104 protein-coding genes and 1 pseudogene (2 of these 105 running past the window's edge) are annotated in these 112171 nt (G+C 72.0%); 48 read left to right on the forward strand and 57 right to left on the reverse strand.

The window, feature by feature from the left end; all coding sequences use genetic code 11:
- On the reverse strand, window positions 1–774 hold the 5' portion of the coding sequence (locus tag EDD93_RS07380; protein WP_123524392.1) for a YafY family protein. Its footprint begins 270 nt before the window's first position; 774 of the gene's 1044 nt are visible here — the first part of the coding sequence; the start codon lies at window positions 772–774; its stop codon lies off the left edge, out of view.
- A gap of 92 nt (window positions 775–866) precedes the next feature.
- Between EDD93_RS07380 and EDD93_RS07385 the strand changes: the two genes are divergently transcribed.
- The gene (locus EDD93_RS07385; protein WP_123524393.1) at window positions 867–1268 is read left to right on the forward strand and encodes a VOC family protein; all 402 of its coding nucleotides are present in this window, start codon (window positions 867–869) and stop codon (window positions 1266–1268) included.
- 73 nt (window positions 1269–1341) lie between these two features.
- Here EDD93_RS07385 and EDD93_RS07390 read toward each other — a convergent pair whose 3' ends face one another.
- Complete coding sequence (locus tag EDD93_RS07390; RefSeq protein ID WP_185092466.1) at window positions 1342–1986, reverse strand: LysE family translocator; 645 nt, start codon at window positions 1984–1986, stop codon at window positions 1342–1344.
- 413 nt (window positions 1987–2399) lie between these two features.
- Between EDD93_RS07390 and EDD93_RS07395 the strand changes: the two genes are divergently transcribed.
- Window positions 2400–2867 (forward strand): MarR family transcriptional regulator, encoded by a 468-nt coding sequence (locus EDD93_RS07395; protein ID WP_123524395.1) that lies wholly within the window; start codon window positions 2400–2402, stop codon window positions 2865–2867.
- Between the two features lie 54 nt (window positions 2868–2921).
- Window positions 2922–3479, forward strand: coding sequence for a DinB family protein (locus EDD93_RS07400; protein WP_185092232.1), 558 nt, complete (start codon window positions 2922–2924; stop codon window positions 3477–3479).
- Window positions 3480–3646: 167 nt separating this feature from the next.
- Here the strand turns inward: EDD93_RS07400 and EDD93_RS07405 are convergent, their stop codons facing one another.
- Entirely contained in the window at window positions 3647–4621 is a 975-nt protein-coding gene (locus EDD93_RS07405) for an endonuclease/exonuclease/phosphatase family protein (protein ID WP_123527630.1), read from the reverse strand.
- Between the two features lie 150 nt (window positions 4622–4771).
- Here EDD93_RS07405 and EDD93_RS07410 point away from each other — a divergent pair, with 150 nt between their 5' ends.
- Both EDD93_RS07410 and EDD93_RS07415 read left to right on the forward strand, forming a co-directional pair.
- Window positions 4772–5212: a hypothetical protein gene (locus EDD93_RS07410; RefSeq protein WP_123524397.1), complete on the forward strand. Its 441-nt coding sequence runs from the start codon at window positions 4772–4774 to the stop codon at window positions 5210–5212.
- 68 nt (window positions 5213–5280) lie between these two features.
- Window positions 5281–5667 carry a tautomerase family protein gene (locus tag EDD93_RS07415; protein ID WP_123524398.1) on the forward strand — a complete coding sequence of 129 codons (387 nt, stop codon included), beginning with the start codon at window positions 5281–5283 and terminating at the stop codon, window positions 5665–5667.
- 99 nt (window positions 5668–5766) lie between these two features.
- Here the strand turns inward: EDD93_RS07415 and EDD93_RS07420 are convergent, their stop codons facing one another.
- From EDD93_RS07420 to EDD93_RS07430, 3 genes are all read right to left on the reverse strand, one after another.
- The gene (locus EDD93_RS07420; protein ID WP_123524399.1) at window positions 5767–6237 is read right to left on the reverse strand and encodes a DUF5959 family protein; all 471 of its coding nucleotides are present in this window, start codon (window positions 6235–6237) and stop codon (window positions 5767–5769) included.
- A gap of 46 nt (window positions 6238–6283) precedes the next feature.
- Window positions 6284–7564: a lipase family protein gene (locus EDD93_RS07425; RefSeq protein ID WP_123524400.1), complete on the reverse strand. Its 1281-nt coding sequence runs from the start codon at window positions 7562–7564 to the stop codon at window positions 6284–6286.
- Between the two features lie 249 nt (window positions 7565–7813).
- Window positions 7814–8476 carry a CGNR zinc finger domain-containing protein gene (locus tag EDD93_RS07430; protein WP_185092233.1) on the reverse strand — a complete coding sequence of 221 codons (663 nt, stop codon included), beginning with the start codon at window positions 8474–8476 and terminating at the stop codon, window positions 7814–7816.
- A gap of 193 nt (window positions 8477–8669) precedes the next feature.
- On the opposite strand from EDD93_RS07430, the gene EDD93_RS07435 reads away from it, so the two are divergent.
- Window positions 8670–9740: an aldo/keto reductase gene (locus EDD93_RS07435; protein ID WP_123524402.1), complete on the forward strand. Its 1071-nt coding sequence runs from the start codon at window positions 8670–8672 to the stop codon at window positions 9738–9740.
- Window positions 9741–9758: 18 nt separating this feature from the next.
- Here EDD93_RS07435 and EDD93_RS07440 read toward each other — a convergent pair whose 3' ends face one another.
- Entirely contained in the window at window positions 9759–10406 is a 648-nt protein-coding gene (locus EDD93_RS07440) for a TetR/AcrR family transcriptional regulator (RefSeq protein ID WP_123524403.1), read from the reverse strand.
- A gap of 97 nt (window positions 10407–10503) precedes the next feature.
- Between EDD93_RS07440 and EDD93_RS07445 the strand changes: the two genes are divergently transcribed.
- Window positions 10504–11475, forward strand: a complete 972-nt coding sequence (locus EDD93_RS07445; protein WP_123524404.1) for an aldo/keto reductase — start codon at window positions 10504–10506, stop codon at window positions 11473–11475.
- Between the two features lie 88 nt (window positions 11476–11563).
- Here EDD93_RS07445 and EDD93_RS07450 read toward each other — a convergent pair whose 3' ends face one another.
- Window positions 11564–12448 carry an NmrA/HSCARG family protein gene (locus tag EDD93_RS07450; RefSeq protein ID WP_123524405.1) on the reverse strand — a complete coding sequence of 295 codons (885 nt, stop codon included), beginning with the start codon at window positions 12446–12448 and terminating at the stop codon, window positions 11564–11566.
- Between the two features lie 135 nt (window positions 12449–12583).
- Window positions 12584–13108 (reverse strand): GNAT family N-acetyltransferase, encoded by a 525-nt coding sequence (locus tag EDD93_RS07455; protein WP_123524406.1) that lies wholly within the window; start codon window positions 13106–13108, stop codon window positions 12584–12586.
- A gap of 174 nt (window positions 13109–13282) precedes the next feature.
- On the opposite strand from EDD93_RS07455, the pseudogene EDD93_RS07460 reads away from it, so the two are divergent.
- Window positions 13283–13863: pseudogene (locus EDD93_RS07460) on the forward strand (carboxymuconolactone decarboxylase family protein).
- On the forward strand, window positions 13860–14729 hold the full coding sequence (locus EDD93_RS07465) for an RNA polymerase sigma-70 factor (protein ID WP_123524407.1): 870 nt from the start codon (window positions 13860–13862) through the stop codon (window positions 14727–14729). The pseudogene EDD93_RS07460 and the gene EDD93_RS07465 overlap by 4 nt, the downstream one beginning before the upstream one ends.
- A 44-nt stretch (window positions 14730–14773) precedes the next feature.
- Here the strand turns inward: EDD93_RS07465 and EDD93_RS07470 are convergent, their stop codons facing one another.
- A complete protein-coding gene (locus EDD93_RS07470) occupies window positions 14774–15265 on the reverse strand; it encodes a hypothetical protein (protein WP_123524408.1) in 492 nt (163 codons plus the stop codon).
- Between the two features lie 99 nt (window positions 15266–15364).
- Here EDD93_RS07470 and EDD93_RS07475 point away from each other — a divergent pair, with 99 nt between their 5' ends.
- The 3 genes from EDD93_RS07475 to EDD93_RS07485 all read left to right on the forward strand — a co-directional run bounded on the left by EDD93_RS07475 (window position 15365) and on the right by EDD93_RS07485 (window position 18258).
- Window positions 15365–15964 (forward strand): hypothetical protein, encoded by a 600-nt coding sequence (locus tag EDD93_RS07475; RefSeq protein ID WP_260255653.1) that lies wholly within the window; start codon window positions 15365–15367, stop codon window positions 15962–15964.
- Window positions 15965–16221: 257 nt separating this feature from the next.
- Window positions 16222–17199 (forward strand): prolyl aminopeptidase, encoded by a 978-nt coding sequence (gene pip / locus EDD93_RS07480; protein WP_123527631.1) that lies wholly within the window; start codon window positions 16222–16224, stop codon window positions 17197–17199.
- A gap of 63 nt (window positions 17200–17262) precedes the next feature.
- Entirely contained in the window at window positions 17263–18258 is a 996-nt protein-coding gene (locus EDD93_RS07485) for an aldo/keto reductase (protein ID WP_123524410.1), read from the forward strand.
- Window positions 18259–18534: 276 nt separating this feature from the next.
- Here the strand turns inward: EDD93_RS07485 and EDD93_RS07490 are convergent, their stop codons facing one another.
- Window positions 18535–19869 carry an MFS transporter gene (locus tag EDD93_RS07490; RefSeq protein ID WP_123524411.1) on the reverse strand — a complete coding sequence of 445 codons (1335 nt, stop codon included), beginning with the start codon at window positions 19867–19869 and terminating at the stop codon, window positions 18535–18537.
- 96 nt (window positions 19870–19965) lie between these two features.
- Window positions 19966–20406 (reverse strand): MarR family winged helix-turn-helix transcriptional regulator, encoded by a 441-nt coding sequence (locus EDD93_RS07495; RefSeq protein WP_123524412.1) that lies wholly within the window; start codon window positions 20404–20406, stop codon window positions 19966–19968.
- Between the two features lie 144 nt (window positions 20407–20550).
- Between EDD93_RS07495 and EDD93_RS07500 the strand changes: the two genes are divergently transcribed.
- Window positions 20551–20757, forward strand: a complete 207-nt coding sequence (locus EDD93_RS07500) for a ribbon-helix-helix protein, CopG family (protein ID WP_123524413.1) — start codon at window positions 20551–20553, stop codon at window positions 20755–20757.
- A 31-nt stretch (window positions 20758–20788) separates the two neighbouring features.
- Here EDD93_RS07500 and EDD93_RS07505 read toward each other — a convergent pair whose 3' ends face one another.
- Window positions 20789–22243, reverse strand: a complete 1455-nt coding sequence (locus EDD93_RS07505; protein WP_123524414.1) for an NCS2 family permease — start codon at window positions 22241–22243, stop codon at window positions 20789–20791.
- A 187-nt stretch (window positions 22244–22430) separates the two neighbouring features.
- Between EDD93_RS07505 and EDD93_RS07510 the strand changes: the two genes are divergently transcribed.
- Together EDD93_RS07510 and EDD93_RS07515 are read left to right on the forward strand one after the other, a co-directional pair.
- Window positions 22431–22724 (forward strand): DUF2530 domain-containing protein, encoded by a 294-nt coding sequence (locus EDD93_RS07510; protein ID WP_123524415.1) that lies wholly within the window; start codon window positions 22431–22433, stop codon window positions 22722–22724.
- Between the two features lie 115 nt (window positions 22725–22839).
- Window positions 22840–25323: an HAD-IC family P-type ATPase gene (locus EDD93_RS07515; RefSeq protein WP_123524416.1), complete on the forward strand. Its 2484-nt coding sequence runs from the start codon at window positions 22840–22842 to the stop codon at window positions 25321–25323.
- Between the two features lie 28 nt (window positions 25324–25351).
- On the opposite strand, the gene EDD93_RS07520 is transcribed toward EDD93_RS07515, so the two are convergent.
- The 3 genes from EDD93_RS07520 to EDD93_RS07530 all read right to left on the reverse strand — a co-directional run bounded on the left by EDD93_RS07520 (window position 25352) and on the right by EDD93_RS07530 (window position 30720).
- Window positions 25352–26095 carry a calcium-binding protein gene (locus EDD93_RS07520; RefSeq protein WP_123524417.1) on the reverse strand — a complete coding sequence of 248 codons (744 nt, stop codon included), beginning with the start codon at window positions 26093–26095 and terminating at the stop codon, window positions 25352–25354.
- A 164-nt stretch (window positions 26096–26259) separates the two neighbouring features.
- Window positions 26260–29466 carry a sacsin N-terminal ATP-binding-like domain-containing protein gene (locus EDD93_RS07525; protein ID WP_123524418.1) on the reverse strand — a complete coding sequence of 1069 codons (3207 nt, stop codon included), beginning with the start codon at window positions 29464–29466 and terminating at the stop codon, window positions 26260–26262.
- Between the two features lie 318 nt (window positions 29467–29784).
- On the reverse strand, window positions 29785–30720 hold the full coding sequence (locus EDD93_RS07530) for a DUF3027 domain-containing protein (RefSeq protein ID WP_123524419.1): 936 nt from the start codon (window positions 30718–30720) through the stop codon (window positions 29785–29787).
- Window positions 30721–31139: 419 nt separating this feature from the next.
- Between EDD93_RS07530 and EDD93_RS07540 the strand changes: the two genes are divergently transcribed.
- From EDD93_RS07540 to EDD93_RS07555, 4 genes are all read left to right on the forward strand, one after another.
- Entirely contained in the window at window positions 31140–32591 is a 1452-nt protein-coding gene (locus EDD93_RS07540) for an MFS transporter (RefSeq protein ID WP_123524420.1), read from the forward strand.
- Window positions 32592–32618: 27 nt separating this feature from the next.
- Window positions 32619–33101 (forward strand): DUF2771 domain-containing protein, encoded by a 483-nt coding sequence (locus EDD93_RS07545; RefSeq protein WP_123524421.1) that lies wholly within the window; start codon window positions 32619–32621, stop codon window positions 33099–33101.
- 87 nt (window positions 33102–33188) lie between these two features.
- On the forward strand, window positions 33189–33896 hold the full coding sequence (locus EDD93_RS07550; RefSeq protein WP_123524422.1) for a futalosine hydrolase: 708 nt from the start codon (window positions 33189–33191) through the stop codon (window positions 33894–33896).
- On the forward strand, window positions 33877–34746 hold the full coding sequence (locus EDD93_RS07555; RefSeq protein ID WP_123524423.1) for a 1,4-dihydroxy-6-naphthoate synthase: 870 nt from the start codon (window positions 33877–33879) through the stop codon (window positions 34744–34746). The genes EDD93_RS07550 and EDD93_RS07555 overlap by 20 nt, the downstream gene beginning before the upstream one ends.
- A gap of 34 nt (window positions 34747–34780) precedes the next feature.
- Here EDD93_RS07555 and EDD93_RS40690 read toward each other — a convergent pair whose 3' ends face one another.
- Window positions 34781–35164 (reverse strand): cold-shock protein, encoded by a 384-nt coding sequence (locus EDD93_RS40690; RefSeq protein WP_123524424.1) that lies wholly within the window; start codon window positions 35162–35164, stop codon window positions 34781–34783.
- A gap of 161 nt (window positions 35165–35325) precedes the next feature.
- On the opposite strand from EDD93_RS40690, the gene EDD93_RS07565 reads away from it, so the two are divergent.
- Window positions 35326–35550, forward strand: coding sequence for a hypothetical protein (locus tag EDD93_RS07565; RefSeq protein ID WP_123524425.1), 225 nt, complete (start codon window positions 35326–35328; stop codon window positions 35548–35550).
- 40 nt (window positions 35551–35590) lie between these two features.
- Here the strand turns inward: EDD93_RS07565 and EDD93_RS07570 are convergent, their stop codons facing one another.
- Window positions 35591–36223, reverse strand: coding sequence for an HAD family hydrolase (locus EDD93_RS07570; RefSeq protein ID WP_123524426.1), 633 nt, complete (start codon window positions 36221–36223; stop codon window positions 35591–35593).
- A 104-nt stretch (window positions 36224–36327) separates the two neighbouring features.
- Here EDD93_RS07570 and EDD93_RS07575 point away from each other — a divergent pair, with 104 nt between their 5' ends.
- Genes EDD93_RS07575 through EDD93_RS07590 form a run of 4 tightly spaced genes read left to right on the forward strand, consistent with a single transcriptional unit; the run spans window position 36328 to window position 40292 of the window.
- Window positions 36328–37338, forward strand: coding sequence for an iron ABC transporter permease (locus EDD93_RS07575; RefSeq protein WP_123524427.1), 1011 nt, complete (start codon window positions 36328–36330; stop codon window positions 37336–37338).
- Window positions 37335–38405 carry an iron chelate uptake ABC transporter family permease subunit gene (locus EDD93_RS07580; protein ID WP_123524428.1) on the forward strand — a complete coding sequence of 357 codons (1071 nt, stop codon included), beginning with the start codon at window positions 37335–37337 and terminating at the stop codon, window positions 38403–38405. Before EDD93_RS07575 ends, EDD93_RS07580 begins: the two co-directional genes overlap by 4 nt.
- Window positions 38402–39256: an ABC transporter ATP-binding protein gene (locus EDD93_RS07585; RefSeq protein ID WP_123524429.1), complete on the forward strand. Its 855-nt coding sequence runs from the start codon at window positions 38402–38404 to the stop codon at window positions 39254–39256. The genes EDD93_RS07580 and EDD93_RS07585 overlap by 4 nt, the downstream gene beginning before the upstream one ends.
- 52 nt (window positions 39257–39308) lie before the next feature.
- Window positions 39309–40292, forward strand: coding sequence for an ABC transporter substrate-binding protein (locus tag EDD93_RS07590; RefSeq protein ID WP_123524430.1), 984 nt, complete (start codon window positions 39309–39311; stop codon window positions 40290–40292).
- A gap of 477 nt (window positions 40293–40769) precedes the next feature.
- Here EDD93_RS07590 and EDD93_RS07595 read toward each other — a convergent pair whose 3' ends face one another.
- A complete protein-coding gene (locus tag EDD93_RS07595; protein WP_123524431.1) occupies window positions 40770–41942 on the reverse strand; it encodes a hypothetical protein in 1173 nt (390 codons plus the stop codon).
- Between the two features lie 75 nt (window positions 41943–42017).
- Here EDD93_RS07595 and EDD93_RS07600 point away from each other — a divergent pair, with 75 nt between their 5' ends.
- Window positions 42018–44471 carry a helicase C-terminal domain-containing protein gene (locus tag EDD93_RS07600; RefSeq protein WP_123524432.1) on the forward strand — a complete coding sequence of 818 codons (2454 nt, stop codon included), beginning with the start codon at window positions 42018–42020 and terminating at the stop codon, window positions 44469–44471.
- Between the two features lie 166 nt (window positions 44472–44637).
- Window positions 44638–46281: a DNA repair helicase XPB gene (locus tag EDD93_RS07605; RefSeq protein ID WP_123524433.1), complete on the forward strand. Its 1644-nt coding sequence runs from the start codon at window positions 44638–44640 to the stop codon at window positions 46279–46281.
- A gap of 12 nt (window positions 46282–46293) precedes the next feature.
- On the opposite strand, the gene EDD93_RS07610 is transcribed toward EDD93_RS07605, so the two are convergent.
- Window positions 46294–46482, reverse strand: a complete 189-nt coding sequence (locus tag EDD93_RS07610) for a hypothetical protein (RefSeq protein WP_123527632.1) — start codon at window positions 46480–46482, stop codon at window positions 46294–46296.
- A gap of 406 nt (window positions 46483–46888) precedes the next feature.
- Between EDD93_RS07610 and EDD93_RS07615 the strand changes: the two genes are divergently transcribed.
- Window positions 46889–48982: an ATP-binding domain-containing protein gene (locus EDD93_RS07615; RefSeq protein WP_123524434.1), complete on the forward strand. Its 2094-nt coding sequence runs from the start codon at window positions 46889–46891 to the stop codon at window positions 48980–48982.
- Window positions 48983–49104: 122 nt separating this feature from the next.
- On the opposite strand, the gene EDD93_RS07620 is transcribed toward EDD93_RS07615, so the two are convergent.
- Window positions 49105–49794, reverse strand: a complete 690-nt coding sequence (locus tag EDD93_RS07620; protein WP_123524435.1) for a copper homeostasis protein CutC — start codon at window positions 49792–49794, stop codon at window positions 49105–49107.
- Window positions 49795–50044: 250 nt separating this feature from the next.
- Between EDD93_RS07620 and EDD93_RS07625 the strand changes: the two genes are divergently transcribed.
- Entirely contained in the window at window positions 50045–52342 is a 2298-nt protein-coding gene (locus tag EDD93_RS07625) for a cation-translocating P-type ATPase (protein WP_123524436.1), read from the forward strand.
- A 34-nt stretch (window positions 52343–52376) separates the two neighbouring features.
- Here the strand turns inward: EDD93_RS07625 and EDD93_RS07630 are convergent, their stop codons facing one another.
- A complete protein-coding gene (locus EDD93_RS07630) occupies window positions 52377–53039 on the reverse strand; it encodes a GNAT family N-acetyltransferase (RefSeq protein WP_123524437.1) in 663 nt (220 codons plus the stop codon).
- Between the two features lie 156 nt (window positions 53040–53195).
- Here EDD93_RS07630 and EDD93_RS07635 point away from each other — a divergent pair, with 156 nt between their 5' ends.
- The gene (locus EDD93_RS07635; RefSeq protein ID WP_260255654.1) at window positions 53196–53744 is read left to right on the forward strand and encodes a hypothetical protein; all 549 of its coding nucleotides are present in this window, start codon (window positions 53196–53198) and stop codon (window positions 53742–53744) included.
- A 5-nt stretch (window positions 53745–53749) separates the two neighbouring features.
- A complete protein-coding gene (locus tag EDD93_RS07640) occupies window positions 53750–54283 on the forward strand; it encodes a hypothetical protein (protein ID WP_123527633.1) in 534 nt (177 codons plus the stop codon).
- 13 nt (window positions 54284–54296) lie between these two features.
- Here the strand turns inward: EDD93_RS07640 and EDD93_RS07645 are convergent, their stop codons facing one another.
- The 4 genes from EDD93_RS07645 to EDD93_RS07660 all read right to left on the reverse strand — a co-directional run bounded on the left by EDD93_RS07645 (window position 54297) and on the right by EDD93_RS07660 (window position 57451).
- Window positions 54297–55175: a biotin-dependent carboxyltransferase family protein gene (locus tag EDD93_RS07645; RefSeq protein WP_123524439.1), complete on the reverse strand. Its 879-nt coding sequence runs from the start codon at window positions 55173–55175 to the stop codon at window positions 54297–54299.
- Complete coding sequence (locus EDD93_RS07650; protein ID WP_398903063.1) at window positions 55172–55921, reverse strand: allophanate hydrolase subunit 1; 750 nt, start codon at window positions 55919–55921, stop codon at window positions 55172–55174. Before EDD93_RS07650 ends, EDD93_RS07645 begins: the two co-directional genes overlap by 4 nt.
- Complete coding sequence (locus EDD93_RS07655; RefSeq protein ID WP_123527635.1) at window positions 55918–56667, reverse strand: LamB/YcsF family protein; 750 nt, start codon at window positions 56665–56667, stop codon at window positions 55918–55920. Before EDD93_RS07655 ends, EDD93_RS07650 begins: the two co-directional genes overlap by 4 nt.
- Window positions 56668–56764: 97 nt before the next feature.
- The gene (locus tag EDD93_RS07660; protein ID WP_123524440.1) at window positions 56765–57451 is read right to left on the reverse strand and encodes a maleylpyruvate isomerase family mycothiol-dependent enzyme; all 687 of its coding nucleotides are present in this window, start codon (window positions 57449–57451) and stop codon (window positions 56765–56767) included.
- A 95-nt stretch (window positions 57452–57546) separates the two neighbouring features.
- On the opposite strand from EDD93_RS07660, the gene EDD93_RS07665 reads away from it, so the two are divergent.
- Window positions 57547–58221 (forward strand): hypothetical protein, encoded by a 675-nt coding sequence (locus EDD93_RS07665; protein ID WP_185092234.1) that lies wholly within the window; start codon window positions 57547–57549, stop codon window positions 58219–58221.
- Window positions 58222–58355: 134 nt separating this feature from the next.
- On the forward strand, window positions 58356–59588 hold the full coding sequence (locus tag EDD93_RS07670) for a Cmx/CmrA family chloramphenicol efflux MFS transporter (protein ID WP_185092468.1): 1233 nt from the start codon (window positions 58356–58358) through the stop codon (window positions 59586–59588).
- Between the two features lie 449 nt (window positions 59589–60037).
- On the opposite strand, the gene EDD93_RS07675 is transcribed toward EDD93_RS07670, so the two are convergent.
- Both EDD93_RS07675 and EDD93_RS07680 read right to left on the reverse strand, forming a co-directional pair.
- Window positions 60038–60310, reverse strand: a complete 273-nt coding sequence (locus EDD93_RS07675) for a DUF4031 domain-containing protein (protein ID WP_123524442.1) — start codon at window positions 60308–60310, stop codon at window positions 60038–60040.
- Entirely contained in the window at window positions 60307–60675 is a 369-nt protein-coding gene (locus EDD93_RS07680) for a hypothetical protein (protein ID WP_123524443.1), read from the reverse strand. Before EDD93_RS07680 ends, EDD93_RS07675 begins: the two co-directional genes overlap by 4 nt.
- 99 nt (window positions 60676–60774) lie before the next feature.
- Between EDD93_RS07680 and EDD93_RS07685 the strand changes: the two genes are divergently transcribed.
- From EDD93_RS07685 to EDD93_RS07695, 3 genes are all read left to right on the forward strand, one after another.
- The gene (locus tag EDD93_RS07685) at window positions 60775–61692 is read left to right on the forward strand and encodes a MurR/RpiR family transcriptional regulator (RefSeq protein ID WP_123460791.1); all 918 of its coding nucleotides are present in this window, start codon (window positions 60775–60777) and stop codon (window positions 61690–61692) included.
- 104 nt (window positions 61693–61796) lie between these two features.
- Window positions 61797–62762, forward strand: coding sequence for an N-acetylmuramic acid 6-phosphate etherase (gene murQ, locus EDD93_RS07690; RefSeq protein ID WP_123524444.1), 966 nt, complete (start codon window positions 61797–61799; stop codon window positions 62760–62762).
- Window positions 62763–62800: 38 nt separating this feature from the next.
- Window positions 62801–64342: a PTS transporter subunit EIIC gene (locus EDD93_RS07695; protein WP_123524445.1), complete on the forward strand. Its 1542-nt coding sequence runs from the start codon at window positions 62801–62803 to the stop codon at window positions 64340–64342.
- Window positions 64343–64463: 121 nt separating this feature from the next.
- Here the strand turns inward: EDD93_RS07695 and EDD93_RS39350 are convergent, their stop codons facing one another.
- Window positions 64464–64664 carry a DUF6059 family protein gene (locus tag EDD93_RS39350; RefSeq protein WP_148083840.1) on the reverse strand — a complete coding sequence of 67 codons (201 nt, stop codon included), beginning with the start codon at window positions 64662–64664 and terminating at the stop codon, window positions 64464–64466.
- Between the two features lie 207 nt (window positions 64665–64871).
- On the opposite strand from EDD93_RS39350, the gene EDD93_RS39540 reads away from it, so the two are divergent.
- The 4 genes from EDD93_RS39540 to EDD93_RS07710 all read left to right on the forward strand — a co-directional run bounded on the left by EDD93_RS39540 (window position 64872) and on the right by EDD93_RS07710 (window position 69429).
- Window positions 64872–65045 carry a hypothetical protein gene (locus EDD93_RS39540; protein WP_185092235.1) on the forward strand — a complete coding sequence of 58 codons (174 nt, stop codon included), beginning with the start codon at window positions 64872–64874 and terminating at the stop codon, window positions 65043–65045.
- The gene (locus EDD93_RS07700) at window positions 65042–67375 is read left to right on the forward strand and encodes a TOMM precursor leader peptide-binding protein (RefSeq protein WP_123524446.1); all 2334 of its coding nucleotides are present in this window, start codon (window positions 65042–65044) and stop codon (window positions 67373–67375) included. Before EDD93_RS39540 ends, EDD93_RS07700 begins: the two co-directional genes overlap by 4 nt.
- A gap of 183 nt (window positions 67376–67558) precedes the next feature.
- Entirely contained in the window at window positions 67559–68644 is a 1086-nt protein-coding gene (locus tag EDD93_RS07705) for a sensor histidine kinase (RefSeq protein ID WP_260255655.1), read from the forward strand.
- Between the two features lie 176 nt (window positions 68645–68820).
- A complete protein-coding gene (locus tag EDD93_RS07710) occupies window positions 68821–69429 on the forward strand; it encodes a DNA-binding response regulator (RefSeq protein WP_123524447.1) in 609 nt (202 codons plus the stop codon).
- 6 nt (window positions 69430–69435) lie between these two features.
- Here EDD93_RS07710 and EDD93_RS07715 read toward each other — a convergent pair whose 3' ends face one another.
- On the reverse strand, window positions 69436–70137 hold the full coding sequence (locus EDD93_RS07715) for an NADH oxidase (protein WP_123524448.1): 702 nt from the start codon (window positions 70135–70137) through the stop codon (window positions 69436–69438).
- 200 nt (window positions 70138–70337) lie between these two features.
- Here EDD93_RS07715 and EDD93_RS07720 point away from each other — a divergent pair, with 200 nt between their 5' ends.
- The 5 genes from EDD93_RS07720 (at window position 70338) to EDD93_RS07740 (ending at window position 77559) form a co-directional block, all read left to right on the forward strand.
- Window positions 70338–72245: a 2-oxoacid:acceptor oxidoreductase subunit alpha gene (locus tag EDD93_RS07720; protein WP_398903069.1), complete on the forward strand. Its 1908-nt coding sequence runs from the start codon at window positions 70338–70340 to the stop codon at window positions 72243–72245.
- Complete coding sequence (locus EDD93_RS07725; RefSeq protein WP_185092236.1) at window positions 72238–73317, forward strand: 2-oxoacid:ferredoxin oxidoreductase subunit beta; 1080 nt, start codon at window positions 72238–72240, stop codon at window positions 73315–73317. Before EDD93_RS07720 ends, EDD93_RS07725 begins: the two co-directional genes overlap by 8 nt.
- The gene (gene fdxA, locus EDD93_RS07730) at window positions 73314–73637 is read left to right on the forward strand and encodes a ferredoxin (protein WP_123524450.1); all 324 of its coding nucleotides are present in this window, start codon (window positions 73314–73316) and stop codon (window positions 73635–73637) included. Before EDD93_RS07725 ends, fdxA begins: the two co-directional genes overlap by 4 nt.
- A 156-nt stretch (window positions 73638–73793) precedes the next feature.
- Window positions 73794–74861 carry an AfsA-related hotdog domain-containing protein gene (locus EDD93_RS07735; protein WP_123524451.1) on the forward strand — a complete coding sequence of 356 codons (1068 nt, stop codon included), beginning with the start codon at window positions 73794–73796 and terminating at the stop codon, window positions 74859–74861.
- Window positions 74862–74910: 49 nt separating this feature from the next.
- Window positions 74911–77559 (forward strand): AfsR/SARP family transcriptional regulator, encoded by a 2649-nt coding sequence (locus EDD93_RS07740; RefSeq protein ID WP_123524452.1) that lies wholly within the window; start codon window positions 74911–74913, stop codon window positions 77557–77559.
- 71 nt (window positions 77560–77630) lie between these two features.
- On the opposite strand, the gene EDD93_RS07745 is transcribed toward EDD93_RS07740, so the two are convergent.
- From EDD93_RS07745 to EDD93_RS07810, 14 genes are all read right to left on the reverse strand, one after another.
- Window positions 77631–78644, reverse strand: coding sequence for an alpha/beta fold hydrolase (locus EDD93_RS07745; protein ID WP_123524453.1), 1014 nt, complete (start codon window positions 78642–78644; stop codon window positions 77631–77633).
- Entirely contained in the window at window positions 78641–78823 is a 183-nt protein-coding gene (locus EDD93_RS07750) for a hypothetical protein (protein ID WP_123524454.1), read from the reverse strand. The genes EDD93_RS07745 and EDD93_RS07750 overlap by 4 nt, the downstream gene beginning before the upstream one ends.
- Entirely contained in the window at window positions 78820–79893 is a 1074-nt protein-coding gene (locus tag EDD93_RS07755) for an alpha/beta fold hydrolase (RefSeq protein WP_123527638.1), read from the reverse strand. The genes EDD93_RS07750 and EDD93_RS07755 overlap by 4 nt, the downstream gene beginning before the upstream one ends.
- A 91-nt stretch (window positions 79894–79984) precedes the next feature.
- A complete protein-coding gene (locus EDD93_RS07760) occupies window positions 79985–80863 on the reverse strand; it encodes a 4'-phosphopantetheinyl transferase superfamily protein (protein ID WP_185092237.1) in 879 nt (292 codons plus the stop codon).
- On the reverse strand, window positions 80820–81644 hold the full coding sequence (locus EDD93_RS07765) for a 2-oxo acid dehydrogenase subunit E2 (protein WP_260255656.1): 825 nt from the start codon (window positions 81642–81644) through the stop codon (window positions 80820–80822). Before EDD93_RS07765 ends, EDD93_RS07760 begins: the two co-directional genes overlap by 44 nt.
- Window positions 81641–81889 (reverse strand): acyl carrier protein, encoded by a 249-nt coding sequence (locus EDD93_RS07770; protein ID WP_123524455.1) that lies wholly within the window; start codon window positions 81887–81889, stop codon window positions 81641–81643. The genes EDD93_RS07765 and EDD93_RS07770 overlap by 4 nt, the downstream gene beginning before the upstream one ends.
- A gap of 13 nt (window positions 81890–81902) precedes the next feature.
- A complete protein-coding gene (locus EDD93_RS07775) occupies window positions 81903–82937 on the reverse strand; it encodes a 3-oxoacyl-ACP synthase III family protein (protein ID WP_123524456.1) in 1035 nt (344 codons plus the stop codon).
- Window positions 82934–86002: a type I polyketide synthase gene (locus tag EDD93_RS07780; RefSeq protein WP_123524457.1), complete on the reverse strand. Its 3069-nt coding sequence runs from the start codon at window positions 86000–86002 to the stop codon at window positions 82934–82936. The genes EDD93_RS07775 and EDD93_RS07780 overlap by 4 nt, the downstream gene beginning before the upstream one ends.
- Window positions 86002–86280 (reverse strand): acyl carrier protein, encoded by a 279-nt coding sequence (locus tag EDD93_RS07785; protein WP_123524458.1) that lies wholly within the window; start codon window positions 86278–86280, stop codon window positions 86002–86004. The genes EDD93_RS07780 and EDD93_RS07785 overlap by 1 nt, the downstream gene beginning before the upstream one ends.
- 57 nt (window positions 86281–86337) lie before the next feature.
- The gene (locus tag EDD93_RS07790) at window positions 86338–88122 is read right to left on the reverse strand and encodes an acyl-CoA dehydrogenase family protein (RefSeq protein WP_123524459.1); all 1785 of its coding nucleotides are present in this window, start codon (window positions 88120–88122) and stop codon (window positions 86338–86340) included.
- A gap of 11 nt (window positions 88123–88133) precedes the next feature.
- Window positions 88134–89912, reverse strand: a complete 1779-nt coding sequence (locus EDD93_RS07795; RefSeq protein WP_123524460.1) for an acyl-CoA dehydrogenase family protein — start codon at window positions 89910–89912, stop codon at window positions 88134–88136.
- 1 nt (window position 89913) lies between these two features.
- Entirely contained in the window at window positions 89914–91704 is a 1791-nt protein-coding gene (locus EDD93_RS07800; RefSeq protein ID WP_123524461.1) for a fatty acyl-AMP ligase, read from the reverse strand.
- A gap of 201 nt (window positions 91705–91905) precedes the next feature.
- Window positions 91906–93837, reverse strand: a complete 1932-nt coding sequence (locus tag EDD93_RS07805) for an HAD family hydrolase (protein ID WP_123524462.1) — start codon at window positions 93835–93837, stop codon at window positions 91906–91908.
- Window positions 93834–94562, reverse strand: a complete 729-nt coding sequence (locus tag EDD93_RS07810; RefSeq protein WP_123524463.1) for a hemerythrin domain-containing protein — start codon at window positions 94560–94562, stop codon at window positions 93834–93836. Before EDD93_RS07810 ends, EDD93_RS07805 begins: the two co-directional genes overlap by 4 nt.
- A 184-nt stretch (window positions 94563–94746) precedes the next feature.
- Between EDD93_RS07810 and EDD93_RS07815 the strand changes: the two genes are divergently transcribed.
- Both EDD93_RS07815 and EDD93_RS07820 read left to right on the forward strand, forming a co-directional pair.
- Entirely contained in the window at window positions 94747–96015 is a 1269-nt protein-coding gene (locus EDD93_RS07815; RefSeq protein ID WP_185092238.1) for an FAD-dependent oxidoreductase, read from the forward strand.
- 60 nt (window positions 96016–96075) lie between these two features.
- A complete protein-coding gene (locus EDD93_RS07820; RefSeq protein WP_123524464.1) occupies window positions 96076–97296 on the forward strand; it encodes a cytochrome P450 in 1221 nt (406 codons plus the stop codon).
- Window positions 97297–97336: 40 nt separating this feature from the next.
- On the opposite strand, the gene EDD93_RS07825 is transcribed toward EDD93_RS07820, so the two are convergent.
- The 3 genes from EDD93_RS07825 to EDD93_RS07835 form a co-directional block, all read right to left on the reverse strand.
- Window positions 97337–97948, reverse strand: a complete 612-nt coding sequence (locus EDD93_RS07825) for an SRPBCC domain-containing protein (RefSeq protein WP_123524465.1) — start codon at window positions 97946–97948, stop codon at window positions 97337–97339.
- Window positions 97949–97950: 2 nt separating this feature from the next.
- Window positions 97951–98583, reverse strand: coding sequence for a TetR/AcrR family transcriptional regulator (locus EDD93_RS07830; RefSeq protein ID WP_185092239.1), 633 nt, complete (start codon window positions 98581–98583; stop codon window positions 97951–97953).
- A gap of 246 nt (window positions 98584–98829) precedes the next feature.
- A complete protein-coding gene (locus EDD93_RS07835) occupies window positions 98830–101043 on the reverse strand; it encodes an MMPL family transporter (RefSeq protein ID WP_123524467.1) in 2214 nt (737 codons plus the stop codon).
- Between the two features lie 145 nt (window positions 101044–101188).
- Here EDD93_RS07835 and EDD93_RS07840 point away from each other — a divergent pair, with 145 nt between their 5' ends.
- Window positions 101189–102295, forward strand: coding sequence for an amidohydrolase family protein (locus EDD93_RS07840; RefSeq protein WP_123524468.1), 1107 nt, complete (start codon window positions 101189–101191; stop codon window positions 102293–102295).
- Window positions 102292–102675 (forward strand): metal-sulfur cluster assembly factor, encoded by a 384-nt coding sequence (locus EDD93_RS07845; protein WP_123524469.1) that lies wholly within the window; start codon window positions 102292–102294, stop codon window positions 102673–102675. The genes EDD93_RS07840 and EDD93_RS07845 overlap by 4 nt, the downstream gene beginning before the upstream one ends.
- Window positions 102676–102755: 80 nt before the next feature.
- Here the strand turns inward: EDD93_RS07845 and EDD93_RS07850 are convergent, their stop codons facing one another.
- The 10 genes in view from EDD93_RS07850 to EDD93_RS07895 are tightly spaced (at most 48 nt apart) and all read right to left on the reverse strand, a layout consistent with a single transcriptional unit that may run on beyond the window.
- Window positions 102756–103358: an NADPH-dependent FMN reductase gene (locus tag EDD93_RS07850; RefSeq protein WP_123527642.1), complete on the reverse strand. Its 603-nt coding sequence runs from the start codon at window positions 103356–103358 to the stop codon at window positions 102756–102758.
- Between the two features lie 44 nt (window positions 103359–103402).
- A complete protein-coding gene (locus tag EDD93_RS07855; RefSeq protein WP_123524470.1) occupies window positions 103403–104674 on the reverse strand; it encodes an NAD(P)/FAD-dependent oxidoreductase in 1272 nt (423 codons plus the stop codon).
- The gene (locus EDD93_RS07860) at window positions 104671–106167 is read right to left on the reverse strand and encodes an aminotransferase class III-fold pyridoxal phosphate-dependent enzyme (RefSeq protein ID WP_123524471.1); all 1497 of its coding nucleotides are present in this window, start codon (window positions 106165–106167) and stop codon (window positions 104671–104673) included. Before EDD93_RS07860 ends, EDD93_RS07855 begins: the two co-directional genes overlap by 4 nt.
- 34 nt (window positions 106168–106201) lie before the next feature.
- Window positions 106202–107080: a methyltransferase domain-containing protein gene (locus tag EDD93_RS07865; RefSeq protein ID WP_185092240.1), complete on the reverse strand. Its 879-nt coding sequence runs from the start codon at window positions 107078–107080 to the stop codon at window positions 106202–106204.
- Between the two features lie 48 nt (window positions 107081–107128).
- A complete protein-coding gene (locus EDD93_RS07870) occupies window positions 107129–108232 on the reverse strand; it encodes a type III polyketide synthase (RefSeq protein WP_123524473.1) in 1104 nt (367 codons plus the stop codon).
- Window positions 108229–108717 (reverse strand): hypothetical protein, encoded by a 489-nt coding sequence (locus tag EDD93_RS07875; protein WP_148083841.1) that lies wholly within the window; start codon window positions 108715–108717, stop codon window positions 108229–108231. Before EDD93_RS07875 ends, EDD93_RS07870 begins: the two co-directional genes overlap by 4 nt.
- 35 nt (window positions 108718–108752) lie before the next feature.
- Entirely contained in the window at window positions 108753–109559 is an 807-nt protein-coding gene (gene ubiG, locus EDD93_RS07880; RefSeq protein ID WP_123524475.1) for a bifunctional 2-polyprenyl-6-hydroxyphenol methylase/3-demethylubiquinol 3-O-methyltransferase UbiG, read from the reverse strand.
- Window positions 109559–110755, reverse strand: coding sequence for an acyl-CoA dehydrogenase family protein (locus EDD93_RS07885; RefSeq protein WP_185092241.1), 1197 nt, complete (start codon window positions 110753–110755; stop codon window positions 109559–109561). The genes ubiG and EDD93_RS07885 overlap by 1 nt, the downstream gene beginning before the upstream one ends.
- A 5-nt stretch (window positions 110756–110760) precedes the next feature.
- Window positions 110761–111972, reverse strand: a complete 1212-nt coding sequence (locus tag EDD93_RS07890; RefSeq protein WP_123524477.1) for an acyl-CoA dehydrogenase family protein — start codon at window positions 111970–111972, stop codon at window positions 110761–110763.
- Window positions 111969–112171 carry the 3' portion of a hypothetical protein gene (locus EDD93_RS07895; RefSeq protein WP_148083842.1) on the reverse strand. 76 nt of this gene lie beyond the right edge of the window, so 203 of the gene's 279 nt are visible here — the last part of the coding sequence; its start codon lies off the right edge, out of view — the gene reads right to left on this strand; the stop codon is at window positions 111969–111971. Before EDD93_RS07895 ends, EDD93_RS07890 begins: the two co-directional genes overlap by 4 nt.

A 112171-nucleotide genomic window follows, 5' to 3' on the forward strand; every position in this document is an offset into this window, starting at 1 on the left:
GGCGGGCAGTCGGGTACGGATCTGGTCAACGGTCGCGTCGATCCGCAGGGTCACCTCGTACCGGTACTCGGCCGTGGCGAACCCGGAAAGCACGCGCTGTGCCGGGTCGAAACCGTCGGGCACCTCGAAGGAGCCGGTCAGGGGCCTGGCGCCCACGATGCGGTCGAGCCGGAAGGTCCGGTCCTCACCGATGCCGGGGTCCACGCCCGTGACGTACCAGCGGCCCGAATGAGAGACGATCCCGTACGCGTGCAGCAGGCGTTCGCTGCGGTGACCGTCCCGGTCGGTGTATCCGATCGAGACCGGCCGCCGGTGGCGTACCGCGTCGGCGACGGTGAGCAGGACCTCGGCATCCGGAGTGGGGAACTCACCAGGCGGGGTGGTGAAGGCGAGGGACTCCAGAACCGTGTCGAGCCTGCGGGCCAGCCGCTCGGGCAGCACCCTGCGGATCTTGGCCGCCGCCGTCTCGCTCGCGGCGTCCGCCGCCGTCATCAGCCCGGAGCGGCGGCCGGCGGCCAGGCCGAGCAGTACGGCGAGCGCCTCGTCGTCGCTGAGCATGAGCGGCGGCACCCGGTACCCGGAGCCGATCCGGTATCCCCCGTAGCGACCGCGCACCGCCTCCACCGGGACGTCCAGGTCGATCAGCTGGTCCACGTACCGCCGTACGGTCCGCCCGTCGACACCGAGCCTGCCGGCGAGTTCGGCCACCGTGCGGATGCCGCCGGACTGCAGCAGCTCCAGGAGGATCAGTACGCGCCCGGTGGGTCGAGACATATTCCGAGCCTAACGCGAATACCGGACCGATTCTGTCCACTATTCGTCCTAGCCTGCGAAGAACAGCAGCCCCACCGACCCGGGAGAACCCCATGGACTTCGTCTCGATCCGCATCATCACCGGCGACATCGCGCGCCTCGTCGAGTTCTACGAGAAGGCCACCGGCATCCTCGCGGTCTGGGCCACCGAGGACTTCGCCGAACTCAGCACCCCCACCGCCACGCTCGCGATCGGGAGCACCCGCACCGTCGGACTGTTCGCTCCGGGTTCCGCCCGCCCGGCGGAGAACCGCAGCGTGATCATCGAGTTCCTCGTCGATGACGTGGACCGGGTACACCGGAACCTGACCGGCTTCGTCACCGACTTCGTCAACGAGCCGACGACGATGCCGTGGGGCAACCGGGCGCTGCTCTTCCGCGACCCCGACGGCAACCTCGTCAACTTCTTCACACCGGCCACCCCGGCCGCCGTCGAGAAGTTCGCCCGTCACTGAACGCCGAGCTCAACGCTCGGGGGGGCGGCGGGGTGAAGGGCCAGAGCCACGGCACGCGCACAGGCCGTCCCGGTCAGGCCTGTGCGCGTGCCGGTACTTCCCGGGCGAGGACGACCGCGACCGCGCCGAGGAGGGTGCCGGTGATCCGGCGTTGCCACTTGGCCCATTGCGGACGGCTCTTGAGGAGTCCGGCGACCGATCCGGCCGCGAGCACGATCAGGCCGTTCACGGTGACGCCCACGGCGATCTGTATCGCGCCCAGGGCGAACCCCTGGGCTGTGGTGTGGCCGCGCTCGGGATCGATGAACTGCGGGATGAGGGCGAGGTACAGGATGGCGACCTTCGGGTTGAGCAGGTTGGTGACCAGCCCCATCCGCAGCAGCTTCCCGTGCGAGTCGCGCTGGAGGTCCCGCGGCTCGAACAGGCCCCGGCCGCCCGGCCTGAGCGTCTGCCAGGCGAGGTAGGCGAGGTAGGCCGCACCGGCGGCCTTGAAGCCGATGTACAGCCACGGGACGGCGACGAAGACCACCGCCAGGCCCAGGTTGGCCAAGGTCATGTACACCAGGAAGCCCAACGCGGTCCCGACCAGCGAGACGAGGCCGGCCGTCCGGCCCTGGCTGATACTCCGGGACACCAGGTACACCATGTTCGGGCCGGGCGTCAGCGCCATCCCCAGTTCCACCAGGGCCATTCCGCCGGCTGCCGCCGCTGAGATCATCACATCGGCCACCATGCCAGACGCGACGTACTCCCTGAACTTCACCCGGCTGCGGCCCGGCGGGGGCTCTCCCCTCGCGGAAGCGATCTCCTGGGGTGACCACTGCCTACGAGGCGCACCCGGCCCCGTACTCCGTTTGCGTCCCGTCTTCGGTGGCGACGGCTACACCGCTTCGCGGCGCGACCATTCGTCGTCTGTCAGATCCCCCACGAGCCACACCGAGATCGTTCCGCGAGCTTGATCAACCATTCGGACACGTCTCGGCTCGGAACCTGCGGCTGGAATCCTCGACTGTCCCCACTGGGTCCGGGACAGCAAGTCGCTTGTCCTCAACCGCGCTTGAGGTTCTACGGTCTTCGTATGACCTGCACAGCGTGCAGGCTCCACACTGAAGCAGCAGGACGGGATATCCCATGACGACACAGCAGGTCCCTGACGCCGAACTCGCCGGACAGCCCGCCGCATACTGGACCGGTGTCGCCTACGAGGCACTCATCGCCCACATCCGGGCCCGGCAGGCCGAAAGGGGCTATACCCAGCCCCAGTTCTGGCTGCTGCGCAACCTGTCGGCGAACGACATATCTCCCGATGGCAAGGGGATGACGCTGTCCGAGCTGCAGGAGGCCATGGCCTCCTACATCCGCCCCGAGGATGATCTGGCAGCGGAGGCCGAGGTGCTCCTGGATCGCGGCTGGCTGACCCGGGACGCCGAGCATCGGCTGTGGCTGACCGCAGAAGGGGAACAGACTCGCGTCGACTTCGCGAGCAGCGCCCCCGCGATCCGCGCCGTCCTCCACGAGGGCATCGATGATGCGGACTACGTCACCACGGTGAAAGTGCTCCAGCGGCTGATCCGCAACGCGGGAGGACCGGTCGCCTGACAAGCCACCGGCCGCGCGGGAGCGATGTCAGCGCTGCTCGCTAGGCTCCCGGCCATGAGCGAATCAACTCCCCAGTCGTCACCGTCCACGACCACTTCTGAAGCGGACTCTCTGCTTGCGGTGCTGGAGCGCAACCGCCGGACCTTCGCCTGGAAAACGTCCGGACTCGACGAGAGCGGGTTGCGTGCGACCACGGCCGCCAGTTCGATGACGCTGGGCGGACTCATCAAGCACGTGGCCTTGGTCGAGGCGGACTGGCTGGCCGTGAAGCTGGCCGGCCGCGAGCACGGGGCGCCTTGGGACTCCGTGGACTTCGACGCCGACCCCGACTGGGAATGGCGGACCGGAGCGTTGGACTCTCCGGATGACGTGTACGCACTCTGGCGCGCTGCTGTCGACCGGTCGCGGGAGCTCGTGAGCGAGGTCATAGCGGAGCGCGGGATCGACGGACCGGCATCGTTCACCTGGCCGAACGGTCGTACACCCAGTGTCCGCGACATGCTCCTGGACATGATCGAGGAGTACGCACGACACACAGGCCACGCCGACATCCTCCGCGAGGCGGTGGACGGCTGCGTGGGCGAGAACGCACCCAAGGACTTCACACTCTGAGGCGGGGCCAGACGGCTTCAGCGGGGTTGAGCTCGGTTGCGCAGGGCGGGAGTTGGCAGACCGACAGCCAGTCACGGGCCGCGATCAGCCGCTGCCCGGGGCGGGTGCATATCGGCGCGGCGGGTGAGACACGTTTCGTTCGCGCCAGGGCACCGTGACCGGGAGCGTCAGTCCAGCCTGATCCGCGCGGCCACCGGCAGATGGTCGCTTCCGGTGGACGGCAGGGTGCGGATGTCGACCACCGTCGCCGAGCCGGCCATGACCTGATCGATCCTGGCCATCGGGAACGACGCCGGGAAGCTGAAGGCGAACCCCCGCTCCGCCACGTTCAGCCGTGAGGTGAGCGGAGACAGCCCCCGGTCCTCGACCGTGCCGTTGAGGTCTCCCATCAGGACCACCTTGCCGGTCTTCTCGGCGGCGAGGGCCCGGCCCAGCAGACCGGCACTCTCGTCCCGCAGGGAGGAGGCGAGTCCGCTCGTCCGGATGCGGACCGAGGGCAGGTGCGCGACATACGCCGCGACGTCACCGTGCGGGGTGTGGGCCACCGTGCGCAGCCCCCGGCTCCAGCCCTCCTCGATCCCGTCCGGCCTGATGTCCACCAGCCGGGTACCGGACAGCGGATGCTTCGACCAGAGCCCGACGGTGCCCCGGACCTCGTGGTACGGGAAGTCCGGGGCGAGGGTCTTCTCGTACACCGGGAGCGCGGCCGGTACGAGCTCCTCCAGCGCGATGAGATCGGGACCGGCACCGGCCAGGGTGCGGGCCGTGCCCGCCGGGTCGGCGTTCTCGTCGCTGACGTTGTGCTGCACCACGACCAGATCCCGCGTACCGGCGTCCGCCCCGGGCCCGAGCAGCCCGCCGAAGAGGTACGTCCACACGGAGACCGGCAGGAGCAGGGCCATCAGGGCGGTGGCCGAGCGGCGCACCAGGGCCAGGACGAGCAGGAGTACGACGACCACGCCGAGCCAGGGCAGGAACGCCTCCAGCAGACTCCCCAGGTGTCCGGCGGAGTTGGGCACCTGCCGGTGGAGCGCCAGCAGAGCGCCCGTCAGCACCGCGAGGACCGCGAGGACCCGCCCCCGCGCCGGAAGGGGCCGCAGCCGGGGCGCCGCCGCCCCCTCCCCCTCCGCCGTCGGCCTCATTCCGCTGTCCACGCGTTCCGCCATGTCTTCCCGTCCGCTCGGTCCTGCCTATCAGGACGGGCTGCGGGCCCGATCAGTTTCAGCGGCCGCGCCGTGCGGCCTCCGCCCGCCCCGGGCGGGTGACGGAGCCCGCTGCCGTACAGTCCGGCCATGACGAACGCCGCGACGCCGGGACCGCACCCGGACCGCCCCGGCTCCGGCCGCTCTGTGAGCATGCGGGACGCCGTCTCGGACTCCTGGTCCGTCCGGGCGGCCGCGGGACGGCAACTGGCGGCCGCCGCGGAGGTGCCCGAAGTGGCCCGGGTCCTGGCCCGGTTGCTTCTCGACGCGCACGACACCTACGTCACCCGGGAGACCGCGCAGGCGCTGCTCCTGCGCTGGGACGAGCACGGCCTGCGCCTGGTCCTGGCCGCACTCGCCACGGCGGACCCGGACACCGGTGACGACCTCCAGGTCGCGGTCACAGACGTGTGCGAGCAGTCGGCCGAGGACATCGAGCGCCTCACCGCGCTGGCTACGGCGCTGGCCTCGGACCCGGATGCCGGGGTCAGGGAGGAAGCGCGCGGGCTCCTCGGCCGGCGGCAGCCGTAGAGGGGCGTGTGTACCTACTAGTACGTACACTCGCAGGTGTCATGCCGCAGCTCGCACCTGGAGGCGCAATGCCGCTTGTCCGTATCGATGCCCTGGGCTGCGACGCCCAGCGCCTGAAGGCGCTGGGACAGGCCGTCCACGAGGCCCTCGGCGAGGCGATGGGCTTCCCGGACGACGACCACTTCCAGATCCTGACCGGGCACGACGGGGAGCGAAGCCTGCTGCGCCACGGCACCTATCTCGGCGTGCGGCGGGACGACGGCATCGTGTACGTGGGGATCACGTTGCGGGGCGGCCGGCCATCCGCGCAGAAGCAGGCGCTCTACCGCCGCATAGCCGAACTCGCCCAGGAATACGCGGGAACGGAACCCCGCAACGTGTTCGTCACGCTGACCGAGAACACCGATGCCGACTGGTCGCTCGGCAACGGGGAGGCCCAGTACCTCGACAGGTGATGTCGGCTTACGGGTCAGGCCGGTCCGGCGGTGTGACTGGATGGTGTCGTACGGGTCGCAGGGCATGGAGATCGACGGTGTTCCGGCATCCGTCACGGCTCAGCTCTTGCGGCCGGGGCTCCACTCGTAGGCCATGGGTGCCGTCTCCACCACTTCGCTGGGCCAGGCTTCTCGGACGAGGGCAAGTCGCTGGTGGTGGTCCCGGGCCCAGGTCTCCTGTTGTCCGATTCCTAGCGCGAGGGTCATGCGGTCGGGGTCCTCGACCGTCAACGACCACGTGCGGTCCTGGTGCATGAAGAAGTGGAGACGCAGTCCACGGTCGTTGCCGATGGTTGCGCTTCCACCCGGTGCGAGCTGTGTCAGGTCGTGCTGCCAGGTATCCAGGTCCTTCTGGACCAGGTAGAGCTCGAGCCTGGCATCGACGAAGCTCGCGGAGACCAGGACGTCGGCGCGCAGCACATCGTGGCCGGGCAGCACTCCGGGCTGGGCGCGCCCAGTGACGCGGACGACGCACCGGTTGCCGTCCGCGTCTCCCATGTCGATCAGGTCCACCGAGGCCGCATCGGTCACCGCTGGTCTCGCTCTCTTGTGAGGGGCTGCACTGCATCCTCTCGTATCACAACGCCTGTTGGACCAGCTGATCCCTCCTCGTGCCGGCCGGGGACGAACCCGTCCCGCCTTCGCTGGAGCCCGTCGGCTCGTCGAAGAACCTGATGATCCTGGGCAGGGCCTGCCGCATCGATTCGGTGTGTTCGTAGTCGCCGACATCGGTCAGCCGGTTGTCGGCACCGTTCCTCGTCAACTGGGCCGAGCAGTAACCGGCGTGGGAGAAGTCGACGTCCTTGTCGCCCCGGCCGTGGAAGATGGTCACCGGGACGTCCGGCCGCCAGTCGCAGGTGTGGTCCATCGGGCGCAGCCTGTCCTTGAGCACACCGCTGGGGTGACGGATCTTGTTCAGGAAGTCCTCGGTGAACAGGTCCCGTGCTGTCGAAGGCAGTTCGGCGACGAGCTGCTCGGTGGTGTGATCGCCGTCGAACAGGCCCTCCACCTTCTGGTCGTAGGGGGCGCGGAACGCCTCGCCGGGCGAGCGGTACAGGCCGTAGGCCTTGTTCCACGCGGTGACGAAGTACGCGAGGTAGAGGCCGGACTTCTCGATCCTGTCGTCGGCCGCGGCGGCCTCGAAGGCGGAGAGGTCGAAGGGGCCGCTGACCGGGGCGAGTGCGCCCAGCCCGAAGTAGCGGTCGGCCCCCTCGTCCTGCAGCGCCCGGCCCACCAGCATGGCCGCGGGTCCGCCCTGGGAGAAGCCGCTGACCCGCACCTCGCGCTCCAGCTCCAGGCCCTTGCGACGGGTCAGCGTCCTGGCAGCGCGCAGGCCGTCCACGGACGCCGCCACGGTGGCTCGCGGGTCACCGTAGGGGTGGAATCCCTCGCCCTCGCCGAGGCCCACGTAGTCGGGGGCCGAGACCGCCCGCCCGGTCGACGCGAAGAGCAGCGCGGCGAGCCGGTCGTCCGACGCGGGGTCCTCCGAGGCGACGTCCTTGCGGTAGACGGTGGTGCCGTGCAGCCAGGAGACGGGCGACAGGCGGTGCCCCGCGTTTCTGGGCAGGGCAACGAGCTGGCTCGCGGTCGTGGGCGCACCTGAGCTGTTGGTGGTGCGGTACACGACCTGATATGCCGTCACTCCGTAGCGGACCCGGGACGAGTCGATCTTTCCCCGGAGCCGTCCGGACACCTCGGCCGCCGTCAGCTCGTCCACCTGCTTCACGGAGACGACGTCCCCGTCCCGCGTCCCCCGGCTGTGCGAGTCGGCCGCCGAGGCGGGAGCGATGAGGGTGGCCACGCTGCCCAGCAGGGCGGCACCGGTCAGTATGCGTAACGTGTTCCGCGTTGAAGTCATGTCAAGATCCTCGCCGTCGGCCACCCCCCGGGACCATGGCACGGGCCCCCCGGCCCGAGGGGGGCTACCCGCATCAGTGTTCCTGGCGGCTCCCGGCGCAACGCGCCCCGACCCGACCCGTCCGGCCGCCGGGAACGCGCGCTCGGGCGGGCCGCCGTCCGGTCTGACGCGGGCAGACGCGGCCGGACCCGGCGTCCGTACCGGCGGGCCGCCCTGAACCTGCGCATGCCCAGTCCGCCCGCCCCGCCGTCAGGACGCCTGTGCGCAGGAGGCGTCCTTGATGCGGTTGCGGTACGCGCGCTGCGCCGCCTGCGAGCTGCACGCGGTGCTGCAGTAGAGCCCGGAGGTGTTGCGGGTCCGGTCGAAGAAGCCCGAGTAGCAGGTGGGGTTCTTGCAGATCTTCATGCGCAGCCAGGCGCCGCGCGCGGCCAGGTCGGACGCGGCAGCGAGCAGTCCGGCGAACGCGCCGAGCACTCCGCTCTGTGCCGGCACCGCGCGGCAGCCCTCCGCGGTGACCCTGAGGGTGAGCGGATAGCGGTCGGCGACGCGCCCCAGGTACTGCTCGGCCTCCGGCAGCCGGTCCGCGCTGCCCTCGCAGCCGGAGCGGGACAGGAAGACCGTGACGAGCGCGGCCCGCAGCTCGTGCGCGGCCATGACATCAGCCCCGGTCACGGCCGCGTCGGCCGCCATCAGTCCGGCTCCGCTCAGCCAGGCGGTGAGGCTCGCGCTGTCGCCGAGCAGTTCCACCGGCCCGCTGCCGTGAGGCGTCGTGTTCACGAACCCGAGGAGCACGGCCGAGCTCTCGCACAGCTCCGACGGACCCGCACCCGCACCCGTGCCGGTGCCCGTACTCGCCACCGTGCCGGTACCCGCAGCCGTATTCGTACCCATGTCGCCCACCACCTGCCGCATGCCTGCCTCCTCCGGGCAACCTATCTCAACGGTGGCGGCGTACGCCATGGCCGGCGATATTCGTTAAGCCGTTTTGCCAATAACTCTTGACCGAACATGACCATGAGACGTTATGTTCGTTCGCGTTACGGCCATCACTCGCACCGGGTGGTGACGTGTACCGGCCGTGCAGCCGCTTCAGAGACGGGGACAGATGACGCTCGACGCCTACTACACGCTCGGCCGGTCCGGACTGCGGGTCAGCCCGCTCGCGCTCGGCACGATGACCTTCGGCCAGCCCGACTGGGGTTCCGATGCCCGGACATCTGGAGAGATCCTGGACGCCTACCTCGACGCCGGCGGCAACTTCGTCGACACCGCCGACATCTACAGCCAGGGCGCCGGCGAGGAGCTCGTCGGCAAACTCCTGGCGGAGCGCGGCGTCCGCGACCGCACCGTGCTGTCCACCAAGTTCACCCTCGGCGGGCGCGAGGGCGATCCGAACGCGGGCGGCAACGGACGCAAGGCGATGCTGCGTTCCCTGGAGGGTTCGCTGCGCCGGCTCGGGACCGAGTACGTGGATCTGTACATCGTGCACGCGTGGGACGCCCTCACCCCGGCCGAGGAGGTCATGCGGGGCCTGGACGACCTGGTCTCCTCAGGCAAGGTGCGGTACGTCGCACTCTCCGACGTACCGGCCTGGTACGCGGCACGCGCCCAGACCCTCGCCGAGTGGCGCGGCTACGAACCGCTGGTCGCGCTCCAGCTGGAGTACTCGCTCGCCGAGCGCGGCCTGGAGTACGAGTTCCCGTCCCTGGCGCAGGAGTTGGGCATGGGCCTGATGACCTGGGGCCCGCTCGCCAAGGGCCTGCTGTCCGGCAAGTACTCCGCCGACGCCTCGACGGCCGCCGACCTGCCGGAAGGCCGCCTCAAGGTCGCCGTCTCCACGGGGACCATGGCGGACAACCGCAGCGAGCGCAACTGGCGCATCGTCACCGAACTGGGCAAGGTGGCGCAGGAGATCGGCAGGAGCCCCGCCCAGGTGGCGCTGAACTGGGTGGCCAACCGGCCCGCCGTGGGCTCGGTGATCCTCGGGGCCAGCAAGGCCGCGCAGATCCGCTCCAACCTGGACGCGCTCGATTTCTCCCTGCCCGGGGAGCTCCGCGCCCGGCTGGACGAGGTCAGCGCCCCGCCGCGCGCGGTGCCGTACGCCTTCGTCGACTCGCTCCAGGCCCGGCTGAACGGCCAGGTCTGGAACAAGCGCCCCGGGTACTACACGCACTGAGTACTGGGCGGGCCCGTCTCAGCGCGCCGGCGGCGGCCGCAGGGCGTCCATGACCAGGTCGATCAGGCGGCCGGTCTGCCCGGAGGTGTGGGCGGAGGCGCCCGCGAGGAAGATGCCCAGCAGCATCACCGTGACGTCGTCCGGCTCGACGTCGGCGCGCAGCGAACCGGCTCCGGCTCCGGCCTCGCCCCCCGCCCCGGCTCCTGCGGTGAGGATCGTGGCGATGGCGGCCGTGATGCGCTCCCGGGTCGCGGGGGTGGCGATCCGGCCCGAGGCCCAGCCCGCGCGGAGCGTGTCCGCCATGCCGCGCTTCGTGGCGATGAACGCGGCGTAGCGCTCGATCCAGGCCCGGAGCGCCGCGTCCGGCGGAAGGTCCTTGAGCAGGGCGGGGGCACTGGCGGCGACATCGTCGAGCTCGGCCGCGTACACCGCCTCGACCAGCGCCTCGCGGGTCGGGAAGTGGCGGTAGAGCGTGCCGATGCCGACGCCGGCATCGCGGGCGATGCCTTCGAGGGAGACCGTGCCGTCGGCTGCCGCGAAGGCCGCCCCGGCGACCTGGACGAGCTTGTCCCGGTTGCGCTGGGCGTCGGCGCGAGGGGTGCGCGGCTTCTTCCCCTTCCCCGGACCGGGAGGCGTCGGGTGGCTGGGTACCGGGTCGGTGGACATCAAAACGGAGGCACCTCCGATACGAATGCTACAGTCGGTTAGGCGGAGGCCCCTCCGGTTCTCCGCTTCTCCATCGTCTCATGAGGACGGAATCTCCATGACCGCGAACGGCTCCCCCACGCCCTCTCCCGCCTCCCCTTCCTCGTCCGCCCCGCTCACGGCCTCCGGCGTCCCGCGCGCCGGAGGGGCCGGACCGCTCGGGGACCTCACCGTCTCCCGTATCGGCTACGGCGCGATGCAGCTGGAGCGGCTGCGCGACGACCGCGACGCCGCGCTCGGGCTCCTGCGCCGCGTGGTCGAACTCGGCGTCGACCACGTCGACACCGCCGAGTTCTACGGCAACGGCTTCGTCAACGGGCTCATCCGGGACGCGTTCCGCCCCGAGGACGGCGTTGTGGTCGTCAGCAAGGTCGGCGCCGACCCCGACCCGGACGGCCCCTTCCCGATGCGCCCCGCCCAGCGGCCCGAGCAGCTGCGGGACAGCGTCGAGGACAACCTCAGGTCGCTCGGCCTCGACTCCATCCCGGTGGTGAACCTGCGCCGCCTGGACACCCGGCCGGGGCTGCGGGCCGAGGGGGACCAGGTGGTCGACCTCGACGACCAGCTCGCCGTGATGACCGCGATGCGGGACGAGGGCAAGATCGGCGCGATCGGCCTGAGCGCCGTCACGCTGGACGGAGTGCGCCGGGCCCTGCCCGCCGGGATCGTCTGCGTCCAGAACCTGTACAGCCTGGTGTCACGCGAGGACGAGGAGATGCTGCGGCTCTGCACCGAGGAGCGGATCGCGTGGGTGCCGTTCTTCCCGCTCGGCGGCTCCTTCCCCCGCCTACCGAAGGTGACCGACGAACCGGCCGTCATCGCCGCTGCGGAGTCCCTCGGCCGTACGCCCGCGCAGGTCGGCCTCGCCTGGCTGCTCCACCACGCGCCGAACACCCTGCTCATCCCGGGCACGGCGGACATCGGCCACCTGGAGGCGAACGTCGCCACCGGAACGATCCGCCTCGACGATGCCGCGCTGGCCGCGCTGGACGCCGTCGAGTCGCGCTCCGTCCACGACGCACTGGACTGAGCCCGCCGCCCGCCGCCCGGCGCCGCCGACCGGTCACGCCGGTCGGCCGGTCACGCCGGTCGCCCGGTCATACGTCGGCCGCCCCGGTTCACGCGCCCGTCGTCGCGGGCTCCGCAGGCACAGCCCAGTGTTCGCCCACCCAGCCCTCCAGGGTCGTCAGGTAGGGGTGGCGGGCGCGCAGGCCCGGCAGGTCGGCCACGAAGCCGACCGTGTTGAACCAGTCGAACATGGCGGCCATCTCCTCGCTGAAGGCACGCACCTGCTCGATCGGCTGGGAGTCGAAGCGCACCGGGCGGCCCGCGGCGCGGGAGAAGACCTCGGCCATCTCCGGGCCGGTCAGCTCGTCGCCGGCGAGCTCGATGGCACGCCCGAGGTAGTCGGCCGGAGCGCCGAAGACCTCGGCCGCGATGTTCCCGATGTCGGCAGGGGTGATCATCTGCAGCCGCGTCTGCGGCAGCACCGCCAGCGTGAGGACGAGCGAGCCCTCGGCCCACTGCGGTCCCAGGCCCTCGAAGTTGGTGATGAAGAACGTGGGCCGCAGGATCGTCGCGGGCAGCCCGAGCGCCTCGATGTGCCGCTCCACCCGGCCCTTCGACGCGAAGTGCCCCACGGCACCGGGGCGGTCGGAGCCATCGACCGAGCTGTAGACGAAGTGCGCGACACCGGCGCGGGCCGCCGCCTCCGCGACCGCCCTGCCCTGGCGCACCTCCCCGTCCAGACCGTCCGGCCCCGTGAACGTCTGGACGCTGAAGACCCCGTACGCCCCCGCCAGGACCGCGTCCAGCGAGGCCTCGTCGTCGAGGTCCCCCCGGAACAGGACCGCGCCGGCCGCCTTCAGCGCGAGCGCCTCGGCCCGGTCCGGGTCGCGGACCAGGGCGCGCACCGTCCAGCCGTGGGACAGCAGCGCGCGGGCGGCGGCACCGCCCTGCCGGCCGGTCGCACCAGTAACCACCACGACACGGTTGTCAGACATCGCAAGCTCCTCGACAGCGCAGGTTCCGGGCCGGCCGCTCAGGCCGTCCCGCGATACGCGTAAGCCTGCTTGCTCAACTGCGGTTGAGGTCCATTGCATATGGCCCACCTCACACAGACGGGGCCCACCCCGCGATCACCGGATGTCGCGCGTGGCCTTCTCCAGCAGCGTGAACGACTTGGGCGCGCCGCCCGGCTGCGGCTTGCCCGCTATCCGCCCGACGGCCCGGTAACCCTCGTCCAGGTAGTAGGAGTTCAGGCGCGCGTTGTCCGCCAGGCAGTCCAGACGGACGAACTCCCGCCCCTCGGCGGCGACCCGGCGCTCCGCAGCGTGCAGCAGCAGCCGGCCGGTCCCGGGCGGGGCGGCATCGCGATCCACCATCAGCCGGTGCACATAGCCGGCCACCGGCGGCTGCGGCCCCCAGGCGGCCTCGTCCTCCCACCACAACTCCCAAGCCCCGAAGAGCCGTTCACCGGCTTCGGCCAACCAGACCTCGCCGCCGCGCTTCACGGTCAGCCGGAAGTGGTCCTCGCTCAGTTCGCCCGGCTGCCACTGACCGGTGATGCCGCGCGCGAGCATCCACCGGGCGGCGTCGTCACGCAGGCGGACGACAGCGGCGAGGTCGCCGTCATCGGCGAGGCGAAGGTCCAGGTTGTCCATCGCCCGATCGTCGCACGGGGCTGGCGGCCGCCCGCGGCGGCCGACGGGCTTCCGTCCGGAGCTCGCCCCCGCGCTCGCCGTACGGCTTCTCCGGCGGCTGTCACATCGGCGGGACGGGCGGTGTCTTCATGTCACACGGGCCGGACAGACCGGCCGGACACACAGGAGGACATCATGGCGCTACGGGTTCCCAGGGCCGAGGTCTCGACACCGCTGCGAGCGAGAACATGGTCAAGCAGCTCGGCGTCGTACCCGACCCCTTCGCGGTGGCGTGGAACAGTCCTGCGGTCGCCTCGGCCAATACGGAGCTCGCGGCCAAGGCGGGAGCGTGGAAGGAGGTCGACGAGGGTCTCAAGTCGTTCGCGCACATGGCGGTCGCGTCCCAGGTCGGCTGCGCCTGGTGCCTCGACATCGGCTACTTCCTGGCGCAGAACCAGAAGCTGGACGTCAACAAGGCCAGTCAGGTGCCACGTTGGCGGGAGTCGGACGTGTTCACACCCCTCGAACGGGACGTGCTGGAGTACGCCGAGGCGATGACGAACACGCCGCCGACCGTCACGGACGAGCTGTCCGCGGGCCTGCTCGACCGGCTCGGCCCGGCGGCACTGGTCGAGCTGACCGCGTTCGTCGCCTTCACCAACATGGCGACCAGGAACAACGCGGCGCTCGGTATCGAGTCGCAGGGCTTCTCCGACGCCTGCGAGATCCCCCTCGCCCCGCGTCCCGGTAACTCCGGCGTAGTGTCGGCGACATGAGCGAGGACCCGTTCGTCACCCACCGCAGCCTGCTCTTCACCGTCGCGTACGAGATGCTCGGCTCGGCGGCCGACGCGGAGGACACGCTTCAGGAGTCCTGGCTGCGATGGGCCGGCGTCGACCGCTCGCAGGTACGTGATCCGCGGGCGTACCTCGTCCGGATCGTGACCCGGCAGGCACTCAACCGGCTGCGGTCACTGTCGCGCAGCCGCGAGGACTACGTCGGGGAGTGGCTGCCGGAACCCTTGCTGACCAGCCCGGACGTGGCCGAGGACGTCGAACTCGCGGAAAGCGTCTCGATCGCGATGCTGACCGTGCTGGAGACCCTCGGCCCCACGGAGCGGGCGGTGTTCGTGCTCCGCGAGGTGTTCGAGCTGCCGTACGGAGAGATCGCCGAGGCCGTGGGGAAGTCCGCCGCCTCGGTCCGCCAGACCGCACGGCGGGCCCGCGAGCACGTCGTGGCCCGGCAGCCACGGGTGCGGGTGAGCCGGTCGGAGCAGCAGGCCGTGGTGGAACGCTTCCTCAGCGCGCTGCGCACCGGGCGGCTCCAGGAGCTGATGGAGCTCATGGCGCCGGACGTGGTCCTGCTCGCCGACGGCGGCGGCGTCGCGGCGGCCGCTCTGGTTCCGGTCCACGGGGCCCTGTCGGTCGCGGAGTTGCTCGCCCGCGCGGGCCGGCCGGGCGCCCCCGAGATCGCGACGACGCCGGTGTGGCTCAACGGCGCACCGGCCGGCCGGATCGAGCTCGGCGGCGAGTCGACGGCGGTGAGCCTCGCGGTGGAGCACGGGCGGATCACCCGGGTCTACCTGATGCGCAACCCGCACAAGCTGACCCGGCTGGACGAGCCGGCCGCACTCGCCCGGTAGACCGGCGCGACCCAGTCGCAGAGAGCGGCTCCCGGGGCACTCGTTCAGCGCTCCGGGAACCGCTCGCCGCACTCGCCGCAGTACTTCGGCGCCGGCTCCTGGGACATCCGGCCGCACTCCGGGCACACCCGGTCCAGGGAGCACGGCGCCTCGCCGCCCTCCTGTGCGAACACCGCCGGCTTGATGGCCAGCCCGGGACGGCGACGGTGGACCGTGAGGTAGGCGAGACCGTCCGGGCCCGCGGCCAGGGCGCGCCGCGAGGTGCGGGGCAGCCAGGTGACCGTGGACGGGGTCAGCTCCAACGGCGCACCGCCGCCGCCCGGAGTGAGGCGGCCGCCGCCCGCGAGGACCACGAGGAGGACGTCGAGCACGTCCTCCTGGTGCTCACCCACCTCCGCACCGGGCGGGAGGCGCACCAGGTTCGCGTCCAACTCCCTTCCCTGCTGCGCCAGTTGCCACAGGGCCCCGCGGTCGTCGGGGGCTGCGGTGGCGAGCAGGTCATCGAGTACGGCCAGTACCTCGGGGGTCGCGTTCACGGCTCCTACGCTACGCCGCAGGCCAGAACGGTGGATCGGGCCGATGGGAGTCCTTCCGAAGCAGCCGGTCCGGGGAGAGGACCGCTGTACTCTCCGCCCATGACGCCCATGACGCCCGCAACGCCATCGACGCCCCCCATACCCTCGGCCACGACCGCCGAGTGCGTCGCGCTCACCCGGAACCTCCGCCGCCGGGGCACGCTCGTCCTCTCGGTGTTCGCCGTGATCTGGGCCTTCGCCGGTGCGTCCGGACTGGCGTCCTCCGGCGCGGCCCTGGCCGTCGAGATCGTCGCCGTACCGCTGACGGCGGTGGCGATCGTGCTCGCCTACCGCAAGGGCGCCGCCCCCTCGCCCCGCGTGGTGAGCCTGCCGGAGAACTGGGCGCGCGCGGTCGGCATCGTGAACGTCGTCGAGGTGGCCGCCGTCTTCGCCGTGATCGCGGCGTCGAACGCCTCCGGCCACCCGGAGTTCATCCCGGCCGCCATCGCGCTGGTCGTGGGCCTGCACTTCTTCCCGCTGGCGCGCTTCTACGACCAGTGGCAGTACAAGGGGACGGCGGCCCTGTTGAGCGTCGTCGCAATCGTCGGGTTCGCGCTCATCGCGGCCGGACTGTCGGGCGAGAGCGTGCGGGCCGTGGTGGGGCTGGGCTCCGCGGCGGCGCTGTGGGTGTCCGCATACCACGTCGCCGTGAAGGGCTGAGCCCCGCGGGCAGACCCCAACCACCCGCGAAGAGAAGGCTCTTCGAGCGAAGGCCCGTTCCGTCGGACTCCCCTCGCGGGCCCGCCCGAGACGCTTGGACGAACGGGATCACACGAGAATCCGTTCGAGGCGGCCGCAGGTGAAGCCGTCGGAGGCGACGAGGACCACGGGCGAGCGGGCCGGGACCACCTCCGTGTGAGAATTCCGGGGCCGGGGCGGGCCCCTCGGTACGTCGCCGAGGAACGGGAGTGAGCACCGTGCAGCGCCACCCGGACGAGAAGTACCCGCCGATCGAGCCGTACGAGCAGGGGATGCTCGACGTCGGGGACGGCAACCTCGTGTACTGGGAGGTGTGCGGCAACCCGGCCGGGAAGCCCGCCGTCGTCGTGCACGGCGGACCGGGCTCGGGGTGCAAGGAGCGGCCCCGGCAGTACTTCGACCCGGACCGCTACCGGGTGATCCTCTTCGACCAGCGCGGCTGCGGCCGCTCCACCCCGCACGCGAGTGACCCGGCTGCCGACATGCGGTTCAACACGACGGACCGGCTGATCGCGGACATGGAGCGGCTGCGCGTCCGGCTGGGCGTCGACAAGTGGCTGCTGTACGGGGGCTCCTGGGGCTCGACGCTGATCCTCGCGTACGCCGAGCGGTACCCGGAGCGGGTCAGCGAGATCGTGATCCCGGCCGTCACCACGACCCGCCGCTCCGAGATCGACTGGCTGTACCGGGGCGTGGGGAACGTGTTCCCCGAGGCCTGGGACCTGTTCCGGGCCGGGGTCCCGGAGGCCGCGAGCGACGCGACCCCCGACGTGCTCGTCGCGTACGCCGCGCGCACGGAGAGCCCCGACCCCGAGGTACGGGCGCGGGCGACCGCCGACTGGTGCGCCTGGGAGGACGCGGTGCTCTCCCAGGAGGCGTACTCCGGACCGCCCCCGTACAGCGGCCGGCCCGCACGCGCGCAGCAGGCGCTCGTACGGATCTGCGCGCACTACTTCTCCCACGGCGCCTGGCTGGAGGAGGGGCAGCTGATCCGGGACGCCGGGCGGCTGGCGGGAATCCCGGGTGCGCTGGTGCACGGCCGCTTCGACCTGGGCGGTCCGCTGATCACCGCCTGGGAGCTGGCGAAGGCGTGGCCGGACGCGGAACTGACCGTGATCGACGACGCCGGGCACCTCGGCGGGGCGGCGACGAGCCGGGCGGTGCTGGCGGCGCTGGACCGGTTCGCGCGCGGGTAGGACCGCCGCCCCGGGGACATCCGCCCTTGCTTCGAGCGGACTCCAAGGCGTTGGCTTGGTCCCATGAAGTACACGCAGCTCGGACGCACCGGACTCAAAGTCAGCCGTCTCGTTCTGGGGACGATGAACTTCGGCCCCCAGACCAACGAGAGCGACAGCCACGCACTCATGGACGCCGCCCTGGACGCGGGTGTCAACTTCTTCGACACCGCGAACGTCTACGGCTGGGGCGAGAACAAGGGCCGCACGGAGGAGATCCTCGGCACCTGGTTCGCCCAGGGCGGCGACCGCCGCGACAAGGTCGTCCTCGCCACCAAGGTCTACGGCAACATGGCCGCCGACGGCGAGGCCTGGCCCAACCACGACAAGCTCTCTGCGCTCAACATCCGCCGCGCCGTGGACGCCAGCCTGAAGCGGCTGCAGACGGACCACATCGACCTTTACCAGTTCCACCACGTCGACCGGTCGACCCCGGTCGAGGAGATCTGGCAGGCCATCGACGTACTGATCCAGCAGGGCAAGATCCTGTACGCCGGCTCGTCCAACTTCGCCGGATACAAGATCGCCCAGGCCAACGAGGTCGCCCGGCAGCGCGGCAGCTACGGGCTGGTCAGCGAGCAGTGCATCTACAACCTGATGGAGCGGGGCGCCGAGATGGAGGTCATCCCGGCCGCCCAGGAGTACGGCCTCGGCGTCATCCCGTGGTCGCCGCTGCACGGCGGCCTGCTCGGCGGCGCGCTGCGCAAGGAGCGCGACGGCGGCGGCGCCCGATCCACCTCGGGCCGCTCCGGCGACGCGCTCGCCGACCCGAAGGTGCGGGCCCAGATCCAGGCGTACGAGGACCTGCTGGAGAAGCACGGCCTGGAGCCCGGCGAGGCCGGTCTGGCCTGGCTGCTGACCCGTCCCGGCGTCACGGGCCCGATCTCGGGTCCGCGTACCCGCGAGCAGCTGGACTCCGCGCTGCGCGCGGTGGAGCTGGAGCTGTCGGACGAGGTGCTGACGGCCCTGGACGAGATCTTCCCGGGTCCGGGCCCGTCCCCGGAGAACTTCGCCTGGTAGACGCGGCCCGGCTTACGGCCGTCCCCGGCAGACCGATCAGCCGAGGGCGGCCGCCACTGCGACGACGGCGAACATGAGCACGAGCACGGCCGCCATGATGCGGTTTCTGGTCTTGGGATCCACCCGACGAGCGTAACCGGCTCGCCCGGCGTTCCCGCGACCAGGCCCGCATCGCCCGCACCTGCGGCTCCCCCGTGACTGATCCCGCCCGGCACGCGATACGGCCCCGTACCGGATACCCGGTCGGGGCCGTGATCGTGTGTGGCCGGGCGGGTCTCAGGCCGCCGTGGCCAGCTGCTCGCGCGGGACGAACCGTACGTGCGGGCGGCCGGGGCGCAGGTCGACCTGGAGGCGCAGGCCGCCTACGCGGGCCAGCATGAAGCCGACGCCGAGTGCGGCGACCAGCGAGAACGCGCCGCCGACCGCCATTCCGGTGCGGACGCCGTACGCGTCGCTGATCCAGCCGACGATCGGGGCGCCCACCGGCGTACCACCGGCGAAGACCATCATGTACAGGCTCATCACCCGGCCGCGCATGGCCGGGTCGGCCGCCATCTGGACGCTGGTGTTCGCGCTGATGTTGGTCGTCAGACCGATCATGCCGATCGGCAGGAGCAGCAGCGAGAACAGCCAGACGGACGGCGACATGGAGGCGATGACCTCCAGCAGACCGAACAGGGTGCCGGCGCCGACCAGCATCCGCAGCCGCGACGAGCCGCGGCGGGCGGCGAGCAGGGCCCCGGCGAGGGAGCCCGCGGCCATCAGGATGTTGAAGAACGAGTACATCCCGGCGCCGCCGTGAAAGACCTCGTCCGCGAAGGCGGTCAGGAAGATCGGGAAGTTGAACCCGAACGTGCCGACGAAGCCGACGAGGACGATCGGCCAGATCAGCTCCGGGCGGCCGGAGACGTAACGCAGCCCCTCGCGCAGCTGGCCCTTGGCGCGCGGTACGACCACGGCCTTGTGCAGCTCGCTCGTGCGCATCATCATCAGGCCGACGAGCGGCGCGAGGAACGACAGGCCGTTGAACATGAAGGCCCAGCCGCTGCCGACCGAGGTGATCAGCACACCCGCGACGGCGGGACCGATGAGCCGGGCGGACTGGAAGTTCGCCGAGTTCAGACTGACCGCGTTGCGCAGCTGGGCGGGGCCGACCATCTCGGAGACGAACGACTGGCGGGCCGGGTTGTCCACGACCGTGACCATGCCGAGCAGGAACGCGATCAGGTAGACGTGCCACACCTGGACCACGCCGGACAGCGTGAGCACCGCGAGCGCGACACCGCACAGGCCGAGCGCGGCCTGGCTGATGAGCAGGAGCTTGCGCTTGGGCATGCGGTCGGCGATGACGCCGCCGTACAGGCCGAAGAGCAGCATGGGGAGGAACTGGAGTGCCGTGGTGATGCCGACGGCGGCGGCGGACCCGGTGAGGCTCAGGACGAGCCAGTCCTGCGTGATGCGGGACATCCAGGTACCGGTGTTGGAGATCACGGCGCCGGTTGCGAACAGGCGGTAGTTACGGATCTTCAGCGACGAGAAGGTCCCGCCGGGCTTGCTCTCGTGGGTGGAAGTCGGTGCGGGGGCGGAGTCTGCTCCGGATCCCGTACTCAAAAGGGTTCGCCTCCTCGGGCGTGGACATGGTGCTGACTGACGGGGATGCGGCGGTGGGGGCGGTGCGCCGGTCATGGTCCGGCGCGGCCCGCTCCGCTACAGGTGGGCGAGCTTCTCCAGCACGGGGGCCGCGTTGCGAAGCGTCTCCCACTCGTCCTCGTCCAGGCCTTCGGCAAGGGTGGTCAGCCAGGCGTTCCGCTTGTTGCGGCTCTCGGCGAGCATGGCCTCGGCCTGCTCGGTCTGGCTGACCATCTTCTGACGACGGTCATCGGGGTGCGGTTCCAGTCTGACAAGTCCCTTGGCTTCCAGCAGCGCGACGATGCGGGTCATCGACGGGGGCTGCACATGCTCCTTGCGGGCCAGCTCACCGGGGGTGGCCGAACCGCAGCGGGCGAGCGTGCCGAGCACCGACATCTCGGTGGGGCTCAGCGACTCGTCGACGCGCTGGTGCTTGAGGCGCCGGCCGAGCAGCATGACGGCGGAACGAAGGGAGCTCACGGCGGCGGCACTGTCGCTGTCGTGGATCAGGTCAGGCATGTTTGTTAGCGTAACTCATTACCTACCCTAAAGACCACTCGTGTTACACGCGCGAGACCCGAATCACCAATCGATCACCCAAACGAGTGAGTCAGTTCCGGAAAGTCACGTGTATCGGGCCCGGGGAACGTAACCCTGCATGACATGGGATCGACAGTGCTCAGCCTGCGGATAGACGGTGAGCTGCTCGACCGGCTCAAGCAGCACGCCGCCAGACGCGGAATGAGCGTCCAGGACTATGTGGTCCGGACGCTCATTCGCGATGACTTCGACGAGCGCTTCCAGGCGGCCGTCGACGGGACGGAGAAGTTCTACGGAGCGGGCGGGCGCGCGGCCGAGGAGGTCACCTGACCCCCTCGGCCGCGCGCCCGCCCGCGAGGGATCACGTGAGGCCGAGCGCCGGCATCGCGTAGTAGAAGACGAAGACCGCCGACACCACGTACATGGCCACCGGCACCGAGCGACCGCGCCCGGCGGCCAGCCGCAGCACGCAGAACGCGATGAAGCCGACGCCGATGCCGTTGGTGATCGAGTACGTGAACGGCATCATCACCATGGCGAGGAAGGCCGGCATCGAGAGCGTGTAGTCGCTCCAGTCGATGTCCCGCACCGAGCCCGCGATGATCAGGAAGCCCACCGCCAGCAGGGCCGGAGTGGCCGCCTGCGAGGGGACCATCGTCGCCAGTGGTGTCAGGAACAGCGCCGCCGTGAACAGCAGACCCGTCACGATGCTCGCGAAGCCCGTGCGGGCCCCCTCACCGACACCCGCCGTGGACTCCACGAAGCAGGTGCCCGCCGAGGCGGAGCCCGCGCCGCCCGCGGCGACCGCGATGCCGTCGACGAACAGCACCTTGTTGATGCCGGGGAAGTTGCCGTCCTTGTCCGTCAGCTTGGCCTCGTCGCCGACGCCGAGGATGGTGCCCATCGCGTCGAAGAAGCAGGACAGCAGCACGGTGAAGACGAACAGGATGCCGGTGAGCATCCCGACCTTGTCGAAGCCGCCGAACAGGCTGACCTTGCCGATCAGCCCGAAGTCCGGCGAGGCGACGGGGTTGCCCGGCCACTGCGGGACGGTCAGGCCCCAGGCCTCGCCCGGCAGGTCCGCGATCGCGTCGATGATCAGCGCGACGACCGTCATCGCGACGATGGAGATCAGGATCGCGCCCGGCACCTTGCGGACGATCAGCGCGAGCGTGAGCAGCGCGCCGAGCACGAAGACCAGCACGGGCCAGCCGTTGAGGTGGCCGTCGTTGCCGAGCTGCAGCGGGACGGTGGTGTGCGCGACGTCCGGGATGCGGGAGACGAAGCCGGAGTCGACCAGACCGATCAGCAGGATGAAGAGGCCGATGCCGATCGCGATGCCCTTGCGGAGCGAGGTCGGTACGGCGTTCATCACGCGTTCCCGCAGGCCGGTCGCGACCAGCAGCATGACCACGATGCCCGCGAGGACGACCATGCCCATCGCGTCGGGCCAGCTCATCCGGGGGGCGAGCTGGAGGGCGACGACGGTGTTGACGCCGAGGCCGGCGGCCAGCGCGATCGGCACGTTGCCGATGACCCCCATGAGGAGCGTGGAGAACGCGGCCACCAGCACCGTCGCGGTGACCAGCTGGCCGCTGTCGAGCTGATGCCCGTACATGTCCTTCGCGCTGCCCAGGATGATCGGGTTCAGCACGATGATGTACGCCATCGCGAAGAAGGTGGCGAATCCGCCACGGATCTCGCGCGCGACCGACGACCCCCGCTCGGAGATCTTGAAGAAACGGTCCAGGCCTCCGGAGGGCTGGGGAGCCGGGGGCTGTCCGGAGTCGACCGGAGCGGTGGCCGAGGGGGGCATCTAAGACCTCAGTCATACGTAGAGGGGGACTAAATGTGGTCAGCTTTGGACTTTCACACGAATAATTCGAGACAGTCGTAAGCAGATTCAGTATGAATACATAAGGCGAAGATCGCTATCTCCGCGCGTAGACCCTTGGGCCGACTGGCCCGGCGGCCTTTATGTACGCGCCGCATACACTGACTGCATGGCGAAGTGGACACCGAAGCACGAGGCACCCGAGCCCCTGGAGGGGCCCGTCGTCGCCACCATCACCGGCGGCACGATCCTCTGGTTCGTCCTCTTCCTCGTCCAGCTCCCGTTCTACGGCTGGTTCGACGACCACGGGCACCTGTGGTGGGTATGGACCTGCCTGGCCGGCGGAGGCCTCGGCCTGATCGGCATCTGGTACGTACGGGGACGCGACGCCGCGATCAAGCGGGCCGAGGCCGCCGACGCGGGCCCGCAGAGCGATTCGGACACTCCCGGCGCCACCGCCTGAAAGCGGACCCCGGCGCGGGCCGCGTACCACCACGGGACGATTCCCGTCCTCCCCCGGTCTGATCTTCGGATCACCCGGTGGGTGAACCGGACGTTCCACCCGTACCGTCAGAACCATGACTCAGCGGGCACTCGACCCCTCAGGGGATGAGCCGAACAGATCCTCCGTGCCTTCCGGCACCGACCGGCCGGTGATGATCGACGCCGGCAGCGAGCTCGACCCGGTGCACCCGGTCGAGCCCCCGGCCCCGGGCGGCGGGCGCGGGCTGACCTCGGCCGAGGTCGCGGAGCGGATCGCCCGGGGCGAGGTCAACGACGTCCCCGTGCGCTCGTCCCGGTCCGTGCGCGAGATCGTCCGCGCCAACGTCTTCACCCGGTTCAACCTGATCATCGGCGTGCTCTGGCTGATCATGCTGTTCGTCGCGCCGATCCAGGACAGCCTCTTCGGCTTCGTGATCATCGCCAACACCGGCATCGGCATCGTCCAGGAGTGGCGGGCCAAGAAGACCCTGGACAGCCTCGCGGTCATCGGCGAGGCCAAACCCACCGTCCGGCGGGACGGGGTCGCCGCCGAGATCTCCACCTCCGAGATCGTCCTGGGCGACCTCGTCGAGCTCGGCCCCGGCGACAAGGTCGTGGTCGACGGCACGGTCGCGGAGGCCGACAGCCTGGAGATCGACGAGTCCCTGCTGACCGGCGAGGCCGACCCGGTCCTCAAGCGCGCCGGCGACCCGGTCATGTCCGGCAGCTTCGTCGTCGCGGGCGGCGGCGCCTTCGCCGCGACCAAGGTCGGCCGCGAGGCCTACGCCGCACAGCTCGCGGAGGAGGCCTCCCGCTTCACGCTCGTCCAGTCCGAGCTGCGCAGCGGCATCTCCACCATCCTCAAGTACGTCACCTGGATGATGATCCCGACCGCGATCGGGCTGATCCTCAGCCAGCTGGTCGTCAAGGACCACAACTTCAAGGACTCCGTCGCCCGGACCGTCGGCGGCATCGTCCCGATGATCCCGGAGGGCCTGGTCCTGCTCACCTCGGTCGCCTTCGCGATCGGGGTGGTCCGGCTGGGCCGCAAACAGTGCCTGGTCCAGGAGCTCCCCGCCATCGAGGGCCTGGCCCGGGTCGACGTCGTCTGCCTGGACAAGACCGGCACCCTCACCGAGGGCGGCATGGACGTCACCGAGGCCCGCGCGCTGAACGGCACCGACGAGCCCTACCTGCACCGCGTACTGGCCGCCTTCGGCGCCTCCGACCCACGGCCCAACGCCAGCCTCCAGGCGATCATCGACGCCTACCCGGTCCCGGACGGCGAGGGCTGGCACGTCACCCAGGCGCTGCCGTTCTCCTCGGCCCGCAAGTACAGCGGCGCCGCCTTCGACGAGGCCGGCGGGCAGTCCTCCGGCTGGCTGCTCGGCGCCCCCGACGTGCTGCTCCCCGAGGACGACCCTGCTCTCACCGAGATCGAGCAGCTCAACCAGCAGGGCCTGCGCGTCCTGCTCCTGGCCCGCGTGGACGGGCAGCTCGACGACCCCGCGACGGCGACCGGGGCGGAGCCGGCCGCGCTCATCGTCCTGGAGCAGCGGCTGCGGCCCGACGCGCAGGAGACGCTCGCCTACTTCGCCGACCAGCGGGTCGCCACGAAGGTGATCTCCGGCGACAACGCCGTATCGGTCGGCGCCGTCGCCGCGAAGCTCGGACTGCCGGGCGCCGAGCACACCCTGGACGCGCGCCGGCTGCCCACCGACCCGGACGAGATGGCCACCGCCATGGAGGAGAACGCGGTCTTCGGCCGCGTCACCCCGCAGCAGAAGCGCGAGATGGTCGCCGCCCTCCAGTCCCGCGGCCACACCGTCGCGATGACCGGCGACGGCGTCAACGACGTGCTCGCCCTCAAGGACGCCGACATCGGCGTCTCGATGGGCTCCGGCTCGGAGGCGACCCGCGCGGTCGCCCAGATCGTGCTGCTCAACAACAGCTTCGCGACGCTGCCGTCCGTCGTCGCCGAGGGCCGCCGGGTCATCGGCAACATCACCCGGGTCGCCACCCTGTTCCTGACGAAGACCGTCTACTCGGTGCTGCTGGCCGTCCTGGTGGTCTGCTTCCAGGTCGAGTACCCGTTCCTGCCCCGGCACCTGACCCTGCTGTCGACACTGACCATCGGCATCCCGGCGTTCTTCCTCGCCCTGGCCCCCAACAAGGAGCGCGCGCACCCCCACTTCGTGCGGCGCGTCATGCGGTACGCGGTCCCGTCCGGCACGATCGCGGCCGTCGCCACCTTCGTGACGTACCTGCTGGCCCGGCACCACTACACCGGGTCCGGCGCGCTGGACGCGGAGACCAGCGCGGCCACACTCACGCTGTTCCTGGTCTCGATGTGGGTCCTGGCGATCATCGCCCGCCCCTACACCTGGTGGCGGATCTGCCTGGTGGCGGCGATGGGGATCGCGTTCCTGATCGTGCTGGTCGTGCCGTGGCTGCAGGACTTCTTCGCACTGAAGCTGGTGGGCGCGACGATGCCGTGGACGGCGGTGGGCATCGCCGTGATCGCCTCGGCGGCGCTGGAGTTCGCCTGGCGACTGGTGAGCCGCCGCTTCCCGGTGTAGCGGGAAGCGGCGGCCCGCCGCGCGGAGGCTACTTCACGTCGACGAAGTCACCCGTGGAGTTGACGGCCGGAGTGGAGGCCGTACCGGCGAAGCTGTAGCGCCAGTAACCGTCGACCGAGGCCTTCACCGTGGTCTTCAGGGCGCCGGTGCTGTTCGTCTTGACGGTCTTCACCGTGCCCCAGGTCTTGCCGCCCTTCTTGAGGAACTGCAGCTTGACCGACTGGCTGGTGTAGCCGTGGTACTTGAAGTCGTCCCAGTTGGCCCGTGCCAGCTTGCCGGTGACCGTGAGGGTCTTGCCCTTCTTCACCGGCTCGGGGGCGGCGTTGACGGTCTGCGTGGCCGCCCGCTGGAACTTGAAGGACGCGGCCTTCTCCTTCCAGACGAAGTCGCCGTCCTTGGCGTCCACCCACGCGTCGACGTACCAGGTACCGGCGACGTCGTTGGAGTACGGCAGGTCGACCTTCGGGTCGACGGTGAACGACGCGGTGCAGGTGCTGCCGGAGCACTTGGTGCTGGTCGGCGACAGGTAGCCGAACCCGGGGCCGACCAGCTCGATCTCCATCCCCTTGATGCCGGAGTTGTCCTTGCCGGTCACCGCGACGGAGAACTTCTTGACGGCGCTGGTGCCGACCACCACGTTCTTGCCACCGTTGACCGTGACCTTGGTGATGGCGGTGTCGCCCGAGTGGCCGTTGGCCTGGGCGGCCGGTACGGCGAGGGCCAGCAGTGCCAGAGCACCGACGGCGACGGTCGCGGAGGTACGCATGCGCATGTGTTTCCCCGTGGGAAAGGGCCCCTGGCGCGCAAGCGCACCGGCAGGGCCGATCGGTCTGTTGAGCCGGAGTGGCTCAACAGACCAGACAAACGACGGATGTGAAGGGTTGCCCACGCATATGAAGATTTTGCGAAGGATCTCGAATTCGTGGGGCCGGAGCCTCAGTCGAACCAGCGGTCCCGGGCCAGTTCCCCGGTGCGGGACGGGTCCTCCAGCAGCGCCGCGACCTCGAAGCGGCGCGGCCACTGGCCCGCCGCCCAGGCCAGGCCCGCCGCGACGCCCTCCAGGGTGGCGGCGTGCACCGTGCCGTCAGGGGTGCGGCGCCAGTCCAGTTCGACGCCGCCCGCGCGCAGTTCGCCGTGCTCGACGTACGTGTCCGGGGTGCCCCGGCCGAGCAAAACGCGCACCGACTCCGGGACCTGGTGCTCCTCGCCCTCGGACGTCACCTCCGCCTCGACGCTCTCGCCGAGCCGCCGCACCTGGAACAGCTCGGCCAGCTCCGCCGCGTTCGCCGGGGCGACCGGCAGCAGCGGCAGCCCCCCGGTCAGCGGCAGCAGGTCGGGGGCGTCCGCGATCACCGCGTCCGCCGCGTCGACCACCCGCACCTCGCCGTCGACCACGGCCCGCAGCTCGTCCGGCAGCGTGACCTGCTCCGGGTCCAGCTCGGCCAGGGCGGTGTACAGGGAGTGCAGTTGTACGGGACCGACCGGGCGGTCCCCGTCCGCGAGCCGGCCGAGGAGTTCGGCGGCGCCGCCGGGCTCGTCCAGCAGGGCGGCGACCGAGGTCCGGACACCGAGGGCGCGCAGCACCTGGGCGTCGTCGAAACCGGTGGCGTCGGCGGAGTCGTACAGGCCCGCCAGCCGGGGATCTCCGCCGTCGGCGCGCAGGCCCGCCGGGCGGCGGCCGTCCAGCACCGGGTGATCGCGCAGCCACCAGGCGGTGTACGGGCGCACGGACTGCGTGGTGCCGTCCGGGAGGAGTACCCGGACCGGCTGGGTGAGGGCGTCGCGCAGCGGCGGCCTGGCGAGCATCGCGAGCGCCTGGGGCCAGGCGTCGTCGTCGACCAGGTCGAGGTCGCGGACGGCGACGAGTTCGGTGGCGACGGGCGGCACCACCGTGTCCGGGAGCTGGTCGAGGATGTCCTCGCACCAGACGTCCACGGCGTCCAGCAGCCCGGCGTCGTCGGGCTCCGCGAAGTCGCCGTCGCGGGGCTCCAGTTCGTCCGGGTCCAGGACCACGTCGGTGGCCCGCACCAGTGCGAAGGTGGCCAGCACTCCGCAGGCGGTGAGCGGCTGTTCGCCCCAGCGCTCGGCCAGCTCCTCGTCGCACAGGGCGAGTTCGCCCTCGCGCATGACGGCGGCGAACGGACTGCCGGGCAGCACGAGCTCACCGGCCGGGGCGGGCTCGCCGTCCTCGTCGGGCAGGGCGAGCGCGCCGAGCCAGGGTTCGTCGCCCGGCACCAGGCCGGCGTCCCGGACGAGCGTGAGGACGGTCTCCGCCAGCTCGTCGCCGTCCAGCGCGTCCTCGTCCCAGATCTCGCCCGCGTCCAGCGAACCGGCGACGGCGGCCCGCACCTGCGGGGTCGTCAGGACGGCGCGCGGGGTGGCGGGCAGCGCGCCCAGCTTCTCCAGGAGCGGGTGCGCGGCGTCCGGGTGGGCGACCTTCAGCCCGAGCCGGGCGAGCCGGTCCAGGACCGGGCCGGTCAGCGCGTCCGGGAGCGGCAGCAGGACCTGGCGGGGGCCGATGGTGGTGCGGGGGACGGCCGGGGCGTCGGGGTCCGCGCCCCGGGAGGCCGTACCGGCGAGCGGCACCGGGAGGCCGGAGAGCCGGTCCGGGTCGATGCCGGCCAGGCTGTCGTACAGCCGCCGCCACCAGCCCGGGTCGCGCTCCAGACCGGCCAGCCGGTCGATCGCCTCGGTCAGCGGGACCCGGGCGACGCCGAGCGTGCGCAGTTCGACGCGGCGCTCAAGCCCGGCGGGCAGCAGGCAGGGCAGCACCTCGGCCAGCACGGTGACGGTCTCGGCGCCTACCCCCTCCAGCACCTCGGCCTCCAGCGGCCGCAGCGCGGTGGTGGCCTTGCGGCCCTCGTCGGCAGCGGCGTCCCAGCTGTCCCACCGGTCCGGCTCGGCGGCGGGGTCGCGCGGGGCTGCGGGCTCCAGGAACGCGACGCGCGGCAGCCGTTCCAGGATCGCGGCGCGCAGCGCGCCGTCCAGCTCGCCCTTGCCGAGCGGTCCGGGCACGAGCGCGATGGTGGCGACGGAGACCGGCTGCCAGTCGGCGAGCAGCTCGGCGTAGGCGTCGGCCGCGCGCTGCACCAGGAAGTCGGTGAGCGGGCCCGGCGCGGGGTGGCGGCGGGTGGTGTCCAGCGGCAGCGAGGCGATGAGCAGCGCGGGGACGCCGAGCGGTTCGTCGGTGGGCGTCGGCGCGTGCACGACCGGGGCGGTGCGGGGGTGCACCGGGGCGCCCTCCGCGTCCACCGGGACGGCCCAGGTCACCGACCAGTGAGGGCGCAGCCGTTCCTCCAGCGGGCGGCCGACGAGCAGTTCGGGCTCGACGGCTCCGTGCCGGGCGACGGTGCGCCAGCGGTTCGTACCGTGCTCCGAGTCCTCGACGTGGACGTACGGGCCGTGCTGCGAGCGGCGCAACGTCCGTACGGTGTCCGGGGTTTCGATGACGATCTCGTCGAGCCCGCCCAGCGTGAGCAGCAGCGCGTCGTCGACGGCGGTGAGCAGCCGGCCGACCAGGTCCTCGGCGCCGCCGTCGCGCAGCGGCAGGACGACGACGGTGTCGTAGCCGTCCGGTGCGGTGCCCTCGGCGGGCAGCGGGAGGCGCAGCAGGGGTACGTGTCCGTCGCGGCGGCGCAGTTCGTCGCCGAGTCCGGGGCTGCCGATGGCGGCGTCCCGGGCGAGGTCGCGGGCCTCGGCCAGGGACCAGCGCACGCCGCCGTGCCGCCCGATGACGGCGGGCTCGTCGCTCACCGCCAGCACGGCGGCGAACCCGACGCCGAACCGTCCGACGGCGGCCTCGTGGCCCTCGCGCTTGGCGGACGCGCGCAGGGTGGACAGCGACTCCACGCCGGTGGCGTCCAGCGGGGCGCCGGTGTTCGCGGCGGCGAGGACGGCGGGGGCGTCGCCGGCCCCCGGGTGCAGGGTGAGCCGGAGCCGGCCGGACACCCGGGCGCGGGCGGCGGCGTCGGCGGCGTTCTGGGCCAGCTCGACGACGAGGCGGTCGCGGTAGCCGCCCAGCGCGAGGTCCTCCTCGGCGTTGGCGTCCTCCCGGAAGCGGGCGGGGCCGGCGCCCCAGGCGTCGAGCACGCGGCGCCGCAGCCGTGCGGTGCCGAACGGGTCGGCCCCCTCGGTCGCATTCATGCTCACGCTGTGACTCCCTCTTCCGGTTACGGGTCCCGTGCCGCCAAGTGTGCGCCCCGAAGCTACCGGGTCCCCGCGCGGGCGCCCCTGTCCTCCATCGCCGGACGGGCTGAAACCAGCTGCACCGCACACCACAGCCCCGGTTCCGTCCTCCATCGCCGGACGGGCCCGGTTCTGGACGCCCTGCCCGTAAGTCCCGCCCTGCCCGTAAGACCCGCCCTTCCGGCCGGATCCGGCCCGTCCGGCGTTCGAGGACGGAACCGGCAGGCCGGGGTGACCCGCGCCCCGCGGAGGGGGCCGGGTCTCGTGGCGGCAGCCTCAGGAGTGGCCGAGGTCCTCCGACGGCGCATCCGGGTCCACCGGCACCGAGCCGGAATCCCGCGCCGGCCGGAGCGGGTACTCGTCCACCCGCATCGTGTCCAGCGCATGCGGCGCCGGCTTCGGCGGCTTCGGCATCACCGCGGCCTCCGAGTGCCCACCGCAGCCGTACGACAGGGACACCACGTGCCCGTCCGCCGGACCGAACTCGTTCGCGCACACCCCGAAGGCCTGCTTCAGGGAACCCGCCAGCGGCACCAGGAAGGCGCACGACACACACGTCGCCGGGGCCGCCTGGGCCATCGGCGTCTTCGCGCCGAAGCCCTCGTCCCAGCGGTCGGCCGCCGCGTACAGCCCGTACCGCGACAGCACCCGCGCCCGCCGCATGCCCAGCTCGTCCGCGACCGCCGCGATCGAACCGCGGCGCGGCGGCTCCGGGCGCGTCGTCAGTTCCGCGTCCTCGGACTCGACGAGCTCGGCCAGCTCGCCCGAGACCGCGGCCACCGCGGAGTTCGGCGGCAGCTCGTCCTCGCCGGTGTAGCCCGGCTCCAGGCGCAGATCGTCCGCCTCGGTGGGCAGCAGATCGCCCGGCCCCATGTCGCCCGGCCGCAGCCGCTCGCTCCACGGCACCCACTCCGGCGCGAGCAGCGCCTCGTCGCCCGGCAGCAGCACCGTTTCGTCAAGGGTGACGTTCTTGGCGCGGGAGGCCCTGGCGACCGTCACCGCCCAGCGCCAGCCCCGGTAGGCCGGGTCCTTGCACTCGAAGTAGTGCGTGACGACCCGGTCCCCCTCGGGGACCACGGCCACATGCTCACCCACGACCCCTGGCGCGGCTGCCTCCTCGGCCGCCGCGCGGGCGAGGCCTACGGCCTCGGCGCACAAACGGTCGGGAACAGGGGTACGGGCCGTACGGCTTCTCGTCGTCGCAGCACTCACAGGTCTCGCTTCTCTCCTACGCCAGTCTCACGAGCGCGCCAGCACATCCATCGATTTCAGCCATTCGGTTGCGGGCGGAGCGGACCTGGGGGCCGCGTCGACGTCCACACCCGTTGTGCCTGCCTCGGGCGCACCTTCCGCAACCCATTCTGCGGGATCGCTGAGAGGCGCGCGGCCAAGAACAACCGCCGGTGGCGCGCTACGCACGCTACCCTCTCCGCCGCTTCCCGCCCACCTGTCCGCCCCAAACGACGCCGTATCCGGTGCCGTGTCCCGTGTAAAGGGCGCTGCCCGGCCATCCGTACGGACCGGTCCGCACCCCCTGCGACCTGGCAGGTCACTGACCCGACAGGGCATTGCCCGCCGCGCCCCGCGCCTGTCCCGGTTCGTGACGACGGGTCCTGGGGCAGTATGACCAAGTGGCTTCTGCCCGGTCGCACGACGGACCCGGCCCGCTCCGCAGGGCGGGCCGGACGATCGGTCATGCCCTGCGGTCCCCGTTCACCGGGACCGCCCGGGGCATCCGGAAGGCGACGCACGCCCACGGGGCGGGTGAGTCCGGACTCGGCAAGCTGATCGAGCTGCACGCGGTGAACGGCGCGGGCGACGTGATGATCACGGTCGCGCTGGCGTCCACGGTGTTCTTCTCCGTACCGACGGACCAGGCCCGCGGCCGGGTCGCGCTGTACCTCGCCGTCACCATGGCGCCGTTCATCCTCCTCGCCCCGGTCATCGGCCCGCTCCTGGACCGGCTGCCGCACGGCCGCCGCGCCGCGATGGCGGGCTCCATGCTGGCCCGTGCGCTGCTGGCGCTCACCATGTCGGGCGCGGTCGCCACCGGCGGCCTGGAGCTGTATCCGGCGGCCCTGGGCGTCCTGGTCTGCTCGAAGGCGTACGGGGTCGTGCGCAGCGCCGTCGTACCGCGCCTGCTGCCACCCCGCTTCTCGCTGGTGAAAGCGAACTCACGGGTCACCCTCGCCGGCCTGCTCGCCACCGGCGCGGCCGCTCCGGTCGGCGCGGGGCTCCAGACGATCGGCCCGCCGTGGCCGCTGTACGGCGCGTCCGCGATCTTCGTCGGCGGCGCCGTCCTCGCCTTCACCCTGCCGCCCAAGGTGGACTCGGCGAAGGGCGAGCGCAAGGCGCACCTCGTGCACCCGCACGACGAGGGCACCGTCCGGCCCGAGCCGCTCCGCGCGAGCGCCGCGCCCGGGAGCACGAAGAAGTCCTCCCGGTCCCGGGAGAGGAACGGCGAGAAGAGGAACGGCGAGAAGCGGCCGGGGCTGCGTTCGGTCGGCCCGTCCGTCCTGCACGGCCTCCAGGCCAATGCCGCGCACCGCGCGCTCTCCGGCTTCCTGATCTTCTTCCTGGCGTTCCTGCTGCGCGAGCAGCCGCTCTCCGGTCAGAGCGCCGCGATCTCGCTCGGCATCGTCGGCGTGGCGGCCGGGGCGGGCAACGCGCTGGGCACGGCGGTCGGCTCCTGGCTCAGGGCGCGCGGCCCGGAGATCATCATCGCCTCGGTCCTGGGCCTGGCACTGGGCGTGGCCGTACTGGCCGCGGCCTTCTTCAGCACGGTCATGGTCGCCGCGCTCGCGGCCACGGCGGGCTTCACCCAGGCCCTGTCGAAGCTGTCGCTGGACGCGATGATCCAGCGCGACGTGCCGGAGGAGGTGCGCACCTCGGCGTTCGCCCGTTCCGAGACGCTGCTCCAGATGGCGTGGGTGGTCGGCGGCGCGATCGGGATCTCGCTCCCCCTCAACGGCGTACTGGGCATGGCGGTCGCCGCGGGCGTCCTCGCGCTCGGCGCCGCGGCCTCCGTACGGGGGCTGCTGGGCGCCGCGCGGCGCGGCTCGCCGCACCCCCGCGTGGCATGAGCCGGAGCGACCGATAACCTTCGGGCCATGACCGTTGCGTTCTTCTCCGGTAAGGGCCGTCGAATCGGCGTCGCTCTTGGTGCCGTGTCCGCGGGACTCCTTGTCCTCTCCGCCTGCGACAAGCCGACGCCACTCGCCACCGTGACGGTCGGCGACAACTCGGTGCACACCGAGGCGTCCTGCTACAACGACGGCAAGGCCCTCAAGACCTCCGACATCAAGGGCTGCCTCAACCAAAAGGCCGACAAGACCGTCGACGTCGCGATGGACGACAAGGTCCACTTCGGCGTGGACCCCTCGGTCTCGGACAACGGCTGGACGCTCTTCATCAACGGCCAGCAGGCCGAGCAGGAGCCGTACAAGAAGACCTTCCGGACCATCCCGGGCAGCGCCTTCTTCTCCAGCCAGAACGGCGAGACCACGGCGGACAAGACGCAGATCAGCATCGTGGAGACCAAGGGCAAGGAGCTGCTGGGCATCTGGCACTTCGAGCTCAAGAAGACCAGCTGATCCCGTCCCACCGATCTGCTCCCGCCGATCCGTCCCGTTCCGCTGATCCCTCCAGCTGATTCCCTCCCGGCCCCGGAGGTTCCCCCCGTGCGTGTGCTCGTCGTGACCGCTGTCCCGGTGGAACGGGACGCGGTCACGCGTGCGTTCGGGGACGGCTCCGAGGTGTCGGTGCGCCGGGTGCCGGGCGCGGAGATCCACCGCGCGGGACCCTTCGACGTACTCGCGGGCGAGGCGGGACCGGCCGCCGCGGCGGCCTCCGCCGCGTTCGCCCTGGCCTCGGACCGCTACGACCTGGTGATCTCGGCGGGCATCGGCGGCGGCTTCGCCGGCGTCGCCCCGGTCGGCTCGCTCGTGGTGGCGGGGCGCGTCATCGCCGCGGACCTCGGCGCCGAGACCGCCGGGGGCTTCGTCCCCGTCACCGCGCTGGGCTTCGGCCGCGACCGGCACCACCCGCCCGGCCCCCTGGTCCGCGCGGTGGCCGACGCGACCCGCGCGGTGACCGGCGACATCCTCACCGTCTCCACGGTGACCGGCAGCGCCGAACGCGCCGCCGCCCTCCTCGCCGCGCACCCCGGGGCCGCCGCCGAGGCCATGGAGGGGTTCGGGGTCGCGGAGGCGGCCGACCGGCTCGGGCTGCCCGTCCTGGAGCTCAGAGCCGTCTCGAACGCCGTCGGCCCCCGCGACCGCGACGCCTGGCGCATCGGCGACGCGCTGGCCGCGCTCACCGACGCGTTCGGCAAGCTCATACCCGTACTGGAAGGCTGGACGACCCACCATGACCGACACGACTCCTGACCCGCTCGCCGGCCCGCTGCGCATCGCCTTCTCGCCGTGCCCGAACGACACGTTCGTCTTCGACGCCTGGGCGCACGGCCGGGTCTCCGGCGCGCCCGCCCTCGACGTCACCTTCGCGGACATCGACATCACCAACGGCATGGCCGAGCGCGGCGAGCTGGACGTCCTGAAGGTCTCGTACGCGGTGCTGCCCTGGGTGCTTGAGGAGTACGCGCTGCTGCCGTGCGGCGGCGCGCTGGGCCGGGGCTGCGGGCCGCTCGTCCTGACGCGGGAGCCCGGCACCGACCTGACGGGCCGGACCGTCGCCGTGCCGAGCGAGCGCTCCACGGCCTACCTGCTGTTCCGGCTCTGGGCGGCGGAGGCGGTACCGGGCGGCGTGGGCGAGATCGTCGTCATGCCGTTCGACGAGATCATGCCGGCGGTACGGGACGGCAAGGTCGACGCCGGCCTCGTCATCCACGAGGCGCGCTTCACGTACCAGAACTACGGTCTGCACAACCTGGCCGACATGGGCCGCCACTGGGAGGACACGACCGGTCTCCCGATCCCGCTCGGCGCGATCATCGCGAAGCGCTCCCTGGGCGCGGACACCCTGAAGCTGCTCGCGGAGTCGGTGCGCACGTCGGTACGGATGGCGTGGGACGATCCGCAGGCCTCGCGCCCGTACGTCCAGGAGCACGCCCAGGAGATGGACCCGTCCGTCGCTGACCAGCACATCGGCCTGTACGTGAACGAGTTCACCGCCGACCTCGGCGAGGACGGCTACGCGGCGATCCGGGGCCTGCTGACCCGCGCCGCGGCCGAGGGACTGGTGCCTCCCCTCGGACCGGACGCGCTGTCCTACCCCTGAAACCGCCGTGTCCCGTGCGTGCCCCGCGCGTCCGTCACACGTCGAGCTGGTCCGCGACCGCGCGCAACAGGCCGGCGATCTTGGCGCCCGACGCCTTGTCCGGGTAGCGGCCGCGCTCCAGCTGCGGCGTGATGTTCTCCAGGACCGTCGTCAGGTCCTGCACGATCGACGCCAGCTCGTCCGGCTTGCGGCGCTGGGCGGCCGCGACGGACGGGGTGGGGTCGAGGATCGCCACGGAGAGCGCCTGGTCACCGCGCTGTCCGGCGACCACGCCGAATTCGACGCGCTGGCCGGGCTTGAGTGCGTCGACTCCGGACGGGAGCACGGACGAGTGCACGAAGACGTCGCTGCCGTCGTCGCGGGAGAGAAAGCCGAAGCCCTTCTCGCTGTTGAACCACTTGACCTTGCCAGTCGGCAAAGCACGCACCCCATCTCAACCCGTATGCCGGAACAAAGCCTCAGCAGGTCAGGCCGTCCAGCCGGCGCGCTCCCCCTGCTGGCAGAAGCCTCCACAGGTGAAGTACCCCTCGTCAAGCCTGGTCATCCGGACTGGTGTCCTGAAAGAACTACTCTGACGGTGTGAGTACTTCCCCCTCTGGCGCGGGCGACCTGCTGGTCCGGCTCGGCGCGATCATCTTCTTCGTCGGCGCGGTGGCGACCCTGATCACCATGGCCCCGCTGTTCCTCGGCACCGAGCCGTTCCCGTCCATCGCGTACGCGGTGTGCATGCTGATGGGCGTCGGCTTCGTGGTCGCCGCCGCGGGGGTCGTCCGCTCGGCGCGGGCGGGGGCGCCGCAGCGGTAGGCGGGGGTCCGGTCCCGCCTGCGGACGCTAAGGGCTCGCCCTAGGAGCGGGCGGCCGCGTACTCGTTCAGCCAGGCCGGGAACTCCGTCAGGGACGACAGGATCACGTCCGCGCCCGCCGAGCGGAGTTCCTCCGCATCGCACGGGCCCGTCGTCACGGCCACCGACAGGGCGCCCGCGGCCCGTGCGCCGCGCACGTCGCCCGTGTGGTCGCCCACGTACACGCTCGCCCCGTGCTCCCGCAGGGCCTCCGCCTTCGCCTCGGCCCAGAGGCCGCCGGTGAGGACGTCGGGCGCGATGCCCACGTGGGTCAGGTGCAGCTTCGCGTTCGGCTCGTACTTCGCGGTGACGACCATCGTGCGGCCGCCCAGATCGCGGATCGCCTCGACCGACTCGCACGCGCCGGGCATGGCGGGAGACGGGGTGATCGCGTATGTGGGATAGATCTCACGGTAGCGGGCCGCCATCGCGGGCACCCGGGACGCCGGGAACCAGTTGACCAGCTCGTCCTCCAGCGGCGGCCCCAGCCGGCTCACCACCAGGTCGGTGTCGATCACCGCGCCCGTCTCGGCCGAAAGGGCCAGGTAGGCGGCCTTGATGCCGGGCCGGGAGTCTATGAGCGTCATGTCCAGGTCGAAGCCGACCATCAGGGGGTGCGATGCCATGGCTTCCATTGTGCCGAGCCTGCGCGGGAGCCGGTACACCCCCGGACGGGTGCACGGAGGCGGTGCTTAGACTTAGCCAAGCCTAACTTTGCTTCGCTTTTCGATTGGGTCCGATGCCAGCCGCCGCACCACGCCGCTCCAGACGCGCTCTCATGACGGCGGCGGCCGTCCTGGCGCTGCTGCTCGCCGTCCTGCTCAGCCTCGCCGTGGGGGCGCGCTCCATCGCCCCGTCCGCGGTCCTGGACGCCCTCCTGCACGGCGGGCACTCCGACGCCGCCGAGGTCGTCCGGAACATGCGGGTGCCCCGCACCCTGATCGGGCTGATGGTCGGCGCCGCCCTCGCCCTCGCCGGCACGGTGCTCCAGGGCATCACCCGTAACCCCATCGCCGACCCCGGCATCCTCGGCATCAGCCAGGGCGCTTCGGTCGGGGTGGTGCTGGCCATCGCGTACGCGGGCATCCACACGCTCACCGGGTACGTCTGGTTCGCCTTCGCGGGGGCGGCGATCGCCTCCGTCGCGGTGTACGCCATCGCCTCCAGCGGACGCGGCGGAGCCACCCCGGTGAAACTCGCGCTCGGCGGCGCCGCGATCAACGCGCTGCTGGTCTCGGTGACCATGGCCGTGCTGACGACGAAGGCGTCCGCGCTGGACGAGTTCCGGTTCTGGCAGGTCGGCTCGATCGCCGGACGCGAGGCCGAAGTCGCTCAGCAGATCTGGCCGTTCCTGCTGCTCGGGACGGTCCTCGTGCTCTCCGTGGCCCGTGGGCTCGACGCGCTGGCGCTCGGCGAGGACATGGCCAAGGGGCTCGGGCAGAAGATCGCGACGGTACGGATCGTCGGCGGCATCGGCGCCACCGTGCTGACCGGCGTCGGCGTCGCCGCGGCCGGGCCGATCGCGTTCATCGGCCTCGCCGTCCCGCACATCGCCCGCAGAGTCGTCGGCAGCGACCACCGCTGGCTGCTCCCGATGGCCGCCCTGATCGGACCCGTGATGCTGCTCGTCTCCGATGTGATCGGCCGGACAGTCTTCCCGCCGAGCGAGGTCCCGGCCGGGGTCATGACGGCGCTGATCGGGGTGCCGTTCCTGGTCACGCTGGTGCGCCGGAAGGCGGTGCCCGCGTGAGCGCCACCACGGCCGTCGTACGGCCCGCCGGGTACAGCGTCATAAGGATCGGGGCGCGCGGACGGTTCCTGCTGCACCGCCGGGCCTCGGTCGTCGCCGCCACACTCGTCGTGCTGCTGGCCGCCCTCTGCGTCGCCTACCTCTGCGTCGGCGAGAACTTCGTCGCGCCGGGCGAGGTCCTCAAGGTGATCCTGGGCCGGCCATCCGCCGACGAACTCGTCGTCGGCACGCTGCGGCTGCCGCGCATGGTCGTCGGGCTCCTCGTCGGCCTCGCCTTCGGGATAGCCGGCGCACTGATCCAGACCGTCGCCCGCAACCCCCTCGCGAGCCCGGACATCATCGGCATCAGCCAGGGCGCGAGCGCGCTCACGGTCGGCGCGATGACGTTCGGCATCACCTCGTACACCGTCCTGCCGTACCTGTCGGTGATCGGCGGGGTCGCGGCCGCCGCGCTCGTCTACGCCTTCGCCTGGCGCGGCGGGCTGCACGCCACCCGGTTCGTGCTCATCGGCATCGGCTTCGCCATCGCGCTGCGGTCCGTCACCACGCTGTTCCTGACCAAGGGCGACTACCTCGTCGCCCAGCAGGCCCAGATCTGGATGACCGGCTCGCTCAACGGCCGCGGCTACGACGAGGCCGCGCCCATCGCCTGGACGCTGCTGATCCTGCTGCCCGCCGTCCTGTGGGCGGCCCGCGCACAGCGCACCGTGACCATGGACGACGACACGGCGACCGCGCTCGGGGTGCGGCTCGGCCGGGTCCGGCTCGGGCTCGTCGCGCTCGGCGTGATCCTGGCGTCGGTGGCGACGGGGACGGCCGGGCCGGTCGACTTCGTCGCCCTGCTCGCCCCGCAGATCGCCCGCCGGATGACCCGGACCGCGCAGATCCCGCTGCTCTGCTCGGCCCTGCTCGGCGCGGTGATCGTCGTCTTCGCGGATCTGCTGGCCCGCAGGCTCTTCTCACCCACCGAACTTCCGGTGGGCGTCCTGACGGCGGCGGTCGGCGCCCCGTATCTGATCTGGCTGATCATCCGCGGTCACGGTGGCCGCAGGGGAGGCAACGCATGACCACCACGCAGAAGCAGGACGCCCAGGACACGGTGACCAGCAGGCTGACGGTGCGCGGGCTGACCCTCGCGTACGAGGACCGCACCGTCGTCCACGAACTGGACCTCGCCGTCCCGGACGGCCGGGTCACCGTCATCGTCGGGCCGAACGCCTGCGGCAAGTCGACGACGCTGCGCGCGCTGGGCCGGCTCCTCAAGCCGCGCGGCGGTGCGGTGCTGCTGGACGGCACCGAGCTGTCGAAGATCCCCACGAAGAAGATCGCCCAGTCGATCGGGCTGCTCCCGCAGACCCCGGTGGCCCCCGAGGCGATCACCGTCTCCGACCTGGTGGCCCGCGGCCGCCAGCCCCACCAGCACTGGTGGCAGCAGTGGTCGCAGGAGGACGAGCGGGCGGTGACGGACGCGATGGAGCGCACCGACATCACCGCGCTCGGCTCCCGTTCGGTGGACGAACTGTCCGGCGGACAGCGCCAGCGGGTGTGGATCGCGATGGCGCTCGCCCAGGAGACCGATCTGCTGCTGCTCGACGAGCCGACGACGTACCTCGACATCGCCCACCAGGTGGAGGTCCTCGACCTGGTGCGCCGGCTCGCCGCCCCGGCGGCGGACGGCGCCCGGGGCCGCACCGTGGTGACGGTGCTGCACGACCTCAACCAGGCGGCCAGGTACGCCGACCACCTGGTCGCGATGAAGGCGGGCCGGATCGTCGCGGAGGGCCGCCCCGAGGACGTCGTCACCGCCGAGCTCGTCCGCGAGGTCTTCGGCCTGGACGCGGTGATCGTCCCGGACCCGGTGACGGGTTCGCCGCTCGTCGTGCCGGGAGCGCCCTGGCAGCCCGCGCACGCTTCCTGAATCCCAGGACGCCGGACCCGGATTCCGCACACCCCTCTACGAAAGGCACCCCATGGCCACCTCCGTCCGCCGCCGTGGTCTCACCCTCGGCGCGCTCGCCCTGACCGGTGCGCTCGCACTCTCCGCCTGCGGATCCTCCGACTCCGGCTCCGGTTCCGAGAGCGACGGCTCCTCGTCGTCCGGTGACACCCACACCGTCAAGACGGCGATGGGCGACGTGAAGGTCCCCGCGCACCCCCAGCGGGTCGTGGTCCTGGACACCGGCGAGCTGGACTCCGCGCTCACCCTCGGCGTACAGCCGGTCGGCGGGACGCACTCGGCGACCGAGGACGGCTTCCCCGCCTACCTGCCGGCGGCGAAGACGAAGGGCATCAAGGAGGTCGGCGAGATCGCCAACCCCAACATGGAGTCCGTCGCCGCCCTGAAGCCGGACCTGATCCTCACCAGCAAGGTCCGCGACGGCGACCGCTACAAGCAGCTCAGCGCGATCGCCCCGACCGTGATGACGGAGTCCACCGGCTCGGACTGGAAGGCCAACTTCCACGTCCACGCGGAGGCGCTCGGCAAGCAGGCCGAGGCGAAGAAGGTCATCGCCGCGTACGACGCCCATGTCGCGAAGGTGACCGCGGCGCTCGGCGGCAAGAAGAAGGCGGCGGCCACCGACGTCAACTTCGTACGCTTCGTCGAGGGCGCGGACATCCGCATCTACGGCAAGCAGAACTACATCGGCTCGATCCTCGCCGACATCGGCATGGGCCGCCCCGCCATCACGGACAAGGCCAAGGACGGCTTCTCGTACGACGTCTCGCCCGAGAAGATCGACCTCGCGGACGCGGACGCCGTCTTCACCTCGACGTACGGCGACCCGGACAAGGCGGGCACGACCCGGACGATGAAGAGCGGGCTGTGGAAGAACCTGAAGGCCGCCAAGGACGGAAAGGTCTTCAAGGTCGACGACCGGCTGTGGATCGCGGGCATCGGCTACACCGCGGCCGACCAGATCCTCGACGAGTTCCAGACGAAGATGACGGGCTGACAGCGGGGCCCTTGGGCGGGCGGCATCGAGGGTCCCGGGGCGCGGGGCCCCTGTCCGTTGCCCCATTCCGGGGTGCGGGGTTCCGTCCTCAATCGCCGGACGGGCTTGGTGTGCGGGGCCCCCGCTGGGCGCCTGGTCCGGTGGGTGGGGGCCCGGGGTCCCTCCGGGGCGTCTCCTCGGACGACGAACGTGCGGCGGGTCCGCATGGGGCGCCCGGGTCTGTGTTCGTCGTCCTGCGGGGACTCCCCTGCACGCCCCCGAACCCGCCCGCCGTGCGTCTGCGACAGCAGTTTCGCCGGTGTGCAGACGCGACTGGGCCTGGGGTGGGGACGTGCAGGGGGGTCCCCGCAGGGAATGGCGTACGACCCGGGTCCCTCTCGTTGCCGGGTGAACACGCCATTTCCGAGGAGACGCCCCGGAGGGGCACCGCCCCCACCCACGGAGGCAGGCGCACCCGCACAGGCGGACCCTGGCCCCTCAGCGCCCTCCCGGCCGAGGGCCCCGCGCCCGCCACACCAGGTAGAGCGCGGAGGCCACGGCCGCGCCCCGCACCACCCAGGGCCAGGTCTGGCCGATCGCGGGGGCCATCTGCCCGTCCCCGATGGGCGCGCCCCAGCGGCCGTCCATCCGGCCCCACAGCCAGACGAGGGCGCCCGCCGCGACCACCCCGGGCAGCCCGATCGCCGCCCACTTCGCCTCCGCGCGCGACAGCTTGCGGGAGCTGTACGCGATCAGCCAGCCACCCGCCAGGGCCAGCAGCGAGCCCATCACCGCACCGGTCACCAGCAGCGCGGCGGCGAGCAGCAGCAAGGGGTGCGAGAAGCCCCGGGACGCCGCGCCCGCCTCGACCCGGACGCGGCGCAGCCGGGGCCGCCACCGCCGCCGGGGAGCGGCCGGCTCCCCCTCGTACGCCTCCTCCCCCTCCCCGGGCTCCGCCTCGGCGTCCTCGTACCCGTCCTCGTCCTCGTCCTCGTACGCGTCGTCCTCGTCGTCGTCCGCCACCGGCGGGCGCAGCAGCGCCGGGATCTCCACACCGCCGCGGAACCCCGCCACCTCGGTGCCCGCGCCGAACGCGCCGGCCTCGCCGAAGGGGCCCGGCTCAACACGCCACCAGTCGGCCTCGCTGCCGGACGGGCCGAGCTCGTCCGTGCCGGCCCGGTGCGGCGCGGACGGCCCGCCACCGGCCGGCATGCCGCCCCGCATCCCGTCCCACAGCCCGAACGGATCGCCGGACGGGTCCGCCGGGGGCTCCGACGCGCCCTTGCCGGAACTGTCTTTCCGGCTGTCTTTCCGCCCGGCCGGGCGGCCGTCCCCGCGAGGGTCCCGGCGGAGCTTCGGCCTGCGCGGCCGGGGGACGCCGGGCGCCTTCGCGGGCCCCGGCTCCGCCTCCGGCCGCTGCGGCAGCCGCACCGATCCGTCGGCCGACGAGGCCGCCGCGGCGACCAGTTCGTCGGGTGTGCCGAGCCTCCCGATGATGCGGCGCACCGCCGCGGGAGTGTCCGCGGCCTGCTTCACCCGCTGCCGGTCGATCTCGCCCCGCAACTCCGAAACGAGCCTCATCCGGGTGCCCGAGGACAGCTGTTGCTGCTGTGCCATGTCCCCGACCCGGCTCAGGTAGTCGTAGACCAGCTGATCGCTCTCGATCCCCACGCGATGGTTCCCCTCTACCGCCCTGCACCGACGGTAGCGCCCTCGGGCCCCTCCGGAGCGACTACCGTGGGACGGATGGGGATGACCACACCACCGCGGACGCTGGCCGAGGCTCTGCGCGCCCGGGACGACGAGTCCTTGGCCGGGCTGCTGCGCGCCCGGCCCGACCTCCTCAACCCCGTGCCGGGCGACATCACCCAGCTCGCGACCCGGGCGGGCACCCGTGCCTCCGTCGTCCGCGCGCTGGAACACCTCGACCGGTTCGCCCTGCAGACCGCCGAGGCGCTCGCGGTAGCGCCCGATCCCGCTCCCTACGACATCCTCCTCGGGCTGCTCACGGGTGACGGCCGGGACGACGGCGAGCTCCGCGGCGACGCGGGCGCCGCCATCGTGGACGCACTGCCTGGGGCCCTCAACACGCTGCGCGAACAGGCCCTCGTCTGGGGCGAGGACGCACGGCTGCACCTGGTGCGGACCGCCCGCGAAATCCTCGCGCCCTCACCGCAGCACCCCTCGCCCACCGGTCTCGGCCCGACCGTCTCGGAGGCCACCGCCGGCATGTCGCCGGGCCGGCTCCAGGAGATCCTCACCGCGGCCGGGCTGCCCGCCACCTACGACCCGGTCTCCGCGGTGAGCTCCCTCTCCGCGCTCTTCACCGACCGGACCCGGATGGGCGAACTGCTGGACACCGCCCCCGTGGAGGCGCTGTCGGTGCTGGACCGGCTGGTCTGGGGCCCGCCGTACGGCGAGGTGACCCCGAATCCGACGCCGCCCGTGAAGTGGCTCCGCGACCGGGGGCTGCTGCTGCCGGTGTCGACCCGCACCGTCGTACTGCCGCGCGAGGCCGCGCTGCACCTGCGGGCCGGGCGCGCCCACCGGGTGCCCGAGCCGCTGCCGCCGGTCGTGGCGGCCGCCGCCGAACGCGATCCACAGGCTGTGGACAGCGCGGCGGCCGGCCAGGCGTTCCTGTCGGTCTCCACCGTCGAGGAGCTGCTCAAGAGCTGGAACGGCGGCGGCCCCGCCATACTGCGGGCCGGCGGCCTCAGCGTCCGCGAGCTGAAGAAGACCGCGACGGTACTGGACGTGTCGGAGCCCGTCGCCGCGTTCTGGATCGAACTGGCCTACGCGGCCGGGCTGCTGGCCTCCGACGGCGAGGCCGACGAGCGGTACGCGCCGACCCCCGCGTACGACGACTGGACCGAACTCCCCGCCGAGGTCCGCTGGGTGCGCCTGGCCGCCGCCTGGCTCGCCGCCACCCGCACCTCGGGACTGGTGGGCGGCCAGGACGCCAAGGGCCGCGCCCTGTCCACCCTCGGCCCCGGCCTGGACCGCTCGGCCGCCCCCGAGGTCCGCCACCGCGTGCTGGCCCTGCTCGGCGCGCTGCCGCCCGGCACCGCGCCGGAGCCGGAGACCCTGCTCGCCCGGCTCCGCTGGGAACGCCCGCTGCGCGGCGCCTCCAACTCCGCCGGGGACACCACCGACCTGCGGTCCCGGATCGCCCTGTGGACGCTGAACGAGTCGGAGCTCCTCGGCATCACCGGCCGCGGCGCCCTCGCCTCGCAGACCCGCGCCCTGCTGACATCCGGCCCCGCCGAGGCCGCGGCCCGCCTCGCCCCGCTCATCCCGGAGCCCCTGGGCCACGTCCTGCTCCAGGCCGACCTGACCGCCGTGGCCCCCGGCCCGCTGGAACGCCCCCTCGCCGACATGCTCGCCGCACTCGCGGACATCGAGTCGAAGGGCGGGGCGACGGTCTACCGGTTCACGCCCGGGTCCGTACGGCGCGCCCTGGACGCCGGGCAGTCCGCCGCCGACCTGCACGCCTTCCTCGCCGCGCACAGCCGTACGCCGGTGCCGCAGCCGCTGAGCTACCTCATCGACGACGTCGCCCGCCGCCACGGCCACCTGCGGATCGGCGCCGCCTCCGCGTACGTACGCTGCGACGACGAGGCCGTCCTCAACGAGATCCTCGCCGACAAGCGCTCGGCCACCCTGCGGCTGCGCCGCCTCGCCCCCACGGCCCTCGCCGCCCAGATCGACCCGGCCTCGCTCCTGGACGGCCTGCGCGAACTCGGCTACGCGCCCGCCGCGGAGTCCGCCGACGGCGACGTCCTGATCACCCGGGCGGGCGCCCGCCGCACCCCGCCCCGCTCGGCCCCCGCCCCCGTACCCGAGGGCCCGCCGCTCCCCGAGCCCGCCCTGCTGGGCACGGCGGTCCGGGCGATCCGGGCCGGTGACACGGCCGCCACGGTCGTCCACAAGGACACCGGCCCCTCGGCGCCCGGGGACGCGCTGCCCCGTACGACGTCGGCCGAGACGCTCGTCACGGTCCAGGCGGCCGCGATGACCGGCTCCGCGATCTGGATCGGCTACGTCAACGCGGAAGGCGCGGCCAGCCAGCGCGTCATCGCCCCGGTCCGCGTCGAGGGCGGCTACGTCACGGCCTACGACCACACGGCCGACGAGGTCCGCACGTATCCCCTGCACCGGATCACGGGCGTCGCGGAACTGGCGGACGACCAGCGGGCCTGACGGCCCGGGGCGCCCGCACAACCCGAGCCCGTCCGGCGATTGAGGACGGAACCCCGCGCCCCGGAACCCCGTGCCCCGACGGAGCACCCGCATCCCGCCACCGCATACGGCACACTGGACGTTTGGCCGGTACACGGCCACCCCGCCGTAGAAAGGGCCGAAGCGCGTGACCGGACCCCTCATCGTCCAGAGCGACAAGACGCTGCTGCTGGAAGTCGACCACGAGCAGGCAGACGCCTGCCGGCGTGTGATCGCGCCCTTCGCCGAGCTGGAGCGCGCGCCCGAGCACATCCACACCTACCGGCTGACCCCGCTCGGGCTGTGGAACGCGCGGGCCGCGGGACACGACGCCGAGCAGGTCGTCGACGCCCTGGTGAAGTACTCGCGCTACCCCGTACCGCACGCGCTGCTCGTCGACATCGCAGAGACGATGGGCCGGTACGGCCGCCTCACGCTCTCCAAGCACCCGGTCCACGGGCTGGTGCTGACCTCCACCGACCGGCCCGTCCTGGAGGAGATCCTCCGGTCGAAGAAGGTGCAGCCGCTGGTCGGCGCCCGGATCGACCCCGACACCGTGGCCGTCCACCCGTCCGAGCGCGGGCAGGTCAAGCAGACGCTGCTGAAGCTCGGCTGGCCCGCCGAGGACCTCGCCGGTTACGTGGACGGCGAGGCGCACCCGATCGAGCTGGACGAGAGCGGCTGGGCGCTGCGGCCCTACCAGCAGCAGGCCGTCGAGGGGTTCTGGCACGGCGGTTCCGGGGTCGTCGTGCTGCCCTGCGGGGCCGGGAAGACGCTGGTGGGCGCGGGCGCGATGGCGCAGGCCAAGGCGACCACGCTGATCCTGGTCACCAACACCGTCTCCGCCCGGCAGTGGAAGCACGAGCTGGTGAAGCGGACCTCGCTGACCGAGGAGGAGATCGGCGAGTACAGCGGTACCCGCAAGGAGATCCGGCCGGTCACCATCGCCACGTACCAGGTGCTCACGACGCGCCGCAAGGGCGTCTACGCGCACCTGGAGCTGTTCGACTCCCGCGACTGGGGTCTGGTGATCTACGACGAGGTGCACCTGCTGCCCGCGCCCGTCTTCAAGTTCACCGCCGATCTCCAGGCGCGGCGCCGGCTGGGGCTGACGGCCACGCTGGTCAGGGAGGACGGCCGCGAGTCGGACGTCTTCTCGCTGATCGGGCCCAAGCGGTTCGACGCCCCGTGGAAGGAGATCGAGGCGCAGGGCTACATCGCCCCCGCCGACTGTGTCGAGGTACGGGTCAATCTGACGGACAGCGAGCGGCTCGCGTACGCGACCGCCGAGGCCGAGGAGAAGTACCGGTACTGCGCCACGACCGCGACCAAGCGGAAGGTCACCGAGGCGCTGGTGCGCAAGCACAAGGGCGAGCAGACGCTGGTCATCGGGCAGTACATCGACCAGCTCGACGAGCTGGGTGAGCATCTGGACGCGCCCGTGATCAAGGGCGAGACCAGCAACGCCCAGCGGGAGAAGCTGTTCGGCGCGTTCCGGGAGGGCGAGATCAGCGTGCTCGTCGTGTCGAAGGTGGCGAACTTCTCCATCGACCTGCCGGAGGCCACCGTCGCGATCCAGGTGTCCGGAACGTTCGGCTCGCGCCAGGAGGAGGCCCAGCGGCTCGGCCGGGTGCTGCGGCCGAAGGCGGACGGGCACGAGGCGCGGTTCTACTCGGTGGTCGCCCGCGACACGATCGACCAGGACTTCGCGGCCCACCGCCAGCGCTTCCTGGCCGAGCAGGGCTACGCGTACCGGATCGTCGACGCGGACGAGCTGCTGACGGACAACTGAGGCGGGCCGCGGTCAGCGGTTGCGGCGGACGCCCGCCTCCTCCGCGTACTCACCGAGGACGACGACGCCGAACGCGGTCCGTACGAAGATCCCGGCGGCGCGCAGGGCGTTCCCGGCGCGGTGGCTGTAGTGGTGACCGGTGGCCGCGGTCGCGCCGTGCGCGGGGCCGGTCCTTCGCGGGTTCAGGGTGACGGTGCTCATGTATTCCATGGTGCTCCGCCCGGCCCGCGAGGGCGTCGGCCCGCAGGGGGAAGGTTCCGGGGCCGCTCCTGCTCCTGAGGTCGGATGCCGTCCCCTACGGGGTGGACCCGCCGTGGACCCGTGGGCGTACACCGTTCCTGGTCCGCGGATATTCATTCGCGCCCGGCCCGGCCCGTCGATACAATCGCCGGTCTGCCCGCCTCCCGCACCGTGGTACCGGCAGCCCGGAAGGGCTCGCGCCGGCAGCCGGGGGAGCGCCGCCGACCGGACGGAAACCGGCCGACAGCCGTACGCGCGCCCTCGTGCGTACCAGTGATCGATCCCCGAGCGGACCGCATCGCCCCCGGTGAACGGCCGGGGACGGGAAGCGGTCCGCCGTCCTGCGTTGAATGCCGGAGGCAACACCGTGCCCGCGCACGAACACGAAAGCGACACCACCACCGACCCCCTGGCTCATGAACGCGCCCATCTCGCCGCCTCGCGCGCCGCGCTGCGCGCCATGCGCGAGGACGCCCAGGCCCTGAACATCCGCGATGTCACGGCGAACTGGGTGAACGCCGCAGTGCTGCAGGCCCAGATCACCGACCGCATCAAGTCGCTGGCCGACCTCTCCCACACCCCGCTCTTCTTCGGGCGCCTGGACTACCTCCACGTGGTCGGCGCGGAGAAGGCCGAGGGCGCGGAGGGCGAGCAGTTCTACATCGGGCGCCGCCATGTCCACGACGCCGACGGCGACCCGATGGTGATCGACTGGCGGGCGCCGGTCTCCCAGCCGTTCTACCGGGCGTCCCGCAACGAGCCGCTCGACGTCGGCCAGCGGCGCCGCTTCGGCTACACCGGCGGCGAGCTGACCGCGTACGAGGACGAGCACCTCACCGACCCCGCCGAGACGACGCAGACCAGCAAGCTCCTCCAGGCGGAGATCGAGCGGCCGCGCGTCGGCCCGATGCGTGACATCGTCGCGACGATCCAGCCGGAACAGGACGAGATCGTCCGCAGCGAGCTGGGCGGCTCGGTCTGCGTGCAGGGCGGCCCCGGCACCGGGAAGACCGCCGTCGGCCTGCACCGGGTCGCGTATCTGCTCTACGCGCACCGGGAACGGCTGGCCCGCACCGGGACGCTGGTCATCGGGCCGAACCGGTCCTTCCTGCACTACATCGAGCAGGTGCTGCCGGCCCTCGGTGAGCTGGAGGTCAAGCAGGCGACCGTCGACGACCTGGTGACCACGCACATCGAGGTACGGGGCACGGACGAGGCCCCGGCCGCCGTCGTGAAGGGCGATGCCCGGATGGCGGAGGTGCTGCGGCGGGCGATCCGTTCGCACGTGACGCCGCCGGTGGAGCCGGTGATGGTGGTGCGCGGCTCGCGCCGCTGGCGGGTGCCCGCGTACGAGATCGAGGAGATGGTCGACGAGCTGCTGGCCCGCGACATGCGGTACGGGGCGGCGCACGAGGCTCTTCCGCAGCGCATCGCGCACGCCGTGCTGGTGCGGATGGAGGAGGCGGGCGAGGCGCCCGACGACCGGGTGCAGAACGCGGTGGCGCGCAACCCCGCCGTCAAGGCGGCGGTGAAGGCGGTCTGGCCCTCGGTCGAGCCGGCGAAGCTGGTGCTGCGGCTGCTGTCCGACCCGGAGTTCCTGGCCGCGCAGGCGGAGGGGCTGCTGACCGAGGACGAGCAGAAGACGATCCTGTGGAGCAAGCCGGCCCGCAGCGTGAAGTCCGCGAAGTGGTCGGCGGCGGACGCGGTGCTGATCGACGAGGCGAACGACCTGGTGGCGCGCACGCACTCGCTGGGCCATGTGGTGATCGACGAGGCGCAGGACCTCTCCCCCATGCAGTACCGGGCGGTGGGCCGGCGCTGCTCGACCGGTTCGGCCACGGTCCTCGGGGACCTGGCGCAGGGCACGACGCCGTGGTCGACGCAGAGCTGGGAGCAGGCGCTGCACCACCTGGGCAAGTCCGACGCGGTGGTGGAGGAGCTGACGGCCGGTTTCCGTGTGCCGCGCGAGGTGATCGCGTACGCGTCCCGGCTGCTGCCGGTGATCTCCCCGGGCCTGGCGGCGGTCGAGTCGGTGCGTGAGTCGCCGGGTTCGCTGTCGGTACGGGAGGTACCGGGTGTGGAGGCGCCGGATACGGGGGCGCTGGACGCGGCGGTGGTCGGGGCCTGCGAGGAGTCGCTGAAGCAGGAGGGTTCGACCGGCCTGATCGCCGCCGACGCCCGTATCCCGGCGCTGGCGGCCGCCCTGACGGCGGCGGGCCACAGCTACCTCTCCCCCGGCGAGGAGACGACCGCCGAGTCCCGGCTGACCCTGGTCCCGGCGTCACTGGCGAAGGGCCTGGAGTACGACTACGTGGTGCTGGACGAGCCGGCGGCCGTCGTCGACGGCGAACCGGACGAGCGAACCGGCCTGCGCCGCCTGTACGTGGCCCTGACCCGAGCGGTCTCCGGCCTCATCGTGGTCCATGCGACCCGACTGCCGGACCGCCTGACAACCTCGTAGAACCCGAGGCCGAAAAACCAAGCCCCTCCGGCGATTGAGGAGCGGGGGTCCGGGGGCGGGGCCCCCGCTCCACGGACCGGGCCCCCGCCCACCGCAGGACGAACCCCGGCGGCTCCGCCGCCCTACGCGTCGAGCACCGCCCGCCACTCCCGTACCGCCGCCGCGTCCACCGGACCCGACCAGCCGTAGGGCCGCGCCGCGCCGCCGATGTGGACGGCGTCGATCCCCGCCTCCAGCAGTTCCGGCAGGTGGTCGAGGCGCAGCCCGCCCCCGACGAGGATCTGCGGCTCGTACCCCGGCTCCCCCTTGCGCGCGGACTCGACCAGCAGCGTGGGGATGCCGTCGTCCACCCCGGCCGCCGATCCCGCCGTGAGGTACGTGTCCAGCCCCGGCAGGTCCGCGAGCGCCTTGCGCAGGGCATCCCGGTCGGGGGCGCGGTCGATCGCGCGGTGGAAGGTCCAGGCGCAGCCGTCCAGCTCCGCGATGATCCGCTCGACCGCGACGAGGTCCGGGCGGCCCTCCTCGTCCAGGAAGCCGAACACGAACTCATCCGCGCCCGCCGCCCGCAGCTCGCGCGCCTTGCCCACGAGTACGTCGATGTCACCGGCCGCGAAGCCGTCCGCCACTCTGAGCATCACCCGCAGGGGGATGTCCACCGCGGCGCGGATCGCCGCGAAGGTCGCACAGGACGGGGTGAGGCCGTCCGCCGCCATGTCGGTGACCAGCTCAAGCCGGTCCGCACCACCCGCCTGGGCAGCGACCGCGTCCTCCGCGTCGAGAGCGATCACCTCCAGGACTGCACGGTTGCTCATGGGAACCCAATCCTCCAGGAAGCAGCTATAGGTCTAGTCCAATGACCAGCCTACGGGCCGAGCGGCCCAGGACACAGCCTCACCGCGCAGGTGAAGATACGCGAGGTCAGAGGCGTGCCAGGCGACCGGACAGCCGGAATCCGCGCACCCATCACCGGCCATCCTTGCGGATCGATAGGGGTAGGGGGTATACCTGAATCAGCACCACATACCCCCCAGGGGTATAAATGATCCCTACCGAGGAGGCCCCGTGTCCGCGCAGACCGCAGCCACCGCCGGCGCCACCGGTACCACCAGCACCACGGGTACCGGCGCCACAGAGGTCGAGCTCGCCATCGGCGGCATGACCTGCGCCTCGTGCGCGGCGCGTATCGAGAAGAAGCTGAACCGGATGGACGGGGTCGAGGCCACCGTCAACTACGCCACCGAGAAGGCCAGGGTCAGCTACCGGGGCGAGGACGTCTCCGTACAGGACCTGATCGCCACCGTCGAGAAGACCGGGTACACCGCGCAGGAGCCCGCTCCCCCGGTGCGGGCGCAGGAGGCACCGGCCGAGACGGCCGAGGCCGACGAGCTCCGCCCGCTGCGGCAGCGGCTGATCACCTCGGTCCTGCTCGCGGTGCCGGTGATCGCGATGTCGATGATCCCGGCGCTCCAGTTCGACAACTGGCAGTGGCTCTCACTGACCCTCGCCGCACCCGTCGTCACGTACGCCGGCTGGCCCTTCCACCGGGCCGCGTGGACCAACGCCCGGCACGGCGCGGCCACCATGGACACCCTGGTCTCGGTCGGCACCTCCGCCGCGTTCCTGTGGTCGCTGTGGGCGCTCTTCTTCGGCACCGCCGGGATGACCGGCATGACGCACCCCTTCGAGCTGACCATCGGCCGCAGCGACGGCGCCGGGAACATCTACCTCGAAGCCGCCGCCGGAGTCACCGCGTTCATCCTGGCCGGGCGCTACTTCGAGGCCCGCTCCAAGCGGAAGGCGGGCGCCGCGCTGAAGGCCCTGCTCGAACTGGGCGCCAAGGAGGTCACCGTCCTGCGCGACGGCCGCGAGGTCATCGTGGACACGGCGGACCTCCAGGTCGGGGACCGCTTCCTGGTCCGGCCCGGCGAGAAGATCGCCACCGACGGCACCGTCGTCGAGGGCAACTCGGCGGTGGACGCCTCCATGCTCACCGGCGAGTCGGTTCCCGTCGAGGTCGGCACCGGGGACCCGGTGACCGGTGCCACGCTCAACGCGGGCGGCCGGCTCGTCGTCGAGGCGACCCGGATCGGCTCCGACACCCAGCTGGCCCGGATGGCGAAGCTGGTCGAGGACGCGCAGAACGGCAAGGCGGCGGCCCAGCGGCTCGCGGACCGGATCTCGGCGGTCTTCGTCCCCGTGGTGATCCTGCTCGCGCTCGGCACGCTCGGCTTCTGGCTGGCCACCGGCTCGGGCCTGACCGCCGCGTTCACCGCAGCCGTCGCCGTACTGATCATCGCCTGCCCCTGCGCCCTGGGCCTCGCCACACCCACCGCCCTCATGGTCGGCACCGGACGCGGCGCGCAGCTCGGCATCCTGATCAAGGGCCCGGAAGTCCTGGAGACCACCCGCCGCGTCGACACGATCGTCCTCGACAAGACCGGCACCGTCACCACCGGCAAGATGACCCTCCAGGCCGTCCACACCACCCCCGGCACCACCGAAACCGACGTCCTGCGCCTCGCCGGCGCCCTGGAACACGCCTCCGAACACCCCATCGCCCAGGCCGTCGCCACCGGAGCCACCGAACGCACCACCAGCCCGCTGCCGACCCCCGAGGACTTCACCAACGTCCCCGGACTCGGCGTCCAGGGCGTCGTCGAGGGCCATGCCGTCCTCGTCGGCCGCGAACAGCTGCTGGCCGAGTGGGAGATCCACCTCCCCGTGGAGCTGGCGCGCCGCAAGGCCGAGGCCGAGGCGGCGGGCCGTACGGCGATCGCGGTCGCCTGGGACGGCGAGGCGCGGGCGGTCCTGGAGGTGGCCGACGCGGTGAAGGACACCAGTGCCGAGGCGATCGTGCGGCTCCGCGCACTCGGACTGACGCCGATCCTGCTGACCGGTGACAATCGGGCGGTGGCGGAGTCGGTCGCGGCCGAGGTCGGTATCGAAAAGGTGTACGCGGAGGTCATGCCCGAGGACAAGGTCGACGTCGTCAAGCGCCTCCAGGCGGAGGGCCGTTCGGTCGCGATGGTCGGGGACGGCGTGAACGACGCGGCAGCCCTCGCCCAGGCCGACCTGGGCCTCGCGATGGGCACCGGCACGGACGCGGCGATCGAGGCCGGGGACCTGACCCTGGTCCGGGGCGACCTGCGGGCCGCAGCCGACGCGATCCGGCTGTCGCGCAGGACGCTGGGCACCATCCGGACGAACCTGTTCTGGGCCTTCGCCTACAACGTGGCCGCCCTGCCGCTGGCCGCCGCAGGCCTGCTGAACCCGATGATCGCGGGTGCGGCCATGGCGTTCTCGTCGGTGTTCGTGGTCGGCAACTCGCTGCGGCTGCGGGGCTTCCGCGCCGGGGCGTGACCGGCCGCGCCCTCCCGCCCCGGGCGGCCGGGGCTCAGCTCCCTCCGGGGAGCCGGGCCTGCGGCCGCCCTTCGGCACGTCCGCGTGCGAGGCGCTCTTCGAGCCGCGCCCGGACGTCCGGCCACTCCTCGGCGGTGATCGAGAAGATCGCGGAGTCCCGCAGCCGCCCGTCCTCGCCCGGCACCGAGGACCGGGACCAGTTCCGCAGCACGCCCTCGAACCGGGCGCCCACCCGCTCGATCGCGGCTCGCGAACGGGCGTTGCGGGCATCGGTCTTCAGGTCCACCCGCTCCACACCCCACGTCTCGAACGCGTGCCGGAACAGCAGGTACTTGGACTCGGTGTTCACCCCCGTGCCCTGGGCGGAGGCGCCGAGCCAGGTGTACCCGACCTCGATCGCGCTCAGGACGTCCTCGTCCAGCCAGTGCCGGGGCTCCCAGTACGCCGTCGCCCCGACGATCCGCCCGGACTCCCGGTCCACCTGCGCGTACGGGGCCAGCTTCCCGGACGCGGCACGGGCCAGCTGTGCGTCGACGTACTCCTCGGCCTCGGCGGGGCTTCCCGGCACCCAGGTGAACCGGTAGGAGCTGCGGTCCTCCCGCGCGGCCCCGAGCAGATCCTCCGCATGCCGGTGCGCCAACGGTTCGAGGCGCACCCGCGTGCCTTCCAGCACCGGTCCCTCCAGCGTGAAACCCATAGCTGACCCTTCAATCGGCGGCGCGGCCACCCGCCCCCCGGGCCCGAAGCGTCCCAAAGGGGCCGCCCCCTGTCGCGTGAATATCGCCTGCCGGACGGCCGCTCAACAGGGCGGCCGTATGGCCTCGTTGTCAGTGGCCGCGCTTAGCCTTCCGGCATGATCAGCTGGATGCACGATTCGTTTCCCGGCCACGAGGTGAACCTCGTCCTCACCCGTGGCCAGTCCCCTGACGCCCTCACGGCGGGCCTGCGCGCAGTGAACCGCGAGCCGCTCGCCCACGGCGAGGCGGGCGGCTGGGCGTGGGCGGTGCACGACATGGTGGACGAGGGGTCCGAGGACTACGAGGGGGTCGACTACCGGCCCCTGTGCCCCGAGGGCGCGGAGCTCGTGGTGTTCGTGACCGAGCCGTGCAGCGCGAAGGCGCACGGGCCCGAGTTCCACTACCTGCGCGACGGTGTCCCGACCCTGTACTTCAGCTTCGAGGACATCGGCCAGCGGCTGGGCGCGAACCCCGACTACATATCGGCGGAGCTCCTCGCCGCGAACCTCATCGGCCCGGACGCCGAGTGCGAGAAGTGGCGCACCGACGAGAGCCACCACTGCGACGAGCACGAGGACGGTGCGCGGGAGCGGCTGGTGAAGACGATCGCCGAGGCCTTCGCCCTGCCGTCGCCCCCGCTCGCACGTGAGGTGGCGGCCAAGTGAACCCGATGGCTCCGAACACCTACCTCACCTATGCCAGAGGCCTGGACCTGCCCACCCTCACCGCCATCCACGCCGAGGCGACGCTGCCCGTCCGCACATCGGGCGAGTCGAACGGCTGGGCCTGGGTGACACACGACGCGACCACCGTCAGCGGTGAGACGGTCACGTCCCTGGCGCGCGACATCACCGGATTCCGCTACGAGGAGCGGTTCGGCGGGCCCGACCGGGTGGATACGGTCTTCCTGGCCTCCACACCCGCGTGCGAGTGCCCGCACGGGCAGCACTACGCGATCCCGCACTGCGAGGACCACCCGTTCACCTACTCCTACAGCCGGGGCGGGTTCGAGCTGGACTACTTCAACATCGGAATGCGCCGCGAGGCGCACCGCAGCGGCGACCTGCTGATCCGGGGGCTGCTCGACGCCGGGATCGTCGGCCGGGAGACCCCCGTGTACGACACCGATCCGGCGTACAACGCCGACGGCTCGGTGACGTTGCGGATCATCACCGACCACTTCGGACTGCCCGTCGCGAACTGAGCGGCGCCCCCGGTCACCTCGCGGTGAGCACGAACCGCACCACCGTCCCCGGGGTCACCCGCGCCGCTCCGGCCAGCGCGGGTTCCGGGACGACGCCGGCCACCGGGTAGCCGCCCGTCGTCGGATGGTCGTTCAGGAACACCACCGGGCGGCCGTCCGGCGGGATCTGGACCGCGCCGAGCACCATGCCCTCGCTGGGCAGTTCGCCCTGCCGGGCACGTTCCGGCGCGGGCCCTTCGGTGCGCAGCCCGATCCGGTTGCTCTGCTCCGAGACGCGGTACGCGGCGGTGGTGAGCGTGCGCAGTCCGGCGGAGGTGAACCAGGTGTGGCGGGGGCCGAAGACCACCGGGAGCACGAGTTCGGCGGGCACCCCCGGCCACGGCACCGCCGCCGCCTCTCCCCCCGCCCCCGGGTGCCCGGCCGGCGGGGGCGGGCCGAGCGGCAGCACGTCGCCGTCGCTCAGGGGCGCCGGGCCGAGCCCGGAGAGCAGGTCGGCGGACCGGCTGCCGAGCACCGGCTCCGGTTCCAGGCCGCCCGCGAACGCCAGGTACGAGCGCACCCCGCGCACGGCGGGGCCCGCGTCCAGCACCGCGCCCGCCGGCACCCGGACCGCCGCGCCCCACGCCACCGGCCGCCCGTCCACCGTCACCCGGCAGGGCGCACCGCCGACGACCACCCGCACCGCGCGGTCCGGGCGGACCGCGCAGCCGGTGACGGTCGTCTCCAGGAGCGCGGCGGTGACGGAGTTGCCGGCCAGCCGGTTGGCGAGCCGGGCGGACGGCGCGTCCAGGGCCCCGGCCCGTCCCACCCCCAGGTGGGCGTGGCCGAAGCGTCCCTCGTCCTGCACGGTGGTCAGGGCCCCGGCGCGCACGACCTCGATGCCCGCGCTCACGCCTGCGCCCGGGAAGCCGGAGCGGAAGCGGAAGCCGAAGGAGATCCCGTACCCGTAGCCGTACCTGATCCCGGCCCCGTACCGGCCTCTACGAAGCGGACGCGCGCCCCGGGCACCAGCAGTGCGGGTGGCTCGCGGTCCGGGTCCCACAGGGCGGCCGGGTCCGGCATGCGGCCGATCAGCTGCCAGCCGCCGGGGGACGGGCGCGGGTACACACCGGTGTACGGGCCGGCCAGGGCCACCGCACCGGCCGGGACCCGGGTGCGCGGGGTGGACCGGCGGGGCAGGTGGAGGTGGCCGGGCAGCCCCGTCAGGTAGCCGAAGCCGGGGGCGAACCCGCAGAAGGCGACCCGGAACTCCGTCCCGGAGTGGAGGGCGGCCACCTCTGCGGTGGCGATCCCCCACGCCGCCGCGACCTCGGCCAGGTCGGGGCCGTCGTACACGACGGGGATCTCCACCGCAGGACCGGCGGCCCGCCGCAGCGGCGGCACCCGCCAGGCCGCCAGCTCACGGGCGAGTGCGGCCGGGTCGTGCGCGATGCCGTCCAGGAGAACCGTCCGCGCACCGGGCACCACCTCGCGCACGCCGGGCAGTTCACCGGCCGCGCGGCGCCGCAGCACCTCCGCGTGGAAGGCTTCCGTCTCCTCGCCGGAGCCGAGCTCGACCAGCAGGGCGCCGGCTCCGGCGGCCAGCACGACCGGCGCGGGGCCGTGCCCCGTCCGCTCCCCCTCCGGCGCCGTACTCACGCGAACGCCCGGACCGCGACGCCCGCCCCTTCCAGCGCGGCCCGGACCCGCCGGGCGATCGCCGCAGCTCCGGGGGTGTCGCCGTGGACGCACAGGGAGCGCGCCGCGACCGCGATCCGGCCGCCGTCGGCCGCGAGCACGCTCCGGTCCACCGCGATCCCGACGCTGCGGCGCACCACCTCGTCCGCGTCGTGCACGACCGCGTCCGGCTCGGTGCGCGGGACGAGCGTGCCCTGCGGGGTGTACGCGCGGTCCGCGAAGGCCTCCTCGACCGCCGTCAGCCCCGCGTCGGCGGCCCGTGCGAGCAGCCGGGAGCCGGGCAGCCCGAGGACGGCGGGGCTGCCGCCCGCCAGCCGGACGCCCTCGATCACCGCGCCCGCCTGCTCGTCGTCGTGGACCGCGCGGTTGTAGAGGGCGCCGTGCGGCTTGACGTACGAGACGGTGGCCCCGGCCGCCTCGGCGAACACCCGCAACGCGCCGATCTGGTAGGCCACTTCGGCGGCCAGCTCGTCGGACGGGACGTCCATGGAGCGGCGGCCGAACCCGGCCAGGTCGCGGTACGAGACCTGCGCGCCGATCCGTACGCCCCGTTCGGCCGCCGTGTCGCAGACCCGCCGCATCACCGAGGGGTCCCCCGCGTGGAAGCCGCACGCCACGTTGGCGCTGGTCACGCACGCGAGGAGCGCCTCGTCGTCGGTGAGCGACCAGCGCCCGAACCCTTCGCCGAGATCCGCGTTGAGGTCCATGGGAGCGGCCGGGGCCGACGCGTCCCCCCGGTCCGCCGGATTCATCAGATTCGTCACGAAGCGCACGTTAGCGTCTGCGCGCACGGGAAGTGCGGGTTCAGAACACGGACAGCTCGCTCTCCTTCACGCCCTCCAGCTCGTACCGGGTCCCCACCAGCGGCCGGTCCGCGTACAGCCGGATCAGCGTCGCCCCGTCGCCCCGGTACCGGCCGGGGGCGCGGCCCTCCTGCTCGGTGCCGATGGTCAGCTCGCCGCCGTCCTCCAGCCGGGCGATCAGCAGCGGCGTCTTGCGGCGCCGGGCGAACGGGGCCAGGAGCCTGAGCGCGTGCGGCAGCCCGTCGCCCCGGTAGGCCCCTTCGAGCCCCCACGCCTCGCGGACGTCCCCGGCATGGATCCACTCCCCGAGGGCCACCCCGTCCAGCACCCCGCCCGCCTTGGCGATCGCGGCCCCGGCCTCGGCCATGCCCTGCTCCAGCTCGTCCACCACCTGCGCGTTCGTCCAGCCGGCCCGCTCGGCGATGTCGCGGTCGTTGCACTCGGGGCTGAAGACGTCCGGTTCGAAGCGGCTCTCCACCACCCGGTTCAGCACGGAACCGCAGTGCGCGAGTACGTGCCGCACCGTCCAGCCGGGACAAGCGGTGCGCAGGGCGAAATCGCTGTCGCCGGCGGAGCGCAGCAGCGGGAGGAGGGCGTCGCGCTCGGTGCGCAGGAGGAGACCGGGCAGCTCGGGATCGCGCTCGAGGTCATGTGCGGTGTCGCGTGCGGTGTCGCGTTCGTCAGCCATGCCCCCAGCCAACCATCCTGCGTGCCGCCTGACTTGGCGTTCGGCGGACGAGCGGCCCGCGCACCGGCGGTGGGCGAGGCCGTAACCTCGGAGTCATGGACGACGACACCGCTCAGGCCCGCCGCCGCAGCCCGGACGACGCGCTGCGGCGCCGCTGGCGCGACTGCCTGGTCCGCGCCCGGGGCGGGGCCGAGGGACCGGACCCGCTGCCGTACGCCGACAACCTGCTGGCGCGCTGGGCCGAGCCCCAGCGCAAGTACCACTCCACCGCCCATCTGACGGCGGTCCTGGACCGCGTGGACACGCTCGCCGCCCATGCCCCGGACGCGGACGCCGTACGGCTCGCCGCCTGGTTCCACGACGCGGTCTACCGCCCCGACCGCTCCGGGAACGAGGAGCGCAGCGCCGTCCTCGCCGAGCGCGCGCTGCCCGAGGCCGGGGTGCCCGCCGCGACGGCCGCCGAGGTGGCCCGGCTGGTCCGGCTCACGGTCACGCACGACCCGGCCGCCGGTGACCGGAACGGCGAGGCGCTGTGCGATGCGGACCTGGCGATCCTGGCGTCGTCACCGAAGGACTACGCGCAGTACGCGGCCCAGGTGCGTGAGGAGTACGGCTTCGTGCCGGACGACGCGTTCCGGGAGGGGCGGGCGGCCGTGCTGCGCCAGCTCCTGGAGCTGCCGAGGCTGTTCCGTACGCCGCACGGGGCGGCCGAGTGGGAGTCAGCGGCCCGGCACAACCTGCGCACGGAACTGGCACTGCTCGCGCGCTGAGCGGACACAGGGGCAGGTCACCGGCCCCGCGGCCTACCGGCACGACCGGCCGGCCGGACACCCGGGCGGGAATGCGACAGGCGTACGCACTGTTGAGGTGTGTCATGCCTGACTCTGCCGCTCGCCGCTCGCGCATGCCCCTGGCCGTATACATACTCGGCCTCTCCGTCTTCGCCCTCGGCACCAGCGAGTTCATGCTCTCCGGACTGCTGCCGCCCATCGCCGACGACATGAACGTGTCGATCCCGCGCGCCGGGCTCCTCATATCCGCCTTCGCGATCGGCATGGTGGTGGGCGCCCCGCTGCTCGCCGTCGCGACGCTGCGGCTGCCGCGCCGCACCACTCTCATTTCGCTGATCTCGGTCTTCGGGCTCGGCCAGATCGCGGGCGCGCTCGCGCCTACGTACGAGATCCTCTTCGCGTCCCGGGTGGTCAGCGCCTTCGCGTGCGCCGGGTTCTGGGCCGTGGGCTCGGCCGTCGCCATCGCGATGGTCCGGGTCGACCAGCGGGCGCGCGCCATGGCCGTGATGATCGGCGGGCTGTCCATCGCCAACGTGCTCGGGGTGCCGCTGGGCGCCTTCCTCGGGGAGAACCTCGGCTGGCGGTCGGCGTTCTGGGCGGTCGGTGTGGCCTCCGTGATCGCCCTGGCCGGGGTCGCGACACTGATTCCCCGTATCCCGGTACCTGCCCAGAGGCCGCAGCTGAAGCGCGAGGTGGGCATCTACCGCGACCGGCAGGTGTGGCTGTCCATCACGATCACCGCGCTCGCGGCGGGCGGGGTGTTCTGTGCGTTCAGCTACCTCGCGCCGGTGCTCACGGACGTCGCCGGGCTGGACTCCGGCTGGGTGCCCGCCGTTCTCGCGCTGTTCGGGGCCGGTGCGCTGATCGGTACGACGATCGGCGGCCGGGTCGCGGACGCGCACCTCTTCGGGGTGCTGCTGAGCGGCATCACGGCGTCCACGGTCTTCCTGGCGGCGCTGGCGCTGTTCGCCTCCAACCAGGTCGCCGTGATCGTGCTCTCGTTCCTGCTGGGCCTGTCGGCGTTCTACACGGCCCCCGCCCTGAACGCCCGGATGTTCAACGTGGCGGGCGCCGCCCCCACGCTGGCCGGTGCGACGACCACCGCCGCGTTCAACAGCGGCAACACCGGTGGGCCCTGGCTGGGCGGCGCGGTGATCGACGCGGACTTCGGGTTCGCGGCGACCGCGTGGGCGGGTGCGGCGATGACCGTGCTGGCGCTGGTGGCCGTGGTCCTCTCGCTGCGGCTGCAGCGCGACCGGGGCGCGTCGTCGCGGCTGGTGACGGGCTCGTCGGCCGCCGCGTCGCTGGACGAGGCGGCACGGCCCGCGCCCTCGACTGCGGGCTGAGCGCGGGCGGCGAGGGGGCGGATGCCGTCCAGCACGGGCGCGGGCAGTCCGCCCCTCCACCCGGGCCCGGTGCTTCTGTTTCCCGCTGTGCTTCTTTTTCCTCTGCTGCCCTTCAAAGGCTGTTGATCTCCTGGTTGCCGGGTGTCGCGCTCCTGGTTGCCGGGTGTCGCGCCGCCCGTCTGTTTACGGGGAATTGACATCCGGCAGCAAGAGCAGAAGCCGGGAGGGACGGCCGAAGCCGGAGCTTGTGGACGTGGCGCCCGACACGGCTGCGGAGAGTTGCAGGCCGATTCATCCGAACTGCCGCCCCCGGAAAGGGGATTAATGGGAGGGCTCGACAGGACGACGGGCAATTCCGCCCCCGATCCGGCAACTTGGCGTCGGATTTCAGGAATTGGGCGGTTACCCGGGCGGGGAATCGGGCCGTCCACACCGCCGGCGGCTGCGCGTTATCCCGGCGCCGGCCGGCCCTTCGGGCGGCGCAGGCCCGCCTCGGTGATGCGGCGGACCAGTTCCTTCGAGCCGATCTGCCGGGCACCGGCCCGCACGGCGTCCTCGTACCGGGCCTCCGGCACGTCGTAATGGTCCCGCTCGAAGGCCCGCTCCGGGCAGCCGATCGACGCCGCGAAGGCGTGCAGCTCGTCGAACGACTCGTCGCTGACCAGGTGCGACCAGAACCGCCCGTGGCCCGGCCAGTCCGGCGGATCGATGTAGACGGTCACGGCCGCGGTATCCCACCGAGCGCACCGACCGGGGCGACCGCGACGGCGGCCTTCGTACAGACCCAGTGCGGGTCCGGGCCCAGCTCCGGTTCGACGTCGAGTGCGTGCGGGTCGCCCGAGTCGCAGACCGGGCACAGCGGCCAGCGGCCGTACTGCTCCAGGAGCGCGTCCTGGACGTCCTGGGCCACGAGACCGACGACGAATTCCACCCCCTGCGGCCACTGCTCGACCCACCAGCGGCGGTGCGTCACCGCGTCCTCGACCATCGAGACGATCTGCGCCTGAGCCACGTCTCCGGCGGCGAGGTCGGCCATGACGAGTGCGCGGGCGGTGTGCAGCGCCTGCTCCAGGGGATTCAGCTCCATCCCTCTATTGTCCACCTGCGCGCGCCGGAGCCTCCCGCCGCCAGAGGTCAGGACCAAAGAGGGGTTGACGGACCCGGGTCCTGAAAATATCTTTCAAATGTGACCAATGACCTGAAGGAAAGTTTCAGCGCTGATTCGCCGCCCGCCCCGGCCGCCCTCGCCGCCAAGGTGCGCACGCTCGCGCCGTCCATGACGCGCTCCATGCAGCGGGTCGCCGAGGCGGTCGCGGGCGATCCGGCCGGCTGCGCCGCGCTGACGGTCACCGGTCTCGCCGAGCTCACCGGCACCAGCGAGGCCACGGTGGTCCGCACCGCCCGCCTCCTGGGCTACCCCGGCTACCGCGACCTGCGCCTCGCGCTCGCCGGTCTCGCCGCCCACCAGCAGTCCGGCCGGGCGCCCGCCGTCACCGCCGACATAGCGGTCGACGACCCGATCGCGGACGTGGTCGCCAAGCTCGCCTACGACGAGCAGCAGACCCTCGCGGACACGGCCGCCGGGCTCGACACCGTGCAGCTCGGTGCCGCCGTGGCCGCCGCCGCAACGGCCCGCCGGATCGACATCTACGGGGTCGGCGCCTCCTCGCTCGTCGGCCAGGACCTGGCCCAGAAGCTGGCCCGGATCGGCCTGATCGCGCACTCCAACATGGACCCGCACCTCGCGGTCACCAACGCCGTGCAGCTGCGCGCCGGTGACGTGGCCATCGCGATCACGCACTCCGGCTCGACGGGTGACGTCATCGAGCCGCTGCGGGTCGCCTTCGACCGGGGCGCGACGACGATCGCGATCACCGGCCGCCCCGACGGGCCGGTCACGCAGTACGCCGACCACGTGCTGACCACGTCCACGGCCCGCGAGAGCGAGCTGCGCCCGGCGGCCATGTCGAGCCGTACGAGCCAGCTCCTCGTCGTCGACTGCCTGTTCATCGGGGTCGCACAGCGCACCTACGAGACGGCCGCCCCGGCCCTCGCCGCGTCCTACGAGGCGCTGGCCCACCGCCACAACCCCCGCACCCGCTGACGGCCGCCGACCCGCCCGCGTAACGCACCGCACCCGCACCCGCACCCGCACCCGCACCCGCACCCGCAGAACCGTACGAGTTCAAGAAAGCAGAGCCGCTCTCCATGACCTCCATCACCGACGCCGACGCCACCGCACCCGACGGATACGGCGAGCTGCGCGCCCAGCTCGAAACCCTCACCACCGAGGCGTTCCGCCCCGAGCTGGCCGACATCGACCAGCTGGCCACCGCGGAGATCGCCCGGATCATGAACGGCGAGGACCAGACCGTCCCCGCCGCCGTCGCCGCCCGGCTGCCCGAGATATCCGCCGCGATCGACGCCACCGCGGCACGCATGGCCCGCGGCGGCCGGCTGATCTACGCGGGCGCCGGCACCGCGGGCCGCCTCGGTGTGCTGGACGCCAGCGAGTGCCCGCCCACCTTCAACACCGACCCCGCCGACGTGGTCGGTCTGATCGCGGGCGGCCCGTCCGCGATGGTCACCGCCGTCGAGGGCGCCGAGGACAGCAAGGAGCTGGCCGCCGCCGACCTGGCCGCGCTGGGGCTCACGGCCGATGACACCGTCGTCGGCATCTCCGCCTCCGGCCGCACGCCGTACGCGATCGGTGCCGTCGAGCACGCCCGCGCCGAGGGGGCCCTGACCATCGGCCTGTCCTGCAACGCGGACTCCGCCCTGGGCGCCGCCGCCGAGCACCCCGTCGAGGTCGTCGTCGGCCCGGAGCTGCTCACCGGCTCCACCCGGCTCAAGGCGGGCACGGCCCAGAAGCTCGTCCTCAACATGCTCTCGACGATCACGATGATCCGGCTCGGCAAGACGTACGGAAACCTCATGGTCGACGTCCGCGCCTCCAACGAGAAGCTGCGTGCCCGCTCCCGGCGGATCGTCTCGCTGGCCACCGGCGCCTCGGACCAGGAGATCGAGGCCGCGCTCGCCGCCACCGACGGCGAGGTGAAGAACGCCATCCTGACCATCCTCGGCCAGGTCGACGGCCCCACCGCCGCCACGCTCCTGTCCGACTCGGACGGCCACCTGCGCGCCGCGCTCGCCGCCGCCCCCCGCACCACCTAGACCCTCCCCCCTCCCCGCACAGCAAGGCACCACGCACCATGGCTACAGAAGACAAGAACCGCGCCACTGCCGCCGCGATCCTTCCGCTCGTCGGTGGCACCGCGAACGTCAGCTCCATCGCCCACTGCATGACCCGGCTCCGGCTGGGCCTGCACGACCGCTCGCTCGTGCAGGACGATGCGCTGAAGGCCGTCCCCGCAGTCATGGGCGTGGTCGACGACGACACGTACCAGATCGTCCTCGGTCCCGGTACGGTCGCCCGCGTCACGCCGGAGTTCGAGAAGCTCGTCGAGGAGGGGCGGGCCGCGACCCCGGCGGCCGCCCCCGCCCCCGCCCCGGCCGCCGGGGCCCCGCTCACCGCGGAGGAACTGGCCGCGCAGGGTGCCGGGATGAAGGCGGCCAGGAAGGCGAAGAACGCGACGCCGTTCAAGCTGTTCCTGCGGAAGATCGCCAACATCTTCGTCCCGCTGATCCCGGCCCTGATCGGCTGCGGCATCATCGCGGGGCTGAACGGCCTGCTGGTCAACCTGGAGTGGCTGCCCTCGGTCACCCCGGCACTGGCGGCGATGGCCTCGGGCTTCATGGCGCTGATCGCGGTGTTCGTCGGCTACAACACGGCGAAGGAGTTCGGCGGTACGCCGATCCTCGGCGGTGCGGTCGCGGCCATCATCGTCTTCCCGGGCGTCGCGAACATCGAGGCGTTCGGCCAGAAGCTCTCCCCCGGCCAGGGCGGCGTCCTGGGTGCCCTGGGCGCGGCGGTGCTCGCGGTGTACGTGGAGAAGTGGTGCCGCCGCTGGGTCCCGGAGGCGCTGGACGTCCTGGTCACCCCGACCCTGACGGTCCTGATCTCCGGCCTGGTGACGATCTTCGGCCTGATGTACGTGGCCGGTGAGGTGTCCACCGCGATCGGTACGTTCGCGGACTGGCTGCTGTCCAACGGCGGCGCGGGCGCGGGTCTGGTCCTCGGCGGGTTCTTCCTCCCGCTGGTCATGCTGGGCCTGCACCAGGCGCTGATCCCGATCCACACCACGCTGATCGAGCAGCAGGGCTACACCGTCCTGCTGCCGATCCTCGCCATGGCCGGCGCCGGCCAGGTCGGTGCGGCCATCGCGGTCTACTTCCGCCTCCCGCGCAACGAGTCGATCCGCAAGACGATCAAGTCCGCGCTGCCCGCAGGGTTCCTGGGCGTCGGGGAGCCGCTGATCTACGGTGTCTCGCTGCCGCTGGGCCGCCCGTTCATCACGGCGTGCGTGGGCGGTGCGTTCGGCGGCGCGTTCGTCGGCTTCTTCAACCAGCTCGGTGACGCGGTCGGCTCCACCGCGATCGGTCCGTCCGGCTGGGCCCTGTTCCCGCTGCTCGACGGCAACCACGGACTGGGCGCGACGATCGCGATCTACGCGGGCGGCCTGGTCGTGGGCTACCTGGCCGGCTTCGTCGCCACGTACTTCTTCGGCTTCAGCAAGGACCTGCTGACGGAGTTCAACGTGTCGCAGGAACCGGCCACGTCCCCGGCGACAGCGCCGGAGCCGTCCACCGCGACGGCCGCTCCCGCAGCGGCCAAGGCCCCTGCCGGGGTCTGAACCGTCGAGTGACACCAGGGCGGCACCCGGTTCCGGGTGCCGCCCTCCTCGCTGCCCGCACCGGGGCGGATACCGGCGAGGAGGGCGGCACCACCGGCATCCGCTCGCGGACGCCGGCCCCTCAGAGTTCGATGTCGCTGAGCTGGTGGTCCATCGCGCGTTCCACCGCGCTCAACGGGATGTCGGGGCGCACCCGTTCCAGGTCGCGCGGGTGCGGGGGCGCGTCCTCGGGTACGTGCACCCATATCGAACCGGCCCCGATGAGTGCGCGGTAGACGCAGCGCACCATGCGAGCGCCCAATTCGAACCATGAACGACGCATATGCGGGCTCAGCTCCCCTGCCACCGGAACGGACTGCCGAGCGTTCCGCAGCCCTCCTGAGCGTCGCTAAAGAGCCCCGGGCCGCAGGCGCGTGAGAACTTCACGCCCCACTGATGACAGGGGCACTGCCTGGCACAAGGCGCCTCTCGCAGAATCATCACAACGGAACGCAGGCCATTCCCTGACGAAGAAAAGGATCGTGAATCCATGGACAGCGTCATATCGAACGGCGTTCAGAGTCTCGACGAGATCACCGCGCAGTCCACCGGTTCCTCCGGCCAGAAACTGGTGATCGAGCATCTCGACCTCGTCTCGGACCAGCACATCGCACTGCTGAGCTGGTGCATTCGCACCGAGCCGCTCGGACAAGTCCCGGCATGACCGGGCGGGGGGCAAGGGACGTCCGGGCGGCACTGCCGGACGACACCGCACTGGTGGGGTTCAAGCGCCATCTGCGCCCGACCGTCATCCCGGGGGAGGCGACGTACCTGGTGTCCCCCCGGAATGTCACGGCGCTGTACGGCGCCCATGCCGAAGTGCTGGTGCCGTTGCTCGACGGCACCAGGAGCATCCGCTCCGTGCTGCACGCCGCGGCACCGGCGCTGACCGCCGAGGAAGCCGGCACCTCGTTGCGGGCCCTGACCGGCTCGGGGCTGCTGAACTTCCGCCCCGCGCCGTCGGAGGGCGCCCCCGCCCCCCTCGGCGACCCGGTGGCCGAGGCGTACTGGGACCTGGCCGGCCTCGACGGCGGACAGGCCTCGGCGGAACTGGCCGCCGCCAGCGTGCGGATCGTGACGGTGGGCGACCTGGACACCGGGGCCGTGGAGGACGCCTGCCGGGACTCCCGGATCTCGGTGGCGCCCCCCGGCTCCGCCGCCGGGCTCACCCTCGTCCTGTGCGACGACTACCTGGCCCCCGGGCTCCGTGAGGTGGACGCCGCACACCGGGCGAGCGGCACGCCGTGGCTGATCGCCAAGGTGTCCGGTGCGGATCCGTGGGTGGGTCCGGTCTTCCGGCCCGGCCGCGGCCCGTGCTGGTCCTGCCTCGCGGTCCGGCTGCGCGGCCACCGCGGCTCGGAGTGGCCCGTGCGGCGCGCGCTGGGCCTGGACGGGCCGCTCACCCGGCCGTCGGCCTCCCTGGCGGCCGGCCGCTCCATCGCCGCGCACATCGTGGTGCTCGAAACGGCGAAGTGGCTGGCCGGAATGCGCTATCCCTCGCAGGATCTCGTCCACACCCTGGACACCCTCTTGCTCCGGGTCGCCACCCACCCCGTGAGCAGGCTGCCGCAATGTGCGGTCTGCGGCGATCCGGGTCTGGTCGCGCGGACCGTACGCGCGCCCTTCCGGCCCGTGTCACGGCTGAAGGCCGAGCAGGAGCTGGGCGGCGACCGCGCACTGACCCCCGACGAGATGCTCGACCGGTACGGGCATCTGGTCAGCCCGGTCACCGGGATCGTCAAGGAGATCCGGCGCGCCCCGCACACCCCGGACTTCGTCGCCAGTTACCTCTCGGGCCACAATCTCGCCGTCAGCCCCCACACCCTCGCCGGGCTCCGCGCCGGACTGCGCGCGCTCAGCGGCGGCAAGGGCCTCACCAGCACTGAGGCCCGGACAAGCGCCCTGTGCGAGGCGGTGGAGCGCTTCAGCGGCACCCGGCAGGGTGACGAGCCGGTGGTGCGGGACAGCTACCGGGCGCTGGGGCCGGTGGCCGTGCACCCCAACTCCTGTCAGCTGTACGACGAGAGGCAGTACCGCACCCGTGACGCGTGGAACCGGGGCCGCTCCCATTTCCAGTACGTGCCCCGGCCGTTCGACGAGGACAAGCCGACCGACTGGACACCGGTGTGGTCGCTGACGGGGCAGACCCAGCGGTTGCTGCCCACCTCGATGCTCTACTTCGGCAACGGCTCGACCGCCGGCGACGCGGGCACCCGCGACGGCCTGCTGGCCGATTCCAACGGCAACGCGGCGGGCAGCAGCCCCGAGGACGCTCTGGTCCAGGGGTTCCTGGAGTTGGTCGAGCGGGACGCGGTCGCACTGTGGTGGTACAACCGCACACGGCAGCCGGCCGTCGACCTCGACGCCTTCGACGCGCCCTACGTCCGGCGCATCCGGGACGGCTACCGCAGGATCGACCGCGAGCTGTGGGTGCTGGACCTGACTTCGGACTTCGGGATCCCGGTCATGGTGGCGCTGTCACGGCGCGACGACAAGCCCGCTCAGGACGTGATCTTCGGATTCGGGGCGCACTTCGACCCGCGAACGGCGCTGCGACGGGCACTGACCGAAATGGGCCAGCTGCTGCCGGCGGTTTCCATGGCCAGGGGCGACGGCACGGGCTATGCCCTCGACGATCCGGAGCTGTGTACCTGGTGGCGCACAGCCACCGTTGACAATCAGCCATATCTGCAACCGGACCCAGGCATCAGGGCACGGAAACCGGCCAGTTGGCCCTTCGCACCCCACCCTGACCTGCTCACCGATGTAGAAGCCATCACCCGGCTCGTGCAGGCCCGCGGCATGGAACTGCTGGTCCTGAACCAGACTCGCCCCGACCTGGACATGCCTGTGGTCAAGGTCATAGTGCCGGGCATGCGGCACTTCTGGGCCAGACTCGGGCCCGGCCGCCTCTACCAAGTTCCGGTTGATTTAGGAAGGTTGACGGCGCCAACTACTTACGAGGAACTCAACCCCATTCCGCTCTTCGTCTGAGACGGAATCCAGCCACACCCCCTCGACCTCTTCCCATATGATCCCCAAAAAACGCACACATTTGCGAAAGAGGAGGCTGTGGGAGCGGAACCGAGCGTCGCGTCCGGCGAAAGAGAACGCCACCCGGAGGTACACGCCTACAGGCATATTCCACGTGAACACGGCAAGAACCTTCCGGGTCCCGTGCTGGCGCGGGTAATCCTCCGGGTGGTCGTGCTGAGTTATCTGATCATCACCGCGCTGAATATCCTCGCCACCGATCTCTCCGCGGGCGTCAAATTTCTCGGCGTCGCCGTACTCACCGCGGTCTTCGTGATCCAGCTCGTCCACTCGACGCCGGACGCCAACCGCGCGTCGGTCCCGCGCAAGTGCCTCACCCTGGGCGCCCAGGCCCTGCTCACGTATCTGCCGGTCCTGCTCTTCGGCGTGCAGTGGGGGTCGATGGCCGGCTTCCTGGCCGGTTCGCTGCTGCTCATGATGCCGCAGCGGCTCGGCTGGACCCTGTACGGCCTGGTGGGCGTCAGCATGTTCGTACCGCCCCTGCTGCTGGGCCTTTCGGCGGTGGGCGCCTTCTACGCGGGGATGAGCACGCTCCTGACCGGTCTCGTCGTCTACGGGCTCACGCGCCTTGCCGAGCTGATCCAGGAGTTGCACAGTGCCCGCGACGAGGTCGCCCGCATGGCGGTGACGCAGGAGCGGCTGCGGTTCTCCCGGGACCTGCACGACCTGCTCGGCTACAGCCTGTCCGCGATCACGCTCAAGAGTGAGCTGATCCACCGGCTGATTCCGATGCAGCCCGACCGGGCCGTGGCGGAGGTCGAGGACGTCCTCGGCATCTCCCGGCAGTCCCTGGCCGATGTCCGCCGGGTGGCCAGCGGCTTCCGGGACATGTCGCTGCCCCAGGAGATCGAGACCGCCGAATCCGTGCTGATGGCCGCCAATGTGGACGTCGAGGTCAAGGGCGCGATCTGCGACGTCAGCCAGCAGATCGAGAACGTACTGGCGGCGGTACTGCGCGAGGCGGTGACCAACGTCCTGCGTCACAGCGAGGCCCAGAGGTGCGTCATCGAGGCCTCGCAGCGGCAGGGAAGCGTCCGGCTCTCGGTGCTCAACGACGGTACGGACCCGCTGCACCGCGACCCGTCGCCGCACAGCGGGAGCGGCCTCGGCAACCTTCAGCTGCGACTGCGCGAGGTCGGCGGGAGCCTCGCCTCCGGGCTGGCTGCCGACGGTGGGTTCCACGTGCGGGCGGAGGTTCCCACGCCGTGAACGGGCCGGGGCCGCAGGGCCGCGAAACCGTTCGGATCATGGAGTAGGACCCTCCGTATACAGGCGGCCGGCAACGCAGAGCGAGCATGTGAAACTCGCCACGAATCCCGGGGCCGGATGCCGTACGATCGCCCCGCGTGAGGCGCGGGGGAGCGCCGCCGGAGAACGGGGGACGCGTGATTCGTATTCTGCTGGCCGAAGACATGAACATGGTTCGCGGCGCCTTGGTCGCGCTGCTGGATCTCGAGGAAGACTTCGAGGTCGTCTGCGAACTCGAGCGCGGCGACGAGATCGTGGCAGGCGCCCTGAAGCACCGGCCCGACGTCGCCGTCATCGACATCGACCTGCCGGGCATGGACGGCCTGACCGCGGCAGCCGAACTGCGGGAGCGGATGCCGCAGTGCCACACCCTGATCCTGACCAGCCTCGGCCGGCCGGGCACACTGCACCGCGCCATCGGGGCCCAGGTGGCGGGATACCTCCTCAAGGACGCCCCGCCCAGAGAACTCGCCAGCGCAGTAAGACGCGTGGCGGCCGGACACCGGGTCGTCGATCCTCAACTGGCCGTCTCCGCCTGGGGCGTCGGCCCCAATCCGCTGACCCTCCGGGAGACCGAGGTGCTCCGGCTGGCGGCGAAGGGCGCGGAGCCTCCGGAGATCGCGGCCTCGCTCCACCTGTCGACCGGAACCGTACGGAACTACCTGACGACCGTCATCGCGAAGCTGAACGCCCGCAATCGGGTCGACGCCATTCTGATCGCGCAGGAGTCGGGCTGGCTGCTGTGAACGCCTTCACGCACCGGGGTTCCCGCGGCTGCTGAAGGCGCCCGGGTCGCCCTCGGCGGGGGCCGCCGCCCAGTCCTCGTCCTCGTCCCGCACCGGCGCCACCATGCCGGCCGCGGCCAGGTATTCGAGGATGGCCTTCGTCACCTCGGCCGGCAGCGGCAGCGCGGCCGAGGCCGCGTCCGGGGTGATCGGCCACGCGAGCAGGCCGACGACCCACACCGCTTCCGGGCGGTGCAGCTGCACCCGGTGCGGTGAGCCGACGGCCTCCAGGACGAACCCCGCCTTCTCCAGGGTGAGGGAGACCCCTCCGGGCAGCTTCAGTAATCGCCGGTCCGGAACGCCCACGGGCGTGAAGACCGCGTGCCTGGACACCGCGGACACCGAAAGCAGCGGGCCGTTGCGGTCGGTGATCATCCCCAGGGTCCGCACGATGAGGTGGGACAGCGCGCGCAGGGTCGGCAGCACCACGAGGTACGTGCCGCCCGCGCTCTCCGTGCCCTCGGACCGGTCGTCGACGTTCGCCAGGAGGACCGGCCCGAGCTCCATCCGCCGCAGCGCCTCACGGATCAGGGGGCCCGGCCGGCGTATCCGCTCCGTGCCCAGTCGGCCCCGGAGCACGAGATCCTCCCCGGTCTCGTCGGGTTCGACCAGGACGTCCTCGTGCAGCGACCACAGATCGACTGTGTGACGCCCGGTGGGCTGCGCCATGGCGTCCCCTTCCGTCAACTCGAGACTCCCTCGATTCTGACTCTGTGCACGTCCCGTTCACAGCCACGAGGCCACGTGCCTGGCGTGAAGATCTCATACCGGGCGGCCGGAAACCGGGCGCTTTGGCAGGTCACAAGTGCGCATTCCTACGGTGCGACCTGCAGGGCGACAGCCGAGTCCGAGGGAAGGGAGGGCGGCCGGTGGCCGTTCAGACGACTGAGCGTGCGGGAGAACCGCCGCGAAGGCACGCGGTGGGGAAGACGGTCCGCCGTCTGGACCGGGTGATCATCCGTTTCGCGGGTGACTCCGGTGACGGTATGCAGCTCACGGGTGACCGGTTCACCTCGGAGACCGCTTCCTTCGGGAACGACCTCTCCACCCTGCCGAACTTCCCCGCCGAGATCCGCGCCCCCGCAGGCACCCTGCCCGGCGTCTCCTCGTTCCAGCTCCACTTCGCCGACCACGACATCCTCACCCCCGGCGACGCACCCAACGTCCTCGTCGCGATGAACCCGGCCGCACTCAAAGCCAACATCGCCGACGTCCCACGCGGCGCCGAAATCATCGTCAACACCGACGAGTTCACCAAACGCCCGATGGCCAAGGTCGGATACCAGACCAACCCCCTGGAAGACGGCTCACTGGAGGCGTACAACGTCCACCCAGTGCCCCTGACCACCCTCACCATCGAAGCACTCAAAGACTTCGAGCTCCCCCGCAAGGAAGCCGAACGCTCGAAGAACATGTTCGCGCTCGGGCTGCTCTCGTGGATGTACCACCGCCCGACCGAGGGAACCGAGACCTTCCTGCGGACCAAATTCGCGAAGAAACCACAGATCGCCGAAGCGAACGTCGCCGCGTTCCGGGCGGGCTGGAACTTCGGCGAGACCACCGAGGACTTCGCGGTCAGCTACGAGGTCGCCCCTGCCACCCAGGCCTTCCCCACCGGCACCTACCGCAACATCTCCGGGAACCTCGCCCTGTCCTACGGCCTCATCGCCGCAGGCCGCCAGGCCGACCTGCCCATCTACCTGGGCTCCTACCCCATCACCCCGGCCTCCGACATCCTGCACGAACTCTCCAAGCACAAGAACTTCGGCGTACGCACCTTCCAGGCCGAGGACGAGATCGCCGGCATCGGCGCCGCACTCGGCGCCGCCTTCGGCGGAGCACTCGGAGTCACCACCACCTCCGGCCCCGGCGTCGCACTCAAGTCGGAGACCATCGGCTTGGCCGTGTCGCTGGAACTGCCGTTGTTGATCATTGATATCCAGCGGGGTGGTCCCTCGACCGGGCTGCCCACCAAGACCGAGCAGGCCGACCTGCTCCAGGCCATGTACGGGCGCAACGGCGAAGCCCCCGTACCGATCGTCGCCCCGAAGACCCCGGCGGACTGCTTCGACGCCGCACTCGACGCCGCCCGGATCGCCCTGACCTACCGCACCCCGGTCTTCCTGCTCTCCGACGGCTACCTCGCCAACGGCTCCGAGCCCTGGCGCATCCCCGAAACGGACAGCCTCCCCGACCTGCGCGTCCAGTTCGCCCACGCACCCAACCACGAACTGGCCGACGGCACCGAAGTGTTCTGGCCCTACAAACGCGACCCGCAGACCCTGGCCCGCCCCTGGGCCGTCCCCGGCACCCCCGGCCTCGAACACCGCATCGGCGGCATCGAGAAACAGGACGGCACCGGCAACATCTCCTACGACCCCGCCAACCACGACTTCATGGTCCGCACCCGCCAAGCCAAGATCGACGGCATCGAAGTCCCGGACGTGGAGGTCGACGACCCCGCCGAGGCCCGGACGCTGGTCCTGGGCTGGGGCTCCACCTACGGGCCCATCACCGCCGCCGTCCGCCGGCTGCGCGCCGCCGGGCAGCCCATCGCCCAGGCACACCTGCGCCACATCAACCCGTTCCCACGGAACCTCGGCGACGTACTCGAACGCTACGACAAGGTCGTCGTCCCGGAGATGAACCTCGGGCAGCTGGCCACTCTCATCCGGGCCAAGTACCTGGTGGACGCGCACAGTTACAACCAGGTCAACGGCATGCCGTTCAAGGCCGAGCAGCTCGCGACGGCCCTCAAGGAGGCCATCGATGCCTGACACCATGCCCATAATCGGAACCAACGACCTCCTGCGACTCGTGCCGAAGTCCGAGGCCAAGCAGTCGATGAAGGACTTCAAGTCCGACCAGGAAGTGCGCTGGTGCCCCGGCTGCGGCGACTACGCCGTCCTCGCCGCCGTACAGGGCTTCATGCCCGAACTCGGACTCGCCAAAGAGAACATCGTCTTCGTCTCCGGCATCGGCTGCTCCTCCCGCTTCCCGTACTACATGAACACCTACGGGATGCACTCCATCCACGGCCGCGCCCCCTCCATCGCCACCGGACTCGCCACCTCCCGACGCGACCTCAGCGTCTGGGTCGTCACCGGCGACGGCGACGCACTCTCCATCGGCGGCAACCACCTCATCCACGCCCTCCGCCGCAACGTCAACCTCAAAATCCTCCTCTTCAACAACCGCATCTACGGCCTCACCAAAGGCCAGTACTCCCCCACCTCCGAAATCGGCAAAATCACCAAGTCCACCCCCATGGGCTCACTCGACGCCCCCTTCAACCCGCTGTCGCTCGCCATCGGCGCCGAGGCATCCTTCGTCGCCCGCACCGTCGACTCCGACCGCAAACACCTCACCAGCGTCCTGCGCGCCGCCGCCGACCACCCCGGCACCGCACTCGTCGAGATCTACCAGAACTGCAACATCTTCAACGACGGCGCCTTCGAAGTCCTCAAGGACCGCGAACAAGCCCAGGAAGCCGTCATCCGCCTCGAACACGGACAACCGATCCTCTTCGGCACCGACAACACCAAAGGCGTCGCACGCGACACACTCACCGGCGACCTGACCGTCGTCACCGTCACCGAGGACAACAAGCCACAGATCCTCATCCACGACGCACACGCCACCAGCCCCACCACCGCCTTCGCACTCACCCGACTCGCAGACGCCGACACCCTCCACCACACCCCCATCGGAGTACTCCGCAGCGTCGAACGACCGGTCTACGACACCCTCATGGCCGACCAGCTCGACACCGCCGTCGAACTGTGCGGCAAGGGCGACCTCGATGTCCTGCTCACCGGTAACGACACCTGGAAGGTGCGGACTTCATGACCTACGTCATCGCCCAGCCCTGCGTGGACCTCAAGGACAAGGCGTGCATCGACGAGTGCCCCGTCGACTGCATCTACGAGGGCCCGCGCAAGATGTACATCCACCCCGACGAGTGCGTCGACTGCGGGGCCTGCGAGCCCGTCTGCCCGGTCGAGGCCATCTTCTACGAGGACGCGCTGCCCACCGAGTGGGCGGGGTACGCGGTCGCCGACCGGGAGATCTTCGTCCCCCTGGGCTCGCCGGCCGGGGCCGCGTCCCACGGGGTGTTCGCCGAGGACCACCCCACGGTCGTGGTGGAGCCGGTGCGCGAACCAGGCTGACCTGCCACGGGGGCCGGCGGTCCTCCGGCGGGGGTGCGGGCTCCCGTCCTTCTTCCCTGGTTCTTCAGTGGGAAGGTCCACCGTGGAGGGAGTCAATTCAAGCCGTTGCTTTGACGCCACGCCAGAGAGCCGCCAGGACACTCGCAAAGGATCTCCATGGACATCGCTCCCTCACCCTTCGCCGTTCGGCAGACCTTCGGCCCCCGGGCCGACGACGTGGACCAGCACGAGCACCTGCCCGCTCCCTCGCCGTCCGCCTCGTTCCTCGGCCCGCACCATCTCGTCCACTGCCCGGACACTCCGGAGGCGTTCGTGCTCGCCTCCACGGAGCCGGTCCGTCAGCACTTCGCCTTCTCCACCGAACTTCCGCAGGACCACCCGCTGTTCTCCGATGCGACGGCACCCTTCCACGATCTGCTGTACCCGATCGAGTCACTGCGGCAGACGGCGCTCTTCGCCGCCGGGCGGTACTTCCGGGTGCCGGAGAACCGGCGCACGCTCGTCACCACCAGCGCGGCGGTGGTCACCGATGTGGCTCCGTGGCAGCGTTCCCGGACCGGCAGCCAGCTCGGCCTCGACCTCGACCTGACACCGACCGAGGTCGTGAAGGGCGTACCGCGCGGGATGCGGTGCCGTGCGTCGGTGAGCATCGACGGTGCGGAGTGCGGCACGGCCGAGGCACGGCTCCTGTTCCTGATGCCGGGGGTGTACCGCAACCACCGCACGCACGGCCGGCAGGAGAGCGAGCACTCCGCTCAGCGCAACAGCGGACTGCCACCGGGGCACGCCACCCCCGCGCCCTCGCTGGTCGGCCGGGGCTCGGCACGCAACGTCATGATCGGGCTGCCGTTCGACGAGTCGGAGGAAGGGCTGACGTTCCCGGTGGACGTGCCCTCGGCCAGGGAGGTCCTGCCGGACGCGGGACACGAGGTGCCCGCCTCGCTCTTCCTGGAGGCATCCCGCCAGGCGGCGCTGTTCGCCGCCGGTGAGCTCTACGGCTTCGCGCCCTCCCACACCCTGCTGACGAACTGGCGTGCGTCCTTCCGCGGCTTCGCCGAACCGGGGCTGCCGCTGCGCTGCTCCGTACAGCCGCTCGGTGAACAGGCAGGGTCCGAGCTGCGCCGCAATGCCTCCGGGCAGCCCGTCGCGGAGCTGCGGCTGACCTTCGTCCAGGGTTCCCGCGTGGTGTCGACCGTGGCCGCATCCGTCCTGCAGATCTGCTGATCGGCACGTTCCGGCCTCGTGCCGCCGGACGGCCGCTAAGGAGCACACCATGCGATTTCATGTGCTGGGCCCGGTCCGGATGGAACAGAGAACACCGTCCGCCGCCAAGCCCAGAGTCGTACTCGCCACGCTTCTGGTTCAGGGGAACAACGTCGTCTCCACCCACAGCCTGATCGACGAGCTGTGGGGCATGGAGCCGCCGCGCACCGCCGCGACCACACTCCAGGTGTACGTGTCGCAGTTGCGCAAGGCGCTGGCCGACACGGTGGACGACGAGCGGGAGCAGCCGCTCCTGACCAGGCCGCCCGGCTATGTGATCCAGGTGCGCCCGGGAGAGCTGGACCTCGCGGTGTTCGAGTCGCTGCGCACCCGGGGCCGTGCCGCCTACGAACAGCGGGACTTCGAGGCGGCCTCGCGGTGGCTCGGTGAGTCGCTGGACCTGTGGTCGGGGCCCGCGCTGTCCGGGATTCCGCACGGGCCTTCGCTGGAGACGAACGCCATACGGCTCAACGAACTGCGCACGGAGGTGCTGGAGCAGCGGATCGCGGCCGATCTCCTGCTGGGACGCCACCATGAGCTGATCGGCGAACTGATGGCGCTGGCCAACGAGTTCCCGATGCGGGAGACCCTGCAGGCCCATCTGATGGTCGCCCTGTACCGGTCGGGGCGGGAGGCGGAGGCCCTGCGGACCTACCACCGGGCGCGCCGGACGCTGATCAACGAACTGGGGGTCGAGCCCGGCCCCACGCTGACCCGGCTCCTGGACCGGGTACTGGCCGCCGACCCCGGGCTGGCCTGGCACGACACCCCGCTGCGGGCCCCCGGGACGGTCTCGGCGGGCTCCCCGACGCGGCCGGGCCGGGCCGCCCCGTCCCTGCACCGGCTGCCGCCGAGGGCGGCTCACTTCACCGGCCGGGACGAGGAACTGGCCCGGGGACGAAGGTTCCTGGCCGCCGCGGCCCCGGGCGCGGCCCGGGTGCTGGCGGTCTCGGGGAGGCCCGGGGTCGGCAAGTCCTCGCTGGCCGTCCAACTGGCACACTCCGCCGACGGGTTCGCCGACGGGAGGATTCACATCGGGCTGCGCGACGCGGCCGGGGCGGCCGTTCCGCCGGAGACGGCGATGGCGATGCTGCTGCGCCGGCTGCGGGCCGACGAACCGGCTCCGGACGACCCGCTGCCGGCCGGAGCCGAGGAGCTCGGCGAGCTCCTGCACCGGCACACCCAGGGCCGGGACCTGCTGCTCGTCCTCGACGACGCGGTGTCCGAGGCCCAGGTGCGGCCGCTGCTCGCGTCCGTACCGGACAGCATGGTCGTGCTGACCAGCCGCCGGACACTGGCGGCGCTGGACGACGTGCAGCATCTGGTCCTCGATGTGCTCGGCCCCGAGGAGGCCGAGCGGCTCCTGACCGACGCGGGCGGGCCGCGCATGGCGCAGGACCCGGCGGCGGTCGCCGAGCTGGCGCGGCTGTGCGGCCGGCTGCCGCTCGCCCTGCGCGTGACGGCCGGCGGCCTGGCGGTCCGGCCGCACTGGACCGCGGCCGGGCTGGTGAAGCGGCTGGCCGACGAACGGACCCGGCTGTCCGCGCTGACGCTGGGCGATCTGGACGTGCGCAGCGGGCTGCTGGCCGCCTACCGGGACGTCCCGGCCCCCGAGCGGGCGGCGTTCCGGCTGCTCGGTCTCGCCCCGCTGCCGGACTTCCGGCTGTGGACCGCGGCCGCGTTGCTCGGCCTGGATCCGCCCGATGCCGAAGGACGGCTGGAGACGCTCGTGCGGGCGCATCTCCTGGAGGCGCGGGGGCGTTCAGGGACGCAGGCTCCGGTGAGCTACGGATTCCACTCACTGCTGAGGTCGCTGGCCCTGGAGATGCTGGCCGAGGAACCCGCGTCCGTCGTGCCGGCCGCGATGGACCGGCTCGGCCGGGCGTGTGTCGTGCTGGCGCGCCGGGCGGACGCGTTGCTCGCCCCCGGCCGGGACCGGCTCGCGGCGTCCGAGGGGGCCGGTGCCGAGCGGCCGCCGGGGTTCTCGCCGCTGACGTGGTTCCGGGAGGAGTCCGCCGGTCTGCTGGCGGTCGTACGGCAGACGCATGCGGCCGGGCTGTGGGAGCCGACGAGCGCCCTGGCGTCCGCCCTGAGCGGGTACTACGAGGCGTGTGCGCGCTGGGACGACTGGCAGGTCAGCCACGATCTGGCGCTCGACGCGGCGCGGCGCTCCGCAGACGTGGCCGCGGAGGCGTCCCTGGTGCGGTCCCTGGGTGATCTGGCCTGGCAGCGCCGCCGGTACGACCGGGCCATGGGCTGCTACGAGCTCGGCGGCCGGCTGTTCACCCGGCACGGCGACCGGGCCGGAGCGGGCCGTTGCTCCAGCGGCGAGGGCGACGTGCTGTTCGGCCGGGGCCGGGTGGCGGAGGCCGGGGCCCGGTACGCGCGGGCGCTGGGCGCGGGCCGTGCGCAGGGTGACGCGCGGGGCCTGGCGGACGCGCTGCGCGGGCTCGCCTTCGTGGCGCTGCGCGAGGGGCGCCCCGAGGAGGCGCTGCGCCTGCTCGGCGAGTGCGCCGAGGCGGCGAAGGCGGCGGGCGACGAGCGCTGGCACGCCTACGCGCGGCGGACCGGCGCCCTGGTGGCCGAGACGGCCGAGGTGTCGTGGTCCCGGCTGGAAGTGCGCCCAGGGGTCTGGCTGCTGGACCCGTCGGCGGGCTGACGTGCGGGCCCCGGGCGGTGGGCCCGGCACCCCCACCGGGCCCTCGGCCCTCTCCACCGCCCGCCGGAGCCCTACTGGGCGGGCCGCAGCACCCGGACCGAGGGGGTGGCGGGGTTGTCGCTCGGGAGGGAGCCGTCCAGGGCGGGCCGACGGGTGCGGAGCATCCGGCGCCACTGCTCGGCGCTGTAGGCGGCGGGCTGCGTGGTGGCGATGAAGTCGCGTACGACTTCGAGGAAGCGGTCGGGTTCGGAACGGAACGGGAAGTGGCCCGAGTTCTCGAAGATCTCCAGCCGGCTGCCGGGCATCGACACATGGCCCAGGCCCGCGTGGAGTGCGGGGACCACCTGGTCGCGGCCGCCCCACAGGAGCATCGTGGGCATGCCCTGGGCGAGGTAGCAGCGGTCGAGCATCGTGCCGACCTGGCCGCGCCAGTCGACCACCGCGCGCAGGGTGCGGATGAAGGCGTTGCGGGCGTGCGCGTCCGGCAGCGCGTCCACCACCCGGAGCAGGTCGGGGGCGTCGACACCGAGGCCGTTGCCGAGGCGCTGCAGGACCTTGACCGCCATTTCGAACTGCCGGCGCATGGTCGGCAGCCGCAGCCCCTGGAGCAGGAACTGGGCGCCCGGCAGCGAGGCCGCTCGGAGCAGCGGGGTGACCTGCCGGCCGATGCCGCCGGTGCCGACGAGCACGAGCCGCTCGCAGCGCTCGGGGAACTGGTAGGCGAACTGCATGGCCACCGCGCCACCGAGCGAGTGCCCGATGAGGGTGGCCCGTTCGATGCCGAGGACGCCCAGCAGGTCCCGCATGCCGTTGGCGTACGCCGGCAGTGAGTAGTCGGCCCTGGGCTTCTCGGACTCGCCGTGGCCCAGCAGGTCGGGGGCGATGACCCGGTAGTTCCTGGCCAGGTCCGGCATGACGTCGCTCCACGTGTCGGAGGAGGCGCCGATGCCGTGGATGAGCAGTACCGCGTCGCCCTTGCCGGCCATGCGGAACGCCCGCCGGTAGCCGTGCACGGTGCGGTGGCGGAGCCGGATCGGGGAGCCGGTGCGCCCGGGGGCTCTCTTCGGTCCGGCCGCCTCGCTCATGCCTCCTCCGACCGGGCGGAGCGGCGCTCGGACGCGCGGTGGCCGAACCGTTCGTGGACGGCGGGGGCGGAGACCGAACGGGTGTGGGTCAGATCGCTCTCGATCACGCCGAGAGAGGCGAGACTGTGCCAGGGGCGTACGGTCGCGACCGTGCTGTTCGAATAGCGTTTGTCCGTCATGACTGCCTCCTTGACTGGGTGACCGGCCGGGACGGGCCGGGAGCGCGTCGCCGCGTGAGTCGTGCGCGGAGCAGTGATCCGATCAGCCAGCGCCGCATCGCGCCCAGGTGGGCGGGCGAGCCGTGCACATCGTCGAAGACCTTGACCCGTACGTCGGGGGCCGTGCCGAGCAGGAGCCGCTGGTCCGAGGCCGGGATGATCTCGTCCCGGGCGCTGGCCACGTACCGCACCGGAACCCGGACGTCCCGCAGCTGACCGGCGGTGAGGGCGAACTCCGCCAGCGTGGCGCGCAGTTCGTCGCGGCCGGCGGATTCGGTGAGCCGGACCAGGGTGTCCGCGGTGATGCCGGGGACCTTCGGCCACCAGGTCTCGTCGGTGAAGAACTCCGCGACCGGGGCGCCCACGGTCAGGACCCGCCGGATGCGCGGGTCCTCGGCGGCGGCCCGCAGGGCGAGGTGGCCGCTGAAGCTGAGGGTCAGCATGGACGTGTCCGAGGTGTCGGCCCGTCCGGCGAGCCGGTCCATCAGCTCGGTGAGCAGCCGCCAGGAGTCGGGCCGGTAGGCGGTGGTGTTCTCGCCCACGCCGGGGAACTCGGTCACCACCGCGGCGAAGCCCAGGCGCCGCAGCAGCGGCAGCAGCCGTGCCCACTGTTCCTTGACGCTGACGATGCCGCCCATGACGACGAGCAGGGGCCTGGGGCGGGCCGCGTCGAGGCCGGAGGCCCAGCAGGCCACCTCTCCGCCGGGGAGTTTCAGCTCCACGCGTTCGATGTCGCGCTGTCCTTGCCGCCAGGTGTCGAAGGTCTCCACCCCCAGCCGCTGTGCCTCCTGGCGGGCGGGGTCCCCGTGGTGCGGGAACCTGGCCAGTGCGAAGTGACTGCAGGCACTGAGCAGTTCGCCGTCCGCGGCGGCCGCCCGTCCCGCCCCGGTCCATACCGAGGTCCAGGAGGCGGGGTCGCCCTCCGTGTCGTTGGTGATCCGGCCGAGGAGCCGGGTGGTGTGCTGGGGGTCCATGCCCTGACTGCGGGCGTGCAGCCGGGCGAACTCTTTCAGTTCCTCAAGGTGGTTCACGTCCATCACCCTCCCGTCGACATCGACTTTCACCGCTGTTCCTAGCGGCCCGGTTGTGCCCCTGAGTGCGGCTGACGGCGCGTCGGATCGCTCACCACCATTCGTTCTCGGCGCCGGCCTCCGTCTCGTCGTCGCCGAGCGCCTCGGTGAGGGCGTCGACGATTCCGCCGTCCAGCGTGGTGTGCGCCTGGGTGTCCCCGGTGCCCCCGAAGCCGGAGTCGCCGGTGGCGACGCTGATGGTGTACTCGTCGTCGAGATAGAAGGTGCGAAAGGCCCATTCGGTGCCGGTGCCCGGTGTGCCGTCGGGGCGGCGCACCTCCGTGGGCGTGCCGTCCGTCTCGAAGCCGAAATCGGTGAAGCGGAACTGCATGCCGAGGCCGATCGCCTTGCTGTACGCCTCTTTGAGCGTCCAGAGCCGGATCAGTGCGGTATCCCGTTCGGCGGGGTCCATGGCCTCGATCAGCTCGACCTCGCGCGGGGTGCACAGGTGGCGGCCGAGGTTGGGGCCGTACAGCACGCGGTCGGAGCGTTCCGCGTCCACTCCGATGACCGCGCCGGTGGCGAGTCCCACCAGGAGCAGGTTCTCGGTGTGGCTGAGGCTGATCTGCACGCCGTCGTAGCCGCGCAGGTAGGGCCGGCCGGACGGCGTGTAGCCCAGCTCCACCGACTGCGGAGGCACGCGCAGCGCCGCGGCGGCCGCGAACTTGAGCAGCACCCGCGAGGAGGCGAACCTGGTGCGGACTTCCGGGTGGGTCAGGTCCAGGTAGCGGGCCCAGTCCCGGCCCAGCAGGGCCCGCAGCCGGGGCCCGCCGGCCCGTTCCGGGCGCCAGTCGTCCAGCCGTGCGTACAGCACCGCGCAGGCGTGTTCCGCCAGGTCGGCCCGGACCCTGTTCCAGTCTCCGTCGGGTCCGGAGATCAGGATCGGTTCACCGAACGTCCGGCTCGGGGGCTGCTTCCCTGGAGCCGTCATCGAAGTCCTCCATGGTCTGGTGCAGGGCGCTCAGGACATCGGCCGCGGTGGCTCCGTCGATCACTCGGTGGTCGAAGGTGAGGCCGAGCCGCATCATGGGCGCCGGCACGACCTCGCCGTCGCGGACCACCGCGCGCTCCACGATCCTTCCGGCGCAGAGGGTGACGGCCGTGCCGCCGGCGGAGTGGAACCCGTCGACGGTCCGGTGGCCGAGCGAGCTGACCGACACCGTGCCGAGGATCCCGGGCCGCTTCGCCGGGTCGCGCAGGGCGGCCGCGAAGGCGAGGCGGCCGAGCGGCGCGGGGATGCGGCTCAGCATCCGTACCCCCTTGAACTCCGGGAGGCCTGCGGCCTCCTCGCCCCGGTAGCGCTCGACCCGCTCCTGGATCTCGGCCAGTGACGCCTTCTCCAGGTTGGGGACGAGCGCCGAGAGGACGCTGCGTTCGCCGTCCACCGGCCGGTCCAGGGCCAGCTTGCCCGTGACCGTGCCGAACCGCATGAGGCGCGGGCGGCGCAGGATTCCGGGCCAGCCGGGGGCCATCACCGCGTTGGCCTCGGGGTGCTGGGCGAGGACGCGCCCCGCGGTGTGCAGCAGATAGCTCACCACCGAGTAGCGCGCTCCGCGTTCCCGGGCGGCGGCGCGGTGTTCCTGGATCCGGGTCATGTCGATGTCGGTGTCCAGGTGCACCGGGCGCTGGCCCGCCGCCCATTCCAGGAAGTACAGGGTGTGGCGGCGCCGGCGCACCGTGCCGGGGCCGGCGCCGCCGGAGGCGCCGCTCACGCCGGTACCGCCAGCTCGTAGATCTCCTTCAGGCTGCGTGCCTCGAGCACCCGGCCGACCGGGATCGACGAGCCGAGTGCCTGCTCGACGGCGGTGACCAGCTTGAGCAGGTAGAGCGAGTCCCAGTCCGGCAGCTCGTCGAAGTCCGCGCCGATCTGCTCGTCGGTCAGCGGCAGGCCGAGCTCGTCCCGGACCGTACTGATGAAGTCGTCGATGCTGTATCCGACGGGGGTGGCGCTGCTCATGTCTCCTCCAGGGTCATATCTTCTCCAGGGCGAATCCGGCCTTGATCCATTTGCTGGACTCGATGGCCACGGCGAGTGCCTTCTCCCCCGCCGACATCTGTGTCAGAAGCTTCTCGATCTGGAGGAAGGGCAGTGCGTTGCCGTTGTTGCCGGTGTCGGCGACGCAGGAGATCTCCAGTGCCGTCGGCACATCGAGCTGCTCGGTGATCTTCCGGGTCATCCGGCCGGACAGCTGGGGCGGCAGGAGGTAGTCCAGCTGGTCAGCGTCCCAGTCGAGTTCGCCGAGCAGCTCCCAGAGGATCTCCACGGCCATCACCGGGACGTGCTCCTCGATGGCCTTGTAGTCCTCGGTGACCGCCTGCCGGTCCTCGTGCCGGTCGGCGAGCCCGAACCATTCGATGACCTGGCCCGGCTTGCGGCCGAGGCCGGTGAAGCGGTTGAGGACCTGGCGCACCGCGACGGCCTTGCCGCGCGGCTCCGCGCTGACGACCGCGGCACCCGCGCCGTCCCCGAACAGGACGAAGTTCACCAGGTCGCTCGGTGCCGCTCCGGTCAGGTCGCGGTGGACGTCGAGATGCTTGCTGCACACGTCGCCGCCGATGACCAGACCGGTGCGGTACTGGCCGGAGGCGATCATCGTCTGCGCCAGGCCGAGCGCCTGGACGGCGCCCGCGCAGCCCGACTGGAGCTGGAAGGTGGGCACCTGGTCCAGGCCCAGCTGGTCGGCGATGTTGTTGACGGTGGCGGGCATCAGGCTGTCGGGGGTGGCGGTCCCGAGAACGATGAAGTCGATCTCGCCCGGGTCGGTGTCCGCGCCTGCCAGGGCGCGTTCGCAGGCCTGGGCGCACAGGTCCGCCAGCGTCCAGCGCACCTCCCCGGTGCCCAGGTCGCGGGCGAAGTGGCGGGTCCTGGTGCCGATGAACACCTCGATCCATTCCTCGTTGACACCGAGCACCTTGGCGAGCTGGGCGTTGTCCACCGGCTCACCGGGCAGTGCGGTGCCGACGGACACGATGTGGGTCGTCGGGGTGCGGTTCTGCTCGGTCATGCGGTCCTCTCCTCAATGCCGGCGCCGGCGGCGGAGGCGTCACGTGCGCACAGGTAGTTCACGAGGTCGCCGACCGAGGAGAGAACGGGCAGCAGGTCCTGCACCGTGAGCGGGCCGATGCCGGTCAGCCGTTCCTCGATGCGGTTCTTGAGCTCCATGACCATCACGGAGTCGAAGCCGAGTTCCTCGTAGAGCCGCAGATGCGGGGCGAGTTCGCTGGTCTCGTACCCTCCGACCTGCCCGATCGCCTCCAGCACGGCCTCGGCCACGGGGTCCGCGGCGGCCGGCCGGTTCAGCACGAGTACGGGGGTGGCCGCCCGGCTCCCGCCGGATGCGCCCCCGTCCGCTCCGGACTCCGGAGCGGCGTTCGCCGCCGGGCCGTACGGGAAGTCCTCGCGCGGGGTCTGCGCGGACCGGACCGGGCCGCGGGTCCAGTAGCGGTGCTCGTCGCTGAACGCGTACAGGGGCAGTCGCTGCGGGGTGCGCTCCGCCTCGGTGTAGGCGGCGTCCCAGTCCGGGTCGGCGCCGCCCCGGTAGAGGTCGGACAGTGCCTGCGCCAGGTCCCGGCCGCCGGACTCCGCGTTCCGCACGGGCAGGACGAAGGCCGGGCGCGGCCCCGACCTGGGCGGGCCGATCTTGCGTGCCATGGAGGTGAGGACCGGCGAGGGGCCTAGCTCGACCGCCTGGCCGGGGCCGTCGTCCAGCAGCTGGGAGGCGGCGTCCTCGAACAGCACCGGCTGCCTGATGTGCGCGGTCCAGTAGGCGGCGTCCATCGCCTCGCCGTCCAGCCTGCGGCCGTACACGGTCGAGTACACGGGCAGTTCGGGTATCCCGCCGCCGACCTCTTCGGCGACCTTGGCGAACCGTTCCACCATCGGGTCCATCAGGTAGGAGTGGAAGGCGTGCGAGACCTTGAGCATCCGGGTGCGGAAGCGGTCCCGGCCGAGGTCCTTCTCGACCCGGCGCAGCGCCGCCATCTCTCCCGAGAGCACCACGGCCTGGGGGCCGTTGACGACCGCGATGCCGACCTGGTCCTCACCCGCCAGCCGGTCGGCGAGCACCTCGCGACCGGCCAGCACGGCCAGCATGCCGCCGCCGTCGGGGAGTTCCTGCATCAGGGCGCCCCTGGCGGCTATCAGCCGGGCCGCGCCCTCCAGCGGGAACACCCCGCCCAGGCAGGCGGCCGCGTACTCGCCGACGCTGTGGCCGAGCAGCAGACCGGGCTGCACACCGAGCTCCTGGAGGGTGCGCCCGAGGGCGTACCCGACCGCGAACAGCGCGGGCTGCGCCCAGGCCGTACGGTGCACCGCCTCGTCCCCGGCCAGGATCAGATCGCGTACCGACCCCTGGGTGTGCGGCCGGAGCGCGGCATCCGCCTCGTCGAGGAACCTCCGGTAGAGCGGCGAGTCCTGGTAGAGCCGCGCGGTCATCCTCGGGTACTGCGAGCCCTGGCCGGTGAACAGGAACGCGGTGCGCGGCCGGGCGGTGGGCGCCCCGGTGAACCGGGCCAGCCGGTCCGGGTCGGCGGCGGCCTCCCGCAGCCCGCGCACCAGCTCACCGGTGTCGGCGGCGGGCATCGCGAACCGGTAGCGGTGACCGGACTTGACCCGGTTGCCGCTCCAGCTGAGCGCTCCGACCGGCAGCCGCCGGCGGGAGAGCTCGTCGGCCTGGCGCACCAGGTTGCGGCGCAGCGCGTCCGGTGTGGGCGCGGTCAGCGTGAAGACGGCGCAGCCGATGCCGGTCCCCGTATCTCCGCCGGAGCCGTTGGCGCCGGCGGAGCGGGGGCGGACCGCGTGCGCGGGTGCGGACTCCAGCACGGCGTGCGCGTTGGTGCCGCCCATCCCGAAGCTGCTGAGACCGGCCAGCGACGGTGTGTTCGCCAGCTTCAGCGGCGCCTTGAGCAGCCGCAGCCCGTGCTCGCGGAGCTTGAGCTGCTGGTTCTCCTTGACCGCGAACCGGCTGGGCGGCACGGTGCGGTGGTGCAGGGCGAGCGCCACCTTGATGAGTCCGGCGATACCGGCGGCGCCCTCGGTGTGACCGAGGTTGCCCTTGACCGAGCCGAGCGCCATGGGCTTGCCGGTGCGTCCGGCGTGGTGGTGGCCGAGCGCCTTGACCTCCATCATGTCGCCGAGCGCCGTGCCGGTGCCGTGGCCTTCGGTGAAGACCATGTCGGCCGCCTCGACACCGGCCCGCTCGTAGGCGTGCTCCAGCACCTCCTGCTGGGCCCAGCGGTTGGGGGCGGTGAGACCGTTGCTGCGGCCGTCCTGGTTGACGGCCGTGCCCCGGATCACCGCGTACACCTGCTGGCCGTCGGCCAGGGCGTCCTCCAGCCTGCGCAACACGACGGTGCCGACGCCCTCGCCCCGGCCGATGCCGTTGGCCTCGGAGCTGAACGGCTTGCACCGGCCGTCGGGCGCGGACAGTCCGGCCTGGGTGTAGAAGATCGACAGGGCGGGTGTGAGGGCGACGTTGACGCCGCCCGCGATCGCGTGGTCGCACTCCCCCGCGAGCAGCGCGTTGGCCGCCAGGTGCACGGCCACCAGCGAGGAGGAGCAGGCCGTGTCGACGGCGAGGCTCGGCCCCTTGAGGTCCAGGTGGTACGAGATCCGGTTGGCGGTCATGCAGTAGCCGTTGCCGGACCCCACCTGGGCGGTGACCCGGGCGTAGTCGGTCAGGTGCAGCTGCGCCCATTCGTTGCCCATGATGCCGACGAAGACACCGGTGCGGGTGCCCGCCAGCTTCTGCGGCGGCAGTCCCGCGTCCTCGACGGCCCGCCAGGCGCACTGGAGCAGCAGCCGCTGCTGGGGGTCCATGGCGGCCGCCTCGCGCGGCGAGATGGTGAAGAACTCGTTGTCGAACGCGTCCGGGTCCTCGATGAACCCGCCCTCGGTGGTGTTGGAGTGGCCCTCGGCCGCGGTGGGCGAGTGGAACTCGGCGGCGTCCCAGCGCTGCCCGGGGACCTGTCCGACCCCGTCCCCGGACCGCATGAGGAGGTCCCAGTAGGCGCCGGCATCGGGCGCCCCCGGGAACCGGCAGTCGATACCGACTATGGCGATCTGGCCCATCAGGCAGTCCTCACCCCGTCGGCGAATGTCTCCATCAGGTGTCCGGCGAGCGCGGCGACCGTCGGGTAGTCCCAGGCGACGGTCGGCTCCAGTACGAGGTCGAAGTCCTCCTCGATGTCACCGCACAGGCTGAGTGCGGCGACCGAGTCGAGACCGTACTCGGCGAGCGGCACGGCCGGGTCGATCTCGCCCGGCTGCCGCTTCAGGTACAGGGCGATGCGCTCGGCCAGCCACGTGGTCAGCTCTTCCGTGGTGTGTCCAGTGGTCGGAACGGGCATGGTGCACTCCTCGGCGAAATTCGGACGGTCCGGCGGTTGCCGGCCGAGCTCCGGCCGTCAGCCGGCCAGTGGGGTGTTGTACAGGTCGTAACTGCGGTTCTCGCGGAAGCGGCGGAGCACCTCCTCGTGCACCCGGCGGTCGCAGGATTCCGGCAGGTCGGGCTGGGGACGGCCGAGCCGGTGGCCGAGCCGGTCCAGGGCGGCGGCCGCCCAGGAGGGGTCGGCGAGGAACGGGTCGTCTCCGTCGCGGGCCTGCTGCCAGACGCCTATGACCGAGGCGGCTGCCAGCAGCACGGTGTAGCGGTCCGCCAGCGCGAAGCTGCTCGGGCTCGCCAGGGCCGTGCGGTCCTGGGGTTCGAGGCCCCGGCTCTGCTCCTGGAGCTGCCGCAGCTCGTCCATCATCCGGAGCGCCGAGCCGTGTACGGCCCGCTCCTCGGGCGTGCTGCTGGGCAGTTCGTCCACCGCGGCGACGAGTGAGGCGCTGAGCGAGTCGCGCCCGCTGGCCAGCGTCAGCCGGTCGAACGGGATCTCCGGCAGTTCCTCGCGGAGCCGGAAGAGGGAGGGCGGGGCCGGGTCGCCGGCGAACCAGGCGCGCCTGGCCAGCCTGGACAGCTGCGGAATGATGGTGGCCTGGCAGGCGGCGGAGCCCGCGTGACCGAGGCTGAGCACCGGCAGGTCGCGGACGTGCTTCTGGAAGATCCCGAACTCGCCGTCACGGACGTAGAAGCGGGCACCGAGCACGATCGAGAGGTCGTACATGGCGTCCGTGAGCATCTTCGGGACCAGGTACTTGACGGCCGCCGCGTACACGCTGGTCTCCTCCGGCAGCACGTGGACGGCGCGGGTGGCGGCGAGCGAGAGGCTGTCGCAGATCAGCAGGTCCAGGAAGGCGCTGGACAGGGTGGCCTTGGCGTGCGGGATGTCCATGACCGAGCGCCGGTACAGCTGCCTGCCGAGCGCGAACCTGACGACGGTCCGCAGATTGGTGTCGGTCGCCCCGAGCGCCATGCCGGGGACGGCGCTGCGGGTGATCTGGAAGGCGCGGAGGGCGAGTTCGACGCCCTTCCCCTCCTCCCCGACGAGTGCGGAGGCGGGCACCTGGCAGTCGTCGAAGTCGAGGCCGGACAGGTGGCAGCCGCGCACCCCCACCGCGTCGTAGCGCGGCAGGACCCGGTAGCGGTCCTCGTCGAGGCCGTCGCGCTCGGCGAACAGCACCGAGTGGCTGCGGCTGCCCGGCGCCGGGTCGGTCCGGCTGAACAGGACCCACGCCGCCGCCCGGTCCGCGTTGTTGATGACCTGCTTGGCGCCGCCCAGCAGGTAGCCGCCGGGCACCGGGCGGGCCCGGAACTCGTTGCGTACGAAGTCGTTGCCGTGGGCGAGCTCGTGGTACGCGACGGACACCTTGCCGCCGTCGAGCAGCAGCCGGGCGAGCCGGGCGCGCTGTTCGTCGTTGCCCGAGGCCCAGACGTTGACGCCGGCCATGAAGGAGGTGACCCCGTAGCCCAGCCCGAGGGCGATGTCCCGGCGGAACACCTGGCGCATCACGCGCACCAGCGTGTCGATCCGCTCCAGTCGTCCGCCGTGGGCCCGGGGCACGAAGTCGGCGTTGAGCACCAGTTCGTCGAGTGCCCGCTCACCCGTCTCCGACAGTTCTCCGGCCTCGTCGGCTTCCAGGAGCCGGGCGTGGGAGACCTCGCCCCGCTCGTCGTCCGGGTCACCGAGCCGCCGTTCCAGCTCGGCGACGCGTGCGACCACCCTGGCTTCCTGGCCGGCCGTGTGGGCTGCGCCCGGGGCGTCGAAGGACACTCCGTTCGCTTCCGAGGCCGAAGTACCGATCAGCATGGCGTCCTCTCTCAACTCGTGCCGGCAGTTGCGCCGGTGCTTTCCAGCGGGAGCGGTTCCGGCAGCCGCTGGGGCAGCAGCGAGAACAGCTCTCCGGTCCGGCGGCCGGCCCGCAGATGCGCCAGCAGCCCTTCGTACGCCTCGGCGTCCCCGCTGCCCGGCTCTCCGAGCCGTTCGAGGATCCGGCCGAGCGCGGCACGCAGCCACAGTCCGTCCTGCCACAGCGCGGCGGTGCCGCCGCCGCCGGCCGCCGCGCCCGAGCTGTGCAGCCACAGGCCGAGGCAGGCCGCCCCCGCGTAGCAGAGCGTGTAGCGGCGGGCCAGGTCGAAGACCTCCGGCTCCACCTCACCGGCCGGGCTCTGCCGGCTCTCCATCTCGGCGTGCACCCGGCGCTCCACGGCGACGAGCCGCTCGGCGGACTCGACCGCCCCGCGGAGCGCCGGGTTCTCCCCGGCCCGCCGGCTCAGCTCGGCGACGGAGGCGTCGAGGCCCGCCAGTACGCCGCTGCCGTGGCGGGCGACCAGCGAGAGCCGGGCCGGGTCCAGCGCCGGGACCGGCGCCGACAGGTCGTAGGCCGCCACCGCTCCCGCGCTGTCGCCGGTACCGCGCCGTCTGCCGCGCACCAGCGAACGGAACTGGTTGATAAGGGAGTTGAGGTTGACCAGCGTGTTGCCGTCGAAGAGTCCGACGATCCGGTGGTCGCGCTCGATCTTCTGGAACATCCCGCCCGCGTACACGCCCTTGAGGAACGCGCGGGCGCCGAGCACCCGGGTCAGGGCGGCGAGCACGGCCTCGGTGCCGCTGGGCAGCAGGTACTTGGTCACGGCCGCGGTGACACTGAGCTCGTCCGTCTGGGTGTGCACGGCGCGGGCCGCGAACACGGCGAGCGCCTCGTGCAGCAGCACGTCGGCCGCCGCGGTGCTCAGCACCGACCTGGCCTGCGGGAGGTCGATCAGGTGCCGGCCGTAGAGCTCGCGCTCCTCGGCGAAGTCCACGGCGATCCGCAGCCCGTGGTCGGCGGCGCCCAGGGAGAGCGAGGCGCACATGGTGCGGGTGAGCTGCAGGGCCTTGAGCACCGTCTCCAGGCCGCCGCCCTCGGTGCCGACCAGGTCCTCCCGGTCCACCCGGGCGCCGTCGAAGGCGATCCCGGAGATGTCGGCCCCCCGGATGCCGTGCGTGCGGACCTTGGGCAGGTGGCGGTAGCTCCCGGGGCCGAGCTTCCGCTTGTCGACCAGCAGAACGCTGAAGCCGCGCGGCCCGCCCGCCGGGTCGGTGCGGGTGAGCAGGGAGAACACGCTGCCCCGGGTGGCGTTGTTGATCAGCCACTTCTCGCCGCTGACCAGCCACCCGTCCGCCTCGACCGCACCCGTCACCTCACCGGCCAGCAGATCGCTGCCGTGGGCCCGTTCGGTGAGCCCGAGCGAGACGGGCACACCGGCCCGGATGTCCGCGCCGAGCCGCCGCGCCTGTTCCGGCGTACCGGACACCCATACGCACACCCCGCCGAGGTAGGTCTTGCCATGGCCGACGGCCACCGTCAGATCCCGCCGGGCGACCGTGCGCATGAGCTGCAGGACCTGTTCGTAACTGCGCAGCCGTCCGCCGTGCTCGACCGGCACGTAGTAGTCGGTGAGCCCCCACTCCTCCAGCTGTCGGCAGATGTCGGCGGGGAACTCCTCCTTCTCGTCCAGCTCCACGCAGCGCGTGTGGGAGAACGGGCGGGCGGGGTCGCCCGGGTCGCCGAGGAAGCGGTCGAGCTCCTCGGCGACCCGGTAGGCCGGTTGCTCCATGTCAGACCGCCGCTTCCAGTGGGCGGTCGGTGGCGTCGGCGACGGCCTCCCGGACCGCGGGCTCCAGCACCTCGTACAGCGGGGTGAGCGCGCCCTGCAGGAAGAGCTTGCGCATCAGGGTGCGCTGGATCTTGCCGCTGGTGGTCTTGCGGATGGTGCCGGGGCGTACCAGCACCACGTTGCCGGCGGAGACGTTGAACTCCTTGCCGATCAGGCTCTGGGCGCCGGTGGCGACCGCCCGCAGATCGGTGCTGACGGCGCTGGCCCTGACCTCCTGGACGATGATCAGGTGCTCCCGGTCGGTCTCGACCGAGAACACCGCGCCCGAACCGAAGCCGAGTGAGCCGTCGCTGGACTGGACGGCGCGTTCGACGTCCTGCGGGTAGAGGTTGCGGCCGGCGAAGATGACGATCTCCTTGAGCCGGCCGGTGACGTACAGCTGGCCGTCCTCCAGGGCTCCGAGGTCGCCGGTGCGCAGCCAGCCGCCGTCGTCGCGGTTTCCTTCGGCGTCGGTGATGTGCGCGTCGAAGATCTCCTCGTTGGTCAGCGGGCGCTTCCAGTACCCGCTCGCGACGCTGTCGCCCTTGACCCAGATCTCGCCGACGCCGCCCTGCGGCTGCTCCAGGAAGGTCTCCGGGTCGACGATCCGCACCTCGAAGTCCTCGGCGTGCACCACGCCGCTGCTGACCAGGGTCCGGGAGGGTCCGCCCTCCGCCGGGACACCGAGCCGGCCCTGTTCCAGGGCGGCCGGGTCGACGGCACGGTTCACCGGGCTGAGTCCGAGCGGGGTGCCCGACACGAGCAGGGTGGTCTCCGCCATGCCGTAGCAGGGGAAGAAGGACTCGGCCCGGAAGCCCGTCGGGGCGAAGCGCTCGGTGAAGGCCCGCACCGTCTCGCGCCGGATCGGCTCCGCCCCGTTGGCGGCGGCCGTCCAGCGGGACAGGTCCAGGGTCCCCAGTTGCTCGTCGGTGACGCGCCGCACGCACAGGTCGAAGGCGAAGTTGGGTCCGCCGCCGATCGTCACGCCGTAGTCGTCGATCATCTTCAGCCAGCGGTAGGGCCGCCGGAGGAAGGACGTCGGGGACATCAGGGCCGCCGAACCGCCGATGTAGAGCGGGTGCAGGATGTGCCCGATGAGCCCCATGTCGTGGTAGAAGGGCAGCCAGCCACCGAAGCGGGACTCGCTGGTGGTGCCGGCCGAGCGCTGGATCGCCGCCTCGTTGGCCAGCAGGTTGCCGTGCGAGACCATGACGCCCTTGGGGTCGCTGGTCGAGCCGGATGTGTACTGCAGGAACGCCAGGTCCTGCGGGTTCAGCGACGGCTGGACGTAGGCACCCGCGTCGCCGAGCGTCGTGTCGTCGGTGGCCAGGCACAGGACGTCGTTCATGCCCTCTGCGGCCAGCCAGGCGGATATCTCCGGGGCCTGGGCGGAGTCGGTGAGCACCACCCGCACCTCGGCGTCCCGCAGGATGCCGGAGACCCGGGCGAAGTGCTGGCCCTGCTCGGTGGGGAGCGTGGCGGGCACGGCGACGGCGCCCGCGTACAGGCACGCGGTGAACGCCTTGATGAAGTCGGTGCCCGAGGGGTAGAGAAGCAGCACCTGCCGGCCCGCGGCCCGGTTCTCCTGGAGCAGCGAGGCTATCCGGCGCGCTTCCCGGTCGAGCCCGGCGTACGTCAGGTGTTCCGGGGCCGAACCCCCGGTGTCGTCCCGCAGGAAGATGAAGGCGTCCTCGGCGCCGAGCGCGGCGGTACGCGTCAGGACGAGTTCCGTAAAGGTTCGGAAGCTTGTCAACGTCTTTCCCTGGCCTCTCCGAGATCCGTCGGCACTGAGCCGGCGAAGGGTGTTCGGACAGGTCCGATCGTGGGTGCGCGCGCTAAGGCATCGCTTGTGCCACCTGGGAAGTCGCCCCCTGCCGGGAGCACGCGCAAGCCTGCCGTCCGCCCCGGGGGATGGGCGGACGGCAGGCGGTCGGTGGGGCGCTCGGCGGGCCCGTCAGCCGGTACCGGACCCGAACGCGGCGTCGAGGGTCACATGGCCGGGAACCTGCGGGAGGACGTCGAGCGCGTGGCGGAAGACGAGGTGGCCGTCGGCGCTCTCGGACGTGGTGCCGAAGCCGAGCGACGGGAGGAAGTCGCGCACCTTGAGGTTCTTCGCCGTCGGCAGGTAGGCGCCGTGCACCGCGGGCGCCCCGGTGTCCCTGGCGTGCGCCAGCAGGGCGGCGAGCGCGGCCTGTTCGATGCCCCGGGCGAAGACCCGGCAGCTGAGGAGGACGTTGTCGATGTGCAGGCCGTCCGGTTCGCGGTGCGCGAACAGGGCCCCCACGACGCCGTTGTCCCCGAAGCGGTCGCGGGCGCGGACGGCGAGCACGAGGTGGTCCGGGGAGTCGAGCCGTTCCTGGACGTCGGCCTTCTGCAGCCGTTGGGTGGTCAGGTTGAACTGATTGGTGCGCAGGGTGATCTGGGCGATCCGGGCGAGCTCGTGGGGCCGTACCGGCGAGAGCTCGACGCGCACGTCCAGTTCCCGCAGGTAGTCGGTCATCGATCCGGCGCTGTCCAGGAGGTCCCGGCGTCCGGCGTCCGCCCGGTACTGACCGGCCCGGTCCCGGTCGGCGTCGGTCAGCTCGCGCGTGTCGAACCAGCCGTCGGCGAGCAGCCGGCCGATGTGCAGGGCGGGCTCCTCGTCGAGGCGGACCACGGCGGTGTCGGGCAGGTTCGCGGCGACGAGCCCGCACTCGAAGGGTGAGTCGTCCGCGAAGACCAGGCTGTCCACGCCCAGGTTGAGCCGCTCCGCGATGGCGCGGATATTGCCGTCCTTGGGCTGCCAGTTGGCGCTGATCGCCACGAAGTCGTCCTCGCGCAGCCGCATGTCCGGGTGGTCACGCAGTACGTCGATGACGGCGTCCTGGTCGTTCTTGCTGCAGACGGCGAGGAGCACCCCCTGGGAGCCGATCTGCTTGACGACCTGCTGGAACGCGCCGAACGCCGCGCCTCGGTAGGTCGTCGCCGCCGCGATGCCGCCGGGGCCGTCGTCGCCCAGGATGCCGTCCCACAGGGTGTTGTCCAGGTCGACGACCAGCACCTTCTTGGTCCGGCCGCGCAGGGCACGGGCCAGGTGGCCGATCTCGCGGGCGTAGCGGGCCAGCAGCTCCGCACCGAGATGCACCCCGGCGTAGGCGGCGAGCCGGCTGTCGCGCACCGGTCCGGACTCCGCGATCAGCGGATCGAGGTCGACCACGTGCACGCGCGGGTGCTCCAGCGCCAGGCGCAGCAGACCCGCGTTGAACTCACGCCACTTCAGGGACAGTTCGCTGCGCGAACGGTGGTCGACCAGCTGCCGGGTGTGCGCGGTCAGCAGCGGCAGGGTGTTGAGCACCAGCACCCCGGAGCCGTGGCTCACGTACTGCTCGACGAGTCCGCCGATGAGGCGGAGCTTCGCGTCCAGGGCCTCGGACACATCGCCCGGCGTCCAGGGGGAGGGCAGTTCGTCGAAGACGATCTGCGCGTCGAGCAGGCACAGCGCGAGGTCGGTGTCCGGCGCGTACAGCGGGCTCCCGGTGTCGCGCAGATCGCGCAGCCAGGCGTCGTGCTCCCCCGGTACCAGCCGCAGCGGCATACCGTGCCGGGCGAGCTCCGCGGCCAGCGGGGCGCCGAGCGCGTCCAGGGTGCCGTGGCCGGTCACGGCGGCGGTCAACGGCACCGCACCTGGGTGGAGTTCGCGGATCGCCTCGGGTGCCGTCCTGGCCAGCAGCCCGCCGGCCCTGGCCAGCCCCTTCCAGCCGTCGTCCGTCTGCGCGATCTCGGCGAGCAGCCCCGGGACCCGGGGGTACTCCGCCGCGATCCGGCCCTCGTCGTGCAGAGCGCGCAGCCGGGCCGACGCGTCGGCCCGGGTGGTCTCCGTGGGCGTCGGCGCTGTGGGTGCTGTCACGGCTTCGTCCTCCTCGCTGTCGCTCCGGCGCGGCCGGCCGGCCGCGTCCCGTGAAGCCCGGCCCTCGCGCGTCGGTGCAGCCCCTTGCCCGCGACGCGCCACAGCAGCCGCACGGGACCGGGCAGCCGGCCGAGGAACTCGTCGTAGTGCTCGGGACCCGCGGCGACGGCCATGGCACCGAGCATGTAGATCCGCTTGTCCTTGGGCACGGCGTCCCGGCCGCGCTCGCTCAGCCGTCCCCACTCCTCGGCGGTGAACCGGCCGGGCACCAGCGGAAGGATGTGCTGCTCCTCGTCCGCGAGGTGTTCGTCCAGGGCCGGCAGGAGTTCGGCGCACGCGCGGGCGAGTACGTCGCGCAGGACGGGGTCCGCCGTGTCCCGCCAGCGGGGCAGGACTTCGGCCACCTGCCCGAGGGACCGGGCGATCCGTTCGTGCTGCCGCTCCATCCGTAGCAGCAGCGCGGGTTCGACCTCCGGGTCCCCTTCCAGTCGGGGCCAGACCAGCTCGTCCTCGGCAAGGTGGTGTTCCTCCAGCATCGTGTCGAGTGCTTCGAGGTGGGCCGCCACGATCCTGCTGCGCCCGGTGTCCTCGGCGTCGACCGCCCCCACCAGGGCGGCCGCGGTCCGGTACTCCTGTTGGAACAGCCGGTGCACGACCACCATCTCGCCGGTGTCCGGCTCGCTCGACCGCCGCTTGGCCGCCATTTCCCTCACCCTGGCCTTCATGATCGGTCCGTTGCCCCGGAGTCTGGCCGGGGCCTCTTAAGGGGGACTTGTGCCGTGTGGTCCAGCGGATCCACGGGGACTCCCCCGGCACGGGGCCGCCGTGCGGCGGCGCGGGTGCAAGCCGTCCTTTAGCCGGGCGCCCGAAGGTCGGTGCCGACCGTAACTTCGCTGGAGAGGACGGGTGATGACAGCGGCTCTGGAAGCACAGGTCTGCGTGGTGGGAGGGGGGCCCGCAGGGCTCACCCTCGCCCTCGAACTGGCCCGAAGGTCCGTATCCGTTGTCGTGGTCGAACAGAGCGGCCGGTTCGACCGCTCGTTCCGCGGCGAGTCCATATCGCCCGACTCGGTGTGGCTGCTCGAACGCATGGGTCTGCTGGAAGGGCTGCGGGAATCCACCCTGGAGACCCGCCACATGGAGATCACCGACGGCGGGCGCACCGTCCTGAGCGCGGACTTCTCCGACTTCGACCAGCCCTGCCCGTACCCGATGGAGCTGCCGCAGCCACCGCTGCTGGAGGCGCTGGCCGAGGCGGGCGGCGCGCTGCCCGGGTTCAAGCTGCTGCGCCGCGCCACCGCCGTATCGCTGCTGCGCGACGGTACGACGGTCTCCGGGGTCAGGTGCAAGGGGCAGGACGGAGAGTTCGACGTCCGCGCCGCACTGACGGTGGGGGCGGACGGGCGGTTCAGCAAGATCCGCGAGATGTCCGAGCTGCCGTACCGAAAGGTGCCGCTGGAGCGGGACTTCGTCTGGTTCAAGGTGCGGCGCCCCGACGTCTGGGACGGTCACACCTACCGGGTGCGGATCATCGAGGACCGGCACGGCCTCTTCATCCCCACAGTGCCCGACCTGGTGCGGGTCGGCTTCAACATCCCCAAGGGCGGGCTGCGGGAGCTGCGGGCGGGAGGCATCTCGGGCCTGCACGAGCGGATGGACGAACTGGCCCCGGAGATCTCCGCCGGCGTGCGGGAGTCCGTCACCTCCTGGTCCGACACCTCCATGCTGGACATCTTCACCACCGTGGTGCCCCGTTGGTCCCGGCCCGGCCTGGTCCTCATCGGTGACGCCGCGCACACCCTGACACCCGTGCTCGGCCAGGGCGTCAACCACGCGATCACCGACGCCGCGGTACTGGCCCGGCAGGTCGCCGGCGCGTTCACCGGGAACGGCTCCGGCGACACCACCGAGGCCCTGAACCGGGCCACCCTCGACTTCCAGCGGGAGCGGGAGGACTCCGTGGCGATGGCCCGCTCCATCCAGCTGCGCCAGGAGAAGGCGTTCGCGCTGTCCGGGCGCATCCCCGGCATGCTCAGGCGTTCCGTGTACCGGCTCGTCAACTCCAACGGCCGGCTCAAGCGGAAGATCCTCTCCGGCGTGTACTACCCGCTCCAGGAGGCGGACAAGGTCCGTCCCTTCGAGACGGCTCCCCGGCCGGCGGCTTCGCCCGCCCGATGAGCCCTCACCACGGCCAGGGACTCCCTTCTCCGGCCCCCTCACAGAGAACAGGACGTGAAGATGACAGCGAGCCCCGAAGCGCCCAGGACCGCGGACGAGGTGCTCTCCTATCCCTTCGAGCGGGCCGCGGGACTCCAGCAGTGCCCGATGTACGGGAAGCTCCGCGAGGAGGACCCGGTCGCCGAGGTCCGGATGCCCAGCGGTGACCACGCCTTTCTGCTGACCCGGTACGAGGACGTGCGGACCGCCCTGTCGGACCCCCGGTTCAGCCGGGCCGCGACCCTGGAGCCGGGAGCGCCCCGGCTCGCCGCCGCCCCGCAGAACTTCAAGAGCCTGCTCAACATGGACCCGCCCGAGCACACCCGGGTGCGCAAGCTGGTCTCCCGCGAGTTCACCGCCCGCCGGGTGGCCGGGCTGCGCCCGCGCATCCAGCAGCACACCGACGCGCTGCTCGACGCGATGGCCGAGAAGGACCCGCCGATCGACCTGGTTCCCGCGCTCGCCTTCCCGCTGCCGGTCACGGTGATCTGCGAGCTGCTCGGCGTCCCCTTCGACGACCAGGAGAAGTTCGCCGCCTGGTCGAGCGCCTTCCTCGCCACCACCTCCCGCACCAAGGAGGAGATGCTGGCGGCCCAGATCGGTCTGCGCGACTACCTGGGGCAGCTGGTGGCCGCCAAGCGGGACAAGCCCGGCGAGGACCTGCTGTCCGCGCTCGTCTCCATCCATGACGACGACGACGACCGGCTGAGCGAGGAGGAGCTGATCTTCCTCGGCATCAGCCTGCTGGTGGCCGGTCACGAGACGACCGTCAACCAGATCGCGAACAGCGTCGTCTCGCTGCTGACCCACCCCGAGCACTTCGAACGGCTGCGCAACGACCCCGGGTCGACGGGCGCGGCGGTGGAGGAGCTGCTGAGGCTCCACCCGCCGGGCGACGAGGCCCTGCTGCGGATCACGCTGGAGGACGTGGAGCTGAACGGCGTGAAGATCCCGGCGGGCAGCGCCGTGCTGCCGGGGCTCAGCTCCGCCAACCGGGATCCGCGCCAGTTCGAGCGGCCCGACGAGGTGAACTTCGACCGGGGAGTCAATCCGCACTTCGCGTTCAGCCACGGCCCGCACTACTGCATCGGTTCCGGCCTGGCCCGCGCGGAGCTGGAGATCGCGATCGGTTCGCTGATCCGCCGCTTCCCGACGCTGCGCCTCGCGATACCCGCCGAGGAACTGCGCCGGCCCGAAGGAATGCTGGTCCACGGGATCTCCTCACTGCCGGTGGCCTGGTAGGAGTCCGTCCCCGAAGTGAGCGGCGCCTTGCGGGCGCCGCTCACTTCTGTGCCTCCACCCGGTGCTTCAACGCCTCGTTCATCGCCCGGAACTGAGGGAGCGTCTCGCCCTCCAGCTGCCCCTTGGCGAAGGGCAGGAGGACTCCGGTGAACTTCTCGCTCTGGGTGAGCCGCACCGTGCCGTCGCCGGTCCGCTCGATCTGGAAGCGGTGCTCCGCGTCGAGCAGCCAGCCCGGCCCCACCTTGCCGAGCCAGCGCAGCTCCCGGCCGGGGTGGGCCACCAGGACCTCGGGGGTGAAGGTGGACGCGCCGCTGGGCTGGGTCAGCCGGTTGCGCATGGTGGCGCCGGCCACGAGGTGCCCGCCGTCGGAGATCACCTCGGACCGGGTCACGAAGGGGTTCCACTCCGGGTACTGCGAGAGATCGGTCAGGACCTTCCACACCTGGTCCGGGCTGGCCTCGATGTCCACGGAGGCGGTCAGCCGTACGGGGCTGGCGTGCGTCCAGGCCGTGTAGCCGCCCAGGGCGAGCAGCAGTGCGAGCAGGGAGAGCGGGATCCACCTGCGGCGGGGCCGCCGGCGCTCGTCGCGCGCTCCGTCGGCGGCCGTCTCGAAGACCGGTGCGGTCTCGGCACTCTCGGGCGTCGTAGCCATGGTCAGTTCCCTTCCGGGCGGGTTTCGGAACGGGCTCCGGTGAGCACCGAGACGACCAGCTGCCGCACGTAGGCGGCGTCGATCGGCTCACCGGTGATGAGGAGCCGGTAGTAGAGGGCGCCGGCCAACTGGTCGAAGACCACGCCGGACGAACTGCCGGCAGCGAGCTCACCGCACTCGCGGGCCCGGTCGAGCCGGGCCAGCACGAGCGCGTTGCGGCTGGCGAAGAGCTCCCGCACGGCGGCGCCCACATCGGCGTGCCGGGCGGCGGCGGCGGCGAGCTCGGCCACCAGGCCGGCCGACCGGTCCCCCTCCGCCCCGGGCCTGCCGACCTGCCGCATCCGGTTGAGCCCGGCCGCGACGTCGCCCAGGTACGCCACCAGGTCGGTACCGATGTCGCCGGTGTCCGGCACGGGCACCTCGTCCTGAATCTTGGCGACCAGCGCGACGATCAGGTGGTCCTTGGTGGGCCAGCGCCGGTAGAGCGTGGTCTTGGCGACCTCGGCCCGCGCCGCCGCCTCGTCCATCGAGAAGCGGTCGTACCCCCGGGTGAGCAGCAGTTCGTGGGCCGCTTCGAGGATCCGGCCGTCTGCGCCCTCACTCCGGGGGCGGCCTCTGCGGGCAAGGGCCATCATGGGGAGCTCCCTCATTTCGCTACGCCAGTTGCGTAATTAACGCTAGCAAGCCCCTCCCCATTTACGCAACTGGAGTAGCGGAATTGCTTCGGCGCCGTGCCCGTGCCTCTCCGCCCCGCAGACACGGAACGGCCCGCAGACACGGAACGGCCCGCAGACGCTGCACGCCCGGCGGGCACGGAACGGCCCGGGATCCCTGTCGCTCGGGATCCCGGGCCGCAGGTCCGCCGGCGCGGCGGAACGGGGTCAGGACGCGCTTGCCGCGGGCTGCTCCGTCTTCTCCGTCTTCTCCGGCGCGCGGGCCGCTTCCCCGGCCGGCGGCCCGGCGTGCGCCGGTTCCATCCGGTCGAGGTGCAGGGCCTCGTGGAGCCGGCGCAGCGGGCCCGGGGCCCACCAGTTGGCGCTGCCGAGGAGCGCCATCAGGGAGGGCACCAGCAGGGCCCGCACCACGGTGGCGTCGATCAGCACGGCGAACGCGGTGCCGAGGCCGAGCTCCTTGATGAAGACCAGCCGCGAGAGCGCGAGGGCGCCGACCGCGAGGCAGAACAGCAGGGCCGCCGACGTGACGACGGGGCCGGTCCGGGCGAGCCCCTCGGCCACCGCCGTGCGGTCGTCGAGCCCGGCCGACCTGCCCTCCTTGATGCGGCCGAGCAGGAAGACGTTGTAGTCCGTGGACAGGCCGAAGGCGAGGGCGAAGACCAGGACCGGCGTGGTGACCTCGATGCCGTTCTGGGCGGCGAAGCCGAAGTGCCCGTCCTGGAACACCCAGACCAGGAAGCCCATGGCGGCGCCCGTGGAGAGGAAGTTCATCACCAGCGCCTTGAACGGAAGAATCAGCGAGCCGCAGAACGCGAACAGCAGGAGCAGCGTGACCACGGTGAGGATGCCCGCGGCGAGCGGCAGCTTGTCACCGATGCTCTGCTGCTGCGCCAGGAAGTCCGCGGTCAGCCCGGTGTAGCGGGCCGGGTACGGCGCCCTGACGTCCTGGACCGCGTCGGCCGCCTCCTTGGCCCCGGTGCTCAGCGGCGCACCGCCGAGCACCGCGTCGATCTCCCAGTGCCCGCCGTCGAGACGGAACGGGGCCCCGACCGACTCGACGCCAGGGACCGACCCGATCTGCTCGGCGTACGAGGTGAGCCGGGCGCCGCCGGCGCCGGTGTCGATGACGATCTGCATCGGCGAGGCGGGCGGCTTCCCGAAGTCCCGCTCCAGGGCCTGGGCCACCCGGCCCGCACTGGTGTCGGCCGGCAGCGTGGAGGCGTCCGCCCCGGTGAACTTGATGCCGAGCACCGGCGAAGCGATCACCAGGAGTACCGCGGTGGCGGCGACCGCGACGACCACGGGCCGGTGCATCACGCCCGAGGCCAGCCGGTGCCAGCGGTTGCCCGCCGCCTCGCTCGCCGAGATGTCGCGCTGCCAGCGGCGCGGGGCGAGGGCGTTGACCCGCCGGCCCAGGACCGCGAGCAGTGCGGGCAGCCCGAGCAGCGCGAACAGCGCGGCCGAGACCACCGTGATGACGCCCGCGAGGCCCATGGACCGCAGATACGGGTGCGGGAACGCGATGAGCGAGGCGAGCGCGGCGGCCACGGTCAGCGCGCTGAAGAGCACGGTGCGCCCGGCGGTCGCCACCGTACGGCGGATCGCCTCGCTGCCCGCGCCGTGCACGGCGAGTTCCTCGCGGTAGCGGGACACCATCAGCAGCCCGAAGTCGACCGAGAGCCCGAGTCCCAGGGCGAAGGCGAGGTTGAGAGCCCCCGTCGAGACGCCCGTGAACAGGGTGGCGAGCCGCAGCCCGGCCAGCGTGAGCAGCAGCGAGACGATCGCGCCGGCCAGCGGCACCAGTGCCGCGACCACGCCGCGGAACACCAGGAACAGCAGAATGAGGATGAACGGCAGGGCGAGGCTCTCGGCCTTGGCGAGGTCCGTGTTGGACACGTCCGCGACCTGGACGTGGCCCGGTGTCGGGCCGCCGAGCCAGACGTTCCCGCGGAGCGCCGGGTCGTCCTCGATGGCCTTCTGGAGCGCCTTCTCCGCGTCGATGGTGGCCGACTCCTTCATCGGGCCGACCGAGCCGATGACCACGGTGCTGCGGGAGTCGTCCGAGATCAGGGAGGGGTTGGACGCGGAGGCGTAGTCGATGACCTGCTCGACCTCGGGCCGGGCGTCCAGCAGCGCGGCCGCGGCCGCCACCCGGGCCGGCTTCGCGTCCTTCGCGCCGAGGGCCGCGTCGGTACGGACGAGGAGGGCGTACCCCTGCTGGGCGTCGATACCGGTGGCCCTCTCGATGACCTTGCGGGCCGCGACGTTGGCACCGCCCGGATCGTCGTAGTCGGAGAGGCCATTGGTCAGTTTGCTCTGCACCGTGCCGCCGAAGAGTGCGGCCAGCACGGTGGCGAGCACGGCCAGTAAGAGGCTGGCACGCCGCCTGCTGTGCAGCGCTGAGCCCAGGGCAGAGAACATGGATCCTCACCTTCCGTCGTTGCACAGAGCCTGGACGCGCCTGCTTTAGCCCCGCTGAAGTCCGCTGCCCGACACTCGCCCCGGCCGCATCCAGAACCGTATCGGCCGGCAACTGCTGTGACGGGAGATCCAGTTGATCGACAATATGTTCGTCATTGATGCCACGGTCCATCCCTACAATGTCGCGGACAGCAATCTCAAGAAGGACGGCGAATTCCCGAACCTGCACGCATTCGCGCTGCGGGAGATGCTGTGGGGCATGCACGAACGCTTCGCGACGAAGGGATCATCGATACCGCGCGAGGCGTTCTGCACCGACTGGCCACCGGAACTGCTGGCCTGGACCCTGTTCTCCGAGTCCGATGTGGATATGGCCGTCAATCACCGGCTGCGCATCGACAGCGTCTTCGAGGACGGTCTGTGCAACGGCGAGAAGAACCGGGTTCTGGCCGAGAAGTGGCCCCAGCGGGTGGTGCCGTACGCGGGGATCAATCCGCTGCTCGGCGCCGAGGCCTGTATGCGCGATCTGCGCGAGCAGGTGGAAATGCTGCCGGGCACCATCGGCATCAAGGTGTACCCCAACGCGGGTTCACCCGACCACAGCTGGCGGCTCGACGACCCGGAGTTCACCCCGTTCTTCGAGCTCGCCAAGGAACTGGGCATAAAGATCATCGCCGTGCACAAGATCGTCCCCAACGGGCTCGTCCCGCTGGGCCCGTTCGGCATCGACGACCTGGAGACGGTCGCCATCCGCCACATCGACCTCTCCTTCGAGATCGTGCACGCGGGACTCCCTCCCTTCGTGGAGGAGGTCGCCATGGCGCTCATGCGGCTGCCCAACGTGTACGCCAACCTGGAGATCACCTCGGCTGTCCTGGCGCACGGCATGGGGTACGTGGAGGAGGCGCTCGCCCAGCTCATCTCGCTCGGCGGCGCGGAGAAGATCATCTACGCCTCCGGCGCCCTGCACTTCCACCCGCAGCCGGTGCTGGAGAAGATGGCACGGCTCACCTTCTCCGACCGGATCCTGGAGCGGTTCGGCCTGGAGCAGATCACCCAGGAGCAGCGGGCGGGCTTCCTCGCCGGCAACTACGCGCGCATCGCGGGGATCGACCTGCCGTCGGCCGCCGAGAAGATCCGCGACGACGAGTTCGCCACCTACCGCGCGGAACACGGCATGCGCCCGATGTGGTCCTACTGGCGGGAATCGCAGCCCGAGCTGTGGACCCCCGGATCCGAGGTCGCGGCATGAGCCCGCAGCCCCCCGCCGGACAGCGGGTGCGCGCGGCGCTCTGCGAGGTCTACGACCCCTGCAGCCAGTCCTGGCAGCGCCCCATGAGCCTGATCGACCTCGGCCTGGTGCGCGACGTGGCGGTGGATGACGACGGTCAGGCCACGGTACGGATCAGCCTCACGGCCCCGTTCTGCATGGCCGTGCCGACGATCATGCAGTCGGTCGAGCAGAAGGTGGGCGCCGTACCGGGCATCACCAAGGTGAAGGTGGACCTCGACGGCGGCACGATCTGGCGTCCGGAGCTGATGACGGACAAGGGGCGCGAACTGCTCGCCGCCGCGCGTGCGACCGACCGCCGCAGCCTGCCGCTGGTCAGTGTCAACGAGAACAGCGACTGAACGGGACACGGGCACCTGGAAGGGGCCGGGCATCCGACAGGATGCCCGGCCCCTTCCGTCACCGGTCCCGCGCGCTGCGGCTACAGGGCCGCACCGGCCGTCTCCCGCTCCCGGCGCACCGCCTCCCGGCCCTGCCGCATCCGGGCGAAGTCCAGTACCTGGCCGGTGAGGATGTCCAGCCGCCGGGCGGTACGCGCGTCGGCGCAGTCCGCCTCCGTGAACTCCGTGCCGGCGCCCACGACCACCCCCATCGGGACCGTCCAGCCGCGCAGCGACTGCGCGGTGGCCCGCAGCCCGGCGAGCGCGGACGCGCCGGCCACGTCGTTCCACGCGACGGTGAGGCATCCCACGGCCCGCCCGTCCAGATAGCCCGGGGTGTCACCCGCCAGGTCCTCGGTGTGGTCGAGGGCGTTCTTCAGCAGACCCGACATCCCACCGTGGTACGTGGGGCTCGCCAGCAGGACACCGTCGGCGTTCCGCAGCGCCTCCAGCAGCCGCAGCGCGGGCCCGGACCGGGTGACCGCGTCCGGGTCGTACAGCGGCATCACGAGATCGGGACCGGTCAGCAGGGTGACGTGGGCGCCGGCCAGCCGGGCACGTGCGGCACAGGCGCGCAGCACGGCCGCGGAGACCGAGGTGGAACGCAACGAGCCGCCTACGGCGGCGATACGGATCGGACGCATGACGACTCCGGGATCGTGTCGGGTCGGGTCGGGCCGGATCGGACTCACAGGCGGGCGGCCGCCTCCTGCGCCGCCCGCACCCCGCTGAGCACGCCGGCGTCGGCGAGCAGGCCCCGGGGGCCCACCCAGTCGCCGGCCAGGAAGACACCCGGCCGGCCCGGCACGGCCGGCCCCGGCCGGCCCGCCAGCCCGCCGAGCCGTGCCTCCGGCAACGCGGTCATGGTGGTGATCCTGGGCAGGAACCTCTCGTGCACCAGGACCTCGCGCCAGCCGGGCTGGCAGCTGTCCAGCAAGGCGTACAGCCGGGCCCGCACCTCGCGGGCGCCGGGCTCCGTCCCGTCGTCGTACCGCGCCAGGTGCAGTACGGCGCCCCCGGCCGGGGCGAGCCGGGCGGTGCCGGAGAAGACGGAGAGGTACAGCGGTTCGTCGACGCCGAAGACGAGCGAACGGGCCGGGTCGGGCAGCCGGCTCAGCGCCACGTCCAGGCAGGCCGTGTGCAGCGGGCGGCCCGCCGTGTCCGCGAGGCCGGGCCGCTCCAGCAGCCGTCCCGCGGCGCCCGGGGACAGCCCCGCGACGACCACCGCGCGGGCCCGGATCCCCGGGCCGCCGGCCGTGGTGACGTAGGCGGTGGCCCCGCCCTCCACCGACTCGGCCCTGACTCCGGTGCGCAGCCGCACGCCCAGCGCGGCCGCCCGTTCGAGCAGCGCTTCGGCCACGGTGCGCCAGCCGCCGTCCACGTACCGCACCCTGCGCCGCGCCTCGGCGAAGTGCGCGGCAAGCGCATCCGCGCCGATCATGTCGGGGCGGCCCACATAGGAGCTGATGCGCAGCACGGCGAAGGCGGCCTGGCGGGCGCGCTCCGTGGGCAGCCGGTCGGCCAGCCACCGCGCGGCGTCCGTTCCGGCTCTCCCGGAGCGCGCGCCCGACAGGGCCAGCAGCCGGGCCACGGCCACCCGTTCGCGTACGGAGAGCAGCCCGGTCCGCATCAGCGGGCCGGCCGCGGCGTATCCGGGGTGCAGTTCCCCGTCGCGCAGCGCCAGGGCGCCGGCCAGGTCGGGGGCGCTGCCCGGGACGCGGACGCCCAGGGCCTCCAGCTGCTTGCGGGTGCTCCGGTACAGGGCGCGGGGGCCGAGGCCGAGCCGGTAGCCGTCGTGCTCGGTGGTGCGGGCCCGGCCGCCGGCCTCACTGCCTGATTCGAGCAGCACCACCCGGCGGCCGGGCCCGGCGGTGGACGCCAGCCGGACCGCGGCGACGAGGCCGGTGAGCCCCGCGCCGACGACGACCGCGTCCGCCCGCTCGTCCGGCCCCCGGCTCACTGCTGTCCGGCCCCGGGGAGGATGAACGGGAAGCCGTGCTTGTCCAGTTCGAGCGCCGAGTCGGTGACGGCGGTGACCAGTGCCTCCAGGTCCTCGGTGCTGTGCGCGCCGCCGGTGAACAGCATCGGGAGGCTGAGGGTGTAGAAGCCGCGCTTGCGCAGCATGAGGGTCAGCAGGAAGAACGCGATCGGGTTGACCGAGCCGGCGAACGTCCGGTAGTCGTCGTAGCTGTCCTTCTCCAGGAAGCCGAACGAGCCGATGAAGTCGCCGAAGCCGACCAGCCGCAGCGGGATGGCGGTCCGGGACCTGAAGTCGGCCAGCCGCTGCTGGACCATGGCGACCTTGGCGCGCGTCTGCGTGTAGTACGTGTCCCGCTGCTCGTGCAGCAGCCGCAGGCTCGCGTACGAGGCGGAGAGCGCCAGGTGGTTGCCGGCGTGGGTGGTCTGGACGCAGGTCTTGCGCCCGATGTCGGTCAGCGGGAGCCCGGAGGTCTGCATGTGGTCGAGCAGGGCGGCCCGGCCGCCGACGGCCGAGAGCGGGATGCCCAGTCCGCTGATGACCTTGCCGTAGCAGTACAGGTCGGCCTCGATGCCGAAGTGGGCGGCGGCGCCGCCGGGCCCGTAGCGGAAGCCGGTCAGCACCTCGTCGAGGACGAAGGGGACGCGCAGCCGGCGGCAGGCCTCGGACACGGTCTTGAGGAGCGGCACCGTGTGTTCGACGAACGGGAAGGAGGAGGAGGCCGCCTCGGTCAGCACGCAGGCCAGCTCGTCCTTGTGCCGCTCGATCAGCTCCAGGGCGAGGACCGGGTCGTTGGGCAGCACCAGCAGGTCGCGGGCGTCGGCGACCGGCACCCCGGTCAGCGCCGACTGGCGCTCGATCCCGCCCTCGGCCGTCCGGCCGGGGAAGGGCTGCGCGGGGTGTCCGTGGTACCAGAAGGCCGTGTTGTGCATCCCGAGGTCGTGGACTCCGTGCAGCGAGCCCTCGAACTTGGCGACCATCCGCCGGCCCGTGTGCGCCCTGGCCAGCCGGATCGCGGCGGCCGTCGCGTCCGTGCCCGAGTTCAGGAAGGCGAACTTCTCGACGTGCGGTACGAACTCGTGCAGCAGGTCGACGAGTTGCGCCTCGACCGGGTGGCAGTAGCCGTTGCCGGTGGTGGCCCCGAGCTGCTCCTTGACGAAGTCGACGACCGGTTCGGGGCTGTGCCCGTGCAGGGCCTGGGCGCCGAAGCCGAGGTGGCAGTCGATGTAGGTGTTGCCGTCCACGTCGGTGATCCGGCTGCCGTGCGCCTCGTTCACCATCAGCGGGAACTGCGGCGAGTGGAAGGGCCAGAAGACGTGGGGGGACGCGTCCAGCTCACGCAGGCGCCCGGTGGCGGCGACGGAGCCGGTCTGTCGTTCGGTCAGCTCGGTGAACAGGTCGATCAGCCACTGCTGGGAGAGCAGTTCGCCGACCAGTGACTCGACTGACGTCGCCTCGGAGGCGGTTGTGGTCATCACGTTCTCCAGGAAGGGTCGGGCGGGGCGTCGGTCACAGCGGCCGGGTGGCGCGGAGCACTCCGTAGCGCATCACGTCGCGCTCGTACGCCTGCTTCATCAGGGGTACGGAGTTGAGGAACCTGAAGATGTCCATGCCCTTGGCCCGGACGAGCTTCCAGATCATGGAGGGGTCGCGGACCACGGGCTTGACGATGTCCGTGGAGAGCTTCCAGGTGTCCTGCACCTGTCCGGACCAGTCGACGGTCCGGACGTCCTCGAAGCCCAGGCCCCCCGCGAGGTCGCGGTACTGGTCCAGGGGCAGCACGTGCGAGACGACGAAGTCCCGGTAGATGCGGTCGAGCAGCCGGGACTCCTCGGACGTCAGCTTGTCGTCGCGGGCGCACCACGTGGCCACCAGGAGCGTGCCACCGGGCTTGAGCACCCGGAAGCACTCCGCGAGGAACGCCTTCTTGTCGGGCATCAGCTCACAGCTCTCCAGCGCCCAGACCACGTCGAAGGAGCCTTCGGGGTAGTCCGTGTGCATGGCGTCCATCAGCCGGAACGCGGTGCGGTCGCTCACCCCGGCCTCGGCGGCCTTCGTCTCGGCGCGCCTAATCTGCTCCTCGCTGATGGTGATGCCGTCCACGTCGCAGCCCAGGGTCGCCGCGAGGTGCGCCGACGAGGCGCCGATGCCGCAGCCGGCGTCGAGCACCCGCGCCCCCCGGGGCACCGGGGCGAAGGAGATCAGCTCCTCGACCAGCCGCACCTGGGCGGCGTGCCGGCCCGGGTCGGGTTCGCCGTCGGCCCAGTAGCCGTGGTGGATGTGCTCGCCCCACAGGTCCTCGTACAGCTCGATCAGGCCGTCGTAGTGGTCCTTGATGGCGGCGTGCAGATCGGGTGTGGCCCAGCGTGGCTTCAGTGCGCTCGTCATGGCGTGAGGTCCCATCGGAATCGGATCGGAACGGGATGCGGTGGCGGGTCAGAAGCGGATGAGTGCCGACTCCATGGTCAGTCCGGGGCCGAACGCCATGATCACGCCGTACTCGCCCGGTTCCGGGCGGTCCTCGCGCAGGATCCGGTCGAGGATGAGCAGGATCGTGGCCGAGGAGCAGTTGCCGTTCTCGGCGAGCACGGCCCTGGAGGACGCGAGCTGCCCGGGGCGGAGCTCCAGCTTCTCGCCGACGAAGTCGATGATCTTCGGACCGCCCGGGTGGATGCCCCAGTGCCGCACGTCGGACGCCTCCAGCCCGTGCGGGGCCAGCAGCCGCTTGACGAACGGGTCGATGCTCTCCGACAGGTAGAACGGGACGTACGGGGAGAGCGTCATCCGGAACGCGGAGTCCTCGATGTGCCAGCTCATCGCGTGCATCGTCTCGGGATGCGTCTCGGTGTGCGTGCCGAGCACGACCGGCCCCGGCCCACCGTCGTCGGCCCCGAGCAGGAGCATCCCGCCGGCGTCGCCGAACAGGGCGTTCACGACGGCCTGTTCGGCCGTGTACTCGGGCCGCAGGTGGACGGAGCAGACCTCGGCGGACCCCGCGAGCACCAGCTCGTCGGGCCGGGCGGCCACCGCGTCCAGGGCGGTCTTCAGCACGTTGAAGGCGGCGTTGCAGCCCATGTGCCCGATGAAGGTGCGGCGCAGGTCCTGGCGCAGCCCGAACTCCCTGGCCAGCACGATGTCGGGGGTGGGTCCCGCGTACCCCGTACAGCTGGCCAGCACCAGGGAGCCGACCCGCTCGCGCACGGCGCCGCCGGCCGCCTCGTCGAGGACGCCGCCGACCGTCCGCCGGCTCATGGCCAGGACGTTCTCCTCCCAGGCCAGCATGCGGGTCTTGATGGGCGGGAAGCCGTCCGCGTAGGCGGTGCGCGGGTCCCATGCCATGTGGCGGCTCTGCACCCCCGAACCCCGGAAGATCTCCTCGGCCTGGGGAACGTCCCGGAACATCTCCCGGTAGTACTCGTCGAAGGCACTCTGCTGCGGGACCACGTTCTCCGGCGCCGTGGTACGCAGGGCGAGGATCCGCGCCGCCCCGCGGGTCTCCTGTGCGCCGGCCCCTGCGGCGGTCTCGGTGACGGCGGTCATCCCGCGGTCTCCAGGACCGCGCCGGCGGACTCCAGCCGTGCCTTGATCGCGTCGAGGAAGCCCTCGGTCACCTGGTCGCTCTGCTGCCTGGCGAACGGCTCGACCAGCGGCAGCACCACGGGCGCGATGTTCACGTCCGCCTCCGAACGGGTGTCGATCTCCAGGTAGGTGGTGCCGGGCGTGTTGCCCGGCGAGGTGCGGAACTCGCCCCAGGAGCGGAAGTTGTGCTCCCCGACCGGCTCCCAGCGGATGCGTCCCGGCTCGGTCGTGTCGAACCTCGACCGGTGGTCGGGGGTGTGGCTGACGGCGCCGTTGGAGATGGTGGCCAGCACGTAGTGGTAGACGTCGTCGCCCTCGTCGGTGAGGGATTCCACGCCGGGCATCAGCACGCCGCAGCCGACGACGTCGAGGAGCAGCGCGCGTACGGTGTCCGGCTCGGCCCGGACTTCGGTGGCTACCGCACTGGCAGAGCGTATGGAGACCATGGTGTCCTTCACAGGTGTGAGTGTCGGTGCCCGGTTCAGCGCTCGTGCGGGCCGGACTTGATTGCGTATCCGATGTAGCTGGCCGACAGATCGCCGCCAACGGTGAACTTCCCGAGCCGGCGGTGGCGCAGCAGGTCCGGCAGGAGTGCGGGGACCGGGCGGGCCGGGCCGAGGCCGCGGGAGTCGGTGAGGCGCATCCCGGACTCGGCCAGCAGCGTGCTCAGTTCGGCGGGACGGATGAACATCCGCCAGTTGTGGGTGCCCGGCTGGATGATCCGCAGGATCTTCTCGGCCACCAGGATCAGCAGCAGGTAGCTGCGCACGGTCCGGTTGACCGTGTCGAAGAGGAGCACGCCGCCGGGTACCAGCAGCCGCTCCACCTCGGCCAGCGCGGCCGGCAGGTCCTGGAAGTGCTCCAGCACGTCCGAGGCGACGACGGCCTCGGCGCAGCCGTCCGGCAGCCCGGTGCCGTAGGCGGAACCGACCCGGTAGGTGACCTGCACCCCGGAGGCCTCCGCATGCCGCCTGGCCGCGTCCACGGTGCCGGGCGACAGGTCGATGCCCGTCACCGGATAGCCGCGGGAGGCGAGGTCCTCGGAGACCAGGCCGCCGCCGCAGCCCAGGTCCACGACCCGGACCTCCTCGCGGGGCCGCCCGGCGAACCGGTTGCGCAGGATCCGGTCGAAGTAGCCGGTGCGCGCCGGGTTCATCTCGTGCAGGACGCGCAGCGGGCCCTCGGTGTTCCACCAGTCGTCGCCGACCTGCTCGTAGTACTCGTTGTCGATCGGCACCGGGCGGGCCTCGGCCGCCCGGGTCCGGCTGTCGCCCGCGGTCGCGGCCATCACACCCACCTCGGTGTCTCGACGGGGCTGATGCCCAGGGTCGCCTTGCCGATGAACTCGCGGGCCATGTCGTTGGTGAACGGCAGCAGCGGACCGGCCTTCACGTCCCGCCAGATCTGCCCGATCCGGGAGCCCTCCCGGATGCCGGACCCGCCGATCACCTCGAACGCGGTCGCCACCACGTGTTCGGCCTCGTTGGTGATGTAGTACTTGGGCACGCAGGTGTCGGCCACGAACGCGGGCAGGTCGTCGCCCGGCTCCAGGTGGCGCGTCGCGTACTCGGTGAGGAGCGCGTCCATGGTGGCCAGCGAGGACCGCATGCGGGCCACGGCGAACTGGATGCCCGGCAGCCGGGCGAGGTCGGTGACCGCCGTGGTGGAGCGCCCCCGGGTGCGCCGCAGCGCGAGCTCGTAGGCCTGCTCGGCGAGCCCCAGGAAGACGGCCGCGAAGCAGTAGTGCCCCCACTGCTGACGGGCCATGACGAACAACGGGGTCAGCCCGTCGGGGAAGACCGAGTCGTCGGCGTCGACCTGCAGGGAGTCCAGCTTCAGCGAGTGCGACCCGGTCATCGGCAGCGCGAACCCGCTCCACCGCGAGATCACCTCGACGCCCCGCTCGGGCTTCTCCACGAAGAACGCCGCCAGGTTGAAGGGCGGTTCCAGGTGGTCGTCGTCGAGGCCGGCGGTGATCACCAGGTGGGTGGCCGCGTCGAAGCCGGTCGCGAAGTGCTTGACCCCGTCGAGGACGAAGCCGTCAGGGGTGCGCCGGGCCACCGTCGAGGGCATGACCCAGTTGCCGCCCGACCCCTCGTCGGTGAACGGTCCGACGATGAACGCCCCGTCCCGTACCGCGCCGAACATGCGCTCGCGCACGGCCACGCTGAGATCGCTGCGCATCGACCCGGTGAGAACGGCGTGGATGGCCAGCGTGAAGGCGGTGGACCCGCAGCCGCCGGCGATGATCCGCAGCAGCCGGGTGTTCTCCTCCAGCGTGGCCTCGAAGCCACCGAGCTCCCTCGGCACGTTCACGGCCGTGAGCCCGGAGTCGATCAGGTCCTGGATGTTCCGGCCGACGAACTCACCCTTGTCGTAACCCTCTTCGGCGCGCTGCGCGAAGCGTTCGGCCAGCTCCTGCGCGGTCGCACGCAGCTGCGCCCAGCGCGCGGCGCGCTCCGTGTCCTGTACGGCTGTCGCCATCGCGCTCAGCCCTCCCATCGGGGTTCGGCGAACACCGGCACGCCGAGCGCGTGCTTGCCCGCCCACTCGGCCGTGACGTCGGAGTTCGGGGGTACGAGCAGTCCCGCCACCACGTCGCGGTAGGCGCGCTGCAGGGGATGGCCGGACAGCAGCGCGGAGCCGCCCTGTACCTGCATGGCGAGCGTGACGACCTCGTGGGCGAGGCGGCACACGCTGTTCTTCATCACGCTCATCTCGATGTAGTGCCCGAGCGGGTCCGCCGCGATCTCCCGGTCGTGGTCGGCCCGTACCGCCTGGTACAGATGCGCTTCGGCGGCCGCGAGGCGGGTCTTCATCTCCGCCACCCGAAACTGCACGCCGGGCAGATGGGCCACGGTCCGGTCCAGGACGTGCAGGGTGCGGCCGCGCTGCTCGCGCACCACCCCGTCGAGTGCGCCGCGCGCGATCCCGAGGAAGACGGAGGCGAAGCTGCACCAGGCCCAGTGGACGCCCTGCATGAACATCAGGGGCAGTGCGCCCGGTTCACCGACCATCTCGTCGGACGCGGCGAACAGGTCGTCCAGCAGCAGCGAGTGGCTGCCGGTGGCGCGCATGCCGGCCGCGTCCCACTCGGAGGTGACGGTGACCCCGCGCTCGGGCTTGGGGACCAGGAAGCCGACCGGCTCGGGCAGGCCCCGGTCGTCGGTCCGGGCGGCCGAGAGGAACAGCAGGTCGGCGGCCGGGAACCCGGTGAAGAACCCCTTGCGGCCGTTGAGGAGGTATCCGCCCTCCACCGGCTCGGCCTTGGTCGTGGGGTGCCACCAGTTGCCGCCGACGCCGGGCTCGCTGAAACCGCCCGCGATGACGGAGCCCTCGTGGGCGATCGCCCGGTAGGCCCGCTCGGCCCCGGGGCCGCCGATGCCGGCGATCATCGCGATGCCGTGCACGTGCATGTTGACGGCGAACGCGGTGTTGGCGCAGCCGGCGGCCAGGGTCTCCTGCGCCCGGCAGAGCTCCTCCAGGCCCACTCCCCCGCCGCCGTACTCGCGGGGAACGGTCATGGCCGTGTAGCCGGAGGCCACCAGCTCGCGGAAGTTCTCCGACGGGAAGGTGCCCTCCCGGTCGTGCTCCGCGGCCCGCTCGGCGAACCCCTTGGCCAGCTCCGCCGCGAGCGCGACGTAGTCGGTGCCCGTGCCCGTGTCCGCGGTGGGCGGTGCCGCGTCGGTGAGGACGGTCATCGCGGCCTCCCCGCCACCATCGGCTGCGGGACGTCCGTGGTCACGGCCGCACTCAGATAACGGGTGAGGCTGCCGACGGTGTCGCCCTCGGCCCGGGTGGCCATCGCCAGCCAGTCCGCGATGTCGACCTCGCCCAGCACGTCCCGGATCCGCTCGAAGAGCTCGGCGAGGTCGACCGAGTCGAAGCCGAGGTCCCCGG

Origin of the sequence: Streptomyces sp. 840.1, from assembly GCF_003751445.1 — a bacterium.
Taxonomy (GTDB): domain Bacteria; phylum Actinomycetota; class Actinomycetes; order Streptomycetales; family Streptomycetaceae; genus Streptomyces.

Excerpts from the sequence above, each read along its gene's own strand:
- EDD93_RS07495 (WP_123524412.1), bottom strand. The coding sequence starts at position 20,406 with ATGCCTGACCTGATCCACGACAGCGACAGTGCCGCCGCCGTGAGCTCC.
- EDD93_RS07425 (WP_123524400.1), bottom strand. The coding sequence starts at position 7,564 with ATGACTTCAACGCGGAACACGTTACGCATACTGACCGGTGCCGCCCTG.
- EDD93_RS07600 (WP_123524432.1), top strand. The coding sequence starts at position 42,018 with ATGGGGATGACCACACCACCGCGGACGCTGGCCGAGGCTCTGCGCGCC.
- EDD93_RS39350 (WP_148083840.1), bottom strand. The coding sequence starts at position 64,664 with ATGCGTCGTTCATGGTTCGAATTGGGCGCTCGCATGGTGCGCTGCGTC.
- EDD93_RS07525 (WP_123524418.1), bottom strand. The coding sequence starts at position 29,466 with ATGAATGCGACCGAGGGGGCCGACCCGTTCGGCACCGCACGGCTGCGG.
- EDD93_RS07740 (WP_123524452.1), top strand. The coding sequence starts at position 74,911 with ATGCGATTTCATGTGCTGGGCCCGGTCCGGATGGAACAGAGAACACCG.
- EDD93_RS07860 (WP_123524471.1), bottom strand. The coding sequence starts at position 106,167 with ATGACCACAACCGCCTCCGAGGCGACGTCAGTCGAGTCACTGGTCGGC.
- EDD93_RS07750 (WP_123524454.1), bottom strand. The coding sequence starts at position 78,823 with ATGACGGACAAACGCTATTCGAACAGCACGGTCGCGACCGTACGCCCC.
- EDD93_RS39540 (WP_185092235.1), top strand. The coding sequence starts at position 64,872 with ATGGACAGCGTCATATCGAACGGCGTTCAGAGTCTCGACGAGATCACC.
- EDD93_RS07500 (WP_123524413.1), top strand. The coding sequence starts at position 20,551 with ATGGGATCGACAGTGCTCAGCCTGCGGATAGACGGTGAGCTGCTCGAC.
- EDD93_RS07785 (WP_123524458.1), bottom strand. The coding sequence starts at position 86,280 with ATGCCCGTTCCGACCACTGGACACACCACGGAAGAGCTGACCACGTGG.
- EDD93_RS07620 (WP_123524435.1), bottom strand. The coding sequence starts at position 49,794 with ATGAGCAACCGTGCAGTCCTGGAGGTGATCGCTCTCGACGCGGAGGAC.
- EDD93_RS07575 (WP_123524427.1), top strand. The coding sequence starts at position 36,328 with ATGCCAGCCGCCGCACCACGCCGCTCCAGACGCGCTCTCATGACGGCG.
- EDD93_RS07790 (WP_123524459.1), bottom strand. The coding sequence starts at position 88,122 with ATGCTGATCGGTACTTCGGCCTCGGAAGCGAACGGAGTGTCCTTCGAC.
- EDD93_RS07715 (WP_123524448.1), bottom strand. The coding sequence starts at position 70,137 with ATGGCGCAGCCCACCGGGCGTCACACAGTCGATCTGTGGTCGCTGCAC.
- EDD93_RS07810 (WP_123524463.1), bottom strand. The coding sequence starts at position 94,562 with ATGAAGGCCAGGGTGAGGGAAATGGCGGCCAAGCGGCGGTCGAGCGAG.
- EDD93_RS07775 (WP_123524456.1), bottom strand. The coding sequence starts at position 82,937 with ATGACCGAGCAGAACCGCACCCCGACGACCCACATCGTGTCCGTCGGC.
- EDD93_RS07695 (WP_123524445.1), top strand. The coding sequence starts at position 62,801 with ATGGCTACAGAAGACAAGAACCGCGCCACTGCCGCCGCGATCCTTCCG.
- EDD93_RS07610 (WP_123527632.1), bottom strand. The coding sequence starts at position 46,482 with ATGAGCACCGTCACCCTGAACCCGCGAAGGACCGGCCCCGCGCACGGC.
- EDD93_RS07590 (WP_123524430.1), top strand. The coding sequence starts at position 39,309 with ATGGCCACCTCCGTCCGCCGCCGTGGTCTCACCCTCGGCGCGCTCGCC.
- EDD93_RS07670 (WP_185092468.1), top strand. The coding sequence starts at position 58,356 with ATGCCCCTGGCCGTATACATACTCGGCCTCTCCGTCTTCGCCCTCGGC.
- EDD93_RS07555 (WP_123524423.1), top strand. The coding sequence starts at position 33,877 with ATGACCGACACGACTCCTGACCCGCTCGCCGGCCCGCTGCGCATCGCC.
- EDD93_RS07385 (WP_123524393.1), top strand. The coding sequence starts at position 867 with ATGGACTTCGTCTCGATCCGCATCATCACCGGCGACATCGCGCGCCTC.
- EDD93_RS07465 (WP_123524407.1), top strand. The coding sequence starts at position 13,860 with ATGAGCGAGGACCCGTTCGTCACCCACCGCAGCCTGCTCTTCACCGTC.
- EDD93_RS07485 (WP_123524410.1), top strand. The coding sequence starts at position 17,263 with ATGAAGTACACGCAGCTCGGACGCACCGGACTCAAAGTCAGCCGTCTC.
- EDD93_RS07840 (WP_123524468.1), top strand. The coding sequence starts at position 101,189 with ATGTTCGTCATTGATGCCACGGTCCATCCCTACAATGTCGCGGACAGC.
- EDD93_RS07885 (WP_185092241.1), bottom strand. The coding sequence starts at position 110,755 with ATGGCGACAGCCGTACAGGACACGGAGCGCGCCGCGCGCTGGGCGCAG.
- EDD93_RS07510 (WP_123524415.1), top strand. The coding sequence starts at position 22,431 with ATGGCGAAGTGGACACCGAAGCACGAGGCACCCGAGCCCCTGGAGGGG.
- EDD93_RS07570 (WP_123524426.1), bottom strand. The coding sequence starts at position 36,223 with ATGGAAGCCATGGCATCGCACCCCCTGATGGTCGGCTTCGACCTGGAC.
- EDD93_RS07745 (WP_123524453.1), bottom strand. The coding sequence starts at position 78,644 with ATGAGCGAGGCGGCCGGACCGAAGAGAGCCCCCGGGCGCACCGGCTCC.
- EDD93_RS07635 (WP_260255654.1), top strand. The coding sequence starts at position 53,196 with ATGATCAGCTGGATGCACGATTCGTTTCCCGGCCACGAGGTGAACCTC.
- EDD93_RS07410 (WP_123524397.1), top strand. The coding sequence starts at position 4,772 with ATGACGAACGCCGCGACGCCGGGACCGCACCCGGACCGCCCCGGCTCC.
- EDD93_RS07845 (WP_123524469.1), top strand. The coding sequence starts at position 102,292 with ATGAGCCCGCAGCCCCCCGCCGGACAGCGGGTGCGCGCGGCGCTCTGC.
- EDD93_RS07505 (WP_123524414.1), bottom strand. The coding sequence starts at position 22,243 with ATGCCCCCCTCGGCCACCGCTCCGGTCGACTCCGGACAGCCCCCGGCT.
- EDD93_RS07430 (WP_185092233.1), bottom strand. The coding sequence starts at position 8,476 with ATGCGGCAGGTGGTGGGCGACATGGGTACGAATACGGCTGCGGGTACC.
- EDD93_RS07865 (WP_185092240.1), bottom strand. The coding sequence starts at position 107,080 with ATGACGAGCGCACTGAAGCCACGCTGGGCCACACCCGATCTGCACGCC.
- EDD93_RS07835 (WP_123524467.1), bottom strand. The coding sequence starts at position 101,043 with ATGTTCTCTGCCCTGGGCTCAGCGCTGCACAGCAGGCGGCGTGCCAGC.
- EDD93_RS07405 (WP_123527630.1), bottom strand. The coding sequence starts at position 4,621 with ATGAGGCCGACGGCGGAGGGGGAGGGGGCGGCGGCGCCCCGGCTGCGG.
- EDD93_RS07700 (WP_123524446.1), top strand. The coding sequence starts at position 65,042 with ATGACCGGGCGGGGGGCAAGGGACGTCCGGGCGGCACTGCCGGACGAC.
- EDD93_RS07890 (WP_123524477.1), bottom strand. The coding sequence starts at position 111,972 with ATGACCGTCCTCACCGACGCGGCACCGCCCACCGCGGACACGGGCACG.
- EDD93_RS07630 (WP_123524437.1), bottom strand. The coding sequence starts at position 53,039 with ATGGGTTTCACGCTGGAGGGACCGGTGCTGGAAGGCACGCGGGTGCGC.
- EDD93_RS07825 (WP_123524465.1), bottom strand. The coding sequence starts at position 97,948 with ATGGCTACGACGCCCGAGAGTGCCGAGACCGCACCGGTCTTCGAGACG.
- EDD93_RS07770 (WP_123524455.1), bottom strand. The coding sequence starts at position 81,889 with ATGAGCAGCGCCACCCCCGTCGGATACAGCATCGACGACTTCATCAGT.
- EDD93_RS07415 (WP_123524398.1), top strand. The coding sequence starts at position 5,281 with ATGCCGCTTGTCCGTATCGATGCCCTGGGCTGCGACGCCCAGCGCCTG.
- EDD93_RS07870 (WP_123524473.1), bottom strand. The coding sequence starts at position 108,232 with ATGACCGCCGTCACCGAGACCGCCGCAGGGGCCGGCGCACAGGAGACC.
- EDD93_RS07585 (WP_123524429.1), top strand. The coding sequence starts at position 38,402 with ATGACCACCACGCAGAAGCAGGACGCCCAGGACACGGTGACCAGCAGG.
- ubiG (WP_123524475.1), bottom strand. The coding sequence starts at position 109,559 with ATGGCCGCGACCGCGGGCGACAGCCGGACCCGGGCGGCCGAGGCCCGC.
- EDD93_RS07545 (WP_123524421.1), top strand. The coding sequence starts at position 32,619 with ATGACCGTTGCGTTCTTCTCCGGTAAGGGCCGTCGAATCGGCGTCGCT.
- EDD93_RS07795 (WP_123524460.1), bottom strand. The coding sequence starts at position 89,912 with ATGGAGCAACCGGCCTACCGGGTCGCCGAGGAGCTCGACCGCTTCCTC.
- EDD93_RS07660 (WP_123524440.1), bottom strand. The coding sequence starts at position 57,451 with ATGGCTGACGAACGCGACACCGCACGCGACACCGCACATGACCTCGAG.
- EDD93_RS07400 (WP_185092232.1), top strand. The coding sequence starts at position 2,922 with ATGAGCGAATCAACTCCCCAGTCGTCACCGTCCACGACCACTTCTGAA.
- EDD93_RS07820 (WP_123524464.1), top strand. The coding sequence starts at position 96,076 with ATGACAGCGAGCCCCGAAGCGCCCAGGACCGCGGACGAGGTGCTCTCC.
- EDD93_RS07655 (WP_123527635.1), bottom strand. The coding sequence starts at position 56,667 with ATGGACCTCAACGCGGATCTCGGCGAAGGGTTCGGGCGCTGGTCGCTC.
- murQ (WP_123524444.1), top strand. The coding sequence starts at position 61,797 with ATGACCTCCATCACCGACGCCGACGCCACCGCACCCGACGGATACGGC.
- EDD93_RS07875 (WP_148083841.1), bottom strand. The coding sequence starts at position 108,717 with ATGGTCTCCATACGCTCTGCCAGTGCGGTAGCCACCGAAGTCCGGGCC.
- EDD93_RS07665 (WP_185092234.1), top strand. The coding sequence starts at position 57,547 with ATGGACGACGACACCGCTCAGGCCCGCCGCCGCAGCCCGGACGACGCG.
- EDD93_RS07455 (WP_123524406.1), bottom strand. The coding sequence starts at position 13,108 with ATGGACAACCTGGACCTTCGCCTCGCCGATGACGGCGACCTCGCCGCT.
- EDD93_RS07680 (WP_123524443.1), bottom strand. The coding sequence starts at position 60,675 with ATGGAGCTGAATCCCCTGGAGCAGGCGCTGCACACCGCCCGCGCACTC.
- EDD93_RS07830 (WP_185092239.1), bottom strand. The coding sequence starts at position 98,583 with ATGATGGCCCTTGCCCGCAGAGGCCGCCCCCGGAGTGAGGGCGCAGAC.
- EDD93_RS07395 (WP_123524395.1), top strand. The coding sequence starts at position 2,400 with ATGACGACACAGCAGGTCCCTGACGCCGAACTCGCCGGACAGCCCGCC.
- EDD93_RS07435 (WP_123524402.1), top strand. The coding sequence starts at position 8,670 with ATGACGCTCGACGCCTACTACACGCTCGGCCGGTCCGGACTGCGGGTC.
- EDD93_RS07735 (WP_123524451.1), top strand. The coding sequence starts at position 73,794 with ATGGACATCGCTCCCTCACCCTTCGCCGTTCGGCAGACCTTCGGCCCC.
- EDD93_RS07780 (WP_123524457.1), bottom strand. The coding sequence starts at position 86,002 with ATGGGCCAGATCGCCATAGTCGGTATCGACTGCCGGTTCCCGGGGGCG.
- EDD93_RS07475 (WP_260255653.1), top strand. The coding sequence starts at position 15,365 with ATGACGCCCATGACGCCCGCAACGCCATCGACGCCCCCCATACCCTCG.
- EDD93_RS07520 (WP_123524417.1), bottom strand. The coding sequence starts at position 26,095 with ATGCGCATGCGTACCTCCGCGACCGTCGCCGTCGGTGCTCTGGCACTG.
- EDD93_RS07725 (WP_185092236.1), top strand. The coding sequence starts at position 72,238 with ATGCCTGACACCATGCCCATAATCGGAACCAACGACCTCCTGCGACTC.
- EDD93_RS07450 (WP_123524405.1), bottom strand. The coding sequence starts at position 12,448 with ATGTCTGACAACCGTGTCGTGGTGGTTACTGGTGCGACCGGCCGGCAG.
- EDD93_RS07640 (WP_123527633.1), top strand. The coding sequence starts at position 53,750 with ATGGCTCCGAACACCTACCTCACCTATGCCAGAGGCCTGGACCTGCCC.
- EDD93_RS07390 (WP_185092466.1), bottom strand. The coding sequence starts at position 1,986 with ATGATCTCAGCGGCGGCAGCCGGCGGAATGGCCCTGGTGGAACTGGGG.
- EDD93_RS07850 (WP_123527642.1), bottom strand. The coding sequence starts at position 103,358 with ATGCGTCCGATCCGTATCGCCGCCGTAGGCGGCTCGTTGCGTTCCACC.
- EDD93_RS07815 (WP_185092238.1), top strand. The coding sequence starts at position 94,747 with ATGACAGCGGCTCTGGAAGCACAGGTCTGCGTGGTGGGAGGGGGGCCC.
- EDD93_RS07445 (WP_123524404.1), top strand. The coding sequence starts at position 10,504 with ATGACCGCGAACGGCTCCCCCACGCCCTCTCCCGCCTCCCCTTCCTCG.
- EDD93_RS07515 (WP_123524416.1), top strand. The coding sequence starts at position 22,840 with ATGACTCAGCGGGCACTCGACCCCTCAGGGGATGAGCCGAACAGATCC.
- fdxA (WP_123524450.1), top strand. The coding sequence starts at position 73,314 with ATGACCTACGTCATCGCCCAGCCCTGCGTGGACCTCAAGGACAAGGCG.
- EDD93_RS07440 (WP_123524403.1), bottom strand. The coding sequence starts at position 10,406 with ATGTCCACCGACCCGGTACCCAGCCACCCGACGCCTCCCGGTCCGGGG.
- EDD93_RS07760 (WP_185092237.1), bottom strand. The coding sequence starts at position 80,863 with ATGACGGCTCCAGGGAAGCAGCCCCCGAGCCGGACGTTCGGTGAACCG.